We start from the raw sequence: 113,359 nt of genomic DNA on the forward strand, positions 1-113,359 counted from the left end.
TGTAATGGCGCCAGAAGGGTCGGAGCGCAACGGGCGGCAAAGCTGGAACTTCTTTCCGGGTTGGGAAGGACGCGATGAAACCGCCTTTTTGACCGAAGCGGTTCAGAATGCCGCGGATCGGTTTGGCGTTGATACGGACCGGGTCGTTCTGGGCGGATTTTCGGCAGGGGCCTTCATGGTCTACTACCTTGCTTGCGCGGCACCCGACACATTCTCGGCCTATGTACCGGTGTCTGGCGGGTTTTGGCGTCCGGATCCTGAGTCTTGTGATGGGCCTATTCGGATGTTCCACACCCATGGCTGGACGGACAATGTGGTGCCGCTGGAAGGGCGCTTGCTGGGCGGTGGCCGGTTTCATCAGGGCGACATCTTTGCCGGGCTCGAGATTTGGCGCATCGCAAATGGCTGCGTTGATACGAAGCCCAGCGGGTTCTCGACCACTGGTTCTTTCATGCGCCGATACTGGAGCGGGTGTGACGAGGGCAGCGCGCTGGAATTCGCGCTGTTCCCCGGTGGTCATTCGGTGCCCAAAGGCTGGGCTGACATGATGATTGACTGGTACGAAGGCCTGCCGGGTGGCTGATCACTCGGCAGGGGTCATCACGCCTTTACCCTCGATCACATTCTTCAGTTCATCCCTGTAACGACGGGCCGAGCGTGTGATTGCGGGCTCGTTAAAGTCCTCTTTCATGCCAACCATACGGCGCGCTGCACCGGCTGACACGCCGCTGAGTGCGGACAAGGGGATTGCGAAGGCAAGGCTGATCGCGATCGGAGCCAACCAGATTGATACAAGACCGGACAGGATGCCCACGCTAAGGGCCGCGCCGCTGATCGTTTCGACCGTGTGGCAAAGGATCAGCGTGCGCAGACCATAGCTGCCGCCATCCCGCGCCTGAGGGGACCAGCCCTTTTGGATACCAAAGGTGGTACGAATGACGGCGATCATCTGTTGCACCATCAGAATGGGGGCGTAGAGGATCGACAGAACAACCTCGGCCAGGAATGAGGTCAGGAATTTGCGACCGCCACCGAATTCGGCATAGCGCACACCGCTGAGCGGCAGGGCCAGAACACCCAGCACCTTTGGCGCAAGCAGCATCGCGTACATGACCAGAATGATCAGCACATGGCGGGTTTCCGTCATCTCGGGCCATTGCGGGAACAGTGGATTGTCTGGGCTGAAATAGTGCAGGACCGAGGCATCCTCACCCTGACCGATCAGCGCCCACATCACCAGCAGCGCAAACCAAAGCGGCGACATCAGATATCCGACTGCGCCGTGGAACATGTGGAACCGTGAAACCGACTGAAATCCGGCTGAGCCCAACAGCTTCAGGTGCTGCAAATTGCCCTGACACCAGCGCCGGTCGCGCAGGGCGTGATCAATCAGTGTCGGCGGTGTTTCTTCATAAGACCCGCGAATGCGGGGCAGGAACCGCACGCCCCAACCGGCCCGACGCAACAGACCGGCCTCGACGAAGTCATGGCTCATGATCAGTTTTTCCTGACCATTCAGCGCCCGCAGTTTCGGCAAACCCGCGCAATTGGCGAATGCTTGGGTGCGGATAATGGCGTTATGGCCCCAATAATTGCCTTCCTGACCGCACCAGCGCGCAAGCCCTTCGGCAAAAGCAATTCCATAGACGCCATTGGCGAACTGCTGCATTCGCGCAAAGACCGATTGTGCCCCGATCAGCTGAGGATAGCTCTGGATCAAACCGGCGCCCGGGTCCCGGGCCAATGCGTCGGTCAAACGGGCGATGGCGCGACCGGTCATCAGACTGTCGGCATCCAATACCAGCATGGCATCCCACTCGGCACCCCAGCGGCTGACCCAGTCGGCGATGTTGCCAACCTTGCGGTCGGTGTTTTGTTCGCGACGGCGGTAATACAGTTCCAGCCCAGGGGCGAGGGTGGTACGCAGCGCCTCGACACTGGCTTGCTCTTGTGCGGCGATCTCGGGGTCCCGCGTGTCCGAGAGGATGAACATGGCATAGTGATGCTGCCCACCGCGCGCCTGCAAATCTTCAAGCATAGTGCGGGCATTGCCCAGTACGTTCCAGGGCACCTCGTTGTACACTGGCGTCAACAGGGCGACACGCAACTGTTGGGCGCGACCCTGACGCACAGGGCGTTCCTGCCGGGACAGCGAGACCATGCCCAGCAACACAGTGCAGACCGTGAAGGAGATCCAGAAGAAGTTGAATGAAATCAGTGCCAGAAGGATGGCCTCGATCAGGTTGATGCCTTCGGCGTCGAACCAGTCCGTCATCACCCATAACAGTCCCAGCGTCGCCGCCATTGCGGGCGAAAACGCCAGCGCACGCCAGAACCCGGCCGAGGGACGTTTGGCATCAGGAACCTGTGCATCTCGAAACCCTGCGCTGAAATCCTGCGCAGGCATGGCCAGAGGCGTCTCAGGCGGCATGATATGAAGATCTCTGGTCATGTGGTCCAACGGTATAGCCAGACCTCAGAGGCTGGCTGTTTGTCTTTCAGCAACTGCGCGCGCAATTCGACATGGTCCCGGTCGCCGGGCTCGAACGAAAACGCCAGCCGCAAACCGCCTGTGTCGGGGTTGCGTTGCAGCACACCTTCGGATGTTTCGGCATGCGGCGAGTCCACGAAAATGGTCATCGCCTCTGGGTCGTCAAACAGCTCGCTTTCTTCAAAATCGATGACGGCCAAACGCCCTTCACCAAAGGTGTTGTCGCCCATCGCGGTGTTGATCACGCGCGCCATCGGTGTGCGCTGGGGCTCATCCCCCCAGATCAGGCGATAGGACAGATCGACCTGGCTGCCAGCCGTATAGGGTTCGGCAGGGCGCCAGTAGGCGACGATGTTATCGTAGATTTCCTGATCCGCCGGAATTTCAACCAGCGTGACGGCACCTTTGCCCCAATCCGCACCGGGTTCGACCCACAGGCTGGGGCGTTTGTGATAATTCGCCTCAAGATCCGCGTAATCCGAGAACTCACGCTTCCGCTGCATAAGGCCAAAGCCGCGCGGGTTCGTGTCGACAAACGACGAAATCTGCAAACGGGTCGGGTTCGCCAATGGCCGCCACAGGACCTCTCCGGCACCGTTGCGGATCAGTAAACCGTCGCTGTCGTGTACTGCAGGCCGGAAGTCGTCGAAACGACTGTGGTTGGTTTGGTCAAACAGGAACATAGACGTGCCGGGAGCGATGCCTACATGGCTCAGGTCCTCGCGTGGAAATAGCGTGGCTTCGATATCCATCACGCAGTTTTCGCCTGCGGTGACATTGAACCGATATGCACCGGTGACACTTGGGCTGTCCATCAGTGCGTGAACAACCATGTCGCGTTGGCCGGGTTTCGGGCGCTCCAGCCAGAAGCGGATGAATTCAGGGAATTCCTCTCCATCCGGGTCGCCGGTTTTGAGTGCCAGACCACGGGCAGAAAGGCCGTAAACCTCATGCAGGCCGATGGCGCGGAAATAGCTGGCGCCTTGCCAGACGCAGAACTCATCGGTTTTGCCGGGACGGTGCATTTCGGTGCGCAGACGCAGGCCGGAAAAGCCCAGCGTGTCGTCGATTGGCAGTTCCGGGACGTCCTCGGATTTGTCGAACATCTCCAGATCAAACGCGACCGGAGTGGCCATTCCATTTTCAACGGTTTCAACTTTAACAGTGCGCGGGAAGTACAGGCCTGGTGTGAAGAAATCGACGTTGAAGGGTGTTTCCGTTTCATACCAAAGCGCGCGGTCCAGCCGAAACCGGATCGAGCGGTATTGCTGATATGTCAGATCCTGCCATTCCTGCGGCACCATTTCGCGTTCCGCATAAGGTCGGCTGGCCAGATCGCGGGCCATCTCAATGACGACATTGCGGTCAAATGGGACCTCGCCGCCGGTGGCGAAGGTCGCGGGCGCAAATGCAAGCGCCGACGTTGAGACCAGAAATGCGCGACGTGTAAAATTCATTTCTTAGACTTCCAAGGTTGTGACTTAAACCAAGCGGCCATGTATGCCACGCCGATGATCATCGCAAAGCCAATCATGTTGGCGACGAAAACACTGGCAACATCCCGCCCACTCAGGTCCAGACCGACGCCGATAAGTCGTGCTGCAGCCATCGAAAATACGAACACTGCCAATGATTGCTGACCAACTTTGGTGATGACGGTCAGCAGGAACTGCCAGACCTTGGCCGCGGTACCCTGACCGGTTGCAATCAGGCGATGTCCATGTTCCCCGGCGACAACCCAGCCCAGATAGGCGAGTGACAGGAAATGTAGATAGCGGAACAGGCCAAAATCGGTTTTGTCGCGGAACTCTTTTGTGACCGGCCAGACCTTGCGGATTTCGTCAGCCAGATCTGGGGCCACTGCGTTGATCCATGTGAACACCTTCCACGAACCAAAAGGCATCGAGAAGATCAGGAACAGTGCTGCCGCCCAGATCAAGGTTTTCGATACCGGGGGGGCCGGTATCCAGCCGCGCATGAATGCAAAGCCGGTGAAAAACAGCAGCTGCCAACCAAAAGGATTGAAGAACCACTGCCGCTCAGACCACGGCTCGGCCGGTAGGTCCAGAACGTCGGTCTGCGCGACCAGCCAAATCGCGACAGATGCTGCGGCGACCGCCCAAAACCCGATCCGGTAGAGGCCCATAAACATGGGCATCATTGCCAGAACCACCAGATACATCGGCAGGATGTCGAAATAGTTCGGAACATAGGTCAGCGTGAACAAACCCACGATCTGAGGCGCCGGATCGTTGAAGAAGTGCTGCAGGTTCAAAGACGAAACGTAGGTCTTTTCAAACAGCCCCGATTGATCCAGCGCGGCCATTGACATGGCGACAAAGAAGAACAGACAGATATGTGCCCAGTAGACCTGCCAAATGCGGAACGAGACGCGGGCGGTGCCCATCCACCACCCCTTGCGCAGGAACGCTCCGCCAAAGGCAATCGCCGACGCCATGCCCGAGCAGAACACGAAAATCTCGGTCGCGTCCGAGAATCCAAACCGCGCGGGAATCCACTTTGCCCATGGATCGTTTGGGATATGGGCGATCAGGATGATGAACATCGCGATACCGCGATAGAAATCCAGGCGCGGGTCGCGCGTGCGGGCAGGCGCCGCCGCAGAGGCAGCCACTGGCGCAAAATCAGAAGCGGGCGAAACTGTCGCCATACGTATTCTGTCCTTCTTGGTCTTAGTTTTTGTTATTCAGCCGGGACGCTTTGTGCGTCTCCGTTGTCGCGTGCCGCATCGATCAATGTGCGGCGCGCAAGAGCGTAATTGTCTTCGCCCCCGGCTCTTTTGGCGCGACGGTCATCCAGAATGCGCTCGACAGCATCCAGGCGGCCGGCGCGCAGGCCGGAATCAATTGTGATGCGCTCGAATACATCACGTTGGGCGTGGCTTCCACCTGCCAGTTGCATACCTGCTCGAGCGTTTGATAAAAAGTCGAAGGCGTCGCCGTAAAGGCCTTCGCCAAAGGCCTCAAGTCCTTTTGCGGCCGCAATGCCCGGATCGGACATGCGGATCGGGGTGTCCCCCTGATTGCGCTGCGCATCTTTCTGAATACGCTGCAACATCTTGCTGGTCGCCTCTGGGCGATTGTCGCCGGTCAGGGCCAGAAGATAGTGAAGATCGGCAAAAATCAGGCAACCATCTTCGGTCCGTGCCGCACTGAGATCCGCCAGTTCTTCCCAGCGGTTGCCCACATTGACGCCCTCAAGCTCAAGTCGTGATAGCAGGGACGTGGCGTTCGAGATATCGCGGTAGTCGTCGGTTTTGTCCTGACGGATGTAGTTGTCATACAGCTCCATCACCTGATCGACCTGACCCAGATCCAGATGCATCAGCGCCTTGTGCCACCAGACGTGATAGCGAAAGTTGTTGCAGTGGGTCCAAGCCTCTTCGCGACCCGCGAGCCAATCAAGGCCCAGCTGTGCGTTGCCTGTCATCTCATGCACGTGTGCAACGGCGTGCAGACCCCAGGCATCGTCCGAGACCATCCACAGCGCCTGCCGTCCGGCGATTTCGGCCTTTTCGTAGGCACCGGTCTCTTCCAATGCAAAGGAATGACAACCCAGCAGGTAACCGCGGCCGGCATGATCGGGTTCATAAGCGGGAAGAACGCGCTCGATCGACCGGCGCATCCCTTCCGAGTCGCCAAGTACGAATCTTGTCGCGTGGCTGAGTTTCATGGCCAGCGAGTCTTGTGGGTGATCCCGCAGAATCTCTTCGAACTTTTGGATGGCTTGCGTGGGCAGGTCGGCCAGATACAGACCCAGCGCTTCGACATAGAGCCGTTCACGGGCCGAGACCGGCTGACGTTCCATGGCGCTGTTGGCGGCTGCCATTGCTTCGACGGCGACCGGCATCATCTCGCGGCGGCCCAGCAGGACCATGAACAAGCCTTTGATCGCGTGACCCAGGGCAAAATCGGGCTCAAGCTCAAGAACCTTGCCAAGATGCTGTGGCGTAACGGCGGCATGGGCCATGAACCCAAGCAGAACACCATCCCACGCCTCGGCACTTGCCGGGTGGCTGAGGGTGTTCATCTGTCCGAAAACGTCTTGCTTCATGTTCATGTTCCGATCCAATCGAGAATATCTACAGCACTTGATGTATCAGAGACTGTGGGCGGGTCGTATCAGTATCGGCCCTGCTCTCGAATTGGTGAAATGCCGTGTGGACAAAAATTGAAAAAAACCGCCGATTCAAGGGCATGTTTCAGCAACATGCCGCCGAAACGGGCACAGTGTTTCAATCGTCAAAGGGGTTTTTAGCGCGTAAAACGGCCTGCGTATCGGCCCCAAAGACGGGCGGGGCAGCCCGATATGTTACAGGTGTGCGCGACAGTTTCAGCGGATTCCCGATCAGTTGAACGTCGCCCGGTTCGGCCTGCATCGCGATCTGCATCTGGCGGGCTTCGACCTGATCGGTTGCAAAAACCTGATCCAAAGTCTGTGCCGGGCCAACCGGAACTTTGCGGGCCTCGAGCTGCGCAATCATGGTCTCAGACGCGTGGGTCTTCACCACAGGACGCAGCACGGCGTTTAATGCGTCACGATTTTCCAGCCGGGCGGGGTTGGTGGCGAAACGGGGGTCATCAGCCAGATCGGGGTGCTCGATGCATTCACAGAAGCGTCGGAACTGACTGTCATTGCCAACGGCCAGAATGACGTGGCCATCGGCGGTTTCATAGACGTCATAGGGCACGATATTTGGGTGTCCGTTGCCGCGCCTTTGGGGCACGTTTCCCGAGGTCAGGTAGTTCACCCCTTCGTTGATCAACCACGCAATCTGCGCATCCACCAGCGCCAGATCAATCTGCTGGCCTTCGCCGGTCTGATCGCGGTGGCGCAGGGCGGCCAGAATGCCGACACTTGCGTACATTCCGCACATAACATCGGCGATGCCCACGCCCACCTTCATCGGCGCGCCATCGGGTTCGCCTGTCAGCGACATGATCCCACCGTACCCCTGCGCCATCAGGTCATAGCCCGGCTTGGACGCATTTGGCCCGGTCTGGCCGTAACCCGATATCGAGCAATAGACTAGGCTGGGAAAGTCTTGCGACAACGTGGCGTAGTCCAGACCGTATTTCGCCAATCCGCCGGGTTTGAAGTTCTCGATCAGAATGTCCGCATGCGAGGCCAACCGTTTGATTTCAGATTGCCCCTCGGTCGTGGTGATGTCGATAGCCACGGATTTCTTGTTGCGGTTGGCCGACATGAAATAAGCGCTTAGATCGGACCGGTTGCCTTGCGCGTCTTCGACGTAAGGAGGGCCCCATTGGCGGGTGTCATCCCCGCCGGTCGCGGGGTTTTCGATCTTGATCACGCTGGCCCCCAGATCGCCCAGCAACTGCGTGCAGGTCGGTCCGGCCAAAATGCGACTGAGGTCCAGGACTTTGACGCCCTTCAGCGGTCCTTCAGATCCGGCCATCATAGCCTCCACGATCAATTTCGGCGGCAATCACGGTGAAAGAGTTGGCCTTCAACGCCTCATTCAGGGCAGTGCGCAGTTCCTCGCGGTTTCGAACGGTGTGACCGTTGCCGCCAAACGCCCGGCCCATGGCGGCAAAGTCATGGCGGTCGAAATCGACACCTCTGTTGCCCATCTGGCGCTGACGTTGTTTCAGCTCGATCAACGCGAGGCTTGCATCGACAAAGACCAGAAAGATCGGGTTTCCGCCCATTTCGGCGGCGGTCGACAGCTCTCCGGCGACCATCAGGAACCCGGCGTCGCCCGAAAAACTGATAACCGGGCGGTTTGGTTCGGCCAGTTTCAGACCAATCGCCATTGGCACGGCGCAGCCCATGGTACACAGCGCCGAGGACTGGATCAGTCCGCGTTCCTCGGAACAATCCCACATCTGACTCAGCAAGATACGATGCGCGCCACTGTCGGCTGTAGCCAGTGTTTCAGCAGGTAGGGTTGCACGGGTTTCGGCGATGACGGCGGCGGGACCCCAATCTTCGTCCGTTGGAAAGGCCTGCGCCAGCGCGGCTTTAACCTGCGCGGGTTCACCGCCCGGCCACGTATCGCGGGCAGGGTTGCCCTTTGCCATGGCCTCCAACGTAGCACCCGTATCGGCGACCATATTCAGGCTGGCCTGATGCATATAGTGGTCATTGATCACAGCCGAGATGTCGATAACGCGCTTTTCCTCGGGGTCCCAGACCTCGCGCCAGCCGGGGCGCATCTCGATAGGGTCGTAGCCAAGGCACAAGACTAGATCGGCCTGTTCAACCAGCGGCAAAAGGTGTTTGTCGGCCAGCGGTGACAATCCGGCCCCGCCAAGGCACAGGGGGTGATCTTCGGGCACAACTCCCTTGGCTTTGTAGGTGGTTACAAAGGGGATGCCGAAATGTTCCAGAAACGCCTGCACAACATTGCGCGATCCGTCATACAGCACGTCCAGCCCCACAATCGCAATGGGACGTTCCGCGTCAGCCACCCAACGGCGCGCTTTCTCCAGGCAATTGCCCTCGGGCGCGACGGCGGCAGCCTTGACCAGTCGCCGCTTCTTGACGCTGGATACGCACATATCCGCAACCGAGATCGGAATATCGATATGCACGGGTCCGGGGCGCGGCTGGTTGGCCAGCGATACGGCCTTGTCTGCCACGATATCCGCGCCCTGTGCCGTCAGTTTAAAGGTTCCTTTGGTGATCGAGCGATAGACCTGTGCGTGATCCATAACCTGATGGGTATAAGTCAGCGCTTCATCCGCATCGACGCAACCGGTCAGCACGATCATCGGCACCCTGTCCTGCAGGGCGTTTGCGACTACGTTGATCCCGTTCATCGCACCGGGGCCAAGGGTCGCAACCAGAATGGCAGGCGCACCGTCGCGGTGATGCACGGCTTCGGCCATGAATCCGGCGGCGTTTTCGTGTTTGGTCAGGTGAAAGGTGATCCCCGCCTGTTCCAGCGCATCCACCAACGTCAGAACCTCGCCACCGGGCATACCAAAGGCATGGCGGCATCCGGCCTCGTAAAGTCTTTGGGCCAAAAGGTCCGCGGCGCGGGGCGAAAGGTCCTGCATTAGTTATGCTCCGAAATAATACGTCATTGCAGATTGCGGAGGACGCGTCCGGACGCAAGCAGGTTCACGGCAGTGTGACTAATTGACTGCGGATTCCGCCACTGCCTGAAACTTTTCATCCAGTTCCGTCGCAATTTCTTGCAGTGGCTCACCGCCTTGCTGGGCATAGGGGGCAAAGACGTGGCTTGGGGTTTTGTAGGACAAAGTCGCCGTGCCGTCCGCATTCTCGGTCACGTAGAACCGGATGGGCGCTTCGATCATTGCGTCGACCGAGGTTTCCAGAACCCGCACCGCGTAGTCGTTGTTAAAGGCACCGATTACTAAGTTTCCGGGAATGATGATGCCACGGGCCGCCGCCGCCTTGGTGGGCCCGGCCTGCGTTACAACAATCAGACCGTTTTCTTTGACAGCGGTCTTCGTATCCGCGACCAACGCATCATAGCTTTTGTCGGTGGAATGAACGGCCCAGCCCGACAGCGGTTCTTGCGCCAGCGCGGGAAGGGCCAGTAAACACAGTACGGTCGAAATAGCCTTCATCGTGCTGTCCTCATGGGTATGGGTACGAAATTGATGCCAGAAACTCGTATTTCGCGCAGTCACAATCCCGTGGGTAGCAGCCGCAGTGGATGCTTTCGGATCAGTCCAGGCGCCTTTTCAGCAGATAAATGTCCATGATCCAGCCATGATCTGCCCGCGCTTTTGCCCGTGTTTCGATAATCTGCGACGCCAAATCAGCCAAAGGACCGTGGATCAGGATTTCTTCCTTCATCCCCACATAAGCGCCCCACCAGATTTCGTAGTCGGCCATCTCAAGGCTTTGAAACGAACACTCGCCGTCCAGCATAACGGCCACTTTTGAAGCGTTTAGAGGCCAGCCTTCATCCCGAATGCGCCGACCGGTGGTCACGACATACGGCGCGCCCAGATCGTTGATCGGTATCGCATGCGCCGCCGTCAATGCCTGCAGCGCAGTGATGCCGGGGATCACACGTGTTTCCGGTTGGGGCTTCAGTCGTGAGGCGATGCGCAGCGAACTGTCATAAAGCGACGGATCGCCCCAGATCAAAAGAGCTACCCGCTTTGCATCAGGGTGCGCCGCGATCGCCTCTTGCCACCGCAGAGCGATGGCGTCGTGCCATTCATCAACACCGCGCAGATAGCCATCATCGGCGCGTCGTTTGGGAATATCAAAATATGCGATCTGTGGCGCGGTGTCGGTCACCTGCGCGATAATCTCTTCCCGCAAACCGGCCAGATCGGCCTTGTTTTTGCCTTTTCGTGGGATCAGGATCAGGTCTGCGTCCCGAATGGCACTAGCGCCTTGAAACGTCAGGTGGTCCGGATTGCCGGTGCCAATACCGATCAGGGTCAGGTCAAACATCGTCAGTCTCTGCAAGCGGGCCGTAAAGGATCAAGGCGGGGGCCGTGCCGATCTCAGCACCCAGCTTGTCCGCCAACTCACCGACCGTGGATCGGTGCAACACCTGATCCGGGGTCGAGACGGCTTCGGCCATCAGCGCCGGTGTATCCAGCGGCAATCCGTGTTCGTTCAATGTCTTTACCAGCAAAGGGAATGTCCGCTTGCCCATGAACACAACCGTGGTGGCATCTGGATCGGCAAGCGCGGCAAGGTTCAGGTCTTCGGGCAGTTTGCCGCTGACGTCATGGCCGGTGACAAATTGTACGCGACGCGCTGTGAGGCGCCGCGTCAGCGGAATGCCAGCTGCTGCCGCAGCCGCGACCGCAGACGGGATACCCGGAATGATCTCATATTCGATCCCGGCCTCGCGCAGCGCCACCAGTTCTTCTTCCAGACGTCCAAACAGACCGCCATCGCCGGATTTCAGTCGCACCACGCGCGCGCCAGTTTTTGCGTAATCCACCAACAGGCGGCTGACGTGGTCTTGTTTCGGTGACGGGCGACCGGCGCGTTTGCCGACCCCAACAAGGTCTGCGTCCTGATGCGCATGGTTCAGGATTGGGCCACTGCTGAGGTCATCGAACAGCACCGCGTCTGCCTTTTGCATCCGGTCCACGGCCATAAGCGTCAGCAGTTCCGGATCCCCGGGGCCCGAGCCAATGAACGAAACGAAACCGCTCATGCCTGCGCCTCTGCGATCAGATGAAAAAACGTCCCGGTCACGTTGCCGCGAACTGATCCGGTTTGTGGTCCCTCAATCCCTTCGGCGTCGAATACCCGAGCCAAAGGAGCGTCTGGCTGTTCCACAATCGAAGAGTAGTGGAACTCATGGCCTCGCAATGTCGCATCGGCAGCAAAACCCGGCATAGGGGCCAACAATTGCGCCTTGCGATACCCAAGATTGAACTTGCGCTTCTCATAGGACGTCACAAGCCCAAGCAGACCCGCCATCTGATGCCGGACCCCTTCTTTGTCGACCAGCGCGTCTCCCAAGGCCATATACCCGCCGCACTCGCCATGAACGGGCTTTGTCTCGGCATGTTTGCGTAGACCGTTCAGGAATGTGTCGGCAGCGGCCAGAGTGCCCGCATGCAGTTCAGGATAACCGCCAGGCAGCCAGACCAGATCGGCATCCGAAGCGGGCGCTTCGTCGGCCAGCGGTGAAAACGGTAGGACTTCCGCCCCGGCTGCATGCCAACCTTCCAGCAAATGCGGATAGGTGAACGAAAATGCTGCATCCCGTGCCAGCGCGATCCGCTGCGCCGGGGGGCGCGGCAGCGCGGCTGACGATGGCCCATTCGGGCCTGAGGAAGCCGCAGCCTTGATCGCTTCGAGGTCCACGTGTTCGCGAAGGAACGCGGCATACCCGGCAATCGCGCTTTCCAGATCTGGGTGCTCGACCGCTTGGATCAGACCAAGATGCCGCTCGGGCAGGGTCAAGTCTCCGCGCCGGGGCAACACGCCCAGAACCGGCAATCCTGCTCGCTCCATCCCCAATCGGGTCAGGCGTTCATGGCGTGGGCTGGCGCAGCGGTTCAGGATCACACCGGCAAACGGCAGGTCGGGGTTGTACATCCGAAACCCCAATGCGGTTGCCGCTGCCGATTGCGCCTGACCGCCCACATCCAGCACCAAAACCACGGGCCAGCCCATTCGCTGCGCGGTTTCGGCGCTGGACCCATGTCCGATTTCGCCGGGCTTGGCGACGCCGTCGAACAGGCCCATCGAACCTTCGGCCACGACGATATCCGCGCCCTCGGCTTGGGCAGAAATCGCGTTCAGCAGCGGATCGGTCATCGCCCAGCTGTCCAGATTGAACGAGGCGCGCCCGGCAGCAGCGCGGTGAAAGGCGGGATCAATATAGTCCGGGCCACTCTTGAATGGCTGTACCGTCAGGCCATCCTCGGCCAGTGCGCGCAGAAGGCCCAGCATGACAGTGGTTTTTCCCGTCCCCGACGACGGCGCGGAAATAAGCAATCCCGGCGGGTTAGTCATCGCCATGACTCCAGCTTGACCACGGGCTGTCCGCGCTTTGCGGGCGATACCGGCGGTCGTAGTCTTTTGAATACAAGCAGCTTTCGTCAAACCCTTCGCCCGCAAGGGCAGGACCGACCATGATTAGAGCGGTCCGGGAAATACTTTCGTCCAGCGCGTCTTTCAGGGTCGCCAATGTGGCGCGAATGATCCGTTCATCTGGCCAGCTGGCGCGATACACCACTGCAACGGGGCAGTCTGCTCCATAGGCCGGGGTCAGATCCGCGATCACCTTGTCCAGATTTCCGATCGACAGATGAATGGCCAAAGTTGCACCAGTGCGGGCAAAGTTCTCAAGCGTTTCGCCTTCAGGCATCGAGGATGCACGGCCGGGTGTCCGGGTCAAAACGACAGACTGTGCAAGTCCGGGCAGGGTTAGTTCCGTTCCCAACGAGGCCGCGGCGGCCGCAAAGGACGGCACGCCCGGTGTGACACTGACGGGAATGCCCATTTCTTTCAGCCGCCGGATCTGTTCGCCCATAGCCGACCAGACGGACAGGTCTCCGGAATGCAGCCGAGCGACGTCCTGACCTGCCTTATGTGCGGTCTCGATTTCGACCATGATCTGGTCCAGATCCATCGGCGCGGTGTTGATGATCTTTGCGCCCTCGGGGCAGTGGGCCAGAATTTCCTCGGGCACCAGCGATCCTGCATACAGGCACACCGGGCACGACGCGATGATATCACGCCCCCGCAGGGTCAGAAGGTCGGCAGCGCCGGGCCCGGCACCGATGAAATGAACGGTCATGTTTGTCCTCCGATGGCGACGGCGCAGGTTGCAAGCCGGTCGTCCGAAATCTGTCTGGGTGAGGTCAGCCGCGCGCCTGTTCCGGCAGCGGCAAGGGCGGATGCTTCGGCTACGCTGCCGGTGCCATATGTGGCACGGCTGCGGTTCGAGCAGGTGAGAGTGCGCTGCCCCGCCAGATCGGCAGCAGCGATGAAATGCAGGGGCAGGGCGGTCTCTGCGGCAAACTCCGACAGCGCGGCGTGACCTTCCTTGTCGGCAACAGTGGCAAGCGCGTCAACCTCTCGTCCAACGCTGGCCCGCTTAAATACGGCGCGCAGGCTGTCCACGGTCGCCGTTGATGAAAACCCTAACCCTGCGATGATCATAGGATTACGCTCCACTGCACCACCGGATATGCGGATTTCCAGCCGCGCCGAGGTCCCAGTGCCGAAGCCTGCGCCAGTTCGATACGCAAAAGTTCTCCGCCCAGTTTTTCGTGCCATTGCGCCAGTAAGGCTTCGCTTTCCAGCGTCACAGCATTGGCGACCAGCCTGGTGCCGGCGGGCAGGGCGGTGTGTAACCAGGTCAGCAATTCGGTACTCAGGCCGCCGCCGATGAATACCACATCCGGAAACCCAAGGCCGTCCAACGCGGTTGGCGCGGTGCCATGCACAACTTGCAGCCGGTCTTGCCCCAGCGTGTCGGCATTTCGGCGAATGCGGTCCGCGCGATCCTCGCGGGGTTCGATCGTGGTTGCGGTCAGGGTCGGGTCGCACATCAGCCACTCGATGCTGATCGAGCCGGTGCCGCCGCCGATATCCCACAGATGCTCGCCGCGCTTGGGGGCCAACGCCGACAGAGTCAGCGCCCGCACGGGGCGTTTGGTGATCTGGCCATCATTTTCGAAGATATCATCCGGCTTACCCGAGGCCTTGGGCAGCGCCTGTCCTTCACCCGCAACTTCAAGCCCAACGCAGACTGGATGGTCGAACCCGCCCAGCAGGGCTTCGGTCAGCGACACGCTGCGCGACCGTTCGCGGGGGCCGCCAAGGGCCTCCATCACGTGCAACTGCGTATCGGCAAACCCTGTTTCGTTCAGATATGTCGCAAGCTCGGCCACCGCAGCGCCGTTGCGCAGCAACAGAATGGCGCGCAATCCAGGCGAAAGATGCGGGCGCAGACGGGTCAGCGGGGCGGCGTGCAGACCAAATGTCTGCGTACTTTCTAACGGCCAGCCCAGACGTGCCGCAGCGAGCGAGAACGTGGACTGACCCGGATGGGCTGTCCATTCTCCGGCGTCGAAGTTGCGCGCGATTACCGAGCCCGCGCCGAACCAGAACGGATCGCCCGAGGCCAGAACAACTGTTGGGCGTCCGCGAAACCCGGTCAGGATCGGCAGGCCGTCGGAAAAAGGCACGGGCCAATCTACGCGCTTGGCGCCTGTGTCGGGGATCAGTGACAAATGGCGCGGCGGGCCCATAATGATTTCGGCACGCTCCAGTACTTGACGACTTGCGGGTGACAGGCCATCCAGTCCATCTTCGCCCAAGCCCAAAACGCTTAGCCACGGAGCTTCATGCATGACCAACCTCCTGATCCTTGGTGGCACGACCGAGGCCAATGCACTGGCCAAAACCTTGGCCGATCAGGGCATCCCGGCAACCTATTCCTATGCCGGTCGGGTAGACAATCCAAGGCCGCAGCCCCTGCCAGTGCGTGTTGGAGGGTTCGGCGGCGTCGACGGCCTGGCCCGTTACCTGACGGACCACGCGATCACTCATGTAGTCGATGCCACCCATCCCTTTGCCGCGCAAATGAGTACCAACGCCATTTCCGCGTGTCGCGAGGCCGGGGTGCCCATGGCCGCTTTGACCCGTCCGGCATGGCGCGCGCAAGACGGAGATCGTTGGCAGCACGTTTCTGACATTGACGGGGCAGTTGCCGCTTTGAGAGGTCCTAAGCGGCGTGTTTTTCTGGCCGTTGGCCGCCTGCATCTTGAAGATTTCGCGGCTCAGTCCCAACATCACTTCTTGCTGAGGCTGGTGGATGAACCGGATGCACTTCCGCTGCCCGATTGCGAGGCGATCGTGTCGCGCGGACCTTTCACCGAAGCAGGGGACCGGGCGTTGATGCTGCAGCATGGCATTGAACTGGTTGTGTCCAAGAACTCTGGCGGTACCGGTGCACGCGCCAAGCTGGATGCCGCGCGCGCGATGGGCGTACCGGTGTTGATGATCGACAGGCCGCCCCTTCCGCAAAGGACCGAATTGTCGAACGTGACGCAGGTTCTGGACTGGTTGGCTCATTCCGGGGTGAACCTCGGGGTATAGACGATCGGCGCGCTGTCACGGTTGATGACGCGCGTCAGGGATGACCCGACAATGACGACGGTTTGCATGTCGGCCATGTCAGGTGTCGCCTCGGCCAGTGTCGAAATCCGGATCGCCTCATCAACGCGGGATACGGCGCGCGCGAACAGGATCAAGCGTTCGGGCTCACATTCTTCGCGTAGGATTTCCAGTGTTTTCACAAAGCCTTCCGGGCGGGATTTCGAGCGTGGGTTATAAAACGCCATCGCGAAATCCGCCTGCGCCGCAAGTCGAAGACGTTTTTCAACCAGCGACCAGGGTTTCAGATTGTCGCTGAGGTTGATGGCGCAAAAATCATGTCCCAGTGGTGCCCCGGCTCGCGCGGATGCCGCTAGCATCGCGGTGATCCCCGGCAGCACTTCGATGGGAATTTTGCGCCACTTAGCGGGGCCATTTTCCAGCGCCTCAAATACTGCGGCGGCCATCGCGAAGACCCCGGGATCACCCGAGGACACAACGACCACGCGCTTGCCCTCAGCCGCCATCTGCAACGCGTGTTGGGATCGGTCGATCTCGACCCGGTTGTCGCTAGCATGCAGCGTCAACCCGGGGCGTTCCGCCACGCGTGCGACATAGGGGATATAGCCGACCACGTCCGTGGCATCCATCAACGCAGCTGAAACCTCGGGGGTTATAAGATCTTCGTTACCAGGCCCCAGGCCCGCAATCTTGACCCAACCGCTCATGGCCGCCGTCCCTGACCATGCACGATGATGATCGAGAAATAGGGCGTCACCTTTTCGCATGCCTCGGACAGTTTCGTCACCACTTGGTTCGGCATCTGCGCAAACTCGACAATCCATGCGCGGTCATACAAACCGGCTGTTTTCAGCGCGCGCTTCACCTTGTCGATATTGCGTCCGATTTTCATGACAACCAGGGCGTCAGTCTGCGCCATGCGAATTGCCAGATCTTCTTCCGGCAGGGTGCCGACCAGTACTGTAAGCACATCATCGCCCCAGGTGATCGGGTTACCCGTTGCTGTCCATGCGCCGGACATGCCAGTGATGGCTGGCACAACCTCAACATCGGCCTGATCGCGCAAGCGGCTGTAAAGATGCATGAAAGACCCGTAGAAAAACGGATCTCCCTCGCACAGAACCACCACATCCTCACCCTGATCCGATAGGGTTTTCAAGTGCGCGGCGCAGTCCTTGTAAAAGGCAGAGAGCAATTCGTTATAGCGCGGATCATCCAGTGGAATTTCCGTCGTGACAGGGTATTCCATGGGAAACTCAACAGCGCTGTCCGGGATCATCCCATTGACGATCTTGCGCGCCTGACCGCTGCGACCGGGCTTGCGAAAGAACGCCACGTGGCGCGCATTGCGCAGCAGGCGGTCGGCCCTCACGCTCATCAGGTCCGGATCACCGGGGCCAAGGCCCACGCCGTATATCTTGCCGCCACTCATTCGGCGCGGCTCGCAATGGCGTTGATTGCGGCGACGGTGATGGCGCTTCCGCCCAGACGGCCCTTGATGATGCAAGAGGGCACGGGCTGTGCCTCCCACAATGCGTCCTTGGATTCGACGGCACCGACAAAGCCCACCGGGCACCCGATGATGGCGGCCGGGCGTGGGCAATCGGGGTCTTCCAGCATATTCAGTAGGTGGAACAGAGCGGTCGGCGCATTACCGATCGCGACCAGAGCGCCTTCCAGATGCGGACGCCACAGCTCCAGAGCGGCGGCAGAGCGGGTATTGCTCATCTCAGCCGCCAGCGGGCGCACGCGCTCGTCATGCAGGGTGCAGATCACCTCATTTTCGGAAGGCAGGCGGAACCGGGTCACGCCTTCGCTGACCATCCGGGCGTCGCACAGGATAGGCGCGCCATTCTCCAACGCGGTCCGTGCGGCTGGCACGAAACCAGGCGAAAAATGTACGAATTCTTCCAGACCGACCATTCCGGCGGCATGGATCATGCGAACCGCAACCTGCTCTTCATCAGCGTCAAAGCGCGCCAGATCGGCCTCAGACCGGATCGTGGCAAAGCTTTGCTTATAGATCGCTGCGCCATCGGTTTCGTATTCATAGGGCATCAGGAGAGGTCCATAGTCATAAGTGTTTCAGGTGTCAGCCCGCGTTGGGACGGCTCATCCCCCGCGCGACCGTTTTTGACAAGATCAAATCGTCCGTCATTGCCGTACAGTGTGACATTTGCCGTCCCCATTCGGGCGCAGCCTTTGGCGCAACCGGATACGTGTAGGCTGCCTGCAACCCGAGCGGCCAATTCGCGCGCAACCCTACGGGTTTCCACTTGTGCTTGCGGGCAGAACGGTGCGCCGGGGCAGGCGTCGGTTGTCATCAGCGGGTCTGTGCCATCTATGACAAAGTCCGGTGCTTGTATCGCCGCCCCGCCTTCCAGCAGAATCAGCCGCCATGGGGTGACCCGCAAGGCAGACGCCCCGCTGTCTGCAATGAGGTCAGAGAGCTGCCGCGCCGGCAATTGTCCGAACACCGCGCCATACAACACACCCAGATCGCATACGCCGGGCTGCGGAGGTGTGCCGATGTCACCGGGCACGCTGCCTTGCCACTCCGCTGGCAAATCCTGCGTCGCGGCCACCCGCGCCATGCGGCGGGTTTCTGACGTGAAACGTTCGGAAAACCATCCGGCCAAGGCGATAAGCCGGTCAATTGCGTTGGTTTCTGTGACCCGGCAGCCAGTCTTGGCCCCGTCGGCGCGCAGGATGAGGCCATCAGTGCCTGCCTCGACCCGGATATCGGCCGAATCCGCCGCCAACAGGCGCTTGGGGCCAGTGTCGATGGCAAAGCCGAATTTGGCGGGCAGAGTCGGCAATTCCTCCAACCGGTCGATCAGTTCCTGTGTCAGATGTGCGGTTCGATCACCTGATCGGTATAGGGGCGACACCAGGATATTGCGGCGCATTTCAATACCGGGCTCAGCATCCAAAAGGTTCAGCGCGGCCAGTTCGGCCAGCAATGCCTGATGATCGTCTTCTTTTACCCCGCGCAGCTGTAAATTGGCGCGGTTGGTCAGGTCGATTGTGCCATTGCCAAATTGCTCGGCCAACTCACAAAGACCACGTGTTTGTTCGGCGCTCAAACGGGCCAGACGCGGGCGCACCCGAACCACCAGACCATCGCCCGACATCATCGGTCGATGCGCGCCGGGGCACCAACCCTGAACGACCGGGGCGCTCATCCCAGCCCCTCCAGATCGGCCCGGATCGAGTTGCGGCGGGTGTTCCAAAGACCCGCGTCCAACAACGCGCGGAACCTGTCCTGCATCGCCTGATACGCGCGCGGGTTGGCCTCTTGCAAAAACGCGTCGACCTCGGCGTCGCCCAAAGTCGCGTCGTGATAGAGGTCGAACAGATGCGGCGCGACCGTGCCTGACAGATGGGCGAAAGAGGCCATGTGATCCAGTGTCGCCGCAATTTCGGCAGCGCCCCGAAAGCCATGCCTTTGCATGCCTGCAATCCAGTTCGGGTTGGCGGCACGGGCATGAACCACACGGCTGACTTCTTCAGGCAGCGTTCGGGCGCGCGGGTTATCCGGGTTGGTGTTGTCCAGATGGTATAGCTGCGCAGCACCACCGGTGACTGTCTTGGCGGCGGCGAAACCAGCCTCATGCGTGGCATAGTCGTTGGCCAACAGAAGGTCGGTTTCGGTCAGATCCTGCAAGTGCACGAAACTGTCGGCATTCGCGACCCGTTGGGTAATGCCATCCTTGTCTTGCGCAATATGCTCGCCTTCCAAAGCGAATGAACTGGCCTCAAGCCATGCTTCTCCGGCCTGGACGCGGGCCTCATCTGTATAGATTTCGGATAGCTGCGTCATGTTCACGCCATAGCTGCCCGGAGCCGGGCCAAAGACGCGCGCCGTCGGAGCCTGTCCGGCGTAGGGGTTCCAGTCCGGTGCTTCGTCCCGGTCGCACAACGCGCGAATTGCCTGACCATAAAGCGCCGAAAGCGTGGGGAACACGTCCCGGAACAGGCCCGACACGCGCAACGTCACGTCCAAACGCGGGCGGCTGAGATCGGTGATGGGCAGCACCTCGATGCCCGACACGCGCTCGGATCCTTTGTCCCAGACGGGTTTCACGCCCAGCAGGTGCAACGCCATGGCGAACTCTTCGCCCGCAGTTCGCATGGTGGCCGAGCCCCATAGGTCTACGATCAGCCCTTTGGGATAGTCGCCTTCCTCTTGCAGGTGTCGCCGCACCAATTCTTCGGCCAGCTTCACGCCTTGGGTATAGGCCGCACGGGTCGGCACTGAGCGCGGATCGGTGGTATAGAGATTGCGACCGGTGGGCAGCACGTCTGACCGCCCGCGATAGGGGGATCCGGACGGGCCTGCCTCGATCCGTTTGCCAGCTAGCGCGTTAATCAGAGCATTGCGTTCGGCATTGGCAGAAGGTGCCGTGTCAAAATTGGCGGCGGCTTCGGGCACACGTCCAAAGATATGCAACCCGTCGCCGAACTGGCTTTCTTTGATGTCACAGACAAAACGGTCGATGCGAGTGATCGCCTCGGCCGTGCAGGTGGCCTGATCGAGACCCAGGTCACTTTCAAGCCCGATGGCTTGCGCCTCATCCCGGATATCTTCTTGCAGGCGGTCGCGACGTTTGGGGTCCAGACCATCTGCGTTCGAGAATTCGTCCAGCAGCGATTCCAGCCGAACCATCCGATCGGGGGTGCCGCTTTCCTTCATCGGCGGCGGGATGTGACCCAAGGTGACGGCCCCGATCCGGCGCTTGGCCTGAGCGGCCTCGCCGGGATCGTTGACGATGAAGGGATAGATGACGGGAAGGTCGCCGATCAGCGCCTCTGGCCAGCATTCATTGGACAAGGCGACCGATTTGCCCGGCAGCCACTCCAGAGTGCCATGCGCGCCGATATGGATTAGCGCATCCGCGCCAAGACCTTTGCGCAGCCACAGATAGAAGGCGACATAGCCGTGGCGGGGGGTGCGGGACAGGTCGTGGTAATCGTCTTCCCGCATCTCGGGCGTGCCGCGTTCGGGTTGCAATGCGATCAGAACCTTGCCGCGGCGCAGGGCAGTGAAGTGAAACGCGCCATCTGCAAAGGCGGGGTCGTCTTCTGGCATGCCCCAGACGTTTTCGAGGTCTGCGCGCAGTTGTTCCGGCAGTTTCGCCAGCGCGTTAAGATACGCGTCAAGCGACCACGCAATCCGCGCATCTAGCAGCGTATCAGAAATCTGCTCGGCGGGTGCGGTGTCATACCCTTCGCCCAGCAGGTCAGACAGCATCGCCTCGGCCGAGGCCAAAGCATCAAGGCCTACCGCATGGGCCATCTGCCAATCCTTGCCGGGATAGGTGGACAGCACCAAGGCGGGCACCTGATCCCCTTTGGGCTTGTCGTTCAGGTTCAGCCAGCCGACGACACGGTCGATGATGGCCTCGATCCGTTCCGGTTCAGCCCGGTGGGCAAAACGTGAATACTCCAGATGCGGGTCACGCTTGCCCGGTTCCTTGAACGAAGCAATGCCTGCAGAAATTCGCCCGTCCACTTCAGGCAGGACAACGTGCATAGCCAAATCAGCAGGCGAAAGACCGCGTTCCGCCTCGGCCCAGGCTTTGCGGCGGGACGTAGCGAGAGCAACCTGAAACACCGGCACATTGGCGGCGTCCAGTGGAGAGGTGCCGGATGCGCCTTTGCCCGAAAACGCGGTGGCGTTGATGATGGCCGACGGTTCAAGGGAGGCGATGTTCTCGCGCAGCCAATCGGCGGCTGCAGGTGCTTTCAGCGAGGGGGCGAACATGCCTACAGCTTCGATGCCGCGTTCTCGCAATCGGCGGATCAGGGCTGCGACCGGGGCAGTGTCTGCCGATGTCAGATAGGCACGATAGAAAGTCACCAGAATACGCTTCGCGCCGCTCGAGAATGCTGTTTCGACCGAGATTACGCCACGGTCCGGGCACCACGCGCCGCACTCTGGCAAGGTCTTAGCGCCCATCACCGGCCCGGCATAAAGCCCCGCCGCAAGCGCCATTTGCGCCAAGGCCGCTTGCGCCGCGACTTCGCCGCCGGTGTCACACAGATGCGCAAGCCGCCGCAGGGTTGAGACGGGCAGGGTGGAGTAATCATCCAGCCGCGTATCCTCACGCCCATCGGCAGGTAGGACGGCCAGTGCGATCCCCTTGGATTGCGCCAGCGCCAGAACTTGCTGCAAGCCATAGGACCAGTAAGGCACGCCGCCGATCAAACGGATCAGAATGCCCTTGGCGCCCTCGAGCGTTTGCTCGACATAAGTGTCGACGGACAACGGGTGTTTCAGTGCTGTCAGGTTGGCCAGCCGCATTGTCGGCATTCGCCCTTCGGCCCCGCCACCGCGATGCCAGCCCGCCGCGAAAGCACCAAGGTCACTGTCCGAAAAGGACAGCACCACCAGATCCGCCGGACTTTGGCCCAGATCGGTCGGGGTCTCGGTTTCCTCGAGCCCGTGGCTTTCGCGGAAGACGACGTGCATGGCTTACTCGGCGGCCTCGGTCACGCCCACGAGGATATCGCGGATCGCGGCCTCTTTGATGTCGTCGTGTTCGGCGATGACCACCAGACGCGAACGGCGCTCTTCACCGGGTTCCCACGGGCGGTCATACTGGTGACGTACGCGGGCACCAACGGCCTGCACCAACAGACGCATCGGCTTGCCTTGAACAGCAGCATAGCCTTTGACGCGCAGGATGTTCAGCTCATTGGCCAGACGTTCGATATTGGCGACCAGTTGGGCCGCGTCGGTCTGTTCCGGCAACTCGACGATGATGCTTTCGAAATCGTCATGCTCGTGGTCGTGATGGCCGTCATGGTGGCTGGGACGCGCATCCATGTCGTCTTCGGCTGCGGCTTCCAGCCCCAGTACGACGCGCACGTCTACGGCACCTTCGGCGACTTCGACCACTGGCAGCGGACGCGGAGCTTCGGCAGCGATGACTTCTTTGGCTTTCGCCACACCTTCGGCGCCCGCCAGATCGGGTTTTGTCAGCAGGATGATGTCGGCGCACGAGATCTGATCCTCGAACACCTCAGACAGGGGCGTTTCGTGGTCGATCGAGTCGTCAGCCAGGCGCTGGGCGTCCACGGCTTCGACATTCGGAGCGAAGCGCCCGGCGGCGACGGCCTCGGCATCGGCCAGAGCGATCACGCCGTCAACGGTGATCTTAGAACGGATATCCGGCCAGTCGAACGCCTTCAGCAGCGGCTTCGGCAGCGCCAGACCAGAGGTTTCAATCAGAATGTGATCGGGGCGCGGCTCCAGCGCCATCAGTGCCTCGATGGTCGGAATGAAGTCATCGGCTACGGTGCAGCAGATGCAGCCATTGGCCAGTTCCATGATGTTTTCCGCCGGGCAATCCGGAATGGCGCAGGATTTCAGGATATCGCCATCGACGCCAACATCGCCGAACTCATTGACGACCACAGCCAGACGCTTGCCCTGCGGGTTCTGCATCAGGTGCTTGACCAGCGTAGTTTTGCCCGAGCCCAGAAAGCCGGTGATCACAGTGACGGGGAGTTTTTCGAGATTGCTCATTTCAGGGCTCCAATCGGGGGAATGCGGGCCGCACAGTTTTTGCGGAAATGTTCGGGGCGCTCACGCCATTTCACCAGACCGTCTTCAGCGGCCAGATATTTGGTGACGCCTTCGACGATGGTCTCGACGTGGTCGGTCTCGTCGAGGTTTTCATAAATGAAGGTCCATCGGGACGGGCCACCACGCAAAACGATCGAACATCCCTGATCACAGTTCGACAGGCATTCCACCGGCTTCAGGTCCACGCCGTCAGGCAAGCCCGCCTGTTCAAGCGCTGTGTGCAGCAAAGTGCCGGGTCGCTGAGCGTCATCTTCGATGGGCAACCCACGGCGGCATGTCGTGCAGACCAGCAATTCGACTGGTGCGGTCTCGGTCACGTCTCTCATCCCCCTAAATCCTTTATACGGGGGACGGGGTTTCATGCGGGCCACGTGTGCGACATGGACCCGACACCGGAACACCCCGCCCGGTTTCAACTTCGGGTGCTGGCAGGTCTCCCGGCTTGCGGATGTCAGAGCGTTTGCCCTGTCGGATGTCCCGCCTTCCCGGCCTATTGGGCCAGTGGCTTTGGGCACCCTCTCCGGTCACGGTCGCGGGGGCGGCTGTGCTTGGCGATGACATCGCTGGCACATTCCCTTTTCATCCATCCGAGGATGGACACCAACGCATGCGACATGCGGCACGGGCAGGGGGCTTGTCAAGCACGACTGAGGATTGAAAACCGGTTAAGTCAGAAAAGCGACCAGCCGAAGTCAGTCAGCGGCATTCGATGCGATCCGATCACGAAGCCAGGCGCAAAACAGCCCCGCAGCCGCGGATGATTGAGCGCTTCCGGGCTTGGCAATCAGGTAGTGCGGTTGTGCAAACGGAATCGCTGGACCGGCAATCGCAACAGGCGCGCCTTGGGCAATCGCGTTCTGTGCGAACCTTTGGGCAATATTAAGGAAGCGGGCAAAGGCGCGACAAAGACAAAGCACATCCCTCTACCACTGTCGCATTGTGCGTCGCGCCGTTTGTTCGCGGGAAAAGATTTGGCACGTGTGGCATTACTTTCAAACCGCTTCGACATTTAACCCCGGACATCAACGGCGACGGTTATGCTGTTCCAGAAGCCAGTAGGAACATGATACCCAAGTGTATACGCCCGAATTTGCGAAAGCAGCGCAGAAAGCTAAGTGTTTGAAAAGAAGTGGAGGCGAGTACCAATTTCGAACTTGCGTAAAGGAATTAAATTTCTTAATAAATAACAATTGTTTAGTGAAATTTTATCGGTACGTGGGCTTGCGAATGTTGCGGGATTGTTGGTTGAAATTGTTCATTGGCTTAACGCCATCAAGGATGATGCTCGATTTTTGGTTCAAGTGGATTTTGGTGCAATGATCACAGCAACGCTGATTGCTTTCAGGCGCGTCGCAGCCTGAATGCGCCGTCACTCGACCTTCCGCCCGTCAAGATATGAGCCGGTGTTCGGATACCTTGAACGCTGCTTCAATAGCTGCACGATTTCGTCGGCAACAACTGCCATTTTGTCATTTGAAAGATTCTGATGCCGGTTTGCCAGAGTAGTCAGTAGTATACGTAATTCTTCATCCGGAATGGAGCTGTCTAGAGCCACCGACATAATGCTGGGGCTTACAACGCGTGCTAAAACAGTTGAGCGCCGTTTGACAATTGCTCCCGGATCGAACGTCGCGTTCTGGAGGTGTCTAAACCTGGTTCGTTCGTGAAGGTAAGTGTCGTGAGCGAACTTTTCCTCCGGTAGTCGTTTCTCTGCGATCTTCCGATGGAACCTTACAAGTCTAGCAACGTCTTTGACTACAGTGGTGGTCGTTTTCAGTACATCCAGCTTTTTGTTCGAACGGATGTATTCTCGAGCGTCCGCTTTCCACTTGAAACCTGCGAAAAGCAAAGCGTTTGAATCGAGTAGCAGTCGCACCGTGCGACTTTCCCCCATCGAAATGGTAATGCCAGGCTCCACCAAATGATGATGTAGAATAAAGTTCCTTAGACCCATGGCAAAACTATGCGCGCCGGAGTTCTTCCCGATTACCCTTCCAATTCCCCGGGTGTAAGATTCACTGTTTTCCAGCTTGGAGTATTTTCGGATACGTCTGCAAACATCTACGTATGAAGCATAAAGCGCAGAGAATGTTAAAAGATTGGATGTTGCCTTAGATTGTTCTCGAGCATACGCAGAGTTATCTGAGCGCTTGAACTCAAGAACGGTGTCCATCCCTGCCGTAGCCGCATTCAAACCAAGGCTTGCTTCCAGCATTGCGGCATGCACCCTTTCTAAGTTCTCCAGTGCGGTATGAACTTTATGGTAAGGGGAAAAGCGCAATGCGTAATTCCACGATTCCTCTTGCAGCTTTGAAGTGTATGCGGCGAAACCCTCTGGATGATCCGTGCTGCTTTCTGCAATATATGTTGCGACCGTCAGCGCTCGGTTTAACTCGGCGAGCTGACCGTCTCCAAAGTCCCATCTCAGTAGGTCGACTTGAGAGAAACACTTCGCTAATTGAAACTCCTGTGTGGTAACACCCTTTGAGACGGATGCAAAAAGATCGTGTGGTTTAAAGCGATGCTTGGCAATGAAACTCGCAAAATCTTCTTTGGGCATTCGAAACCTAGCTAGTTTTGTTGATATCGCATCGAAGACTTTCCGACATGAACTATAAAATTGACTACTAGGGTGCCGCTCTCGGGCGTCTTCTGGTTCCAGCTTCAAACTATGCGGTTACTATCTAGGTATGATGAAGCTTGCAAATCTGTTCCGAAGACGACAACCCCAACCCAAAAACCCACTTTTGAGTTTTTTCGCACCGGCCAATAGAACACGGCGCGAATAAACCCACGTAACAATGCCATGGGAGGACCCGCGATTTTCTTCGGTGGACCAATGTATGAGTTCTTGGCTCGGTTTTGATGACTACGTGGGAGGGAAGGCGAACAAACACCGTCGGATTCTTCGCAATGAACGCAGCGGTGTTGTGCACTGTTTTCAAAGTGCGGGGAGCGGGGGAGGGGGATTCCTTAGAGCATTCTAGAAAAGTGTATTTCTGCGTTTTTTCACATTCTGCGCTATAGGGTATCCCAAAGTCTCCCCATAAATTTATAACTATATTTAAGATATTGATACTAATAATAAATGCCCTGTTGTCACCTCCTCAAAACGGTCCCCGAATGGCTCCCCATGCTTCCCCGGCGCTCCCCGAAATTTCCTTAGATTCGCCGTCAGGCCCCCTGCGGCCTGGCCGAATAACCAGTCTCGACTCCCCGGTAGGGAATGGCGGGGAACTGATATAGGGGCGCGGGGGAAACTGTGGCGGAGTTGAGGCATAGGTTAAATGCAGTTGGGCAATCGTACACCTGATCTGGCGTTGATACTCGATATAAGGATAACGCCAGCGCCCTCATCCGAGTCAGTGAAAGGCCGGCCGAACTCTGTCATTGGTTCGATGCTCCCCGAGGTGACGGCAGACCTAATCGTCCAGGAATGCTGTTACTGTTGTTTTCAACGCATCCCAATCAGTGAATTCTCTCAAGCCATCTCGTGGATCAATCTTCTGGCCTAGCATGACAACGTGTTGGACGATCTCTCTTTCAAAATACCCGTAATTATCAGGCCGTACGGCACCAGCGACCAAGGCGGTCGCGTCTGGTTCGAATTTCGTCCGCATCAGCATTTCGGTAAGATAGTCCCGCGCGTCCTCCTGACCTTTCTGAAAAGCAGCTTTTAGACTGACGGAAAGCAAAAGTGATTTTCGCGAGGATAATGCGTCATGGTGCCTTTCTAAAAACTCCTCGAACGGCTTGGGGTGCCGGCGTTCATGGACGGGAGCCGCAAGGATAACGTGGTCTACATCTTCCAAAGACACTGGACCTGCCAGTTGGTCGATATCGATCAGCCTAGTTTCGTATCCTGCCCCTAATGTGACTTTGTTGATGAAGCGCGAAATCTTGGCGGTCTGACCTTCAATAGTTCCGTAGGCAATAAGTACTGTCATAATGACGCTCCCGCAAACCGGTCTAAACAGCGAACTTACTATGCCGAAACTCTTCGCCACGGCCTTTGATTTCAATCAAAAATGCCGGTCTCCCTAAGCAATCTGGGTAAAGGCGCGACGTCGAAATGACTGGCTCATACTGTTCTGGAAAGCACAAAAGCTATGGCAAGCCAAAATCCAGTGCGTATGGTCATTGCACCGACGGTTCGCCATTCAAATGGCGTTCCACTAAGAGCCACTAATATTAGAACAGCAAACACCAATAGTGTAGATAAGCCAATCAACCAGGCAATGCGTTGTGCCCAGAATGTGGATTTGTAGATTGCGAATGCGCCAATCAAATAGACAAATCCAGCCAGAAAATTGAACCAAAGCACGAATGGAACTGCATCTCCGACTGCAGCTTTGGCAGCAGCACCCCCAAACAGTGCCGTTCCGCCGGAGAAAATGGTAAGAAGACCAAAGAGTGCTGCGGCTATTGCAACTGGGCGAACCCAAAGCGGAGAGGAAGGCATCGTTGTTCTCCTCAGGAATTAGATTGAGTTTCGTGTCGTGGGCAATCTGCCTACCTCGCCAAACGAACTGTAACGCACGTCCATAATTGCAATTCTTCTCGCCATTACCCTTGATCTTTATCATTGGGCTTAAATTGATACCCATTGGAAAAAGCAGCGTCTGCGGGAGGTTTTTCGCAATAAATATGTGCTGTTGCCTCTTTGGGATGACCCGTTTGCAATTCCAACGATTCTTAAAGTTGGTTCGGTTACCGTGAATCTTCTGGAAATGGACGGACGACTACGCTCGAATTTGCAGCGAAGAGTGTTGATTTGAGTCAATGCCAGTTGCCGCAAGTTCGCCCATAGTGACCCTTCACAAAGGAGGGAGTGCGACATGTTCAATAAAATCGTGGTTGGCTTGGATGGATCGGAGGCGTCAGAATCAGCACTACGCGTTGCCTGTGATATCTCAAGCAAATATGGCTCTCAAATTCACCTTGTCCATACACCTCAGCCGCAAACCGTGGCTTTCGCAATGGGCGCGGTTGCTGGCTATCACGCCGTCACGACAATGCCTTCAGACGAAGAGGTTCAGCAGGCTGCAGACAAGATCATTTCCGCGGGTAAAGAGATTGCCAAAGAATACAATCAGACAGTTTCGCAAACACATACCCAACGCGGTGATCCGGTCGACGAGATCATCGCATGCGCCGAGCAATGCAAAGCTGACCTAATTGTGACGGGCCGCCGCGGACTGGGAAGCATTGGTAGCCTGATTCAAGGGAGCACCTCTCAAGGCATCAGTCGGAATGCCACTTGTGCGGTTTTGACCGTTGCCTAAATTTCAAACTTGGTCCCAATCGGCACAAAAACGATGACGATCAATAAGCTCAACATTGAAGCCTCGTGACAAAACTAAGGTTCGATGGCTACTCCGTGACGCTGAACTCCCGACCGTGAAAACGGAGTCTGACATCCACTGCTTCATGACGGTGACACGAAAACGGATGCTGAAACAGAGGTCATGGGTGCCTGTGGTGATGACCGGCGACCAAACTGTGTTAGGCGAAACGACCCGAACTGTGGTGGAATAGATAAACTTCCCCTTTTATTTGTGCATTGGTTCGAGGTCAGAAGATAGGCTGTAAATTTCCTGCTACGTAGATCCGTGTAAACTTTGGAGCCCGACATGAACACCCCGTCCCAGTTCGACGCTCATAAACCCTCTGAAATTGCGACGTTAGTTGAGACTGCCGGGGTCACAAAGGCAAAGTTGCCAATGGCACCCATGTTCGTTCTTGCGATGCTGGCCGGGGCATTCATAGGGTTTGGCGCAGCGGCTTATACGATGGCGGTTACTGGGGCAGACAGCGCTGCGGGGCCGATCCGCGTTCTGGGTGGCGCGGTGTTTTCGCTGGGCCTTATCCTGGTGATCGCAGGTGGTGCAGAATTGTTCACCGGAAATGTTTTGATGGTGATCGCAGCGGTCGACCGCAAGATACCGCTGCGACTGCTGTTTCGAAGCTGGGGCATCGTCTATGCCGGAAACTTCGCGGGCGCCCTCGGGCTTGCATTGGCTTTCTCTCTGACCGGCCTGCTCGAGGGGCCGATGGGCAATACCGCCGTGGTGATAGCCGATGCCAAAGCGGGGTTGGAACCGATGGAGGCCATCGCCCGTGGCGCACTGTGCAACGGGTTGGTATGCCTTGCTGTTTGGCTGTCCTTTGCCGCCCGCAGCGTCGCCGGCAAGGTTCTGGCCGTTTTGTGGCCCGTCACTGCTTTTGTGTTACTGGGGCTCGAGCATTCGATTGCGAACATGTTTTTCTTTCCGCAGGGTTGGGCGGCGGGGGCAACTGTGCCGGTTTTCTCAGTGGCGACCAATCTATTGTGGGTTACTCTGGGCAACATTGTCGGCGGGGCGGGAGGAGTCGCCTTGGCCTACTGGTTTGCTTACCTTGGCGCTACTAAAGGGTAAGACCCACTTCTTCGATCACTGCGCCCGCCAGAACAAAACGATCGGTTTCAGTTGGTTTTCAAGGCGTTGTCTAATTGTGCAGCCCAGAACAAGCTTTTCCTGCACTCAATAGTCTAGATGCCAGGAGCATGGTTGTCTTCGTGGTCGATATCGGTTGTCGCATGATAATGCAACACAAGGGGAAGCGGCACAGGCTTGCCTAAGTCCGCTGATCGGATGCGAGTCGGTTGATCAGTCAGATATGAGAGTTGGATGCGGAGGTGACTCACCGACCACGAGGCAAGGAGATGGCGCATTGGCTGATGACGGTGCCGGGAATTGGGCCGTTCTTTACCACTGCACTAATTGCCCTCTCGTTCCCGAACTGGATTCTTCGCCAACATCTAAATTCATTGATCCTCGTCAAGATTGGAAAAGGCAAGATGTGATACAGTTGATGCCTAAAATGAGGGCTGTCATGGAAGAATTAGTCGATATTGGAAGAACATTTGTTCAGGCGATGCGTGATCGCAGGGGCCTTACAAATGTTGATGAAATGTATGCCGAGAACGCTCAATCCATAGAAGCGGTTGTGCCTCCGGTTCGACAGTTTCGCATCACCAAAGGCCGTGATGCTATCAAAGGGAAAAGAGAGGATTGGCTGGCAACTCATGAAATCATCGAATTCGACGTCGATGGCCCCTATGTTCATCCCCCAAACCGCTTCAGTGTGCGATATAAGGCTGACGTAAAGCAGAAGGAAACTGGACAACGTATCGCCTTGAGCGAGATTGCAGTTTATTCGGTAGCAGACAGAAAGATTGTACTGGAAGAGTTCTTCATGTTGCCGAAGTAGGAGCGGCAACCCGCAATACTGACGCAGTGTTGGTTTCATCCGCACGCTGGAAGCGTGACTTGTAAGTGCTTTGACTCCATGGATGGACAATTGGGCATTTGTCTCGACCGCGTGATGCTTGCCCATGCGCAACAATTCCGTCAGTTCGGCGCAACCGAAATCGAAAGTCACGCCGTGAAATCCGCATTGAGCCATTGATGCGGGTTAACAATCAGACTGTTGCGCCGGTTTTCTACCCAAGTTTAGCTTGAACAACCCTCTAAAGGGCTCTGTTTGATCCAAAACAAAGCATTTTGCGGGGTTTGCGATAGCGTCACCTAGTAGCTCTAACCGCGGTACGCCAGATCATGAAAAAGAATGTGCGCGCAATACTGATCATCGTAATGCTCCTCCTGGCAGGTACGGCGTTGTACATATTTGTTTCAGAAGACAGCAGTGAATTGCCAGTTGGATTTGTACAGGGCAATGGACGGATAGAGGCCGAACAAGTGGAAATTGCCCCCACCTTCGCAGGGCGGGTTGCAAAGGTTTTGGCGGCAGAAGGCAACTTGGTTGTTGTGGGTGAACTGTTGGTCGAGATGGACACCGATGAACTGTCTGCAGCGCTTGATCGCGCCAAAGCCGAAGTAGCATTGGCGCGTCAAGCCAAGGCCGAAGCCGAGGCTGTTGTTGTCCAACGAGAAAGCCAACGGCGTCGCGCGGCGCAGGAACTGGAACGGGCAAGGGCACTGTTGGCCGGTCAAAACATTTCGATGACAGTCTTTGAAGATCGCGAAACCGCATTTCAGGTTGCCGACGCCGTTCTGGGTGCCGCCAAGGCCCGGGTTGCAACCTCGGACAGCCAGATCGCGGCTGCCGAAGCCGAAGTGCGCCGGATCGCTGCTCAGATCGAGGATGCTTCGCTTGTCGCCCCCATGCCAGGGCGCGTTCTTTACAGACTGGCTGAGCCCGGTGAAGTTGTCGGCGCGGGGGAGCCGATCCTTACGCTTCTCAGCTTAGAAAACGTCTATATGGATGTGTACCTGCCCGCGCGCGAAGCGGGGTTGCTGCCCATCGGGGCTGAGGCGCGCATCGTACTTGATGCCTTGCCGGATTTTGCCATTCCTGCAACCGTCACTTTTGTATCCCCTGAAGCCCAGTTTACTCCGAAGCAGGTCGAGACACTAAGCGAGCGTGAACAGTTGGTCTTTCGCGTTCGGGTTCGCATCCCCCAAGATCTGATCACAGAACGGATCGAACATGTGAAAACCGGCCTTCGCGGTGTCGCTGTGATCAGGCTTTCTTCTGACAGCGTATGGCCGGAAAATCTGGAGAGGCGGATCCCACCCGAATTGTTCGAATGAATTCCCAGGCGGGCACATCTGGTTTCTGCATCAGCGGTGTCACGCATAAGTATCGCCAGCGCATTGCACTGGATAACCTGTCGCTTGATCTGCCGATTGGTCAGCTTATTGGACTGATCGGGCCTGACGGGGTTGGCAAATCAACGCTTTTGGGTTTGATCACCGGCGCGAAGAAGCTTCAATCCGGCACAATCAATGTTCTCGGAGGCCCAATCGACGACCGCGCCCATCGTCACCATATCTGCCCTGCGATCGCATTTATGCCGCAGGGATTGGGCCGTAATCTCTATGCAGAATTGTCGGTGCGCGAAAACCTTGAGTTCTTTTCGCGTCTCTTCGGACAAGGGCAGCAGGAGCGTGACATCCGGATCGCAGCATTGCTTTCGGCAACCGGGCTTGCGCCTTTCTCTGATCGGCTGATGGGAAAACTCTCGGGCGGCATGAAGCAAAAGCTCGGGCTGTGTTGTGCACTGATCCATGATCCTAAGCTTTTGGTTCTGGATGAGCCGACCACCGGCATCGACCCACTGTCGCGGCGTCAGTTCTGGGCGCTGATCGACGCGGTCCGAGAGGCTTCACCCGACCTCTCCATACTGGTTTCGACAGCTTATATGGAAGAAGCCGAACAATTCGACTTTATCGTCGCGATGGATGCCGGGCGCGTACTCTTCCATGGTTCTCCGGCAGAATTGAAGGGGGAAGCCAGCGATCTTGAAACGTCCTACCGGCGGTTGCAGGCGCACGGAGATCCCCTGATCGCACCAAGGAAAGCGCCCACACATCACCGTGAGGCAGACCCAGTGATCACGGCACGCGGATTGACGCGGCGCTTTGGCGATTTCACGGCAGTCAATAACGTCGAATTCTCGATCAACCGTGGTGAGATTTTCGGCTTCCTCGGGTCGAACGGCTGCGGCAAGTCGACCACCATGAAAATGCTGACAGGTCTTCTGCCCGCAAGTGACGGTGAGGCGCTACTGTTCGGAAGACCGGTTGATGCACGCGACCTGAGGATGCGTCGCGAGATTGGCTATATGAGTCAGGCATTCTCGCTTTATGGCGAGTTGACCGTTCGGCAGAACCTTCAGCTTCACGCCCGCATCTTTGCGATCACGGACCGCGATAGGCGTATCGACGAACTGGCGGAACGCTTCGGCCTGATTGCACATATGGACACGCTGGCCACGGCGCTGCCACTTGGCATCAAGCAACGTCTTTCCCTGGCGGTCGCTGTGATCCACCGACCTCGCGTACTGATCCTGGATGAACCAACTTCGGGGGTGGACCCTGAGGCGCGCGACTCGTTTTGGGCGTTGCTGATTGAGCTTTCGAGACATGAAGAAGTGACGATTTTCGTCTCGACCCATTTCATGGCTGAAGCAGAGCGCTGTGATCGGGTGTCGTTCATGCACGCGGGCCGTGTTCTGGCTGAGGGAACACCGGATGAGTTGATCGCCGGGGCACAGGTAGACAGTCTGGAAGAAGCATTTGTCACGGTATTGAAGGCAGCTGACCCTCCGGCACCGGTGAAAGCTCCTGAGGCATCGGTTCATGCCCTTGATGACAGCGCTGGCGGGGGTATCAGGCGCGCACTGGCATATACGAGGCGTGAAACCATCGAGATTTTGCGCGACCGCGTGCGTTTGGCGTTTGCGTTCCTGGGCTCGGTGATCCTGATGCTGGTCTTTTGCTATGGGATTACGCTGGACATCGAAGAACTGGATTTCGCGGTACTGGATTTGTCACAGGGCCCAGAAAGCCGCGCCTACATTGCAGAGATTTCAGGATCGCGCTACTTCAACCCAACGCAGCCACTGACGAGTATCGGTGAGGGCCATGAACGGCTGGCCCGAGGAGATGCCTCGCTGGTTGTCGAACTCCCACCTGATTTCGGGCGCAAGATCCGCTCTGGCGAAGCAACGGACGTGCTTGCAATTGTGGACGGCGCAATTCCATTCAAGGGCGAGACCGTGGAAGGTTATGTGGCGGGGCTCCACAATACCTTTTTGGCGGCAATGGCCCGCCAAAAAGGTGTGCATCCGGTCGAGATCGCCCGTATCGAACCACGCTTCAGGTACAATCAGAGTTTCGAGAGTATTGCCGCAATGGCCCCGGCCATGCCTGCGATCCTTTTGATAATGTTACCGGCAGTTCTGATGGCGGTCAGCGTCGCGCGTGAGAAAGAGTTGGGAACCATCACCAATTTCTATGCGACGCCAACGACGCGTCTTGAGTTTCTGATTGGCAAACAAATCCCCTATATCGCAATCGCGTTCGCCAATTTCCTGCTCTTGGCCGGAATGACGGTCCTTGTTTTTGATGTACCGCTCAAAGGCAACCCGGTTCCCCTGGCGATTGGCGCGTTGCTGTATGTCTGGGCGACCACATCTTATGGGCTGCTCATTGCGACCATGACCTCGAGCCAGGTGGCCGCTACCTTCGCTACCGCCATCGCCTCGGTCGTACCGACCATTCAGTTCTCGGGCCTGCTGCAGCCGGTTTCAACGCTTGAAGGCGGTGCGCAGACAATCGGATCGCTCTGGCCGTCATCCTATTTCCTGCACCTGAATGTCGGTGCCTTCACCAAAGGGCTGGGCTGGAGTGCGCTTGCCCCCGATCTTCTCGCCCTGGCCTGTTTCGGGCCGGTGCTGACGTTGATCGCGGCCCTTTTGCTTCGAGCGCAGGAGAAGTGAATGCAACGGTTGTCCTGCATCTTCTGGCTTGGCTTGAAAGAAATGATGAGCCTTCGACGTGACTGGGTGATGATGGCGCTGCTGGTCTGGTCATTCACCCTGGCACCCGTGATGGAGGCGACGGGGGTTTCGAACTCGGTCAACAATGCCTCCATTGCATTTGCCGATGAGGATGGCTCGCCCCTTTCACGGTCTCTTGCCACGGCGTTCTTCCCTCCGGAGTTTCAACCCGTTGTCCAGATTGCACCGGGTACCGGAGCCGAAAAGATGGATGCCGGGTATTTCCTGTTTGTGGTTGCGGTGCCACCAGGGTTCGAGAAAGATGTTCGCGCCGGGCGCACGCCGGAAATTCAGGTTCTGATTGATGCGACGGCGATGGAACAGGCCGGGATTGGCGCAAACTATATCATCAATATCCTCAGCGCCGAGATCCGTCGCTTTGCCATTGGTGCGGACCTGGCTGAGTCATTGCCCGTCGATATCATCATGCGCAGTGCGTTCAATCCCAACCGTGATACTGTTCGTTTTGCCGGCATCGTGGCTCTCATCGGCCAGATCATGTGGCTGACCACGATCCTTACCGGTGCCGCAATGATCCGCGAGCGTGAACATGGAACAATCGAACACCTGCTTGCGATGCCGCTTACACCGTTTGACATTGCGATGGCCAAGATTTGGGCAAACGCTGCTGTGGTTCTGGTTGCCGCAGCCTTGTCCTTGACCTTTGTAATGCAGGGTGCCCTGGGGATCAGCATCGCCGGTTCAAAAGGGTTGTTTCTTTTTGGCACCGCCCTGTTTCTTTTCACGGCGACCGCACTTGGGGTATTTCTTGCAACGATTGCACGCTCAATGGCGCAATTTGCACTTTTGGTAATGCTGACAGTCCTTCCGATGCTGATGCTGTCAGGGGGAGAGACACCGATCGAGGGTCAGCCCGACTGGCTTCAGATCGGAACATCGGTCCTCCCGTCCCGCCATTACATGTCCGCCAGCCAATCCATTATCTTCAAGGGTGTGGGGATTGAGACGGTCTGGCCAGAGCTCTTATGGATGGCGTTACTCGGCGCAATCCTTCTGGCGTCAAGCCTGATGCTTTTCAGACGCTCGGTGGCGCAATAGAGTTAGATCATTTTGCCCCTTGGCCTGGACGTATGACTGGTAATACGCCTTGTTTCATTTCAGAATGCCGATACGGTCGGGATGTCTCTTGACGCGATACCGAGGACACTTGGTTGCGCAAGATCAAGGCAACTAGATGCATCTTTTGCCATAATGCAGCCTCCCCCCAATCGCACCAAAGGAGGAGGATCAGAAAATGCTTGAAGACAAAAAACCACAACTGTTTGCTGGAACACATCCGCTCTCTGATAATTTTCGACGCGAAATGGAATCCATGATGTCGCGCTTTTTCGGGGGCGCAGCGCCATTCCTGCCGCTGGAAACAGCCGCGCAACGCACGGGCTTCCCGTCGTTGGACATGACGGGTGCGATTTCGCCGGCGATTGACATCCACGAAACGGATACAGCGATCGTTCTCACGGCTGAATTGCCGGGTCTCGAAGAAGACGACGTCGAAGTCGAAATCAAAGGCCGCAGATTGACCCTGCGAGGCCAGAAGAAGGTCACACATGATGACACGGGCGATCTGCGCGTTAGCGAGAGAAGCTTTGGCAGTTTCACCCGGACAATGACGCTGCCTGATGCAGTCGATATCGAGGAGATTTCCGCTGCGTTCGACAAAGGTGTCCTGCACGTCACGATGCCGAAAACCGAACCTCAGGATCCCAGCCGGAAGATTAAGGTCTCATCGAAATAGGCGCAATGGAGGCGCACGCGCAACCATCATGGTCCGGGCAGCATGCGCGGACCCTTGGTGTTCTTAAAACGAGCACATTATTGCCCACCATAGCGGTTTCACTGCTGGGCATGATAATGTGCCAATAGCGCTAGAGAACTGAGATGGACGATGCGGACGCCTGACAAAAGCGATGTGGAAAGTGAAACGGGCGATGTCCGTGCATTTCTGGAGAGCTTGACGGGGCCGTCCCGCGGAACCGTTACCTGGCTTGTCGGCAACGCTTTGGCTGCTTCGGTGGGTCCTGATCGTATCCTGAAGTTCAGGCGAAAAGAGGATTTGGCCCCGCATGACGAAGACGTGGCGACCATTCAGTGGTCGCAAGGCGGTTACGCGCTAAACGCGTTGCCTGGCCGGGATATTTGGGTCAATGGTCAAAAAACTGCTTCGGCAGTTCTTGGGCATGGCGACATGATTGAGTTCGGTGAAGAGGGGCCCATGTCGCGCTACAGGGTGTGTGACCACTCATTCCCTGCACATCACACGGTCGAAGACATAATAAGTGACGCTTATGTGTATGCGCACTCCAGCCGACGACCCTTGGCCAGAAAAATGTCCGGTGCGCTGCGCGAAGGCGGGCGTCGGCTGACATCACAAACCACGGTTTTGTTCAGGGTTACCGTTATCGGTGTGCTTCTTCTGATCTTTGCCTTTGGCTATTTGCTTTTTCAGAACGACCGGAAGCTGGCGGACAGCCTTAAACAGGAGTCTCTCAAGATCGAGGCGGTTGCTGTCATGCTTACGCAGACGCGAGAAGATGCACTGACGGCGGATGATCTGGTGGCGCTCAGAGAAGCGTTTGACAACCAGGTGATTTCCACCGAGCAGCGCCTTGGCACTTTGGAAGAACGCGCTGGTGCGTCAAGGCGAGTTATCACAGCCTCGACGCGATCTATTGCCTTTATCCAGGGTGCTTACGGATTGCGACAGACCGAAAGCGGCAAATTGCTGCGGCATGTGCTTGGCCCGGACGGGGAGAAACTAAAAACTCCATTCGGAAAACCATGGATTGAGCCAGATGCGGCAGGCGCGCCAGCAGAATTTCAGTTCACTGGAACCGGGTTTCTATTGCAGGACACCTCTCTTTTGGTGACCAACCGTCATGTCGCCTTGCCCTGGACGACCGGGGATTGGGCGCAGGCCCTGAAGGCAGCAGGGCTTGAAGCCGAGATACTTAGCCTGCTGGCTTATCTTCCAGAACAATCCAAGCCAATGGAAGCGGTATTGCTTAGGGCAAGCAAAACGGCCGATCTGGCGCTTCTGTCCGTTGATGCGAACCGTGTTCAAGGGCTTGGACTTTCACTGGCACCTCACCCGACGCGAGCAGGTGAAGAAGTTTTCTTGCTTGGATTTCCGACTGGCCTTAAGGCCTTGATTGTGCAGGCTGGGCCGGATTTTCTGAAAACGCTTGAGAGAGACGGCGCCGTCGATTTCTGGACTATTGCAAAACACCTTTCAGAGCAGAACAAGATCAGGCCTCTGGCCAGCCGGGGGATCGTCGCCCAGACCAGTGCCGGTGCAGTCGTCTATGATGCTGAAACCACAACCGGCGGAAGCGGCGGACCTGCCCTGAACCGAAATGGCGAGGTGGTTGCTATCAATGCCGCGATCTTACCCGAATTTGGCGGCTCGAATATTGGCGTTCCGGTGTCACACCTCAAGATACTTCTCGATGAAAGCGATTGATCCGCATATTCAATCGCGCGTCTGATAAGGCGAGTTTTGCACAAGAAAAACCACAGCCGGTGGGATGATGACAGAGATCAAGCCCACGGTAATCAGCAAGTTCCCTAAGTGGCTATAGTCAGCGACGGAGGCAACGGTACCCGTTCTGGGATCGGTAACCGCGCGGGTAACGGTAAAGATCTGATTCAGGTATTTTGCACCGAGACTGCTTGCTGACAATGCCATGTTGGTGAACGACGCCATGACCGCAAAAAAGGTAGCCTTCAGATGTGTTGGGGCGTTGCGCGCGATCCAAGCCAACATTGGGACCATCGCGATCTGACCCAGCGGTGACTCAACGGCTGTGTCAAGAATGGCGATAAACCTTGCATCCACGACCCCACCTGTGCGCGCGGCCGTCCATTCATGCACCCCATAGTACAACGCAAGGTTCGGAAGGGCCAGCACACCGGCGGCGATCGTGAGTAACACTACAACCTGCGCAATCGAACGACTTGCCATAAACGGCCTGAGGATAATCAGGCCAAGCAGAGCAAGTAGTGAGGTCAGAAGCGCTAGAATGGCCAGGAACTGTTCGTCAAACCCAAGCTCGTCGATCTCGAACCAGGTCAGGCCCGGTCCTGGCAAGGGAACTGCTCGAAAAACGAAAATGATAGTTGCTGTCCCGATCAGAACTTTGGCCTGTTTCGCCTCCAGCTCTCTCAGCAAACGCGACATGAGGTAGAGAATGACCGTGAGCGACACCGCAAAAACGGTCTCTTGCGCGAAGGCAAAATTTGCGGTTCCCAACACTATGCTGAGAACAACAAACGCAAGCCCGCCCAGCAGTATCGGCCACCTTACTTCGGTGGTTTGATCTGGTCTGTGCAGAAGGTGTCCTCGGCGAACGAGGCGACGCTGTATCAGAGCGTGAAGAACCACTCCACTGACAGACAACAGTGGGATAGCCAGGGCAATGAGATAGACCCGACCGTAGAGAACCAAACTATCGGCTTGCTCCAGATTTTCCGCCCCCGAAAAAATCCAGATGTTAACCGCGGCGACCCCTGCAAACCCGGATATGATCGCAATCCTGCCGAGGGTCTGCATGGTGGTGTGCCGGGCACGAACTTCGTCCTGAATAAACGCGCGTCCGTCTCGGTCCGATTGCGGCACTGCTTCGACTGTCATGGCGTCAGCAACGACATCCTGAATGGCATAACCTGAAGGAGCCAACATCAAGGCAACGACGTACCAATTCTCAAGTGGCATAATGCCGGCCATTTGGTCAGGCGCAGCCACAAGCCTGTACATGATGAGCAATGACGTCGTGATAAGGGATGCGCCAACGACAATCAGCAGGGATTTCCAGCGCCAGAACAGATCAACAAGATGACCCAGCGGCATTTTTAGAATCCACGGCAACCCGGCCCAGAATGCCAATCCCGCAACAGAAGCGGCGGATAGATTCAGATAGTCTTTAAGAAAAAACGCACCGACGACGGATGTTAGTCCCGAAACCCCGGCCGCAAAGTAAACCATCAATGGTGGCAAGTAAGACCATTGCAATTGTGCGACCAGATCAACGAAAGTCCGGTGCCACCAGCCTGAAATCCGCCTTCCAATTGTTGATCGGTCAGTGTTCATGCGTCAGTCGGACCCCGTTCTGATGACCCTGTGCTGTCGGTTTTCCTCTCAGAGAAATCCGGCGCCAAAAAGCAGAGCGCTGGTCAGCACCCCAAGGATTGGCACAACAAGAGGTACGCGGAAATGTTCCCGAGTTGACCCTGGCCGGGACTTCAGCAATATCAGCGAGATGTTGACCAAAACAAACACTCCCAAAACGATCTGGGATGTGCGTTCCGCTAGTATGCCGATTGGCAGAGTTTGCGTCAGCAGAAGGATTATCGCAACTACCAACAGGGTTGCGACGACCGGTGTTTGGGTAACCTGCGGGACAGTCGCCAGTATTTTCGGAAGATGATCCCGGTCGGCAAGACCATAGATCACCCGCGACGCCATAATCATCTGGATCAAGACGCCATTGACTGTTGCAACAACCGCGACTGCGGCGAACCCTTGTTTGATTACTTCGGGTGCGTCGAAGAAAACCAGCGTGAGTGGGGCGGCCGAGGTCGACAAGGTATCGATAGGAACAACGAGCAGGACCGTGATCGAGGTCGCTAGATACAAACCCGTCGCCAGAACGAGCGTCAAAAGGATAGCCTTTGGAATTGTGTGGGTTGGGTCTTTTACCTCTTCCGCGACGTTTGCCATGTCCTCAAAGCCGACAAAGGCAAAAAAAGCCAGCAGAGATGCCGCCATAATACCGCGCCAGGTACTGAGCTCGAGCCCCGGAATCATCTCACTAATTTCATGGCCTTGCGGTTCCTGCACAGACATGCCCCAGCCAATCACAAAAAGAAGCCCCGCGATCTCGATGACCGTGATCACGGCTGCCACAAATACCGATTGTGTAATGCCCCAGAGTGCAATCAGCCCCATGACCGACACAACGCAGATCGTAAGCAATGCGGTGCCAAGCCCCGTCAGGGTGTGAAGGTATGAGGCCGCCCCAATCGCAACAGCGGAGGCTGAAATAACCCCAGACGCAGCAACGGCAAGACCGATTAGAACCGCCATCCAGCCCCTTTGAAATCCCGCTTCAACGTATGCCGCTTCACCCGCGCTTACGGGATAGCGTGTCGCGAGTTCGGCGTACGACAAAGCCGTCAGCGAAACGACGAGCGCTGCAACAAGAAACGAAACTGCAGCATAAGGGCCCGCGGCCTCGGCGGTTGCGCCGACGAGCACATAAATTCCCGCACCGACGGTAACACCGAGCCCATATAATGTAAGCAACGGGGTGGTGAGAGAACGTCGGAGTTTAGGGGACGGTGGATCAACTGTATGCATTCACCTCACTCCTTGATGGGCAATTGCCGGGTTACCGAAGCTGTGCCGCAAACAAGCACCCCGATTATAAACCAAGGGCTCATCACCGCTCATGCCGAGCTCCTTCTGAAACATTCATACTTTGATATGTAATTCTTTATTTGGCATTGATCTATATCATCAGGCGCTAAGACTGATCAGAGAGGCGGATTCGAATGCTGCGACCGTCGTTTCGTGATGGTTTTTCCCAGCTGGTACTCAAAGGTTGAATATGAGCGAGATCAATGAAGCATTCATTCGATATCGCGTATTTTCAACTCGAAATGCTGATCTCGGAGGAGGAACAGATGCTAGTTTGTCGCGGACTTCTTTTGTCAATATTTGCTGCAAGTGCTGCACTGGCGCAGGATATTGACCTTCAAAATGGGCACGATCTCTACAGAACTTATTGTTGGCAATGCCATGGTTTCGAGGCCACAGGAGATGGTCCAATGGCGGAGATGCTGGCGATAAGGACACCCGATCTGACGAGGCTCGCGGCCCAAAACGACGGTGTTTTTCCGATTGAGGCGGTGGCGCGTCAAATTGATGGTCGCGCACCATTGCTCGCGCATGGCGGAGAAATGCCCATTTTTGGAACAGCTTTGGACTCGGACCAAAAAGTTGCGCTGACCATGCCTGATGGCCAGCCGATGTTCGCAGGTGTGCCGTTGGCAAATGTGATTTACTATCTGGAGTCTATTCAAATCGAGTAGTTTGGTACAAATGCCGCCATTAGATTGTAGAGCACCACTGCCCACGTTTGTTGACGCCGGTTGATCTACATTAAGGTTATTTTCTACGGGAATTGGTAACATTCAGCATTGGGAAGATGAGGAGGAATCTCCGATGCCTGAAGAGAAGCCAAAATCAAGTTACTCCAACCCACTTGTCGATATTTTCAAGCAGATGCAGCCGTCTACTTCAGCCAATCCGTTTTTAGACGCTCAGCTTGAGCAATTCTGGGACACGCAGGAGAAGTCACTGAAAGAGGCAGAGGCCTTTGCTCAACATTGGTTTGAGAGGCGTCACGAGGCTGTGCGAACCGCGCTGGAAGCTGCGCGCTCGGCGTCTGCTGTAGACCCGACTGATCCGGCGAAAGCGCTGCAATCCATAGCAGAGTGGCAGAAGCACTCAGCCGAACGCCTTGTGGCTGACGCTCAGGAATGGTTCGAAACAGTTGCCCGATGTGCAGTATATGCAGCGGAAACCGAAGCCGAAGCTGTAGAAAAGACAATAGATGATGTCGCAAGTACAGCAAAGAAAGCGGGTAAGTCTTCGAAATCAGAACCGGTTTAGTGTGCCGCATCACTGCGGAGGCCGGAAAGATCGTAGCTGGAGCAATGGAAGGTAGCTAATATGTATAAAAACATTCTGGTACCAGTCGCGCTGGACAAAGATCATGATACACAGGCCTCATTTGAAGCTGCTCGTTTGCTGGCGAATGCAAATGCGGAATTCACAGTGCTCCATGTGCAGGAACCGATCCCTGCATATGTGGCATCCCAGATACCCGAGGAAGTTCTGGCAAACACGCGAAAAGAGCTTCAGGAAGGCTTACATCGGAACGCTGCAGAGCTACCGGGCGCGAAACCGCGGCTTATCTCGGGGAGCGCTGGCCGAGCGATCGTTGATTTCGCAAATGAAAACAAAATCGATTGCATAGTGCTGGCCTCACACAAGCCGGGAATCGAGAACATATTTATTGGGTCGACTGCGAACCGGGTCGTTCACCACGCTAATTGTTCTGTCCATGTGGTCCGCTGAACCGGTTTCTGGTAAGCGCCGCACGTCGATTTAGCGTCGTGGATGAGTCGACTTTCCAGATCCCAGTTATTTTACGATCATCACACGCTGCATGAACATGTGGAAATGGAAGGCGTTGATAAGCTCAATGAGTGGGTCCGACTGAATGGATTGCGAAAGTTGAATTCAGGGGAATGGCAAAGCCATGAGCAAATACTTACTATTTCGGTATGTAGGTCCAAACGCCGATCTTTCCGCGTCTTCCTCTCAAATCTTGCACTCCGGCGGGAACCAATCTTTTGATTAAAGATTGCCCGATCTTGTCCGTCGGATCTATTGCCTCGATCAATAAATCGCTAACCACCAAAGAGGCTTTTAGTTTCCGGGACAGCTGCTCAAGCCTGCTTGCGACGTTCACGGTATCGCCGATGACACTGTATTCAAGACGGCGTTGGTTTCCGATGTCACCTGAGATAACGGGACCGAAGTGGATGCCAATCCCAATGCGTACCGGAGGAAGCCTTTCGGCACTCCTGTCACGGTTCCAGATGCTCAATGCCTCAAACATGTCAAAGGCGCATTGAAGTGCCTTTCTGGCGTCGTTCTCACTGGCCTCTGGTGTCCCGAAGGTCGCCATCAGCCCGTCGCCCAGATATTTGTCCAGTGTGCCTCCGTTCTCGAAAACTGCCTTGCCCAACCTGTCATGATACCCGCGTAAGAAATCAACGACATCGCTAGGGGCGTCGTTCTCGCACATGGAGGTAAACCCGATGATGTCAACAAACATGACAGCGACGTCTTGTTCACGCGCATCGCCAAAGCTGTCCTCGGCACTACTGAGACGGTCCACAACGTTTGGCGAAAAGTAGCGTGCAAGATTGGAGCGTGACCGCTCCGTACGAATTCGACTTTCTACAAGCCGCCGAGAGCGACGTACCAAGGCGGCGAGGCCAGCAGTAACAAGCAAGCAAACGATGATCTCTTGAGCCCAAAATCCCAGAAAGATGAAATTCGGATCAGAGCGCGCCATCAAAAAGTCCTCCACAGTGCGCTCACTAAGATCGAGGTTGGTATAGGCGCCAGGTTGGCTCACAAACCAAACCAGCATTCCTGTGCGCGCTGTAACGATGCAAAAACCGCACCAGAGAACCAGGCTTGGGCGAAAGCTGAATGCTGCCTGCATCAGGAAGAGATAGAAATAGGTGAACTGGCTTCCATTCATCAGGATCGCAGGTGGTAAATTGTATTCAGCGAAAGGGTTTGGAGTGCTGGAGATGAAAGCCAGCAAAGCACAGTCGATGGCAACGAAGACATAGTTCATTACACTGGCATTCGCGCTATGCTTGGCTGAAAAGTACTGCAAGATTCCAAGCACCGCGAATACTGCAACCTGAGAAATATCGTAGAGAAAGCTGGCACCGCGGCTTTGTGTGTCTATCGCAACCCAGATCAAAACAATACAAAGTGCTGTGGTTCGAACCTTCGCGGCCAGCAAAAGACCCTGCTGCTCTGCCTCGGCAAATCTGTCTTCGTTGCGACGCGTCAGCCGTCCTTGCGCGCGCTCTACAGCTGTACGATCAGCCGTTACGGGTTTCTGAAGATGCGTCACACCGCTTCCCTCCGATATCGAACAGCATAGCGGTCGTCGTCACGGACTAGAAGCGGAGTACATCTGGCTGCGGTTTGAGAACAGGACATTCGCCGCAGTGCGATATCTGGGTAGTTTGGGCTGAGGCTGTGTGAAAACTCCGGCCCACCAACTCTCTTGTCGAGCTCGTTTTCAGCGCCTGTGTAAATTGCTCTCTCAGAAGCGCGGAAGAACGCACATAAAGGGTATTTTCGACATATTTCGCCAACCGGTCAGAGTTTTCACACAGCCTCGGCTCATCGCAGACCTCGGAGCAAGTGCGGCAAGCACCCCGCCTCACATAATACTACCACCGAGGACGGCCCAAAGCCGCCATTTGCGCCAGCGGCATCGAAGGTCTAGTTCGAGCCCTGAGCGGACATTGATACATTGAAGCAACTAGCTGTCGCCGATAGAGTTTCATAGAGAGGTTTGCTGTTATGTACACCCTGATTGACACTGTGGTTGTGGGCGGAGGTCAAGCTGGTCTTTCCGTTAGCTGGCACTTAAAGCAGGCTGGCCTTGATCACGTTGTTTTGGACCGCGGGCAGATTGGCGATACATGGCGTAACCGTTGGGACTCGTTCTTCCTTGTCTCTCCTAACAAACTCTGCCGACTTCCAGGTTTCCATTACGATGGGGATGATCCCGATGGTTTCATGCTCCGCGATGAGATCGTCAAGTACATCGAAGACTATGCGAGCAGTTTTGGTCCGCCCTATCGAGGGGGCGTCGAGGTGGCTAGAATCGAGGCAAGTGCAGGACCGGGTCGGTTCAAACTAACCATATCAGATGGCGAAATCAGAGCGCAGAACTTGATCGTCACCGTCGGCACGCATCAACACCCGAATATACCAAGTTGGCATTACGATCTGCCCGAAAGGGTTACTGGCATACATACGTGTATCTATCGCAACTCAGCGAGCCTACCGGATGGTGCGGTATTCATTATTGGAAGTGGTCAGTCAGGGTGTCAGGTCGCTGAGGACCTGCACTTATCCGGGCGCGACGTACATCTCGCAGTGGGCAGTGCTGGCCGCATCCCACGTCGCTATAGGGGTCGCGACATTTTTGAATGGGACTTGGCGACTGGGTACATGAACATGGCGGTAAAGGACCATCCCAAAGGGACAGCTATCCGGTTCAAAGCCCATCCACATCTCTCAGGGCGAGAGGGTGGTCGTATTATTGATCTGCGCCAGATGGCGCTCGACGGGGTCAAACTACACAGCAAGGTTGAGGGTGTTCAAGACGGGTGTCTGATTTTGGCGGGCGGACTTGAAGAGACGCTCAAGGCAGTGGACGATGTGTGTCGCGCGGAAATGGAGAGCATCGACACGTTTGTTGCAGAGAATGGACTCGATGATCCCAAGGAAATTGTTGTCCCGATCAACTGGCAGCCCAAACCTGAACCACCGTTCTTCGACTTGGCTGCAGCAAATTTTTCAACCGTCATATACGCAACTGGGTTTCACCGCGATTTTGGATGGATCGACTTGCCAGTCTTCGATGAGACTGGCTATCCGCTATATGAGCGAGGTGCTACGGATATAGCAGGCCTGTACTTCTGCGGACTGCATTGGATGCATACACAAGGGTCTGGCCTGTTTTATGGCGTGGGCGAGGACGCGGAGTACGTAGTTGATCACTTGATTTCTACTTCGAACAAATAAGCTACGCGACAGCCTCGAGCCTAGCTTGGATCGAAGGTTTCCAACTGTAACAAGATCAGCTTTTGGACGTGTGTCTCGATACGGCTTGTGATTGCGCTTTAAGCCAATTGACGAACACCTTAGCCTCGGGACGCTGAAATTCTGCTTGAGTCTGGATGTAATAGACGCCGAAGAGTGGCTCAGAGAACAACTCAATCATTCGACCAGTTGACAGATCGTCCTCGAAAAAAGCTCTGGCAGAATACGTGATACCGTCACCCCGGCGAACCGCAGTCATGATCAGGTTCCCCGGCATGTGATTTATGGTCAATGGCTCGGGAGGTACGACCCCATGATAGGTGAACCAGTCGGCCGCCTCGTTGGTGCCCAGTTCCTGCAACCAGGGAAGCTTCGTTAAAGAGGCCGGGTCACGCAGATCTTGGCCTTCCACCAGTGAAGGTGCTCCGATCACGACCATGTCGGAAACAAGGACGGTATCCTCTTCTTTTCTTGGCATGCGTCTATCGTGATACCGAATGGCGACGTCGATACCACCTGGCTTTATCTGAACCAGCTCCGAGGTTGGGTTCAGCATCAAAGTGATCTCTGGATGTTGTCGTTGAAACTCTGCCATTCTTGGCAATAGCCACTCTACTGCGAATGCGGGTGACATGGTCACTTGAACGGGACGGTGCGCTGCATGTTCCGCCAGTCGTTCGACACCCCTTCCGATAATTTCGAAGCCGATACCCAGTTCACGTGCAAGAATGATGCCTGGCTCTGTCAATTCAATGCTGCGCCCACGTCTGGCAACGAGAGCTACACCCAAATGCCTTTCCAACGATTTCACCTGCTGGCTGACAGCCGCTTGGGTTACGTTCAAGTGTTCAGCCGCGACGGTGTAACTCCCTGCTTCCGCAACCGCTGAGAAGGCGCGCAAAGCGTTCATCGGGGGAAGGTGCAACCAATCCATACTGTAGATTTTCTAATGTTTTGTTAGACTATTTGACTCGCATGATATCGGTTTTCTTGACAGTATTCATATCGAAATCTGTTTATAAGCCCCAAGAAAAGTAGGTATAGGCTTCATCACGGATGTCAGCCTAGCCGCATGCCGGGAGATCTTGATACGATGGAAAAAATTCAAGGTGGATGCTACTGTGGTGCGGTTCGATACCAGATCGCGACACCACCTGTCTGGTCGGGACATTGCCATTGTCGTTCATGCCAAATGGCCCTTGGCGGTGCCTTTGTAACTTGGGCTAAGGTAGCCGCCGAAGACTTCGCCGTTATCAAAGGCGAAATCCAACACATTGAGAAAACTCCGGGTATTCGCCGCGGATTTTGTCGGGACTGTGGAACGACGTTGACCTATGCCGCCCTAAATGAAGTTGAGGGCCAAGACTGGAGTGCTGACGCGTGGTTTTCTGCTGTGACGTTGGACGACCCATCGATTACTCAGCCAAAAGCCCATGTCTTCGTTTCGCATCAGCAGCCATGGATAAAACTCGACGACGGGCTGCCGACGTTTCTTGAGTTCTAACCAACTTTCCGAGCGCACGGAGGAGAAAGCGATGAACACTGCATACTCATATGCCTGCAAGGATTGCGAGGGCATGGAAGCCTGCCCAGGTAAAATACTTGCTGCGACCAAGGACGAAGTCTGGAAGCTCATGGAACTGCACGCGGTGGTCGCCCATGGAGAGGACCCCAGCTCGTGGGACGCCGACACTCGGGCATACTTGGAAACATTGATTAAGCCAGCTTGATAAGATCAGTGGGGCTTCGACGCCCAACGAGATATCGGCCTTGAACTTCGATTTGGATCGCTTGGTGACGAATGGCGACTTTGTTAAGAAGGACCGACATGGGCTGCCAACCAGCTAATCATGCAAGCTGTAGGGATAGGCAGCTCTGAGCCCTGAGGAGACATGGTTAACCTTCTGGTTGATTGGTGAAAAGCAGCCTTTCTGCTAAAATGCAGCCGTGGAAAATGTGGGATGGGAGGAGAAATCATGTCTTGGAATGTTTCAGGAGAACTCGTCGAAACCTGCAGTTGCAACATGCTTTGCCCATGCTGGTTTGGACAGGCCGACCTTATGCTCATGGACCAGGGGTATTGCGCAACATCCCTGTTGATACGCGTTCGCGAGGGCTCTCATGAAGGCGTGGAGCTTTCCGGTCAGAACGCGATTGTCTCGTTTCATTTCCCCGGGCCGACTCTATTCGACGCGAACGGCACCGGACGAGTTTATATTGACGAAAACGCCAGCGATGCACAGGCAGCGGCATTGGAGACCATCTTGCAGGGTGCGTCCGGCGGCGGCATGGAAGTACCAGCAAGCCTGTTGTCGACCTGGCTTCCGACCAAACGCGCCGGGATCAGCGTGACAGAGGCTGAAAGCGAACTAACGGCAAGCGTGGCCGGTGTGGGCGAGATGAAATCCCGCCGTCTGGTCAATGACCTCGGCAACAAGATGAAACTGCAGAACGCCGCGTTCAGCCTCGCCTTCGGTCATGAGGGGCATGAAGGTGATCTGGCTCCTAGTGACGGCACCACCTGGAACGACGCGGATATGCCCGTGACCTGGACAGGCCGGTCGGGTGTGGTCGGACAAGTCGTCTGGGCCGGCTGAGGCCGGGCTGGACCGTCAGGCCATCATAATGAATGCTGTAGGAGTCGCACGACGGGATCGGGTGCTGGTGTTGGCAGCCTTAGTAGCGCTCTCTGCGCTGGCGTGGGCCTATACAATTTACCTCGGGCGAGGTTCGACCTCGATGACGTTGGTCGGTGACGTGGCCATGCCGATGATGATGCGGTGGTCAGCCGCGGACTTTGTCTTCATGCTTATGATGTGGGCGGTGATGATGTTTGCGATGATGCTGCCTTCAATCACACCCGCCGTAATGATCTACGAACGGGTGCGCGCGAAGCGGGAAGACGCAGGGCGCCCCTTTGTGCCAACGGGCAGCTTTGTGGCAGGGTATCTGTTGGTTTGGCTGGGGTTCTCGCTGGCGGCCACTGTATTGAATTGGTGGCTGCACGCGGGCGACGCGCTTTCCTCCATGATGGGGAGGGTTGCCCCGACCGTGGGCGGCGTGATGCTTATATTCGCCGGGTTGTTCCAATGGACGCCACTCAAGAACGCTTGCCTGGAGCATTGCCGCTCGCCCATGAGTTTTCTGACGGCTCATTGGCAAGAGGGAACCCTGGGTGCCGCGAAGATGGGGCTTCACCACGGGGTCTACTGTCTTGGCTGCTGCTGGATGCTGATGGTGCTATTGTTTGTGTTGGGCGTCATGAACCTGCCGTGGGTTGCCGTTCTTACAATCGTAGTCGTGGCGGAAAAGACGTTGCCATTCGGGCGGATTCTGAGTCGAGGATTGGGCGTGGTTTTGATTGTCTGGGGCGGGTGGCTCGTCACGCTCGCCTGAGTAAACGTTGGTGCATTCACAGGCTGGATAAATGCCACCGTAGAGCGATCTTCAACACGTCACCGGGCAAGCAATTTCTGCGGGAGTTTAAGTTCCGCTCCGAACCCAAAGCGGAAATAGGGGAACTGGTGTGCTAATCTGTTGCAAGACCATTCAGATTTGCTGGAGTTGGCCATGACACACATCGAACACCTAAAAACAATATGCGAACTTGAAGGGCTTCAGGTCGTCGATGTTGGTGCGGGTGACGGCGTCTATTCGCGAGACTTGTACGCTGCAGGAGCCAAAGTCATCGCAATAGAAATCGATCCGGGCAAAGTTGCTAAGGCCAAAGAAAATTTACCAAAAAACATCGACGTCAGGCTTGGGGCTGCTGAAGACCTACCTCTCGAATCGGGTTCACAGGACCTAGCGTGTTTGTTCTTCTCTCTTCATCACATTCCAGTGGAGGTTCAGCACAACGCTTTCACTGAAATTCACCGCGTTCTTGGAAACAGTGGGCGGTTGCACATCGTGGAGCCCTATCCTTATGGAACAATGTTTGAGGTCATTCGATTGGTAGAAGATGAAACCCTCGTTCGATCTCATTCACACGAAACACTTAGCCACTTGGACGGAGTAGACGGATTTTGGCTGGAAAACAAAAGAGATTACGTCCTTACTCGTGAGTACCCGACTTTCGACGCGTTCCTAAAAAAGATTGTTTGGCCGGATCCAGATCGTTCTAGAGCTTATGCAAAGGTTTCTTCCGACATGGAAGATACATTCAATCGGTCAGTCGAGATCCTTGATGGACAGATCGTGTTACACCAGCCGTGCGCGGCATACCACTTTATCGTTTCAAATTAGCGGCTGTCGTACCGTGAGATCCAGCTCCGTATAGCAATTTCGCCCACAAAGCGATCCTTGGAGATTTTTTCATGAAATCATGGACGCGGCCTTGGATTCGGCAAAGCAATTGGCCAGTAACCTCCGGCAAGCAGCTGCAACTAGCCCAATGCAGACTAGAGTTCGTCCTATCTTAGTTTTTCAAGAAGTTTCAGTCAGGTTCGCGCGAGTGTCGTTGATATACCGCGACAACAAACTTCCGAATGGCTCACTTGGTCAACCGATCTTCCGAGTATACATTCGGGTCGATAATCGCGACTATGTCGCTGCCGCTATCCTCCAAGCCAAGTCTTTCGCACAACCGTGCTGATGCAACGTTGCCCGGAGCAATGCCTGTCTTGAACCCAGTTGCGCCAAGCTTTTCATGAGAGTGTATCATAGCTTTGGCTCCCAAGACTTTTGCTACACCTTCGCCCATGCGTTCAGGCTTGGTCGAAAGTTGCCCCCATTGAGCGCGACGATGCAGCCTACTGCTGGGCGGATGGCACAGAACTGAGCCCGCGGTTGCAACGGGAGCACCTGAGCTGTCAAAGACGACCATCGCAAATCCGGGGCGAGACAATCCGCGCATAACCGGCCCTATTGGCGGTAGAACACCGTGGCTCATTGCGACTTCTGCGAAAGCTTCAAGCCATTCTGGCGGAGAGTCTCGATCAATCACACGTACGGTCAAATCCTCGGGCAACGCCCGTGTGGCAATTATTTTCCGAGCAATGTCAACACAGTTCAGCCCGCCAAGATAACAAGCTATTGTGTCGGTTTTTAATCCCTGACTTTCAATGACTTCTCGCGTCTTTGCCACCTCCTGACGCGGTATGCTTTCTATCGCCGTGATGCCGAGTATTCGAGCCATTGCAACGGCATCATCCAAAGCCCCGCTGTACTCGTTGGCAATTTGAATACCGCGCCCATGGCTACAAAATCGAGGGTCATCACCCAATAGCTGGATAAGATGCTCACCCATGGTCGACATGCGTCGCTGTGCATCACTTCCAAATACTTCCATAGGTTATCCTTTGGGCCGCCGCAAAATGGTTCGACGATGATCGTTTGATATGAGTTGCGTCGTCAAGCGCACGTCAGACGCGAGACCGCGACGAAAAGAGAGTTATTGGTCTAGGGCGAATGTCAACTATGTCCGCAGTGCGGTTACTCACGACAATTCGACGAACGACCGCACCGAGCCCAAAGCGGACACATATTGAATTTCTTGGCCGTATCTACAGAAACCACAACCCATAGGTTGCATGATTACCAGCGCGATCGTCGCTTGGATGCTCCACTTGGCTTGAAAACTAGCCAACTAGAAATGCGGCGCGACGCCAAGGCAAAATTCTCAACATCAATCTGGATCAGTTTATGCAGTTCTGAATTCCATCAAGCAGGCAAGATATTGTGGTTAACCCTGAACAAGTTGGTGGGGTCATAACTACGCTTTATCTTAGACAGTTTCTCGCCATTCTCGCCATACGCTCCGGTCATGTGGTCTGCTTCGTCTTCCGGCATGAAATTGACATAGGCACTACCGCTCGCATGCGGTTGCATCTGGTCGTATAGCTTGCGCGCCCATTCGATACATTGAGCATCCTTGCTGGGGTCCTCCCAACGCGTGTGAACATTCATGATGAAGTGAGCAGATCTTTGGGGATAAGCGGTTGAACCGGCCTCGACGCGCGCCATTGCTCCGCCCACATGGGCAATAAAAACTTCACACGCGGGGTCAGGAAGGCTGGAAATCGCTTCCAAGAGTCCTGAGATTGCATCCGAAGAAAGCGCATCGAAATCATGGCTCTTCCTGTAATTTCTGGCGCCTGGCGTCAACAAAGGATCAAAAGCGGCCTGCCAGTCTACGAATTTGTGAGGAGATATCACATCGGCGATTGGGTCACCTAGCGCGCGTAATGCTGCCATGGCTTTTTCACCTTCCTCCATCGGCCCGCTATAGCAGGCTGCAAAGACCAGCACCTCTCGTCCATGCCACTCAGCTGGCAGAAACGGTAGAGGAGGCGCTTTCCGCATCACGCTCCAGACGGTCAGCTCATCCGGGGAATTGTCTGCAATCGTAGCAAATTCAGCGAGGAGCTCTGGCGCATTTTCTATCGGATGAACTATGAGGCCGGACAGGACATCGGGTCCTAGCTCATGCAGTTGGAATTCAAATGAGGTTACGACACCGAAGTTTCCACCCCCACCGCGGATAGCCCAGAAAAGTTCAGGGTGACTTGTAGGGGATGCAGTTACAATAGCTCCGTCCGCAGTCACGACTTCCGCTGAGAGCAGGTTGTCGATCGTCATGCCAAATTTCCGAGTGGTCCATCCAAAGCCGCCGCCAAGAGTGAGGCCCGCGATGCCCGTGGTTGAGTTGATGCCAACGGGAACGGCAAGCCCATGGGCCTGTGTTTCGCGATCCACATCTCCAAGCAGTGCTCCCGGCGCAACCCGAGCGGTCTTGTTGACAGGGTCGACGTGAACAGATCGCATCTGGGACAGATCGAGCATCACAGTTTCATCTGCGACAGCGTGCCCAGCAATCTGATGCCCACCTGACCGAACTGACATAACGAGGTCGGTCTCTCGCACGAAATTCACTGCCTTCTGCACATCGCTTGCCCCCAGAGCGCGGATCACGAAACCTGGGTAACGTTCGAACATGCTGTTCCACGTTGTTCTTGCGTCTTCGTATTCCGGGGTGCCTTTCTGGTAGACCCCGCCGCGAAGTGATGCATCAAGAGCGTCCAAGGTGTCTTGATGCACAATAGCTGTACTTCCGTCGAGTGTTTTCAGGTCAAACATGCGTAAGCCTCCCAATAGTCAGGTCAGGCTTCTTGCAGGGCTGCCTCAGCTAATTGCTATTTCCGTCGCGTTGTCTCGCGAAGTCGTTTCATTGAGTTGGGAAAAAATGGCTGCCGGTCAGGCGAATATTGCCGGATCAATCCGATCCACGGGTGTTATGACATCGGCAGGAATATTCAGGCGCTCAGCCGCCTTCCTGAGGCTCTCCTCATCAGGGGCTTCGTACAAGCAGTATGTTTTGCGCTTATCTGCACTTAGAAATGAAAATATCCATTCAACGCCGACTTCGTCATTGATTTCTTTGATGTGAATTTTGTCATCATCGCTGACGTTTAGTTGCTCGGCAAAGTTTCGTTCAATTATGTACCTAGGCATAAAGTCCCCCAAATAATTCAAGTGCCTTAACTCGCTACTCCTTCGAGCTTTGACTTTAGGGAAACCATACCCAAATCTTGCGAAATTGCCAACGCTTCGCCTTCCAGTTGAAACGCCTGTTCCACATCCTTCGGGCGTCCCCTTCGCCTCAATGCTGATGCATAAGCTGTCTTGCTGTGAGCGATCCAGGGTGGGCATTTCATGCGAGTGTCAATTTCTATAGCCTTCTGGAACATCATCTCAGCAGCATCCCAGTCTTTCAAAACCGTGCCCAAACTGCCGAGGCGTCGCGCCGCCGCACCTGCGCACACCGTCGTTGCCCCTGCAGTAATCGTCAGTTCTTCGTACGGAGCCAGTAAATCATAGAGCGTCTTGGCATGTTCTTGATGTTCAATGGCGACACATATGTCAGTCAGATAAGATAAGGTCGTTGAATACATAGCGTCGAGTGGAAGATCGAAGCCATTGTCGGCCATTTCATTCAGTATACGTTCAGCGGGTTCCTTGTATCCGAGCTCGGCCGCGATAAGGCCAAATCCTGGTCTCCACGAAATGTCTTCGGGACTGTCCGTCATCAATTTCTTGATCACAGGCGCGACCTCGTGCAGCCGGTTTTGCTCGCGGCGGATAGTGAACATCTGAACCCCGTAGACGCCCTCAACATGCTCCCCATGGGTCTTTCGACCGATCTTCACGGCCTCGGTGGCGTGTTTTTCCGCTTGGCCAAAATCGCCGTCCATAATTGCAACCATGGCCTGTGCGTGTTTCTGAACCCAGTAGAGTTGCAAATGATTGTCCTTTTCCGAAATCTCGGTGAGCAAGCCCAGAGAATGGTCCATCAACTCACGGTCTGCCATCTCGGCACCTACAAACAAGCTGAGAGTCCGGTCTCGACCCTGATCGATACTGCCAAGATGCTCGGCCACACCATGCATAGCCTCCAGATTTTCTCGCCAATGGCGGGTTTCTCTTCCCTTGCGCGCAACAAAGGGTGCTCCAAAATGCATCATCATTACTGAGAACTGGGATTTATAGTCGCCCAATTTTGCGGCCAGTTCCATGGATTGCTGGCCGAAGCGGGCACCTTCGGAAAACTGACCTACAAACATATGGGCGCGCGCAAGTTGGCTCATCAATCTGCACCGACGGACTTCATCATCATCGGGCAAACCTTTCAGCGCATTATCACAGAGTTCGATCGCCTCGCTGTGCCTTTCGCTGGACATCATGCAAGAGTCAGCGAAGTGATTGGCCGCGTCAGCCGCTAGCTCCACGTTGCTCACCGCCCGGGCCGCGTTGGAAGCGTCCTTCAGAACTGCTATCCCTTCTGGCAATTGGCCCAGACTGTCATGGCTGCGGCCGACTAGAATCTTGCCTTTGATCAATTCTGTATTGGTGTCTGAGCCAAGTTTTTCGGCAGCTCTTAAAGTTTCCTTGGCGTTCGTCATCGCTTCTTGGCTCGCGGATCGCACCAACGCCATTTCTGTCGCAACCTGCCATTTTTCAAACGCGGCACTCCAGTCCTCAGCCTCAGATAGGTGGCGCGCGATAAGTTCAGGGCGGCGCTCAATCTCAGATGACCTTATCCGCATCAAAGCACGCGCCACGTCTGCGTGCTGTTGTCTCCGAGTTGAACTCAACATGGATTGATAGGCGGTATCGCGAATAAGTGCATGGCGGAAAACGAAGTGCCCGCGATTGTGCCCGCTTTCAAAGATCAGGCCTGTTCGCGAAAGCTCTTCGAGGCTTTTGTTGATATCAGATTCTTCAAAGCCTTTCGCGGCACATAGTATGCCCGGCTCAAACTCCCGGCCAATAACCGAACCAGTAAGGGCGACCTGTTTTGCCTCTGGCGAAACTGCGTCGAGCCGCGCCATCAACGCGCCTTTCAATGACGATGGTATGTGGCCTTGCCCCTGCTCGCCGGATTCGACAATGGCTCGGGTCACTTCTTCCACGAACAAAGGAACCCCATCGGTTTTTTCAACTATTGTAGAGATCAGAGCTTCGTCCGGTCTCTTGCCTGTAATGTTTTCGACAAGGTTTGAGACATGCGCAGAATCGAAACGGCGCAAAACCAGAGACTGAACGTGTGTGTCCCCATCATCACGGGCCAATTCCCACCCGGGTCTGTGGGTTATCAAGATCATCAGAGGAAGATCGGTGCATATCGACTTAAACCGCTCCAACAATGCTTGTGTGGAAGGATCGATCCAATGAGCATCTTCTACGCACAGCATAACCGGACGTACGCTTGACCGCACCTGCACCGTGTGGATCAATGTTTGGATTGTTATGTCGCGCTGCTCCTGCGGTGACATCTCGAGCACCTTTTGGGCGAGGGCACTACGAGGTGCGACCAACGCTGCAAAGACAGGCAGAACTTGTTCCCAGTCCAACCCTGGTCGTCCTTCGAGCATTTTTCTGACATGCTCAAGGATCAGATTGTCATCAAAGTCCGGTTCAACACCCGCATCCTGGGATATTCGTTGGGCTACCGGATGAAAGGGGCTGCTGCTGAGATAGGGGGAACAGTTCAGCCTTATGACATCGGCTTCGTCGTTTTCGGTGATTACAGCAAGGAATTCCTCTGTAAGCCGCGACTTTCCTATTCCGGCTTCACCGGAGAGCAGAACAACGTCTCCGTGGCCATTCTGAGCACGTTGCCATGATTGCAGTAAAATTCCCTTTTCGTAGTCCCGGCCAACCATGACGCTGTCGACATCGTCTCGATGTGAGGCCTGAAACCGGCTTTCCGCGCTGCGTTCTGACATCACTTTCTGAAGACTACGTGGTTCAGCAAACCCCTTAAGCTCTGCCTGCCCAAGAGATTTAAACTCAAATATCCGATGTAAAGCTGTCTCGGTTTCCTCAACTGACAAAACGACTGAGTTTGGCTCTGCATGTTCTTGAATCCGTGCCGCAAGATTGACGACCGGACCAGTCATGGCCCCCTCCTCATATGTATTTTCGCCAATGGTATCGCCGACCACAACATCACCACTCGCAACTCCCACTCTGACTGACAAAGGCTCTCCGTCAGGTGTTTTGAGTTCTTTGACTCGGTGAACAGACTCAAGACTAGCTTTTACCGCCCGAATTGCGTGATCTTCGAAAGCCCGCGGCCATCCGAAAAACACGAGCAGACCATCGCCCAAATACTTTGCAACGTAGCCACCATATCGGCTCACGGCTCCTGCAACGGCATCTTGATAGTTCTGTAGCAAGTCCCGCATGTCTTCGGGATCAAAGCGATTGGTGAGTTCAGTCGAACCGACAAGATCGGCAAACAAAACAGTTACGTGACGCCTCTCTGCAGTAGGCGGTTCGACATGCTTCTGTTTGCGCGGATCATCACTTTGTGAATTGACTGAGGTGGGCGCTTGTTCACGAGCTGCTTGTGACGGCGAGGTTGCGTGCTGTTGGCCGACTAGCTCGTGAATTGCAGCGAGGATGATTTTGCGGTGACCAAGGCTTACTCCGAGCTCTTTTAAGTCGTCGCCAGATAGTAGTGGCAGAACACGCGCATCAATATCGTTTTCCGCAAAAACATCTGCGTACTGACTCAGGTCGAGATCAATTAACCATTTGTCTATTTCAGCCGACATCTTTGGATCATGCTGAGATACGCGGCACTAATCAAGAAAAACGCTTTCAAAATGAACTGACTATTCAATGAATGGCGTCTGCTTTCATTTATCTTCGGGTCACTCTACAATTCCGGCTCTTGCCACCGCGTTCTAGATTTACACGACTGGCTGATTGGCTGCACGCGTTTGATGTTTTGCTTTTGAAGGTGACTTTGTCCGCATTGTGCGAAATTGGCTGGCCTGAGATTTTGCGCTTGCAGCGAACGGCAGGTTCGACGGGCCGCGCCGCGGCATGACAAACTGTGGGTCAACGGCGGGAATGGGCCGGGCGTGACGGGGACGGACGCCATGATTTGGCAGATACGGCGCCGAATCCGATGACTGCTACGAGCCCAGAGCGGACCCAACCATTGGGCAGTCTAAGTCAACTGGTTTTGTAAAACGGTAAAGTAATGGCATGGCGGTGAACTGCGGCGAGTTATGATATAGTTGGCGCAGCTACGACTGACGGAGGATTTCTTGATGCTACGTTTCAGTATCGCCAATTTGTTCCTTATCCCGGTTCTAACGGTGGCTCTGTTTTCGCAGGTTGCTCAGGCAGATGATATTTTGCAGGCGGCCAGTAATGGTGATGCCGAGGCGCTGGAGGCGTCGCTCGCTGCCGAAGGAAGCGTTGATCCAACCAGTTTGGAGCGGCCTTTGTTCTTCGCCGCTCAATCCGGCCATACCGACATTGTTGCAATCCTTCTCGAACATGGCGCAGATGCCAACGCAGCGCTCGACTTTGGTAGTCCGTTGCAAAAGGCAGCCCGTGGCAACCATGAAAAGATAGTTGAACTTTTACTGAAGGCGGGAGCAGACCCAAGCGCACAGGCCGGCGATAAAGACTATACTCCGCTTCATAATGCTGCCGAAAGAGGCTCACTGGACGCCGCCAAAGTTCTTGTCGCTTATGGTGCAAATGTAAATGCACGAGAGTTTTGGGGTGTGCCGCCGATCCATCTGGCCACAATAAAAGATAAGGCAGAGATGATTTCGTTTCTCTCAGAAAGCGGTGCACAACCAATCGAACCGCCGCCCATATCCGAAACTGAATTGGCGACCGCCGACCTTGAGCTCGGGCGGATTTCAGCGATTGGTTGTACGCAATGCCAAATTATCGAAGAAGGAACCGTGCCATCCGGAGCGCACAATCACGGTCCGTCGCTCATAGGTGTTGTCGGACGCACCAAAGCGGGTGTTGAAGGTTACAAATACTCAAACGCAATGGCTTCCCTATCCGGAGATTGGAACATCTCAGAACTCAATCAATTCATCGCCGATCCCGTAGGGCGTGTTCCCGGAACAGAGATGGCATTGATGCCGGATCTATCGGACGCCGAAAGGGTCGCTTTGATTGCGTTCCTTAGCACGCTTCGAGCGCAGTGAACCAATATCAATACGCTAGTACAGGCAATCGGGCTAAGGTCCGCTTTGTCCGAAACTCGGACATAAAACCTATTTTGCTGAATGCCCGGTCTCGGTGAAAGCAGACATCACACAATATCGACTCGGTTTTTCGACTTAAATGTCTGCTTCCTGCCGGAAACGGTCATTCCCGAAAACCATCGGAAGTTCCGCCTTGCGGACCAAGCCGCCCTCAGATGGTATCGCTTGCATGTCTGCGTTACATTGGAGCGGTCGTCGCCTAGAACAGCTTGCAATTCTATCGCGACGGAAACCCGAATAGTGGATGTCCATGTCCGACACAATCCTAGCTGCTGAACCAACTATCCGCCTTATTGCCTTCCTATCCGTCCTGGCGGCGATGGCACTTTGGGAAGTGGCCGCACCCCGGCGAAGTCGGGATATTCCGCGCGTTATCCGATGGACAAACAACCTTGCGCTCGTGGTGCTCGACACCGCCATCCTGCGGCTGACCTTTCCAATCCTCGCAGTTGGTCTCGCAGCCATGGCCGAGGATCGCGGATGGGGGCTCTTCAATAACATCGAGGCGCCGGTTTGGGTTGCCATCGTGGTCTCCATGCTGCTTCTAGATCTCGCAATTTATCTTCAGCATGTGATGTTCCACGCCGTACCGGGGCTTTGGCGTCTGCACCGGATGCATCACGCCGACCTTGATTTTGACGCGACTACTGGCTTGCGTTTCCATCCGGTAGAAATCCTCATCTCGATGGGGATCAAGCTAGCGGTCGTAGCAACCTTGGGGCCGCCCGCTGTCGCCGTGCTCCTTTTCGAGGTGACCCTGAACGCTACCGCGCTCTTCAATCACGCAAACATTGAATTGCCGCGTCCGGTGGATCGAATTCTCAGATGGATCGTCGTCACTCCAGACATGCACCGAGTCCACCATTCAGTCGATCCAAGCGAGACCAACTCGAACTTTGGCTTTAATCTACCGTGGTGGGACCGACTTCTAGGCACTTACGTTGCGCAACCCAAGAAGGGGCACAAAAGCATGGAAATCGGCATCAAGCAGTTTCGCACACGCCGAGACCTCTGGCTCGACCGAATGCTACTTCAGCCGCTGCGCGGCCCGGCGAGCGGAGGTGCCCTCGGTACCCCGAGCCAACAGAGGCGATCTTCATCTGTCTCGTCCGGGCAAACCAAGCTGGGCACTGACCAAATAGACCAATAGCGCTGAACCAAAGACTGCTTTGCCGCGCTTGAGTGTTATGCGCAAGGCATTAAGCAGCTTGCTCATTCGGCACATGTTTGCATCGCGGTTCGGGAAGCTGGCCCATAGTCTTGGAAACTCCCCGGTCGACCGTGAGTTGTTTCCGATTTTCTTTCCAACGGGGAAGGCGGCGCATTGGGAATGCCAGCAACTGACGGAGATTGGGCAACCCTTGGATTTGAATGGCCGCCTAAAGAGCGATTTTGTCTAAAGCATCGCGACGACCTACGAGGCCGCCGCCATCTCCATAAACAGGACGATGATACTTGTGTCCAAGGATGTCGGCGCGTATCCGGTCGTCTACGCCTGCGTGTAAAAGCGCATCTTCAACGTAGTGTCTTAAACTATAAGCAGTGTGGCGCGGCGTTTCCTTCAAGCCATTGTTCCCCATGTATTTGTTGACTAACGCTGACCAACCCGAAGCTTTGCGGACGTATTTCTGGATGCCGCCACGCGCTACTAATCGTCGCGCGGCCTCTAGGGACGCGCCCAGTAGCGGAATTTCGCGCCGTGTATGTGCAACTTTCAACTCGCGCCCATTGGGGGCAATTCTGATAAAAGGTATGTTTTCTTGAATACAGAAGTCCTCAAGGGGTGCGTCCGTGACCTCGGAGGGCCTTAGGCCAGTGTTGATCATGACCAGCAGGATATCGGCTGCCTCTGAATTTAAACCGTCAAACGCTCCTTTCGCCAATAGTCGGTCCTGAAGCCATTCTCGGCTGAAAGATGGGCGTTGTATCTCCTTTGCGCCGTCCAGAGCCAACTTGGAAAACGGGTTTTCAAGATGGGTCGCGGTTAGCTCACACCAGGTTCCCCAAATCTCTGCCAAGTGCCCAAAGTCCTTGTTAGCAGTTTGTGCTGCCAGGCCATCAGTCTCGATGCGTTTCGACCACCAATTCCGAAACTTCAACGCATCTGAGCGTGTGATTTGATCAATCGGCGGTGAATGGGATGGGAACACGACCGAGACGAAGTTCCTGACTGCCCGCTCTTTGGACAATTTCCAACGGCGCTTTTGCGCGTCTGATTTACTCAAGTGACGGGTTTTAGTTAGGTCGATGTACTCATTGAGGACACTCTCGAGATCAGGGCGAGTGACCGGCACAGTCCCAAGAACGGCTCGGACTACTTCGGGTGTTTCAAGCTTTTTAGGTGTGCCAAGGGAATTTAGTCGACCAACGATTTCTTCAATTGGCGAACTAAGTAGGGTGTTCAGTGCGCGATATTGAAAACCTCGCACTCCAGCAAGTTTCTTTGCCGACTCGTAGTGCGCGCGGGCCGTGCCGCTATCACCAGCGGCCAGAGCTTCCCATTCCGCCATTCGTGCGACCTCAATTTGGGCAGCTTTAGCCAATGCCTCAGCTTTGCTGTCTGTATGAAGGGCTTGTCGCACCTGGGTGATCGGTTGTCCATCTTGGCCGCGAACAAGTCCTTTGAAACGCTTGGGAACGCGCTTCACCCAATAGTAACGCCCTCGGTCATTGACGATCCCCATTGCAATCCTCTCGCGCGCTCCGTTAAACGGTTCGATTTAGTCTCTGTTGCGGGATTTCTGACGACAGTCAATTGAATTTTTGAGTAACTAACTGGAAAAAATAAGTAAATTTTTCGAGCGAGCTTTGTTTCGGTCCGATTTTGGAGGCGAGTACCGGAATCGAACCGGTGTACACGGATTTGCAATCCGCTGCGTCACCACTCCGCCAACTCGCCTTTTCAAGTAAAATCAAATACTTGCCGTGGTGTGACCGGCGTTTTAGCAGCTTTCGACAGGAGCGTCCAGAGGGGGGAGCGCAAATTTCAGGGTCGGGTGCAAACTTAGTCTTCCGTTGCGACGTTGTATCTTGTGAAGATTGGAAAGTTTCCGTGTCTGGGCCGTTGCTGGTTTTTCAAGGATGTGGCAGAACTCAATCACCCAAGGGAACAAGATGAGCGATCCAATGACAGATTTCGCAGCCCGCCGCCGAACGATGGTCGATACCCAGATACGTCCTTCTGATGTTACGAAGTTTCCCATCATAGACGCGATGCTTACCGTCAAGCGCGAGAATTTCGTGCCGGATGCACAGCGCGAGGCCGCCTATGTCGAGGGATTGATCGAGCTGGGTGACGGGCGCTGCATGCTGGAGCCGCGGACCCTGGCTAAGATGCTGGACATATTGAACATTTCCACCGACGAGTCGGTTTTGGATATTGCTCCGGCCTTGGGGTATTCGACCGCTGTGGCTGCGCGCATGGCACAGCTGGTTGTCGCCGTAGAGGAAGACGAGAGCCTTGCGGCCGAATCCCAGTCCATTCTGATGGAGGCGGAGGCAGACAATGCGATTGTCCATGTCGGTCCGCTTGAGCTGGGCGCCCCTGAACATGGACCCTATGACGTGATCATGATCCAAGGCGGCGTTGAACAGGTTCCCGATGCTTTGATCGCACAGCTTAAGGATCATGGGCGAATTGCCTGCCTTTTTGTCCAGGGTGCGCTGGGGGTCGTCCGTATCGGCCATAAATCAGGGGGTCGTGTGACCTGGCGGGATGCGTTTAACGCCAATGCACCGATTTTGCAGACATTTTCCAAAAATCGTGTATTTTCGCTATAGTTTGACAGCTGATTTTTCTGCCGCCTTGATTAGTTTAACGCAAACGCGCAAACTATAGGCAGAGCAGGGTAAATTCGATTTGAGAGGATTTCGTTATGGGTTCTATGGCGGGAGGGAAGCTGGTCAAAGCGCTGGCGCTGACTGCAGGGGTCGCACTTAGCTTTGTGCCGGGACGGGCCGTTTGGGCCGACAATATAACTGACGCATTCATTGGCGCTTACAATACCAGCGGTTTGTTGGAACAAAACCGCGCCTTGTTGCGTGCAGCAGACGAAGACGTGGCAATCGCGTTGTCGGCGCTTCGACCGATCATCAACTGGACGGTTGCAATTAGCCACGACTACACGCGTCGCGAAGTCAACAATGTGGTGACAAGACCCGACCCGAACAACTTCTTCACGGGGCTGACCCTCAGCCAACTGCTCTACGATGGTGGGGCCGCCGTTCTGGGCAAGCAATCGGCGCAAGAAACGGTGCTGTCGACCAGGCAGACCCTTGTTGATATCGAACAACGGGTTCTGTTCCGTGGTGCCAATGCGTATCTCGAAGTGCTGTTGCAGGAAGAAACCGTACAGATTCGCCTGAACAACGTCGACGTGTCGGCCGAAGAACTGCGCGCATCGCAGGACCGGTTCGATGTAGGCGAAGTCACGCGTACGGACGTTGCGCTGTCACAAGCCCAGCTTGCAAGCTCACAAGCTGATCTGGCTGTTGCGCGCGGTAACCTCGACACGGCGCAGGCGGAATACGTGAATGCCGTTGGCAAATCGCCCGGACGCACGGCCGGTCAACCGAGCCTGCCAAACCTACCAAGCTCGGAACCGCAGGCTGTCAGCCTTGCGCAGCGTAATCACCCGGCCATTCTTTCGGCTCAGCACCAGGTGCGTGCCTTCGACCTGATCGTGGCGCAGCGGCGCGCCAACCTGGGTCCGAATGTCAGCCTGAATGCCGATGCCGGTATCACTGAGAGCTACGACAACGACGACAACATCAGAGACGGCACTGTTTCGTTGAATTTCAACCAGCCGATTTATGCCGGTGGCCGTTTGGCCGCAAGCGTGCGCCGCGCCATGGCCACACGGGATGCATCGCGTGCCAACCTGTTGAATGTGCAAAAAGATATCACTCAGGGTGTGACCGAAGCCTATGCCCGTTTCCAGGCGGCATCTGCAAGTTTGCGGGCGTCGAGCGAACGGGTTCGCGCATCGAAAGTGGCGTTTGACGGTATTCGCGAAGAGGCCACTTTGGGTGCACGGACCACGCTGGACGTTTTGAACGCCCAGCAGGATTTGCTGGATGCGCAGCTGGCCGAGGTCGCATCGCGTATCGAGCGTTCGCGTGCGGCTTACCAGCTGTTGCAAGCACAGGGCCTGTTGACCGCCGAACGTCTGGGACTGGCGGTGCAGATCTATGATCCGACGCTGTATTATAACCTGGTCAAGAAAGCGCCGGCTCAGGTCAGCAGACAAAGCAAGGACCTGGATCGCGTTCTCAAAGCACTGCGCCGCGACTAAGAGCCAATACTATCTGTTGTGACGCCCGGCTTGTTTGGCTACACTCAATCCTGAGGATAGAGCGGTAGAGAACAATGACGGAAAAAGTCGTGAACGGCAGAGTAGAGGACGTGCTGTCCTCGATCAAACGGCTGGTCGGTGAAAGAGGTGAGCAAACCTCTGAACCCACGCCTTCAATCGCCCGCAAGCCCGGGCGATTGGTGCTTACCGATGCATTGCGAGTCGGCGGAACGTCCAGCATTCAAGACAGCCCGGAGATTGAAGCCGAAGCCAAAGCAGGCTACACGGCCGACGCGTCGGTCAAGCCGATGCTTTTGCGCGCGTGCGACATTGTAAATCGTGAAGATCCCGCCAACAAAGAACAAGCCGCGCCAGAGCCGCCCAAAAACCCGACCAACAGCCTGAGCGCAAAGATCGAAGCCCTAGAGGCGGCGATTGCACGCACTGAGGACCAGTGGGAGCCGGACGGCGACAGCGAAGACGAGTACTCCGGTACTCCGGCGAAAGCCCTTGAATTCAGCGCACGCAAAGAATTTTCGGATACCGGGGGAAAGAAAGCCGAACCCACTCAGGCAAAGGCTAAAGAAGCTGTGGCAACGACCAAGGCAACTTTCATTCGCGACCCCGAGGTGATCACCGCACCACCTGCTCACCCTGTCGAAGCAGCAGCGGAAGATTCTGCGATAGCTGGCATAAGCGAAGACGCATTGCGCAAAATGATCGCCGAAGTTGTTCGTGAAGAATTGCAGGGTGTTTTGGGCGAACGCATCACCCGCAACGTCCGCAAGATGGTTCGGCGCGAAATCTACAAGGCCCTGGCCGAGCAGGACCTCGAGTAGCGCTCAGGCCCTTTGGGGCGCTTCTGCAAGCGCCAGCAGGCGGTCCAGATCCATATTCCGTTCAAGGTGATCCGCCAGCGCGTCCAGCGTCTCTTCGACTCCGTCTTCATAGGCCAAGTCCGAGGTCACGCCCAACTGCGACAGGTAAGACGCGCGGAATGCGTCCGAGCTGAAGATACCGTGCAGGTAACTGCCGCGGATACGACCAGAGGCGTTTGCAGCACCTTCTGGCCGCCCCTCGACCTCTAGCCAAGCGCGGGCGCAATCAGGGCCTTCGGTACGGCCCATGTGGATCTCGTAGCCCGACACCGGTTCTCCTCCGTTAAGGGCGCGGGCTGAAGTGAGCGTTACCTGTTTCTTCCCTGCCATCACGGTCTCAACATCCAGCAGGCCCAACCCTTCCACAGTCCCCGGTTGTCCGTCGACGCCATCCGGATCAGCGATCGTCTTGCCCAGCATTTGATAGCCGCCGCACAGACCCAGAACATGGCCGCCCCGGCGGACGTGGGCATATAGGTCGATGTCCCAGCCCTGGGCCCGGAAGTAAGCCAGATCGCCGATGGTGGATTTGCTGCCGGGCAGCAGTACCAAATCGGCATCACCGGGAAGGGGGCGTCCTGCTGGCACGATTTCGACCGAGACACCGGGTTCGGCAGACAGCGGATCGAGGTCGTCAAAATTGGCCATGCGTTCCAACTGCGGAACTACCACCTTGCAGGCCCCGCCAGAGTGGGACCGGATATCCATCATATCCTCGGCCGGTAGTTTCCACGCATCATGGAACCAGGGAACGACGCCGAGACAGGGCCATCCGGTACGTGCAGCGATTTCATCGCGACCTTCGTCGAAAAGGGATACGTCGCCCTTGAACCGATTGACGGCAAAACCCCGGATCATCTCAAGATCGCCTGCATCCAATACCGCCTGGGTGCCCACGATCTGGGCAATGACCCCCCCGCGGTGAATATCACCTACCAGAATAACCGGTACGCCTGCAGCGCGCGCAAATCCCATATTGGCGATGTCACCCTTGCGCAGGTTGGTTTCGGCCGGGCTGCCCGCACCTTCGATCAGGACAAGATCCGCGTCACTGCACAAGCGGTCAAAGCTTTCAAGTGCCGCGCCCAGCAGTTTGGATTTATCCTTGCGGTAATCGCCCGCTTTCATCGTGCCCGCGCGTTGGCCTTGTACGATGATCTGAGCGCCAGTGTCGGTTTCCGGTTTCAGCAGAATCGGGTTCATGTCCGTATGCGTCGCACGCCGCGCCGCCAACGCTTGCAAAGCCTGTGCGCGCCCGATCTCTCCGCCATTTTCGGTGACGGCGGCATTGTTCGACATGTTCTGTGGTTTGAACGGTGCAACACGTAAACCGCGCCGGGTGAAGGCCCGCGCCAGACCGGCCACTAGAACCGATTTCCCGACATTGCTGCCGGTGCCCTGAATCATGATGGACCGAACCATGGCCTGTCTCCTATGTTGACGCGCAGATGACCTGATTTGCGGGCAAAGGAAAAGCCAAAGTTGAACACGCCAGCGCACCTTTTGATCGGAGCTGCCGCCTTTGCCCGCCCAGCCCACGGACGTATCCTGTGGGCCGCTCTGTTGGGTTCGCTATTGCCGGACCTGTCGCTCTACGTGCTGGCAGGTACATCCCTTTTCGTGCTTGGGATAGCCCCAAGCGTGGTATTCGATCAGTTATACTTTTCCGACGGCTGGCAGACCGTGTTTGCGATCGACAATTCCTTTGTCCTTTGGGGGGGTGCCTTGCTTGTCGGGGTATGGATGCGCTGGAAGGTCTGGACCGTTGGGGTGTCGGCCGGGTTGCTGCATCTTTCGGTGGATTTTCTGCTGCATGCCGGGGATGGGCGGCCGCAGTTCTGGCCATTCAGCAACTGGGTGTTTCACAGTCCTGTCAGCTATTGGGACAGCACGCATCACGCCTTATGGGTGGCGCCAATTTCGGCCGTGCTTTGTGTCGCGTGTTTCGCCATTTTGTGGCGTCGCGGCATGCCCACCGGGGCAAAAACGTTCTTTGCCGTGCTGCTGATGGCCGAACTATGGGTCGCGCGGCAGTGGCTGTTGTTCTTTTGATTGATTGCATAAGAAAAGCGCGCTCCCAGCTAGGGAGCGCGCTTTTTCATGCGAAAGTCACCTTGGATCAGGCGGCTTCTGCTTGTTGGGCCGCGTTGCGACGTTCGCTTTCTTCACGCGACAGTGCAACCGAGGTGCGTACACCACGTCCAACGAACTCCATCAGTCCGCCAACAACGCGCTCATTCGGGTCGATACCCGCGCACGACAGTACTTCGCGACCATCACGAGAACGCGCCCAACGGGCGATTTGTTCCGGGCCATTGCCATACTTCTTGTCGTCGGCAATAGCGTCATCCAGCGCAGCCAGTACGACGGCCGCGAAAAGTTTGCGTGCACGATTGCCTTGCTCGTTATTAAAGGCAGTGCCGTCAACGAAATCTCTCATCTCGTCTTCCTTGTTGTTCTTGCTCTTGCATTTTCGGCGTGACGGTTCTTATGACCGATTAAGTGCGATTCGGATACACTTAATATGCATAGTTGCGTTGCGTCATTTGCATAGCTTGCTGCAAGTGCAGCACTAGGTCTCGTCATCTTGTCAGGTGTGTTCCCGCCAGATATAGGAGCGGGAACTGACGCATCAACCGTTTGTGAAGGATTTAAGTCATGCCCAAGATAAATGGGAACGAAATTCGCCCCGGAAATGTGCTTGAGCATAACGGCGGGCTGTGGGCCGCAGTCAAAGTTGACCACGTAAAGCCCGGTAAAGGCGGCGCTTTTGCGCAGGTCGAACTGCGCAATCTGCGCAATGGCTCGAAGTTGAACGAGCGGTTCCGCTCGGCTGACAAAGTGGAACGCGTGCGTCTTGAACAGAAAGATCAGCAGTTCCTGTACGAATCTGACGGCATGTTGGTCTTCATGGATTCCGAGACGTATGAGCAGATTGAACTGCCCGCGGAACTGCTGGGCGAACGCCGCCCGTTTCTGCAGGACGGCATGACAATTGTCGTCGAATTTTATGAAAGCGAGGCTCTGAACGCCACGGTGCCTCAGAAAGTGACCTGCAAGATCGTAGAGACCGAGCCTGTGGTCAAAGGTCAGACCGCCGCGAATTCGTTCAAGCCAGCCATTCTGGACAACGGTGTCAAAGTCATGGTGCCGCCATTTGTTGGTCAGGATGAGATGATCGTGGTGAACACCGAAACCATGGAATACTCCGAACGCGCGTAACCACGCGTTTACCAGAGTAAAGAAAAACCGCGTGGACTGGTGCCACGCGGTTTTTCTTTATCAGCGGCCCCGTCTGATTTGGCGATACCGTTCGGGGTTGGGGCCAAACAGTTCAAGCATCAGTTCATACTTGATACGATTGGCGCTGACCTGCCGGTAAAAGGCGATCAGGAATGCCGTGGGCCCCTGAATGCGGCTGAGGCCGCTTGTGGCGGCGACAACAGTGCCGACATCCGTTTTCCCGTTCAGAACCAAATAGCCACCCAGCATCAGCACGCCAACGGTTCCCGCTCCGTTTATGACGCTCAACAGAAACTTGGCAGAAAGTTTCCAGATGAACATCCTGCGCCGCGTTTCGTAGATATCGTCGAACTGCGCCTCAACCTCGCGCGCGACTTCGTTGATCCGCTCGACATTCAGCTTATCGTTGGCTCCGCGTAATATCCGGACACGTTCGGCGACAAACACGTTCACCTTGCGTTGGGATACCAGCACGATGATGATCTGCGGCACGATCATCGAAAAGGCGATCATGCCCAGCCCCGGTTGCGTTGACGAGATATAGCCGATCACACTGATCAACGTGCCGATCTGAACGACCGGGTCCGAGAAAGCGCCGCCCGCGAATTTCCCCAGCTCTTCTGCCTCGGCTGAAATCGCCGTGGTCATCGTGCCCTTGCGCATCGTTTCGCCCGAGACATTGATATCTGAGGCGCGCAGTAGCAGCCTTTGGCGGATCATGCGGATCAGGTCTTCGCCCAACGTTCCTGCGCGATAGCTCAAAAGCCACTTTAGGGCGAGGCTGAGTAAGATGACCGACATCATTCCGGCACCCAGGTAGATCAGCTTGTCCGTAGTTACGTCGGCTGAGGTCAGGTGGTTGATGATGTCGCGCTGAAACTCCAGCGGAACTGCAGCCAGACCCGCGATCGCGATGGACAGAACGATGAGGATGATCTGCCGTCCGGCGCTGGCGCGCCAGATTGCCCTGTATAGCTGGAACATACGTGCATCCGGATTGCTGAATTCAAACCAGTGTGACAGCGCACTTGGCTATGTTCAAACCACGCCAATTCAGTCAGCTGGTCAGCCGTGCCGGTTCGGCAACACGTTAAGTGTCCAACTGTATGGTGGCGTCACCAGCCTGCATGTCGTCACCTACGCGGTCCAATCGCAAATAGGCGATCCCGCGGCCATTGGATTGGGTGAACAATGTACCGGCCGGTTTTCCGCCAGAAGTAATTGCAGTTCCAACTGGTGCTGAACCACTGACGCTGACGCCACGCAAGCCTTTGCGCAGCTCGGTCTTGTGTTTCATCCTCGCGGTGACTTCTTGCCCGACATAGCAGCCTTTCTTGAAGTCCACGCCGTTTAGCGTCTCGAACCCGGCCTCAAGGATATAGCTGTCGGGGGTCAGTTCGATGCCGGTTTCCGGAATGCAGTGTCGCACGCGAATTGCATCCCAATCTGTATCGTCGTCGTTTTCCGCACCCGCAGTATAGGCCCGCCACCCCATGTCTGGATGGCGCGGGTCGGGTAGGGCACCTTCGGGGGCAGGGCCAGTACCGCGCTGCAGGTTCAGGCCACTGTCTTCGATGCTGACATCTGCACGCAGTTTGTACATGCCCAACCGTTTGGCAAATCCATCGGCAAGGATTTCGGCAACATCCAGTAAAACCGCGTCGCCCTCGCGCTTCAGGAAGAAGTCCGCCAAGTATTTGCCTTGTGGGGTCAGCAGAGCGGCGTAGACCAGCCCATTGTCTAATCCTGCGATGTCGTTGGTGATCAACCCTTGAAGAAAGCTGTCGGTGTCCGAGCCGCTCAGGCGCAATATACGGCGGTTGGGCATCTGGGTTGTCCTCGTCTTTTCCTCGGACCTCGTGATATAGGGGTTTCCGCTGCCATGACCAGAGGGTTTCCGCCGTGCCTGCGCCGATTAGCATCGTTATCCCGACCCTGAATTCGGAAGGAACCCTTCCCGCGACCCTTGCGGCCTTGATGGAAGGCCTGCATGCGGGGCTGATCCGCGAATTGATCGTCTCGGACGGTGGGTCGACTGATCTGACTTTAAAGATTGCGGATGAGGCCGGTGCTGAGATCGTGACCGGGCCACCTTCGCGCGGGGGGCAATTGGCCAGAGGATGCGCAGCAACCAAAGGGGACTGGCTGCTTGTTTTGCATGCCGACACAGTTTTGCAAGCAGGGTGGGGTAAGGTTGTAGTCGACCATCTTTTCACCGGAACCCCGGCTGCTTTTCGCTTGGCGTTTCGGGCGTCAGGCTTTGCGCCGGCATGGGTGGCGGGTTGGGCCAATCTGCGCAGTCGCCTGTTTGGCCTGCCATATGGCGATCAGGGCCTGTTGGTCCCGAGTGAGATGTATCGAAAGGCGGGGGGCTTTCCCGATCAACCCTTGATGGAGGACGTCGCTTTGGTCCGCAGCTTGCGCGGCATCACCTTGCTGCCCAGCCGGGCAGTTACGAGCGCGGATCGCTATGAGCGTGCGGGCTGGTTGCGTCGGGGAGGGCGGAACCTGTGGACTCTGACGCGGTATTTTCTGGGGGCAGATCCTGCGAAGCTGGCGCAGGACTATCGGCGCTGAGCGACGCGCGCAGCTCGACCACGGACTTGCCCAGCCGGAACGGCGCTGCGAAACTGACCAGACATAACGCGATGATCTGCAGCACAAGTATGTGCGCATTGTCTTGCAGGTATTCCCATTCGTCCTTCAACTTGCCGACCTGTTCCACCAGATCATCATAGCTTTGCGCCAGGATCAGATAGTCACCGGCAATCGCGGGAACCTTGCGGCGCATGTTGTCGATCGCGGCCTGTGTTATGTCGTCCAGAGTGGTAAAGACTAGGAACTGATCGATGTTGAACGCATCAGCCTTGTCGGCCATTGCGCGCATTTCGTCCTGTTCGTCTTTTGCCTGACTGCCAAACAAAAAATGCAGCCCCTGCAGTGGCGCGACCTCATTTGTGACTGCGATGAACAATGGCAGGTCGGCATTGCTGGCGGTTGAGGCCGACAGGAATTCAACCTTTTCGCACAGAATAGCAGTATCCGGGTCAAAGGCCGGGTCGCAGAACCGCAGGCGGAACCGCGCGGCATCACGGTCAAAGGCCAGCCCGGCGGCGTAAGCCACGTCTATCTGGCGGTCCAGTCGCGAGCTATCCGAAGTGTAAAGCCCAGCCAAAACCGCGACCAGCGCGCCAACGCCACCCAGTACAACCCAGACGAGGTCCGCGAGTTTCCAGGCGCGATGCCCGGCGGGTTTACGGAAAAGAAAGGCGGTGCCAATCAATCCAATCAGAAAGAACAGGATCAAAAGCGGCAGTTGGTTTTGGGTCACGAAACTCATGCCTTCAAAGTGACGGCCTGCTATGCGGCTGGCAACACTCCTCACGCTCAGTTGTTCCGTTTGGGTGGTAAAAAGCCGTTATGAGCCCGAGCTTTGGCCGAATTTCCGGAACAGTTTGGTGCGGTCAAAGGCCTGTTCCAGCTCATCTGTGCGCTCTTTAACCGAATCCCACAGCCTTTCCTGTACTTCGGCGATGACGCATTCCATCAAAACCAGAATGGCTGCCATTGAATCCCACGCCGACGGCACGGCAATACGCGTCGCAAAGGTGTGTTTGGCCAGCCGATGAATGGGTGAGCGCCACTGATCGGTGAACAGAACAATTTCAGCCTCGCGTTCATGGCACAGCTGGCCAATCAGCAGGGATGCGTTTTCATATCGGCGAACATCCAGCGCCACCAGCACATCGTCTTTGCGCACGTCCAGCAAATCATGTGTCCACGATGCCGCAACGGGCAGCAGCCGCACGTCGGGGCGGATCATCTGCAGGTGCAGGTACAGGTATTGGGCCAGCGTGCCGGTAATGCGGCCACCGGTGATAAAGATGCGCCGGTTGGGGTCACATAACAAGTTGCAGAAACTGTCGAATTCGTCTGGATCAACCTCATCAATCGTGCGTTTCTGATTGGCGAGTGTCTGTTGGGAGTACCGGTTCAGGATATGCTCTTCAGGCAGGTCGTTTTGCCACAAGTCACGTTTGGCGACCGGCCCCGAGATCATTTCTTTCACTTCGCCCCGCAGGGCGGCCTGAAACTGCGGATAACCTTGAAACCCGGTCTTTTGCAGCATCCGCGCGACTGTCGTGGTGGACACCGAGGCCGCGCTGGCCAGTTCGGTGATGCTGCCGAGACCGGCCATAGGGTAGTCGTCCAGCAATACACTGACCAGTTGACGCTCGGATGGGGTCATCTTGTCTTTGTGGGCCAGCAGCCTGTCCGTCACCCGCACGCGGCGTTCCTCCTGCATCTTTTCGATCTTAGTGTGAATAATTTTTCAGCAAGATCAAGAGTGGTGAAATTTATACAGGAAAAATATTGACAGGTTAAGGTCTCTTGTGGAAATTTTTCCACACGCATCTTAATTGGAATCGCAAGGCGGTATTTTGGACTTCGGAACAGTCGTTCACACGGACACAGTGGATGGTCCCCTTTCGGTAATGCTGGTCTGCGAACACGCGTCCAGCCGCATTCCCGCGTTTTTGGGGGATATGGGATTGCCTGTGGGCGCGCTGCAAAGCCACATCGCGTGGGATCCCGGGGCATTGGCTGTGGCCAAGCTGATGGCGGCACGCCTGTCGGCACCGCTGGTGTATGGCGGGGTGTCCCGGCTGGTCTATGACTGCAATCGCCCGCCTGAAGCCGCAGGGGCCATGCCGACGTGCAGCGAGGACTATCAAATCCCAGCGAATGTCGATCTGTCCGAGGAAGAGCGTGAAGGCAGGATTGAGAGCATCTACCAGCCCTTCAGCAAGGCACTGTCTGACCTGATCTCCCAAAATTGGGATACGCTTGAACTTATGGTGACGGTCCACAGCTTTACACCAGTCTACCATGGTCAGACGCGTGAGGTGGAACTGGGCATATTACACGGGGTGGATGACCGGTTCGCCCGGGCAATGATGACGACAGCACCCGCCGACCAAACCTATGAGACTCGCCTGAATGAGCCGTATTCGGCGGCGGACGGGGTTGCCCATACACTTGACGCGCAGGCGCTGCCGAACGGGCTGTTGAACGTCATGATCGAGATCCGCAATGACCTGATACAAACGCCCGAGCAGCAGGAGGCTATGGCCGATTGCCTGGTTTCCTGGATCGCGCGGACCCTTGCAGATTTTCAGAAAGGGGGAGCGGCGTGATCAAAACGATGGCGTCATATGTGCGGGTCGTCGATGCGGTGAATTACCGGATCGGGCGGGTCATGATGTGGGGCCTGTTTGTGATGATGGGCATCCTGTTGTGGTCCTCGATTTCCAAAACCTTCTTTCTGCCATCGCTCTGGACGCTAGAAATGGCGCAGTTTGCAATGGTGACCTATTATATCATGGGTGGGCCGTACTCGATCCAGTTGGGATCGAACGTACGTATGGACCTGTTTTATCACAACTGGAGCCCACATCGGAAAGCGTGGTTCGATGCCTTCACCGTGCTGTTGCTGATCTTCTACCTGGGCGTCTTGTTTTACGGTGGGCTCGGGTCAACGGCCTACAGCCTTGGCTATTGGGGCGATGAACCGGTTTCCTACTTCATTGGTCTTCTGACGGGCAGCGAGGAAATCGGGCGGCTTGAACGCTCATCAACGGCGTGGCGGCCGTATATCTGGCCGGTCAAAGCTATCATGGTGTTCGGCTTTTTCCTGATGCTGCTGCAGGCGATATCGGAATTCTTCAAAGACATAGCCCGGATCAACGGGCAGGAAATCGGGGTCTCACGGGCATGAGCCAGGAATATATTGCCATCTTCATGTTCGCCTTGATGATGCTGATGCTGTTCACAGGTCAGCGTGTCTTTGGCGCGATTGGCGCGGTGGCAACAATTGCCGCTTTGGCGCTGTGGGGAACGGGTGGGCAGGACATCACCTTTTCGGCCGCAATGAAGTTGATGAAATGGTATCCGCTACTGACATTGCCGATGTTCATTTTCATGGGCTATGTCCTCAGTGAAAGTCGGCTGGCCGATGACCTGTACAAGATGTTCCACGTCTGGATGGGCCCCATCAATGGTGGTCTGGCCATCGGCACCATCGGGTTGATGGTGCTGGTCTCGGCCATGAACGGCCTGAGCGTTGCAGGTATGGCCATTGGCGCGACCATTGCACTGCCGGAACTGCTTCGGCGCGGTTACGACAAGACGATGGTGACCGGGGTCATTCAGGCCGGGTCCAGTCTTGGTATTCTGGTTCCTCCCTCGGTCGTTCTGGTCCTCTATGCGATGATCGCGCGCCAGCCTGTAGGGCAACTTTGGCTGGCCGGTATCATCCCTGGCCTGCTGATGGCTGCCATGTTCATTCTGTACATCTGGATCCGCTGCCGCATTCAACCCGAGCTAGGACCGGCGATGGAAGACGCGCATGAAGTGCCGCGGGCCGAGAAGATCCGGCTTCTGGGGGCAGGGGCGCTGCCGCTGATCATCTTTGCAGCCATGATGGTGCCGTTTGTGAATGGCTGGACGTCACTGGTCGAAAGCTCAGCCATCGGAGCGCTCACCGCTTTGGCTGTGTCCGTAATCAAACGGCGGATGACTTGGAAGATATTCGAGGACTGCACCAAGCAGACGCTGGCCATTTCCTGCATGTTCATGTGGATCATTCTGGCCGCGCTGGGCTTTGGGGCCGTGTTTGACGGGCTGGGTGCCGTGAAAGCCATCGACAACCTGTTCACCGATCAACTGGGCCTGTCGCCGTGGATGATCCTCATCCTGATGCAGCTGAGCTTTATTGTCATGGGCACATTTTTGGACGACACGGCCATGTTGGTCATCGTGGCGCCACTTTATGTGCCGCTGGTCGGTGAACTGGGCTTTGATCTGATCTGGTACGGGGTGCTTTATACGATCACGACACAGATCGCCTATATGACGCCGCCCTTCGGCTATAACCTGTTCCTGATGCGCGCGATGGCCCCGCCCGAGATCACCCTGCGGGACATCTATGGTTCGATCTTTCCTTTTGTCGCGGTGATGGTGCTGGCGCTGACAATCATCATGATTTTCCCGGAAATCGCGCTTTGGTTGCCCGGGTATGTCTATGGAAAATAATAAGAATGCTCGGTGAACGGGCACAGAAACTTTAACGGAGAGGAATTGACATGACGACAAGACGTAAGTTTCTGAAAACCGCTGGGGTTGGCGTTGCTGCCGCACCACTGGCGACGCCTGCCTTGGCGCAGAACACGATTACATGGCGGATGCAGACCTATGCCGGTCCTGCGCTGGCCGAGCATGTGATTGATCCCGCGATCAAGATGTTCAACCAGATCGCCGGTGACCGGATGCAGATCGAGTTGTTCTATGCCGATCAGCTGGTCCCAACGGGCGAGTTGTTCCGGGCAATGCAAAAAGGCACCATCGACGCGGTGCAGTCGGACGATGACTCGATGGCATCTCCGACCGAAGTCACCGTGTTCGGCGGCTACTTCCCGTTCGCCTCACGCTATTCTCTGGACGTGCCGGTGCTGTTCAATCAGTGGGGCCTGAACGAGATCTGGGACGAGGAATACTCGAAGGTCGGCGTTAAACACATCAGCGCCGGTGCATGGGATCCGTGCCACTTTGCGACCAAGGACCCGATCAACTCGCTGGCAGACATGAAGGGCAAGCGCATCTTTACCTTCCCGACAGCGGGTCGCTTCCTGAGCCAATTCGGCGTCGTGCCGGTGACTCTGCCATGGGAAGACATCGAAGTTGCGGTTCAGACCGGCGAGCTGGACGGCATCGCGTGGTCGGGCATCACCGAGGACTATACCGTTGGCTGGGCCGACGTGACCAACTATTTCCTGACGAACAACGTGTCAGGCGCATGGGCAGGTCACTTCTTTGCCAATATGGATCGGTGGAACGAGCTGCCCGAGGATCTGCAGACCCTGTTCAAGGTTTGCTGTGATCAGTCGCATTACTATCGCCAGTGGTGGTATTGGGGCGGCGAAGCCAACCTGCGCGTCAACGGCACCAAGATGCAGCTGACCTCTATCCCGGACGAGGAATGGGCAACCGTTGAGGAAGCCGCCGTCAAGTTCTGGGACGAAATCGCTGCCGAGTCCGAGACTAAGGCGAAGGTTGTCGACATCTTCAAACGTTACAACGCCGAGATGCTGAAAGCCGGCCGTCCTTATCGTTACGGCTAAGAAACCCGTCCTCCCGACGCGAGGGGCCTCCCTTGCGTCGGGATTGGACATCAATAAGCGACACCATTTATGCTCACCTCTGTTCCAAGAATAGAAAAACGAAACCGGAAGCACATTTGTGCGCACCGGTCGAAAGAGGTGTGAACATATGGCTATCGCGAGCTTTTTGATTGAGATTTTTGCCGCAACCATGTTGCTGCTATTTGCTGTGCGTCTGGTGCGCACGGGCATTGAACGGCGCTTTGGTGCGCTGTTCCAGTCGATCCTGACACGCCACTCTAACAGCTTTGTTGCAGGGGGGGCTGGCATGGTTCTGGCCACGATCCTGCAAAGCTCGGCCGCCGTTACGGTTTTGCTGACCGGTTTCGCTGCGGCGGGGATGGTGACGTTTGGGATGGCGCTGGCGGGTGTTTTGGGCGCGGATTTGGGCGCCGCTTTAGTCATTCAGGTTCTGTCCTATGATCTGGGCTGGCTTCAACCCGCATTGCTGGCGTTGGGCGGTTGGTTGTACCTGAAATCCGAACGGTCGAATGTACGGCTTATGGGCCGGATCGTTCTGGGCGTCGCCTTTATCCTGATCTCGCTTCAATTCCTGCGCGAAGCAGTTGAGCCGATCCGCGAAAGCGCGTTTTTGCCCGCAATCGCGGGGTATCTTGAGACCGATTATTTCAGCGCCTTCATTGTCGGCGCAGTGCTGGCCTTTGTCATGCACAGCTCGGTCGCGACGATCCTGATGTGCGTGGCCTTGGTTCAGATTGGTGCAATTCCCTTTGCCGCCGGGTTGTCGCTGGTGCTGGGAGCAAATCTGGGTTCTGCCTTCATTCCAATGTGGCTGACGCGCGATATGACGGTCACAGCCCGGCGTATCCCTCTGGCCAACCTCTTATTGCGGGGAAGCGCGGCGCTGGTAATGCTGATCGTCGTGAATGTTGGCGGGTTGCACGAGGCGCTATTGGTGACGAGCCCGGCGCAGTCTCTGATTTTTGCACATATCGGATTCAATTTGGCTGTATTCCTTCTGGCCACGGGTTTCGTGAACCAGTTGGAACAGCCGATGGCGGTTCTTCTGGCGGAACCCAAGATCGAGACCAATGCACTGGATCAGTTTTCGGATGCACTGACCCCGCTCGGGGATCCCAGCGGTGAAAGGGCCAGCGTTGCGATGTCTTCGGTGCGCCACGAGCTGTTGCAGATGATTACGCAGGTCGAACGCATGTTTCGCCCGGTGCTGGATATTTACGAAAAGGATGACAACGACGCGATTTCTGCGCTTTGGCAGCAGGATGAGCGGGTGAATACGCAACTGACCGAGATCCGCCGTTTCGTCGCCCGCATGCCGCGGCAGAATATGAGTAAAGGGCAGATCAAAGCCGCACGAGGGTTGGTCGAATATGCCATCCGTCTTGAGGCTGCAGGCGATGTTGTCTCGAACCGGATGACCCGGACGGCGCAGATTAAGCACACCGAACGTTCGGAGTTCTCAGCGCAGGGCTGGAAAGAGCTGAAAGATTTGCACGCGGCCATTCTAGAAAGTTTCTCACTGGCGCGTCACGTGCTGTTGGTGGACGACATGGATTGTGCCCGCCGGCTGGTGTTGGACAAGGCCGAGGTCAAGCGGATGTCCCGCAATAGCCGCAAGGCGCACCTGAAACGGTTGGAGCGTGGTCAGACTGAGAGTTTCCAGTCCTCCGACCTGCATTTGGAAACCCTGCGGTCCATGCGCGACTTGCACGGGCACATCGCCGCCGTCGCCTATCCGATCCTCTACAAAAGCGGTCAGGTTCTGGAAACGCGCCTGGTGATGGAAATGGAAAAAGAAGCCAACGATGACTGAAGGCAGGTAATCGAAACCGAGGTCTTTCTGAGTGACAAAGGAAACCAATGATGGGCAATGAAGCGATTTTGGCCGATCTGAAAGCCAAATTCGAAACGGGCGAGGTCGACACCGTACTGGTTTGCATGGTGGACATGCAGGGCCGGCTGATGGGCAAGCGGTTTCACGCAGGTCATTTCGTAGCAGGTGCGTGGGAAGAAACCCATTGTTGCAATTACCTGCTGGCCACGGATCTGGAGATGGGCACGCCGGACGGCTATGCCTCGACCAGTTGGGAGCGGGGTTATGGCGATTATGTCATGAAGCCGGACTTGAGCACGCTGCGCCCGGTGCCGTGGCTGGAAGGCACGGCGATGGTGATGTGCGATGTGCTGGATCACCACACGCATGAGGAAGTGCCGCATGCGCCGCGCTCGATCCTGAAGAAACAGGTCAATCGCCTCAAAGCCATGGGTTATGACGCGATGTGCGCCACCGAACTGGAGTTTTTCCTGTTCGAAAAAAGCTTTGACCAGATCCGCAAGGAAGGCTTCCGCGATCTGGAGCCGATCTCGGGCTATAACGAAGATTATCACATCCTGCAGACCACCAAGGAAGAGCATGTGATGCGCCCAATCCGCAACCATTTGTGGAACGCGGGGATACCGGTTGAGAACTCGAAGGGTGAGGCCGAGACCGGGCAGGAAGAGCTGAACATCAAATACGCCCCGGCGATGGACACGGCCGAATACCACTCGATCGCCAAGAACGCGGTGAAAGAGATCGCCTGGCAACACGGTCACGCGGCGACGTTCCTGCCGAAATGGCATCACGACAAAGTCGGCAGCTCGTCCCACGTGCATCAGTCGCTTTGGGCGGATGGCAAGCCAGCGTTTTATGATGCGGATGACGCGTTGGGTATGTCGGCGCTGATGAAAAGCTATATGGCGGGTCTGCTCAGATATGCCGCTGACTATACCTATTTCATGGCTCCCTACATCAACAGCTACAAGCGGTTCATGAAAGGCACCTTTGCGCCGACAAGGATTATCTGGTCGGTGGACAACCGAACGGCTGGCTTCCGTCTGTGCGGCGATGGGACTAAGGCCGTGCGGGTTGAGTGTCGTATTCCGGGCTCAGATATGAACCCGTATCTGGCGATGGCTGGCATGTTGGCCGCCGGGATTGCCGGTATCGAAGAAGGCCTGGAACTGCAATCGCCCACCACCGGTGATGTCTATCAGGGAGACACCGGTATGATCCCCGGCAATCTGCGTGCAGCACGCGATGCGTTGCACGGGTCATCGATGCTACGCGCGGCTATGGGTGATGATGTGGTCGAACACTATGCCCGTGCAGCGGAAGTCGAGATTGAGGAATTCGAGCGCGTCGTGACTGATTGGGAAGTTGCCCGCGGGTTTGAGCGGGCTTGAGATCGGGTCAAGCTGGGGGCGATGCCCCCACGCCCCCGGGATATTTTTAGCCAGATGAAGCAGGGATCCTGTTTCTTTCGGAAATGGAGTGGTTATGGGGCAGATGTTGAAATGTGTCTCGCCGATTGATGGATCGGTTTTTGCTGAACGTGAGGTGTTGTCACGGGATGCAGCGTTTGAAGCGGCAGCGCGATCGCGGGCGGCACAGGCAGAATGGGCAGCGCGGCCGTTGCAGGAACGTATCGATCTTGTCATGGCCGGTGTGGCTGCGGTTGGGGCGATGAACGATGAGATTGTGCCCGAGTTGGCGCATATGATGGGGCGTCCGGTACGTTATGGCGGTGAGTTCGGCGGCTTTAACGAACGTGCGAGCCATATGGCTCAGATTGCCGAGGCGTCTCTGGCTGATATCGCAGTGGGCGAGGACGAAGCCTTCAAACGCTATATCAAGCGCATTCCGCATGGCGTGGTCTTTGTGGTGGCGCCCTGGAACTATCCCTACATGACCGCAATCAACACCGTGGCCCCGGCCCTGATCGCGGGGAACACTGTGATCTTGAAACATGCCACGCAGACGCTGCTGGTGGGCGAGCGCATGGCGCAAGCGTTTCATTCCGCGGGTGTGCCCGAAGATGTATTTCAGAATGTCTTCCTGAGCCATGACGTGACCAATGACCTGATTGCAGGCAATGCGTTCGACTTTGTGAACTTCACCGGTTCAGTAGGTGGTGGCCAAGCGATGGAGCGCGCGGCTGCAGGGACATTCACCGGTGTTGGCACCGAGCTGGGTGGCAAAGATCCGGGCTATGTCATGGACGATGCCGATCTGGATGCTGCGGTGGATACGTTGATTGACGGCGCGATGTTCAACTCGGGCCAATGCTGCTGCGGGATCGAGCGGATTTACGTCCACGATAGCCTGTATGATGCCTTCGTCGCCAAGGCGGTTGAGGTTGTGAAAGGCTATAAGCTGGGCAATCCTCTGGACAGCGATACAACGATTGGTCCAATGGCCAATGTGCGCTTTGCCAAAGAGGTGCGCGCGCAGATCACCGAGGCTGTTGCGGCCGGGGCGGTGGCTCATATCGGCACGTTCCCCGAGGACGATGGTGGGGCCTATCTGACACCGCAGATCCTGACCAACGTCACCCATGACATGCGGGTGATGCAGGACGAGAGTTTCGGCCCCGTGGTCGGCATTATGAAAGTGTCCTCGGACGACGAAGCCATCGCCTTGATGAATGACAGTGAATTTGGTCTGACCGCCAGCCTGTGGACCCGCGATGTAGACCGGGCCGAACGCGTGGGCGATGCGATCGAAACCGGAACCGTGTTCATGAACCGCGCCGATTACCTGGATCCGGGCCTTTGTTGGACTGGCTGCAAGAATACCGGCCGCGGCGGCGGTTTGTCCGTCATTGGCTATCACAACCTGACACGTCCTAAATCCTACCACCTGAAAAAGGTCACGGGCTAAGGGCAACGGCCTGCCCGGTTCAGACCCCCTCGGCCGGGCAGGTCTCAAATCACAAAGGAAACCTGACATGTCACTTGTTGGAAACTGGTCCTATCCGACCGCTATCAAATTCGGCGCAGGCCGTATCAAGGAACTGCCCGAGGCATGTGCTGCCGCTGGTATGAAAAGGCCGTTGTTGGTCACCGACAAAGGGTTGGCCGATCTACCGATCACCGCGGCGACGCTGGATATCATGGAGGCCGCAGAGCTGGGGCGCGGGCTATTCAGCGACGTGGATCCTAACCCGAACGAAAAAAATCTTGAGGCAGGGGTCGCGGCCTACAATGCGGGCGGCCATGATGGTGTGATCGCTTTTGGCGGCGGTTCCGGGTTGGATCTGGGCAAGATGGTTGCCTTTATGGCAGGGCAGACGCGCCCGGTTTGGGATTTCGAGGATATCGGCGATTGGTGGACACGCGCGGATTCGGATGTCATTGCACCGATTATCGCTGTGCCGACCACAGCCGGGACCGGGTCCGAGGTCGGGCGCGCCAGTGTCATCACGAATTCCGAAACCCATGCGAAAAAGATCATATTCCATCCCAAGGTTCTGCCGACCGTGGTGATCTGCGACCCCGAGCTAACAGTTGGCATGCCCAAATTCATCACGGCGGGCACCGGTCTTGATGCATTTGCGCATTGTGTCGAGGCGTATTCCAGCCCGCATTATCATCCGATGAGCCACGGCATTGCGCTGGAAGGTATGCGGCTGGTCAAGGAGTACCTGCCACGCGCCTATGCAGATGGCACGGATATTGAGGCCCGCGCGCAGATGATGAGCGCGGCAGCGATGGGGGCGACCGCCTTCCAGAAAGGCCTAGGCGCGATCCACGCCATGAGCCACCCGATTGGCGCTGTTTTCAACACTCACCACGGCACCACCAACGCGGTTTGCATGCCCACAGTGCTGGAATTCAATGCCCCAGCTATCGCTGACCGGTTTCAGTCAGCGGCGGCCTATCTGGGAATTGATGGCGGCTTTGACGGCGTCCGCGGCTTTGTGCAGGAGTTCAACGACGCGCTGGGTATCCCAACCAGACTGTCCGAACTGGGTGTGACCGAAGCTGCAATCCCGAAACTGGTGCAAGGCGCGATCATCGATCCGTCTTGTGGTGGTAACCCAATCGAATTGACAGAGGACAATCTGACCGCTCTGTTTAAGGCTGCATTGTGATCGGTCTTGCTCTGTGCAAGTAACGAAACCGGCCCGTTTCTTGGGCCGGTTCTCTCTGCGCGAAAGGTTCGGACGTGACTCTGTTTGTCATCGCCATCATTTTGACGGCTGCGTTGCTGCATGCGGTGTGGAACGCCATCGTCAAAACAGCCGCCGACCGAACGACCACTTTGGGCCTTGTCGCATTTGGGCATGTTATCCCTGCAACGGCCATGGTCCTGTTGCTGCCTCTGCCCAGCGCTGAGAGCTTTCCCTATATCCTGATCTCGACCGTCGTACATTTTGGGTACTACTACATGCTGGGAAAAGCTTATCAGCATGGGGATCTGAGCATCGTCTATCCGATCGCCCGCGGTATCGTGCCTGCGCTGGTCTCGCTCTGGGCTATGATCCTGGTGGGCGAGGTGCTGCCGTTGCAGGCATGGGGCGGGATTGCACTGATCGCGCTTGGTATTCAGCTCAGCAGTTGGACGGCCTTGCGGTCCGGTGTCGGGCGTTGGGCGCTGGGGTTTGCTCTGGGTACCGGGTTTTGCATCTCGATTTATTCGGTCGTGGATGGCATCGGGGTGCGGTTGTCGGGCAATACGCTCAGCTACTGGGCCTGGGGCGCGTTTCTGCACCTGTTCATCGCCGGGTTCGTCGGCATCAAAAAGCGGGATACGTTGGCACAGCTTCCGACCAAGGTCTGGATGATCGGAATCCTGGGCGGGCTGGTGTCGATGACGGCCTATGGTCTGGTGCTTTACGCCAAGAATTTCGCACCACTGGGTGCGGTTTCAGCATTGCGTGAGACTTCGGTGATCTTCGCTGCGTTGATCGGGTTTATCTTCCTGCATGAGGGCAACTGGATGCGTCGCCTTGGTGCGGCCCTACTGATGGCTGTTGGCGTTGCCCTGATCGGTATGTCGGTCTGATCCCGGCGGCCTTGCCGCGCGCGCCTGTCGTCTCGCATAGTGGGGACAAGTGACAAGAGGGCGTTTTGATGACCAAAGAGATTGTTCTGATCCACGGGGCCTTTGCCGGACCTTGGTGTATGGCGGACTACGCGGGTTTCTTCCGCGCGCGCGGCTGGACGGTGCACACCCCTGCGCTGCGCTTTCATGGTGGGGACCCCAAGGCCGAACCTGACCCCGGACTTACGGATACCAGTGTCGCGGATTATGCCAATGATATTGCCGAGCTCGTGCAGGGCTTGGACAGCAAGCCGGTCATCCTCGGCCATGCCATCGCGGGCGTTGTGGCGCAGCAGGTGGCCGAGCGTGGGTTGGCCAGTGCCATTGTCCTGATCAACCCGAACGCGCCGTGGGGCACCTTGCCCGAAACCGACGATGAACGCGCCATCCCGCGCGCGCTGATGGAGGGCGGGGCGTTCTGGAAACAACCCATGCATGTCGAGTTCAACCTGATGGCCCCTTTTGCGCTGAACAAGATGCCCGAGGCGCAGCAGCGTGAAGTGTTCGACCAGCTGGGTGCAGAAAGCGGGCGGGTGATGTTCGAGATGTTCTTTTGGATGTTCGACGACCACCACGCAATGAAGGTCGATATCGACAAGGTCGATTGCCCGGTGCTGATCGTGTCGGGCACCGAGGATCGTGCCGTCAACCCCGATACCTGCCGTGCGCTGGCCAATCTGTACGGGGATCGCGCGACGTTTATGCCGGTGGAAAACCACGCGCATTTCCTGTTCATGGAGCCCGGCTGGGAACAACCCGCCGGCCAGATTGCAGACTGGCTGGAGGAGAAGGTGGGCTAGATGGCCCGACCATTTAATTCAGCGATTGACCTGAATACCGCTCTCTGGTTTCCACTTCATGGCACCGTCGCCGCCTTTGATACAACGCAGAAGGTGTTCTTCGCGCGCACTGGACGTTTCGGTCACGGTGTTGTTGCCAGAGATCACAACATAGGCGTCCACCGAATAAGCGAGGCCATTGTAATAGCAGAACCGTAACTCTGCCCCGACTGGAATAGGCGATGCGCCGATCAGCGACTGCTGCGCGCTTGCCTGACTGGCCAACAAGGCAAAGGCCAGCCCGAGGGTTAGTGCTTTCATGTCGTCCTCCCGTTCGAAATTTGTGTTCGTTCAAATTGGGTCTTGGACGCTCGGAACCTCAAATGTCGTTCTTCGATGACAATTGCGCGCAAGTGTGAACGGGATCAACGGGTTAGGCAAGGGGAGTATTGTGTGTTAGAAATTTCGCTTGATAGTTAAACATCTACGGAACTTTGAGGATGTTCTCCAAAAAAACTATAGCGTTTTCATTGTAGATCACAGGAGTCACGCTCGAAACCAAGCCGGTTGCATTGTATTTTTCTTCTTGTTGACGGTTTCTAAAATTATACTTTGAATAGCGTTCGTCACCCTTCAGGCCGTTTTCGTTGATAGCTTTCCAAACGTTAGCTTGCTTTACGCCCGGTATCAGTTTTTGAATTTTCTTCCAAACATCTAACGCGCTGTATGGATACTTCTCAAATATATCCCGCTCGACTTCTTTTTCGATCTCAATGGCATTTACCGGGACGACGTCACCAATAAGTTTGAGTGTTGCAGCACCTTCTTTTTCATCGAAGTTGCCTTCTCTAATGAACTGAAGTTTTTTCGCCAAGTCAGTGTCAATAACAAGTGGTTTCCCTGTACTTTTTGACATTACATCAGTTGTATTCACTACTAGCGCATTTTGGGGGCCAGTAGTGCCAATTTGCTGAACGTGCTCAATCCAAGCTTTATTGTTAGCGTTGATACGGTCGCCAATAATTGCTTGAAGTTCAGCAGAAAGAATTCTTTGCGTGCGGCCGCCATAACGATAGTAAATATCGCCATTTCTCAGTGTTTGGTCTTTTCCCTCATCTGCAAGAGATATGACTGGTTTGGTTTTGGCTTCATAGATCTTAAAGGCGCCGAATTTCTTGTCATCAATTGTTAAACTTACAGCGTCCCACCGAATTTCCGACGAAAACAATCTCCCAAGAAACCCTGTGATTTTTTCAGGATCAACATTGTCGAATGCTGCGGCAGACTTTTCAGAAAGGCCGGAAATTTCACGAGGTGCGTCTTTGACACCGAAGACCAAAAATCCGCCTCGATTGTTCGCAAAAGCGGCGAAGTCACGGAAATAATCCGCCAGTCCAGCGAGATTGAATTGCTCTTTGAACTCTAGGCTGCGTCCTTCTCGGTGAAAAAGCTTTCCGTTTTTTATTCGGAGTAGTTCAAGAAGTTCTTCGTCAATCAAATATCTTTCCTTCAATTCTAGCAGTCAAACATCCAACTCCTCCACAAACCGCGCGTTTTCCTGAATGTACTGGAACCGCAGTTCGGGTTTTTTGCCCATCAGGCGCTCAACCAGATCGCCGGTCTCGCCGGGTTCGTCCTCGTCGATGGTGACCCGGATCAATTTCCGGGACGCGGGGTCCATCGTGGTTTCTTTCAGGTCCTTGGCGTCCATCTCACCCAGACCCTTGAAGCGTGAGACGTCGATCTTGCCTTTGCCGCCCAGACCTTTTTCAAGCCACTCATCCCGCTCGGCCTCGTCCAGGCAATAAACCCGCTTGGCGCCTTGGGTCAGGCGATACAGGGGCGGGCAGGCCAGGTACAGGTGGCCCGTGTCGATCATCGGGCGCATCTGGGTAAAGAAGAACGTCATCAGCAGCGCCGCGATATGCGCGCCGTCCACATCCGCGTCAGTCATGATGATGATCTTGTCATAACGCAGATCATCGACGTTGAACTTGGTGCCAAGTCCCACACCCAGCGCTTGGGTCAGATCGTTGATCTCGGCGTTGGTGCCCAGTTTGGAACTGGCCGCGCCCAGCACGTTCAGGATCTTGCCGCGCAGGGGCAGCAGGGCCTGCGTTTTGCGGTTTCGGCCCATTTTTGCAGAACCGCCCGCAGAATCTCCTTCGACGATGAATAATTCTGTTCCGTCGCGTGTTGAACTAGAACAGTCCACCAACTTGCCGGGGAGACGAAGTTTTTTAGTGGCGGACTTACGTTGTGTTTCTTTCTCGGCGCGTCGGCGCAGACGTTCTTCGGACCTCAGAATGAGGAAATCGAGAATAGCACCGGCGGATTTCGTGTCCGCGGCCAGCCAGTTATCGAAATGGTCGCGGACCGAATTCTCTACCAGCCGCTGCGCCTCGACCGTCGCAAGGCGATCTTTGGTCTGGCCGACGAACTCCGGTTCGCTGATAAAGCAGGATACCAGCGCACAGCCACCGGTGATCAGGTCGTCGCGGGTGATCTGCGCGGCCTTCTTGTTGTTGATCAGTTCGCCATAGGCCTTGATCCCCTTGAGGACCGCAGCCCAGAAACCCGCCACATGGGTACCGCCTTCGGGGGTGGGGACGGTGTTACAATAGGACTGGATGAACCCGTCGCGCGAGGGCGTCCAGTTGATCGCCCATTCGACCTTGCCGGGGGTGCCGAACTTTTCCCGGAAGTCCACGGTGCCTGCAAAGGGTTGCTCGGCATAGGTGGACGAGCCGTTCATCGTTTCCTTCAGGTAGTCCGATAGACCGCCGGGAAAGTGGAAGCTGGCTTCGGTTGGCGTTTCGCCGTCGTCGATATGGGATTTCCAGCGAATTTCGACGCCCGAGAACAGGTAGGCCTTGGAGCGGATGGATTTGAACAGCCGCGCCGGTTTGAACTTGTGGTGGCCAAAGATCTCTTCATCTGCGTGGAATGTCACAGTGGTGCCGCGCCGGTTGGGTGCCGCGCCGACTTTTTCGACAGGGCCCAGAGGGATGCCGCGTGAAAAGCGCTGTTCGAACAGCTGTTTGTCACGCGCCACCTGAACGACCATCGAATCCGACAGCGCGTTCACAACCGACGCACCCACACCGTGCAGACCGCCCGAGGTCTGATAGGCCTTGCCCGAGAATTTGCCGCCCGCGTGTAGGGTGCAGAGGATCACCTCTAGCGCTGATTTGTCGGGAAATTTCGGATGCGGATCGATCGGAATGCCGCGCCCGTTGTCGCGCACGGTCAGGGCGTAATCTGCGTGCAGCTCAACCTCGATCCGGTTGGCGTGGCCCGCGACCGCTTCGTCCATCGAGTTGTCGAGGATTTCGGCCACCATATGGTGCAGCGCGCGTTCGTCCGTGCCGCCAATATACATGCCGGGGCGTTTGCGGACCGGTTCCAGACCTTCAAGCACCTCAATCGAGGAGGCGTCATAGGTATTGGTCGCTTCTGGCGTCAACAGATCGTCGGGCATGGGTGCTGCTCTTGTTTTTGGGTTTGGTCCCATTATGGCAGGGGATGTGGTCCGGGGGAAGGGGCGCGCGAAGTGTTGTGTGCGGTTTGTCGGCTGTGGTGCGCCGTGATTGGGAGCTGAGGTTGAAACGCTACATGTTTGACCCAGCTGGAACCATGGTCACAACGCCAGCCAGAGAGCCCCATTCCGATAGCCACCCTGCACAAGCTCTTTGGCCTGCAGCACATCCGGATAATCGTCAACCCAATCGCGAAAACGGTCATTTGTGACAATGGTAGCACTTAGGTCGCGAGCGACCTGTAGAACAGGCGGGTCGGCTGGCGTTCCCTTGGGGGCGACCATAACGCGGTCAACGGGCAACCCAAGCAATGAGGCAAGGGCTTTGTCGTTCATGTAGCGATCCGAGATTTTGTAGCCGACATTTGCATCGAACACGACGCCGGGAGTCAGGCCGGAGGTGGTCAAAGCGTCGACAACTTCGCGCACGGTGGCAATGTCCGGAATGCCCTCTCGCCAGTGCAAAATATTTGATCCATCAACTACGGCCCAGTTCTTCGGGGCTTTCGATCTGCGCAACCATTTTCCAAGCAGCAATATTGCGCTTGCGATGGTGCAAGGCCCCGCGACCATTGCCCAATCAGAGAGAGCAGGGTGGAACAGTGCCGCAAACAGGCCGCAGATTGACAAGACAAACAAGAACAGAGGAAGGCGCATCGCTGAAAAATCAAAATAGTGAAACGGGGGGTCGGCAGTTCTTTATCAGGTGGCGGTGGAGAATGCCCAGAGTGATCTCATTGCAGTCAGGTGAAATGTTCCAGGTAGACGTGGTCGCCAAGGCCTCGCACTTTTCCTGCATTCTGTATAGGTTTGGCTGCAAAAGCAAATGGATACCGGAGGCAAAGAGATGAGCTGGATCAGAACCATCCCTTTTGATGAAGCAACAGGAAAACTCAGGAAACTGTACGAACGTGTTACGGGCCCCGGCAACAACGTCGACAACATCATGATGGTGCATTCCTTGCGGCCACATTCGATGGAAGGTCACATGGCCATGTACAAGAACGTGCTTCACCATTCCGCCAACACGATCCCGAAGTGGTTTCTTGAGGTGTTGGGTGTGTGGGTCAGCGCGCTGAACAAATGCAGCTATTGTGTTGAGCACCATTACAGCGGTTTGCAGCGTTTGTTGGGCGATCCGGAGCGTAGCCAGGCAATTCGCGCGGCGATTGAGGCTGGCACGCCAGAGGAGGCCCCTTTGGATGCGGCCCAGATCGAGGCCATGCGCTACGCGCGCAAGCTGACCGAGGTCCCGCCGGAGTTGAAACAGCAAGACGTGGAAGCCCTGCGCACGGCCGGATGGGACGATGGCGAGATCCTCGAAATCAATCAGGTCTGCGCGTATTTCTCTTATGCGAACCGGACCGTTTTGGGGCTGGGGTGTTCCACAGATGGTGACATATTGGGCCTGTCACCCAACAACTCGGATGACCCGGCGGATTGGGGGCACCGGTAAACGAATTTAGCGCGCCATCCAGCCCATGATTGCCTGTGCCACAGCTTCGGGCTGTTGGTGATGCAGCCAGTGATCAGCGTTCGGAATGTCGATGCGCGTCAAGTCGGGCGCGTAGTCTTCCAGACCCTCAGTGGATTCTGGCAGCAACGCCTTGTCTTCACGCCCCCACAGCAACAGGTGGGGGCAGCGAACCATCAACCGCTCCTTCGGCAGCTCTGGCAGATCCGTGCGCGGTTCGCCGGGTTTCGCGACCACCAGCGGTGACGCCCGATACCAGTTCAACATGGCTTCCAGCCGCCCGGGCCGCGCCCATTCCGTACGACAGACCTGCATTTGCTGGTCCGTCAGCCAGTCTGTACCCATCCCGAAACGAAAGAACTGTTCGAGTTTGGCGAAATTGTCCGCCGACAAACGCTCAGCCGCGTCTGGTGCGCGCAGGGCATTGATGTATTGCGAAGCCTCGGATTGCGCGCCTCCTGCTGCCATGGCCCGTTGGAAGGGCGCTGGGTGAACGCCGTTGGCGATGATCAACCGGTCCACCAGATCAGGGCGGAACATGGCCAAACCATAGGCCACGGACGCTCCCCAATCGTGGCCAAGAACAAAAAACGGACGGGCGAACCCCACAATCAGCGTCACCATATCCGAGACCAGTCGCGACAGCGCATAATGGCCAACGCCTTCCGGCGCCCAGCTTTGCCCGTAACCGCGTTGATCGGGGGCGATGCAATGAAAGTCGGAGGACAAATGCGGGGCCAGGTCTTGCCACGCGCCGCTATATTCGGGAAACCCGTGAAGCATCAACAGGGGCGGAAGGTCGGGGTCCCCCCAGCTGCGCAGTAGGAACCTCTGGCCGTTAAGATCAATGAACTTGTTTTCCATAGCCGAAGCCCTTTGTTGTACCTGAAGCACACGCCCAGAAAGATGTAGAAATTTGACACCAATCAAAGCGTGTTTTTCACCCGACTGCTAGGCGTTTTTCCGGACAGTGAGACAAGGAGAACCTGAATGGAAGTAGTGACGCAGATCGAGGATGTGCAAGACCCTGCCAACCTGTCGGCGATAGCCAAAACCTCACCGATCGAGCCTAGCCCCGAGAGAATTCGTCAGGCCTTTGAAAGCGGCAAATATCCTTATGACCGCAAGATGGCGCGCAAAGCGTATGAGGCGGAAAAGGCGAAGCTGCAGGCAGAATTGCTGAAGGTGCAGCTGTGGGCGCAGGAAACCGGGCAGCGATTTGTCCTGCTGTTCGAGGGCAGGGACGCCGCAGGCAAAGGTGGAACGATCAAACGCTTTATGGAGCACCTGAACCCACGCCAAGCGCGTGTCGTTGCCCTGAACAAGCCCACCTGGGAAGAGAAGGGGCAGTGGTACTATCAGCGTTATGTTCAGGAATTGCCCACTGTGGGTGAAATGGTTTTCTACGACCGATCCTGGTACAACCGCGCCGGGGTTGAACGGGTGATGGGTTTCTGTTCGCCCAACGAATATCTCGAGTTCATGCGCCAAACGCCCGAGCTGGAGCGGATGCTGGTGCGCTCGGGTATCCAGCTCTACAAATACTGGTTTTCGGTCACGCAACCTGAACAGCAACGCCGGTTCAAAAGCCGCGAAACCGATCCTCTGAAACAGTGGAAACTGTCACCAATCGACAAGGCCAGCCTTGATAAATGGGACGATTATACCGAGGCCAAAGAGGCGATGTTCTTTTATACCGATACCGCCGACGCCCCATGGACCATCGTGAAATCGAACGACAAAAAGCGCGCGCGCCTGAATTGCATGCGCCACTTCCTGTCTACGCTGGACTATCCGGACAAGAACCATGAAATTGTCGACAGCCCCGATCCTTTGATCGTGGGGCAGGCACATCACGTGATCCAGCATTCGGAACATATTCTGGGCAATTCACTGCATCCTGAAACGATGTGACAAGAGTCCTCTCAGGTAACATTTGAACCTGCGGGTGTAGTCTCAAGGTGAAATTTCGTCGTTCGCCTCTTGTCCCGGCCTCGGGCCGGGCATAAGGCTGTTCGGATGAGTAAGGTGATGACATATGGTGGCCACTTCCGGGCCATTTCTGTGCTGGGCCTGCCGCTGATCGGCGGGCACCTGGCCCAATTTGCTATTGGGCTGACGGACACGGTCATGCTGGGTTGGTACGGTGTCGAGGCGCTGGCCGCCGTGACCTTGGCCAGCAGCTATTTCTTTGTGCTGTTCCTGTTTGGGGCCGGATTCGGTTTGGCTGTTATGCCAATGGTGGCGACGGCTGCGGCTGAAGAAGACGAAACAAGTATTCGCCGTACAACGCGCATGGGGTTGTGGTTGTCGCTTATCTACGCGGCCGTCATGATGCCAATGCTCTGGTGGTCGTACCCTATTTTCCTTGCGTTGAAGCAGGACCCGCAAGTCGCTGAAACCGCGTCCCAATATCTTAGGGTTGCTGGGTGGGGCCTAATTCCGGCGCTTTTGGTCATGGTGTTGAAATCCTATCTGGCCGCGTTGGAGCGGACCCAGATCGTGCTCTGGATCACCGTGGCCGCTGCAGTGGTCAACGCGATCACCAACTATGCCCTGATCTTCGGCAATTGGGGAGCCCCTGAGCTGGGTGTGATGGGCGCCGCCATCGCGTCGGTTGTCACTCAGGTCGTCTCGTTGGTTTGCGTGGTGATCTACGCCATGCGCGTTTTGCCCGAGCATAGCCTGTTCCAAAGGTTCTGGCGTCCGGACTGGGAGATGTTTCTGAGCGTTCTCCGCCTTGGCGTCCCGATTGGCCTGACGACCCTGTCCGAGGTCAGCCTGTTCGCAATGTCAGCGATCATGATGGGCTGGCTGGGTCAGGTTCCGCTGGCGGCACATGGCATTGCACTGAATTTGGCATCCGCGACGTTCATGGTGCATCTGGGGTTGTCAAACGCTGCGACGATCCGGGCAGGGAACGCGTTGGGCCGGAAAGATAGGCCACATCTGGAACGCGGCGCGATTGCGGTGACGGGGATGTCTTTGGTGATCTCGGTCCTGACTGTCATCCTGTTCCTAGTCTATGCCGAGCCTTTGATTTCCCTGTTCATGGAACCGGATGACCCGCAGCGTCCGGAAATCCTGATGATCGGTACAGGCCTGCTGGCCATGGCGGCTTTGTTCCAATTGGTGGACGGGGCACAGGTCATTGCGTTGGGGCTGCTGCGCGGCTTGCAGGATGCAAAGGTCCCGATGGTCATGGCCGCGCTCAGTTATTGGGGCGTGGGGATTACGTCCTCGTACTACTTTGGCTTCGTGTTGGGCATGGACGGAATCGGAGTCTGGCTGGGCCTTGTTCTGGGCCTGGCCTGCGCAGCGGTTATGCTGATGGCGCGGTTCTGGATGCGCTCGGTCCGCGAGGTCGGTGTGCCCGCCGAGTAAGATTCGGCGGGTCAGTCTTTGCCGAAGCGGTCTGCCTTTTTTCGCACCAGGACAGAGCGTAGATCATGCATGGCCAGCAGCAACCGGTCGGTTACGTCCTCAAGCTGCTCTGGTGTCGCCTTGGATTGCGCCCATTGCGTGGTGAGGTTCAGATAATCAACCGCGCGGTGAATTTCGTCGATGTCGCGCTGGGCCAGCAACGCTTTTCGCGCCTCCATCCAACGGGCAATCTCGGCCTTGTCGGCGTCGGACAACGTGCGTTGGCCTTGCGGTTTCACCTCGCCATTGCGGATGTTGATGACCGCGATCTGATCCATCTCGATCCGGCGCTGGCGGTTTTCAGTGTCGACCCTGAAAACCGCCGCACCATTCTCGCGAACGCGGAAATAATATTCGGGCAGTTCCGACGTCATTTGCGCTTACTCAAATCAATGATGCGCAAAAGCGCTGGATGCGGGTGCAGGCTTCGGTCAGCGCCTCGTCCGAGGTCGCATAGCTGACCCGAAAGTTTGGCGACAGGCCAAAGGCCGCACCGAACACGACGGCCACGTCCACCTCTTCCAGCAATGCGGTCGCAAAAGCCTCATCCGAGTCAATCACAGTGCCTGCGGGGGTGGTTTTGCCAATTAGCCCGGCAATGGATGGATAGACGTAAAACGCGCCCTCAGGGGTTGGGCAGCTGATGCCGTCGATTTCGTTCAGCATGCGAACAACCAGATCACGGCGGCGTTTGAACGTTTCGTTGTTGGGGGCCAGGAAGGACTGAGTGCCGTTCAGCGCTTCAACCGCCGCCCATTGGCTGACCGAGCAGGGGTTCGAAGTTGATTGCGATTGGATCTTGCGCATGGCGGCGATGACCTCGACCGGTCCTGCCGCGTAACCTATGCGCCACCCAGTCATGGCGTAGGCCTTGGAGACACCGTTGCAGGTCAGCGTCCGGTCATACAAGCGGGGTTCAACTTCCGCCGGTGTGCAGAATTCGAACCCGTCATACGCCAGATGTTCATACATGTCGTCGGACATGACCCAAACATGCGGATGGCGCATTAGGACGTCGGTTAGTTCTTTCAACTCTTCACGGCTGTAGCCTGCACCGGTGGGGTTCGACGGTGAGTTGAAGATAAGCCATTTGGTCTTTGGCGTGATCGCAGCCTCAAGCTGATCTGCAGTCAGTTTGAAGTTGGTCTGGATCGAAGTTTCCGCGATTACCGGAGTGCCTCCGGCCAAAAGCACCATGTCGGGATAGCTAACCCAATAGGGTGCAGGGATCACAACCTCATCGCCCTCGTTCATCGTGGCCATCAGGGCATTGTACAAGGTTTGCTTGCCGCCGGTGCCGACCGAAATCTGCGCGGGCGTGTAATCCAAGCCGTGGTCACGCTTCATCTTGGCGCAGGCCGCTTGTTTCAATTCTGGGATGCCGTCAGGCGCGGTATATTTGGTCTTACCGGCCGCGATGGCCGCAACGGCCGCGTCCTTGATGTTCTGCGGGGTGTCAAAGTCAGGCTCGCCCGCGCTTAGGCCGATGACATCGCGCCCGGCAGCTTTCAATTCGGCCGCTTTAGCGGTTATCGCAATGGTGGGCGATGGCTTCACGCGTGACAGTGTCGCAGAAAGGAAACTCATGGTCGGCCTCGATTTGTATGTTCAGCTTGACTGTCATAGGGTGCGCCGGAATGACGATCAAGCGATATGAATTATGGACTTGGAGAGCCCGATGAACGACGAGAATGACTGGTACGGACCGGACTCTGCGACATTCGGGGACAGGCTGGCAGGGGCACGCGAAGCGGCTGGTATGACCCAGGCCCAGATGGCCCGCAGGCTTGGCGTGAAAAAGACAACAATTGCAGCTTGGGAAAACGATCTGTCCGAACCGCGGGCGAACCGTCTTTCCATGATGGCAGGCATGGTCAACGTGTCGATCATGTGGTTGCTGACCGGTGAAGGCGAAGGCATGGATGCCCCCGTCGAAGCGGAAGAGGGCGCACCCGAGCTTGCGGATGTCGTGGCTGAGCTGCGTTCCATTCGCGGCGAGATGCGCGCCAGTGCCGAGCGGGCAGCGAAACTGGAAAAACGGCTGCGTCTGATGCTGGAGCAAGGTCGGTGAACGAACCTCGGGACGTTAGAATTAAGCGGCTGAAGATGCGATCCATGCGACGTGGGATCAAGGAAATGGATCTGATCCTGTCGGCCTATGCTGACCGAAACCTGACGGCCATGGAGCCGTCGGATCTGGATAACTATGATGCGTTGCTGCACGAAAACGACCAGGATCTTTATCAGTGGGTCACAGGGCAGGTGCAGCCGCCCGAAACCTATTCCGAATTGATATCGGACATCGCTCAGACCTTTCAAAAATAAAAGAAAACCCGGCTTAACCGATTTTTCGGGATTTCCATTCATCCTGCCTGAAACAGCGCGACTGAATCGGAGGATCGGATGAGTATGGAAATGCAGGTCTCCGCGCCGGGAACCAAAGGGTTCATGACCAGCTATCTTGAGGCACTTGCCTTGGTGGAACGGCTGCACCGGTTGCTATTGGACGTCATCAAGGACGAGTTTGAGCGTGTTGGCGTATTGGAGATCAACGCCGTGCAGGCCTTGCTTTTGTTCAATATCGGCGACCATGAAGTCACCGCGGGTGAACTGAAAAGTCGCGGGTATTATCAGGGCAGCAACGTCAGCTACAACCTGAAGAAACTGGTCGAAATGGGGTACATGCACCATCAAAGATGCGAGATCGACCGCCGATCCGTAAGGGTTCGATTGACCCCACGCGGTCGTGAGATACGCGATGTCGTATCTGAGCTGTTTTCGCGCCACGCTGAGGGGCTGCAAAATCGCGGCGTGTTGGGGCTGGAAGGCATCGATGATATCACCACATCCCTGCGGCGGGTCGAGCGGTATTGGACGGACCAAATCCGGTACATCTATTGATCAGGGGCGCAGGGTATCTGTGGCATCGGACAGGGTGAGCCCATCTAGCTCGCGTATCAGTTTTCGGGTCATTGCGTCCTCATAGGCCTCAAAGCCCAAAGCGACTTCGACGAATGCTCCGGGCCCCAGTATAACCCATGTGTTGTAATAGGCGGAAAGCTCACCGACCTGGACATAGCGTTTGTCGCCATGACTGGGATCGTCGGCTCCGATCACCAGCCCATTGATCGTGATGCCGGTGTTTTCCAGTTCGGCTTTCACGCTGCGTGGATGAGGGCCCAGATTGTGCTTGCCGTCCCCTGACAGATCCAATGTGCGTTTCCAGCAATTCGGTTGCTGCGACAGTAGATTGGCTCCGAACCGCATTGCTGACCCAACAGCCGTGCCCTGTGGTGCGTTACCCCGCGCGACGGTCTTCAATTGGTCGCTGATCAGTGCAAGATCTTGTGCCGTGCGGATCTCAGTCCAGTTTACCAACATGCGTTGATGGCGGGTCTCGCTCCATTCGTAGATAGCCAATCGCACAGGCGCGCCGATGTCGGACAGTATCAGTTGAACAACTTCAGGGCGTTGCAAGGCTGCCGCCAGACCTCCGGTTTGCATCCTATACTCGGTGCTGTCGACCGAACCGGACACGTCCAGCCCCAACGCCAGTGCTTGCCTGCATTCCGACGCGGCGGCGCTGGCGAACATGGCAAATATCGCGGCCAGGAGGCGGATCATTGATGTGCACCCTCCTTCAACGCACCGATCTGCAATCCTTTCAGCTCACGTTCCAGCTTGCGACGCATCGCGCGTTCAAAATCCTCGAATCCTTGTGCGATTTCAAGAAACGCGCCAGGACCATGCAGAACGTTGTTTTCGAAAAACGGGATGAGGAACAGCTCTCCTTCAAAATCAGCAGCGTTGATCACCAGTCCGTTGACCACGACGTTTTGAAAAGGAAAGTGCCGGTATGCCGAGTCCGGCCCATAGCCGTCATTGTTTGAGCCATCGCCGGACAAATCGATGGTGTTAAAAAGGCAGGGTGGCGCTTGCTGCATCAAAGTCGCGCCAAACGCCAAGGCATAACCCATTGCCGTGGCCGAGGCGCTGTCCGAGCGAACCGATTGCTGCACCGTTGAGGCGGCAACCAGCAGGTCGGCTTCGGTGTTGATCATGGTCCAGTTCAGAATAACGCGTTGGGTGGTGCGGCCGCTCCACTCATACACGGCCAGCGCGACCGGCGCGGGCGACGAAAAAAATGCCTCGACCACTTCTGGTGCGATCAATGCAGCCGCAAGACCCTTCCGTTGCAAAACGTCTTCGTTCTCGTCCACGGAAGTCGAGATATCCATAGCGAGCGCCAGTGCAAGCCGGCAGGTCTCGGCCCGAACGGGGCTGGCCAGAACGGCCAGACCCAGCGCTATCAGCCAGCGGATCACCAGCTGCCGGTGCTTTCCATGCTGGCCCAGGGCTCGGCTGGTTCCAGCGCTTTGCCGTTTTGGAGCAGTTCGACCGAGATATTATCCGGAGACCGCACAAAAGCCATGCGACCATCGCGCGGCGGGCGGTTGATAACGACGCCGTTGTCTTGCAGATGCTGACAAACTTCGTAGATGTTATCGACGCCGTAGGCTAAGTGCCCGAAATGGCGGCTGTCGCTGGGCAGGTTATCGTCGCCGTCCCAGTTATGCGTCAGTTCGATTGGCCGGTCCTCTTGCCCTGGCGGCGCCATGAAGATCAGCGAAAACCGGCCCTGTTCGCTGTCATACCGGCGGGTTTCCTTCAGGCCCAGCAGTTCGTAGAACGCCATCGACTTCTCCAGATCCTTCACGCGAACCATGGTGTGAAGATATGTCAGCCCCATTGTGGCTTCCTTTCTATTCAGGTGATGCGCTGCAGCTTAGCGCGCGGACCAAGCGTGTCGAGGGGCAGGGCGGACACAATTTGGAAATTGCGACGCTTGGTGCACATGTCGCGGTTCCGGTCTGGGAATTGCCGAGATATAGTGGTGGGCGACTCATTGCTGGAAAGGAACTTTCATGCCGCTGTCCTCTGACCAACTGGCCGAGATCGAAGCGCAACGGGCGCAATCGCATCCAACACGCCGCGTTGTGGCTGAGGGGATGGAAGACCACCTCTATACCGCGCATCAGGTGCTGGACCACGGCTTTGTACGCGTGATTGATTACATGGGGGATGACGCAGCGATTTGTCAGGCGGCACGTGTATCTTATGGCAAGGGCACCAAATCGGTGCAGAATGACGAGGGCCTGATCCGCTATCTGATGCGGCACTGGCACTCGACCCCGTTTGAGATGTGCGAGATCAAGTTGCATGTCAAACTGCCGGTCTTTGTCGCGCGACAGTGGATTCGCCACCGGACCGCAAATGTGAATGAGTATTCTGCGCGGTATTCGATTCTGGACCGAGAGTTCTATATCCCTGCGCCGGACCATGTGGCCGCGCAGTCTGAAGTGAACAATCAGGGCCGGGGCGACGCCCTTCAAGGGGAAGAGGCGGCCCGCGTTCTTGAGATGCTCAAGGCCGATAGCGCGCGGTGCTACGACAATTATGAAGCGATGATCAACCAGGATGGTCAGCAGGGGCTGGCGCGAGAACTGGCGCGCATGAACCTGCCTGCGAATATCTACACGCAGTGGTACTGGAAGGTGGACCTGCACAACCTGTTCCATTTCCTGCGTTTGAGGGCCGATCCACATGCTCAGTACGAAATCCGCGTTTACGCCGACATGATGTGCAAGATCGTCGCCGACTGGGTGCCCTTCGCGTATAGAGCGTTCGAAGATTACCGTTTGGGCGCGGTCAACCTTTCGGCGCAGATGGTTGATAGCCTGCGGCGCATGTTGGCCGGCGAAGCCGTGACGCAGGAAAACTCGGGCATGACAACACGGGAATGGCGCGAGTTCGAGGCAGTCATTCGCGAGGGTTAAAACCGACAAGACTCTTTCTTCTGATGTCATGATGCCATTTCGAGCGGTTCATGACATCAGTCATCAGTGTTATGTGTGAACGCTCGGAAATCGTGGTGTTCGGCGAAAACTAAAACACTCATGCCGATTCCAAACCGGCGCGAGGATAAGGTTTCAAACCCTTGAGAATGGACAACGGCCGGAAATTGGCCGTTGGCCTGCTTTTAGTACCCGCAGATGACGGGGTGTTTTATAACGGCTTCAAATCAGAGGCCATTTGTCGGCCGTCGCGTCCGTCTTCCAACTCATACGAGACTTTCTGATTGTCAGCGAGTCCGGTCAGACCGGACCGTTCTACGGCCGAGATATGAACAAAAACGTCCTTGCCACCTTCGTCAGGGGCAATAAACCCATAGCCTTTCGTGGTATTAAACCATTTCACGGTGCCAGTTGGCATTTCCCGTGTCTCCTTCTACTTACACGTTGTCCCACAAATTGGTGGGGGCAGTGGTTGACGTAACCACAACACATCACCGCTTCGCCCACACGACGCGGCCCGAATTGTGTGTTTCGTCTTTTTCAACATTGCACGGTGAAGTAAAAAATCAAGAATTACTGGAAGCAGCAGGCAAAAATGCCCAAAATTCATACTAGTACAGGAACGGTCCCAAAATGCGTCTATATGGCCTGAAAAATTGCGATACGTGCCGTAAGGCATTAAAAGAAATAAAAAATATAGAATTTGTAGACGTTCGGACGCAAGGTGTTCCCGATTCTGTCCTGACAGAGGCGTTTGATACGTTCGGCGAAGCTTTGCTCAATACCCGGTCAACAACTTGGCGTGGATTGGACGCGGAACAACGCACGCGACCACCTTTGGAGCTGCTGAAGGAACACCCGACTTTGATGAAGCGCCCCTTGATTGAAGATGACGGTACGTTGTTGTTGGGCTGGACCGCAAAAACCAAGGCAAGTCTTGGCGTTGCCTGATTGGGCGCTTATGTGTCTGACGTAATTATGAGGGTTTAAATGCGCAACGCATCAATGATTTTGGGCGTCATTGCCGGTTTGATCGGAATGATTGTTGGCTTTTTTGGCTATGGCTATATCGAATTCATAGACCATTACGGTGAGATCGAAGGCCTTGCTGAACAAGTGGACAACGCACAGTTCATCCAGACTGCTTCCATTATTGCACCTTTGCTGGCCATCGCGGGGGGCGCAATGGCCCATGCGCGGGCTCTGATTGGTGGAATATTGCTGCTGATCTCAGCCGTCGGGATGTATTTCGCGTTTGGTTTCAACGTCTTTACGATGTTCCCGGTGGCCTTTGCCGCCGTGGCGGGCATCCTTGGGCTGGCTGCGGGAAAGCCGGACGAGCCCAAGGCACATTTCTAGGTCACTTAATGCGCAGGATTCGGTCGGCCGAGAGCGGACCTGCGCCGTTAATGACGATGACGAGGAACAGGAAAGTCCACATCATGCGTTGGTCGATCAATGAGATCGCATTGTCGAACAGGCTGCCAAGTTTCACGCCGTGCCCGGTAACGTCAGTGGCGGTCTGAACCCAGATAAAACCGATCATGCCCAATGCTGCCAGGCGTGTAAGCAGGCCAACCAGCAGCAGCGCGGGCAGAACGAACTCTGCAACGGTACCCAGGAAAATCACGATACGCTGGATAATGGTCAGCTGAGAAATATCGTACAAGGCGGCTTCGGCCGCTTTTGGAAAGATCTGACCAAACGCGCCTGCAGACGGCGAGAATATCGAACCGTCGATTTTTGTCATTGCTGAATTCCAGAAATAGAACAGCAGAACCGCGATGAACACGACCCGCGCCAGGGTCGGTGTCAACCAGCCAGAGGTCAATTCCAACCTTCCCAGGGTATTGTTGTGCAATGAGATCAGGGCAGTCATGTTGCCAGCCTTTCGATAGTCACAGAGGTTATTGCGCCGCCCTGCAAAAGCAGCGCCAGAGTGGCCCCAAGGTCAAATTCGGGGAATTCGGCAGAGGTTTGTTCAAATGCCTCGCCAATGGTAAGTCCGGCCTGAACGTGCGCGATCCAGTCCGCTCCGCCCTTGGGCAGCAAATGCGGGGCCGGGTCGAATTCGGGCCGGGTGATCAGGATATCTTCGGATCCGGGGGCAGGTTTTGGTGCACCGTCTTCTGAATTGAAGCGCCAGATCGAAAACAGCGGCCAATCTGACCGAAGAACCTTCATGGATGGCGCAAATTCCAGCTTTGCCAGAACGATCTCTTCCGGTGGGATGGCCAGCGCATCAGGCGGTGCAGGTTGGCTGTCAGCAGAGTGGTAGGACCGGCGCAGCGCCAGTTCCAGACGCGCGACGTCGGCAAGGTAGCCAAGGTGCGACAACTGCTCCATCCCGGCAAGGAACTCCGGAAATTCCTCACCGTAGAACATCATCAGCGGTGAAGACGGGGGATGTTTGCGCAGGAAAAGCCCGGCAAGCCCATCCATGTTCTGAGATCCCAACAGCCGTGAGATCACCGGAAAGGCCTGATGCATCGCTTCGGTCAGCGAAACAGCCACGTTGTTGCGGTAAACGCTGAACCGTCGCCCGGCGGGGCGTTCTGCGGCATCCCACAAACCGTCCGGAACGGCCGCCGACGGGTCAAGCAGGGCTGCGCGGAACGTGGTTTGCGAAACGCTCATGCTGGGATGCGGTCCAGTGCCGCCTGCGCCCGATCTGCTTCAGCCCGAAGAACGGACCAGTCGGGTACGTCCGTATCCCATTCGATCAGTACGGGCTTCGGGCCGGAACGGTCCAACACGTAATCCAGCAACGTCCACACGGGATCAACGACTTCGCGACCGTGGCTGTCGATCAGCAAGGGACGACCATGGTCGTCTTCGTCTTCGTCATGACCGCCAAGGTGGATCTCGTGGACGTTGTCCAGCGGGTAGGCGTCGATGTAGCTCTGCGGCGAGAAGTCCAGATTGGTGGCCGACACAAAGACGTTGTTCACGTCCAGTAAAAGACCACATCCTGTCCGACGTGCGATTTCCCGCAGGAAGTCAGGCTCGGACCATGTACTTTCTTCAAAAGCCAAATAGCTGGATGGGTTTTCCAACAGCATTTGCCGCCCCACGGTTTCCTGAACCTGATCTATATGGGCACAGATACGCTCCAGCGTTTCGTCCGTGTAGGGCAGGGGCAGAAGATCGTTCAGGAAATGACTGTCATGGGTCGACCAGGCCAGATGCTCGGAAAAGCTGGCCGGATTCAGCCACCCCACCAAGTGTTTCAGGCGCGCCAAGTGATCGGGGTCCAAGGGGCCTTCTCCACCGATCGAGAGGCCGACGCCGTGGACGGAAATGGGGAATTTTTTAGAGAGGTGGCGCAATTGAGCCAGCGGCCTGCCGCCATCACCCATGTAGTTTTCGGCATGGATCTCAAGCCAGCTGACCGGATGCGCATGGTCCAGAATCTGGTCGTAATGCTGGGGTTTATACCCGACGCCCGGTGCCGCGGGCAGTCTGTTCGATCGAAGTGAACTATCCAGCATGTGCAAATCCTCCGGTCACGAAAAGAGGCGGGCGATAGGGCCCGCCCCTCCGATTCTCAGATGCTTGGGCTTATGCCGGCAGGTCGCGCTCCAGCGGTTCCAGCGAACCTTCGCGCGCTGCACCATCTGCCGACTTGGGCAGTTCGATATCGGCGCAGGTTCCAGCGTCGACCAAGGTCCAGGCATTGCCCTGATAGTCAACGGTCGAGGTGCCCGCGCAGGTGGTGCCGGGGCCAGCGGCACAGTCGTTCTGACCGGCCAGCGAAACGCCATAGCATTTTTCTTTGGCTTGTGCGGAGGCGGTTGTGGCGACGCCAGATACGGCTGCTGCAACTGCGCTTGCGATAACCAGGGTTTTTGCGGTGTTCGACATCTCGGTAATCCCTTTTGATGACTGCGTATGTCTTCTTGTGACAATGACAAAGGTAGTAGCTAAATCGGGGCAGGTGAATTCACGAGCCCGTGTCTCACAACCCCGTCAAAGAGCGTAATGCCCTCTTGAAGGTTAACAAACTGTTTTTGAAATGAAAAATTGAAAATGTTTCAATCCGGCCTCTAATTCGAGGCCGGATTTCGTGCAAATTATCGCCGAATGTTACAGAAGGTCGGGCGGGGTAGCCGCCAAAGACAACTCTTTTGTTACAGCCTCAAGCGATTGAACCTGTGTCTGTTTTTCGCCAAGGCGGCGCACACTTACCGTACGCTCGTCAACTTCGCGGTGACCGACGGCCAGAATGATCGGCACCTTGCCGACCGAGTGCTCCCGGACCTTGTAGTTGATCTTTTCGTTGCGAATATCCGCCTCGGCACGCACGCCCGCGGCCTTCAGCGTTTCGACAACTTCCAATACATAGTCATCCGCCTCTGACGTAATCGAGGCGACCACGACCTGTCGCGGGGCCAACCAGAACGGCAACTTGCCAGCGTGCTCTTCGATCAGGATTCCTATGAAGCGTTCGAACGAGCCCAGTGTCGCCCGGTGCAGCATGAACGGACGATGCTTTGCGCCATCGGCTCCGATAAAGTTTGCATCCAGACGTTCGGGCAAGTTGGGATCAACTTGCAGGGTGCCGCACTGCCATGTCCGGCCGATCGCGTCGGTCAGAGTGAATTCCAGCTTGGGGCCATAAAACGCGCCTTCGCCTTCCAGAACCTCATAGTCATAGCCCGCTGCCTTACAGGCATCCCCCAGCGCCTTTTCGACCAGATCCCAGCTTTCGTCCGATCCGATCCGTTTTTCCGGTCGAGTCGACAGTTTAATAGTCCAGTCATGGAACCCGAGGTCAGCATAGACCTTGGACAGGAACGCGATGAACTTGGCGGTCTCAGATTCGATCTGTTCCTCGGCGCAGAAGATATGGCCATCGTCCTGCGTGAAACCACGGACCCGCATGATCCCATGCAAAGCGCCCGAGGGTTCGTACCGGGCGCACGATCCAAACTCCGCCATACGCAGGGGCAGGTCGCGATAGGACTTCAGGCCTTGATTGAACACTTGCACGTGGCACGGGCAGTTCATCGGTTTCAGCGCATTGATCGCCTTTTCGCGGGCATGCTCTTCGTCCACTTCGACGATGAACATGTTCTCCTGATACTTGTCCCAGTGGCCAGACGCTTCCCACAGTTTGCGGTCTACGACCTGCGGCGTGTTCACCTCGACGTAACCGTCGCGTTCCTGCATCCGGCGCATATAGTCCTGCAGAGTGGTATAGATTTTCCAGCCATTCGGGTGCCAGAAAATCTGACCCGGTGCCTCTTCCTGCATGTGGAACAGGTTCATCTCGCGGCCCAGCTTGCGGTGGTCACGTTTGGCGGCCTCTTCCAGCATGTGCAGGTGCGCTTTCAGCTTTTCCTTGCCGGTGAAGGCCACGCCATAAATACGCTGCAGCATCGCACGCGAACTGTCGCCACGCCAATAGGCGCCAGCAATGCTCATCAGCTTGAAGGCGTCGCCCGGCAGTTGGCCGGTGTGCTGCAAGTGCGGGCCACGGCAGAGGTCCTGCCAGTGGCCGTGCCAGTACATGCGAAGCGGTTCGTCACCCGGAATGGCTTCGATCAGCTCGACTTTATAAGGCTCGTTATTGGCCTTGTAGAATTCGATTGCGCGCTGACGGTCCCAGATTTCGGTGGTGACGGGATCGCGCTTATTGATGATCTCCTTCATCTTTTTCTCGATGAGGCCGAGATCTTCGGGCGTGAACGGTTCTTCCCGGTCGAAATCATAGTACCAACCGTTGTCAATCACGGGGCCGATGGTGACCTTGGTTGCAGGCCAGATTTCCTGCACTGCACGCGCCATCACGTGCGCCAGATCGTGACGGATCAGCTCGTTGGCCTGTTCCTCATCTTTCATGGTGTGGATGGCGATCTGCGCGTCAGATTTGATGGGCCACTGCAGGTCCCAGTGCTGGCCGTTCACGGTGGCCGAGATGGCCTTTTTGGCCAATGAGTTCGAGATATCAGCAGCGACCTGAGCTGGCGTGACGCCTGCGTCATAGGATCGTGCATTGCCATCGGGAAAAGTAAGGGAGACTGACTGTGAGTCTAGGGCCATATCGGCTCTCCTCGTCGGTTTGGCGCCCACTGAACGCCCGGTTGCGGGTTATGTGTGTTCGATCCATTTGGCAGTTGCAGCATGACCTGTCAAGCACCCAACCGCGCTGTGGTTGACGCGGCGGGAGGTTCGAATTCGGGAATTGCAGCCACCGGGCAGCCGTGCATGATGAACCCCAAAAGGAAAGAGGGCGACATGGCAGCGACGGATTTTCTGGAAACGGCGCAAGGGCGGCGGCTGGCTTATCACAAAAGCGATGGGGCAGGGCCGACGGTTGTGTTTTTGGGCGGGCTGAAGTCTGACATGGAGGGCACCAAGGCGGTGCATCTTGAGGCTTGGGCCAAGGCGCGCGGTCAGGCATTCCTGCGGTTTGATTATTCTGGTCACGGTGAAAGTTCGGACAAGTTTGAGGACGGCTGTATCGGGGACTGGCACGATGACACTCTGGCCGCCGTGACTGAGCTGACAGTTGGGCCTTTGATTATTGTTGGGTCGTCAATGGGCGGCTGGCAGGCGCTTTTACTGGCCAAAGCGATACCGGACCGGATTGCCGGTATGGTCACAATTGCCGCGGCCCCGGATTTTACCGAGGACGGGTATTGGGCATCGTTTTCTGACACGCAAAAACAGGTGTTGGAGACCGAAGGGTATGTCGAACTGCCCTCGGACTATATGGAGCCCTACATCATCACGAAGCGTATGATCGAAGATGGAAGACAACGGCTGGTTTTGCGGGATGGAATGAACCTTCCTTTTCCGGTTCGTTTTCTGCAGGGGACTGCAGATACGGCGGTTTCCAGTGCAACCGCAATGCGTCTATTGGACCACGCCACGGGACCTGACATGCGTCTGCTGTTGGTCAAGGACGCTGACCACAGATTCTCGGACGGGCCATGCCTTGAGATCATCGAAAACGCCGTGCTTGAAGTGATGGGCGTGCAATGATCCGGGCATTCGGCAAAATTATAGGTCGTTTTCTTCTAGTGCTGGTTGCGGCTGGCGCTTTGATCTATTGGTTCGGCCCCCGCGAAGAGGTGAACCTGAATCCGACATTTGAACCCCGCAAGTTTGGCGAAGGGGTGCAGGTCTATTTCGAAAGCGTCGAGTCCACTTTCGATGACATTACTCCGGGTGTTGAGAAACGGGTTATCTGGCGAGACGGGTTCAAAGAACAGCGCACGCCGGTTTCCATCCTGTATGTGCACGGGTTTTCCGCCTCGTCCGAAGAAATTCGCCCGGTCCCCGATATGGTCGCAGAGGCTTTGGGGGCCAATCTGGTCTACACCCGCTTGCAGGGCCACGGGCGCGGTGGGGATGCAATGGCCGAAGGCACCGCCTCGGGCTGGATGCAGGATATGGCCGAAGGGTTGGCTGCCGCTCGGGCGGTGGGCGATCAGGTTGTCGTGATTTCGACCTCGACCGGCGGAACGCTGGCTGCGGCTACGGCATTGGACGACGCGCTTATAGAAAACGTAGCCGGTTTGGTCTTTGTCTCTCCGAATTTCGGAGTGAACACGCCCGGTGCCTGGATACCCGGCCTTCCATGGGCGCGCAGCTGGCTGCCATTGATCATGGGGGAAGAACGGGACGTCTCTGGCCCGGACCCGGAAAAGAACAAGTACTGGTCGTCGGTTTATCCGTGGGAGGCAGTTGTGCCTATGACCGCCTTGGTTGAGACTGTTTATGCATTGGACTTCTCGCAGGCGCGTGTCCCAGCGCTGTTCTGGTTCTCTGACGATGATCAGGTTGTGCGTCCGGACTTGACCCACAAGGTGGCCGATGCCTGGGGCGGGCCTGCAAGTGTTCAGACGGTAACGATGGGGCCGGGTGATGACCCGTCATCCCATGTGATCGCCGGACGCTTGATGTCTCCGGGGCAGACGGATGCCGCGGTCGCTGGTATTCTGGCATGGCTGAAAGAGCAGGGGATCGAATGATGGAACAGCGCGTCAGCTTAATAACGGTTGGGGTCGAGGACCCGGAAGCCGCGGCCGTGTTCTATGAAAAGATTGGCTGGAAACGTGTCGACAGCCCGGATGGTGTGATTGCCTTTGATCTGATCGGGCAGACGCTGGGGCTGTATCCTCTGCCGGCATTGGCCGATGAGATTGGTGTTGACGTGGGCACCTTGGGCCGTGGGGCGCTGACGCTTAGCTATAACTGCCGGTCAAAGGAAGATGTCGCGCAGGTTTTAAGCAAGGTTCAGGCCGCTGGCGCCGAGGTTCTTAAACCGGCCTCGGATGTGTTCTGGGGCGGGCATCACGGTTACTTCCGCGCGCCCGAGGGGACGATATGGGAGGTCGCTTTCAACCCGTTCTCACCTCTGGCCCCTGATGGGGCGTTTCGTTGGAACGGGTACGGGTAATGCGCAAGCCGGGCAGCATGTGGAGCCTTGAAACTCTTGGCCGCGTGCGCCTGTCCCGGCACTTTTTCATGCGGGATTTCCTGTATTCAGAGATTGGAAATTTCCATGAAAAACAGAACCTTCCCGACAACCCTGATCTTGCCATCGAAACTGGTCGGGCCTTTTGCCAGACGTTGCTCGACCCGTTAGAGGAAACGTTCGGACGTGTTGCCGTGCGCTCGGGCTACCGGTCGCCGTCTCTAAACCAATTTGGCAATGAAAACCGGCTGAACTGTGCCCGAAATGATAATCCGCTGGAGTGCCATATCTGGGATTGGGGCACCGGCGATTATCGGGTTGCTGGGGCGTCGATTGTCATTCCGTGGTTCGCGGATCGTTATGCGGAAGGCCGGGATTGGCGCGATCTTGCGTGGTGGATGCACGACCATCTGGAGTATTCCGAGATTTGGTTCTTTCCAAAACTTTGTGCCTTCAATCTGGTGTGGCGACCAATTCCCCTCAAGCGTATCGACAGCTACATCGCCCCGCGCGGCTGCCTGTTGCGTGCGGGCGAAAATCCGGGCGAAGACCTGAAGACTCGTCAAAGGCGCTACGCGGATTTTCCCACGTTTCGCGGTATTGCCTATCCGGGAAGTTTGACTTGCTCAGACTTATAAAACCTCTCATCTTGTTAAAAAACAAAGCCGCTCAAGAGGCTGAGACGAAGGAGGCCGCGATTGATCGAGCCGTTGGTTCTATTGCCCGGATTGATGTGCGATTCTAGGGTGTTCGCCCCTCAGATCGCCCACTTTTCTCGTCAACGCGCGGTCACGGTTGCACCAGTTTCGTTGGGCGAGCGGATTGAAGAGATCGCATCGGGCCTTTTGGATCAACTGCCCCATCGTTTCGCGCTGGCCGGGTTGAACATGGGCGGCGCCGTGGCCTTGGAACTTGTTCGCCGTGCACCCGACCGAATCTCGCGCCTGTGTCTGATGGCGACGGATGCGCAGGCCGACACGCCCCAGATCGCAGCAACGCGAGAAGAGCATATGGTCGGCGCGAAGGCCGGACGGCTTGAAGAGGTGATGCGAAAAATCATTGGGTCAGGCACACTGGCCCCAGGGCCAAGACGCGTTCCTATCCTAAATGACGTGATAACAATGGCTCTGGACCAGGGGCCGGATGTCTTTGACCGGCAGATGCGCGCTTTGCAGCGGCGCGCTGATCAGCAAGGGGCGCTGAGGACGATCAAGTGCCCCACGCTGGTGCTGTGTGGGGCGCGTGACCTGCTGTCACCTGTGCGCAAACACGCCTTTATGGCGGAATTGATCCCGGATGCCGAACTGAAAGTGGTTGAGGACGCGGGACATTTGCCAACCCTCGAGACCCCTCAGGTCGTCAATGAAGCGCTTGAGAACTGGTTAAGCACACCTGCGCGAACCACCTACGGATAAAGGGCTGCGCGTTCGGATTTGCTGAGGATCACAGGCTCGGCAACCGGGTCAAAAGTGCCTGGGTCGAAGAAGGGTGTGTTCTTCCAACTGCCTGACACCCGCGATTTCGCGACACGGGTCACTAGCCCATATACGGCTGACCCAATCTTTTCATGGGTCTGTTTGCCGTGTCCTGTGGGGATAAACCCGCGCGTGGTGATCGGCCCCAACCCACTTGGGTCGGGGATACGTTTGACGATAAAACCCGCGAATGGGAACTTCGGCGTTGTTGGTGTGGTCGCCAGTGGCGCATTGCAGCAACTGGCATACCAGCGCATCATCCCTTTGGGGCTTAGTTGCATCAGCGCGAGATGCTCTGCGCCACCGTCGAAATGGATCTCTTCCGGAAGCATCTGCAGGATTTCAACAGGACCGGGGGCAGGATCGGGTTGCCCAAAGTACAATTGCGCCGCGCGGCAATCGTGACAGTAGCACACGACATGTGTGCCGTGTTTCACGCCTGCGGCGCTGATCCGTCCATGTAGGGAACCGCAAGAGCAGGAAAACGGGGTATCTTTCACCGTCTTCCTGCTCATCGTTTTCAGGCCACTTTGTTTTTGTTTGCCGCGCGACGCTGTGGTTTGCGCGTGTTGGCGTTCATGAAGTCGATCACAAGCGGCCGGATATTGTCGCGCCAGCTGCGCCCCGCGAAGATGCCGTAATGGCCGGCGCCGGGTTCGACATGACTTGCCTTTTTGTTGGCCGGCAAGCCGGTGCACAACTCAAGAGCGGCGATACACTGACCTGGGGCCGAGATGTCATCGTTTGCGCCTTCGACCGATTTGACCGCAACATCAGTGATTTTGCCGATATCGACTTTGTGCCCCGCAACAATGAACTCGTTGCGCGCGATTTCGCGGTTTTTGAAAACGCGCTCGACTGTGGACAGGTAAAACTCGGCTGGCATATCCATAACGGCCAGATATTCATCGTAGAACCTGTTATGGGCATCGTGATCCGATGCTTCACCCCGCATCACGCGCTGGATCTGATCTGTAAATGCCTTGGAGTGGCGGTCTGCATTCATTGACATGAAAGAGGCAAGCTGCAGTAGTCCGGGATAGACCATGCGCCCAACGCCTTTATATTTGAAGCCCACGCGTTGGATCATGGTTTCTTCCAACTGTCCCATGGTGACGCGGCGGCCGAAATCTGTCACGTCGGTCGGAGTGGCGTCAGGGTCAACCGGCCCACCGATCAGGGTCAGTGTGCTTGGCTGGGCTTTGGGTTCAACCTCGGCCAGATATGCGGTCGCGGCCAGGGTCAGCGGAGCGGGTTGGCAAACGGCGACGACATGTGTGTCCGGGCCCAGTTCCTTCATAAAATCGACAAGGTAGAGCGTGTAATCCTCGACATCGAACTTGCCTTCGGAAACGGGAATATCACGCGCATTATGCCAATCAGTTACGTAAACCTCGCAATTGACCAGCAGGCTCTTGACTGTCGAGCGCAACAAAGTCGCGTAGTGCCCCGACATAGGTGCAACCAACAGTACCTTACGGGGTTGTTCTTCCCGTCCGTTGACGCGAATATGGATCAGGTCGCCAAATGGGCGCTCCATTACGGGAACAATATCAACAAGGTGGTCTTTGCCATCCTCACACGTGAACGTTCGAATACCCCAGTCCGGCTTTGCGATCATGCGCTGAAACGTGCGCTCGGTCACCTCGCCCCATGCAGCCATCATGCTGAACGCAGGATTGGGTATCATGGAAAACAGTGGGTAAGACGCCATAGCACTGGCAGTTGCCCCCATCCATTGGTTCGTGTTGCGCATGGTTTCCATAAGGTCGTAGGTCATCATGTAGCGCATTTAGGGGGCCTCCTGGCTGCCGGTGTGAGTGTCGGACCATTCGTCGCTTTGCTCCCCAAGCCCACGACGATTATTCTGCATAGCAGCGAGGTTAAGGGGGAATTGTTAAAATGACAACAAGTGAACACCGGACGCCGGAGCTATCCCCGGAACACCTTGAGAGGCTTAAAGAAAATATGGACAAGGTGGAGGAGCTTTCGAAGCGACTTGTTGATGCGATGTCGGGAAAGAAGGGACATAACCCTGCTTTGGACGGTCCGAATCAAGAGCTTTATGCAAAGGCAGCATCGGCGTATTGGGCTGAAGCGATGCAAAATCCCGCGCGGCTTATGGAGCAGCAGATCGAGTTCTGGGGTCAGTCTGTTATGAACTTTGCCGAGGCGCAGCAGGCGCTGGTGGGCAGCGAGGCAGAAGAGGCCGCATCCGGCCCCCGGGACAAGCGGTTTTCCAACCCCTTGTGGGAGACCAACCCGTATTTCAAATTCATCCGTCAGCAGTATCAGACAAATGCCGATGCCATCGCGCAAGCAGTGGCTTCGGTCGAGGATCTGGATGTGCAGGACAAGCAGCGGCTGGCGTTCTTCTCGCAGCAGATCATCGACATGATGTCTCCGACGAACTTTCTGGCGACCAACCCGGATGCGCTGGAAAAGGCGGTTGAGACGGAAGGCCAGTCACTGATCCAGGGGCTGGAAAACCTCGTGGCCGATCTCGAGGCTAATGACGGTGAGATGGTGGTGAAGCTGGCCGATGACAGCGCCTTTGAGGTTGGCGGCAATATCGCGACAACGCCCGGCGATGTGATCTATCGCAACCGGCTGATGGAGCTGATCCAGTACAAACCGGCGACCGAGACGGTGCACGAAACACCGCTGGTGCTGTTCCCGCCCTGGATCAACAAGTTCTACATTCTGGACCTCAAGGCGCAGAACAGCCTGATCAAATGGGTGACCGAGCAGGGCTATACCCTGTTTGTGGTCAGCTGGGTGAACGCCAATGAATCCCACGCCGATATTGGCATGGAGGATTATATCCAGGAGGGATTCCTGACCGCGATCGAAGAGGTCAAATCGATCTGCAAGGTCAAACAGGTCAACGCTGTCGGTTACTGCATCGCGGGCACCACGCTCAGCCTGACGCTGTCGCTGCTCAAGCAACGCGGCGACAAGTCGATTAAGTCGGCCACGTTCTTCACGGCCCTGACCGACTTTGGAGACCAGGGAGAGTTCACGCCCTTCCTGCAGAACGACTTTGTGGACGGGATCGAGGATCAGATCTCGGAGGACGGTGTACTAAAAGCGTGGATCATCGGGCGCACGATGTCATTTCTGCGCTCCAAGGACCTGATTTATGGGCCTGCGATCCGCAGCTATATGATGGGCGAAACGCCGCCCGCGTTTGATCTGCTGTTCTGGAACGGGGACGGGGCCAATCTGCCGGGCCGCATGGCGGTGCAGTACTTGCGCGGCCTGTGTCAGCGCAATGACTTCGTCACCGACGGGTTCGAGTTGCTGGGGCATAAGCTGCACGTGCACGACGTAGACGTGCCTCTGATGGCGATCACCTGCGAGACCGATCACATCGCGGCGTGGAAGGCGTGTTATCGCGGTGTGCAGCAGATGGGGTCGCGGTCGAAGACTTTCATCGTCTCGGAGTCGGGGCATATTGCGGGCATCGTGAACCCGCCCAGCAAAAAGAAATACGGTCACTATACCAACACCGACCTGAAGGCAGACCCCGAAACCTGGCTAAAAGAGGCCACGTATCACGAAGGGTCCTGGTGGCCCCAGTGGGAGGCTTGGTTGAAGAAGCGGTCAGGCAAACAGGTGCCAGCGCGCACGCCCGGCGATTCGGGCCACCCCAGCTTGGCGCCGGCGCCGGGGACCTATGTACGGGTCAAGGCAAGCGGTTGATTTTAAATTATTTCGTGGAAAAATTCTGCAATGCAGCAAGAAAAATCTTGCAATGCTGCATTGCGGCATCCATATTGTCCTCAAGCTGATGAAAACCGGGGTGGGCCCGGTTCGGCAAAAGGATTTAGGACAATGGCAAAGACGCAAGATTTCACCGCGACCCTGAAAGACGTTATGGGCGCGTTCCCCGTTGACACCACCGCTCTGGAAGGAGCTTTCAAATCGACCGCGACGCTGAACGAAAAGCTGTCGGGTGTTGCACTGGAAGCGGCTGAAAAGTCGGCTGAGATCTCGAACAAATGGACCAAGGACACCCTGGCCAAGCTGACCGAGATGTCGAAAGCCAAGGCAGAGCCTGCAGACTACGCCAAAGCGGCCACCGACTTCGCCAGCGCATCGGCTGAAGTTGCAGCTGAAAACATGGCAGCCTTCGCAGAGATCGCGAAAAAAGTTCAGTCCGAAACCGTTGAGCTGCTGATGGCAGCTGGCAAAGACGTAGCCGAAGACACAACCGCGGCTGTCAAAAAAGCCACCAACGACGTGACCGCAGCTGCCAAGAAAGCAACTGCTGCCAAGTAAGCAAACGCCGCGAGGCGCACCCACTCCTCCCAATCGGTGCTATCGCGCAGGGCAGGTCGAAAGACCTGCCCTTTCTTTTTGTGCTGCGCTCGCATAATCTCTGCTGCAATGCATCATCCTTGGGGAGGGTAAACGGTGTCGGAACAAGAAAAACCACTGTTGATCAAACGTTACGCCAGCCGTCGGCTGTATAACACCGAGACCAGTGACTACGTCACGCTTGAAGACATCGCGTCGTTTATTCGGGACGGGCGCGAAGTACAGATCATTGACCTTAAATCTGGTGATGATCTGACGCGGCAATATCTGCTGCAAATCATTGCTGAACACGAAAGCCGCGGCGAAAATGTGCTGCCGGTCAATGTGCTGAACGATCTTGTGCGCAGCTACATGCTGCCGGGTGGCGGTGTGATGCCGCAATTCCTGCAAAGCTCATTCGAGATGCTGCGGGAAAACCAGAGCAAGATGATGGAAAACATGAGTGCGATGAATCCGATGTCTCAGATGCCGGGGTTCGATGCAATGCAGGCGCAGCAGCAAGCATTCCTGAAAGCCATGACTGGTGGTCTGTCCGGCGGATGGTCCGGCCCGGACAAAGACGATGACGCCAAATCCGAGCCC

At 56.4% G+C, this 113,359-nt stretch carries 109 protein-coding genes, 1 tRNA gene, 1 pseudogene and 1 riboswitch (2 of these 112 only partly in view); of the genes and pseudogenes, 54 read left to right on the forward strand and 57 right to left on the reverse strand.

Annotated features, from left to right (window positions below; genetic code table 11):
- Window positions 1–583 carry the 3' portion of a CE1 family esterase gene (locus AC2FI8_RS04675; protein ID WP_496768320.1) on the forward strand. It extends 233 nt beyond the left edge of the window, so the window shows 583 of its 816 coding nt (coding positions 234–816); its start codon lies beyond the left edge, outside the window; its stop codon occupies window positions 581–583.
- Here AC2FI8_RS04675 and mdoH read toward each other — a convergent pair whose 3' ends face one another.
- The 13 genes from mdoH to cbiE form a co-directional block, all read right to left on the reverse strand.
- Window positions 584–2,452, reverse strand: a complete 1,869-nt coding sequence (gene mdoH / locus AC2FI8_RS04680; protein WP_496777466.1) for a glucans biosynthesis glucosyltransferase MdoH — start codon at window positions 2,450–2,452, stop codon at window positions 584–586.
- Window positions 2,449–3,948 carry an OpgD/OpgG family glucan biosynthesis protein gene (locus AC2FI8_RS04685; protein WP_496777468.1) on the reverse strand — a complete coding sequence of 500 codons (1,500 nt, stop codon included), beginning with the start codon at window positions 3,946–3,948 and terminating at the stop codon, window positions 2,449–2,451. The genes mdoH and AC2FI8_RS04685 overlap by 4 nt, the downstream gene beginning before the upstream one ends.
- Window positions 3,945–5,162 carry an OpgC family protein gene (locus AC2FI8_RS04690; RefSeq protein ID WP_496768327.1) on the reverse strand — a complete coding sequence of 406 codons (1,218 nt, stop codon included), beginning with the start codon at window positions 5,160–5,162 and terminating at the stop codon, window positions 3,945–3,947. Before AC2FI8_RS04690 ends, AC2FI8_RS04685 begins: the two co-directional genes overlap by 4 nt.
- Before the next feature lie 32 nt (window positions 5,163–5,194).
- Window positions 5,195–6,565, reverse strand: a complete 1,371-nt coding sequence (locus tag AC2FI8_RS04695; RefSeq protein ID WP_496726118.1) for a tetratricopeptide repeat protein — start codon at window positions 6,563–6,565, stop codon at window positions 5,195–5,197.
- A 181-nt stretch (window positions 6,566–6,746) separates the two neighbouring features.
- Entirely contained in the window at window positions 6,747–7,931 is a 1,185-nt protein-coding gene (locus AC2FI8_RS04700; protein ID WP_496777470.1) for a CaiB/BaiF CoA transferase family protein, read from the reverse strand.
- Window positions 7,918–9,537, reverse strand: a complete 1,620-nt coding sequence (locus AC2FI8_RS04705; protein WP_496777472.1) for a thiamine pyrophosphate-binding protein — start codon at window positions 9,535–9,537, stop codon at window positions 7,918–7,920. The genes AC2FI8_RS04700 and AC2FI8_RS04705 overlap by 14 nt, the downstream gene beginning before the upstream one ends.
- 78 nt (window positions 9,538–9,615) lie before the next feature.
- The gene (locus tag AC2FI8_RS04710; protein WP_496777474.1) at window positions 9,616–10,074 is read right to left on the reverse strand and encodes a DUF302 domain-containing protein; all 459 of its coding nucleotides are present in this window, start codon (window positions 10,072–10,074) and stop codon (window positions 9,616–9,618) included.
- A gap of 100 nt (window positions 10,075–10,174) precedes the next feature.
- The gene (gene cobF / locus AC2FI8_RS04715) at window positions 10,175–10,918 is read right to left on the reverse strand and encodes a precorrin-6A synthase (deacetylating) (protein ID WP_496777476.1); all 744 of its coding nucleotides are present in this window, start codon (window positions 10,916–10,918) and stop codon (window positions 10,175–10,177) included.
- A complete protein-coding gene (cobA, locus tag AC2FI8_RS04720) occupies window positions 10,911–11,639 on the reverse strand; it encodes a uroporphyrinogen-III C-methyltransferase (protein ID WP_496777477.1) in 729 nt (242 codons plus the stop codon). The genes cobF and cobA overlap by 8 nt, the downstream gene beginning before the upstream one ends.
- Window positions 11,636–12,958 (reverse strand): cobyrinic acid a,c-diamide synthase CobB, encoded by a 1,323-nt coding sequence (locus AC2FI8_RS04725; RefSeq protein ID WP_496777479.1) that lies wholly within the window; start codon window positions 12,956–12,958, stop codon window positions 11,636–11,638. Before AC2FI8_RS04725 ends, cobA begins: the two co-directional genes overlap by 4 nt.
- The gene (cobM, locus tag AC2FI8_RS04730; protein WP_496777481.1) at window positions 12,945–13,739 is read right to left on the reverse strand and encodes a precorrin-4 C(11)-methyltransferase; all 795 of its coding nucleotides are present in this window, start codon (window positions 13,737–13,739) and stop codon (window positions 12,945–12,947) included. The genes AC2FI8_RS04725 and cobM overlap by 14 nt, the downstream gene beginning before the upstream one ends.
- Window positions 13,736–14,104, reverse strand: coding sequence for a cobalamin biosynthesis protein (locus AC2FI8_RS04735; RefSeq protein WP_496777483.1), 369 nt, complete (start codon window positions 14,102–14,104; stop codon window positions 13,736–13,738). Before AC2FI8_RS04735 ends, cobM begins: the two co-directional genes overlap by 4 nt.
- Entirely contained in the window at window positions 14,101–15,300 is a 1,200-nt protein-coding gene (cbiE, locus tag AC2FI8_RS04740; protein ID WP_496777485.1) for a precorrin-6y C5,15-methyltransferase (decarboxylating) subunit CbiE, read from the reverse strand. The genes AC2FI8_RS04735 and cbiE overlap by 4 nt, the downstream gene beginning before the upstream one ends.
- On the opposite strand from cbiE, the gene AC2FI8_RS04745 reads away from it, so the two are divergent.
- Entirely contained in the window at window positions 15,299–16,048 is a 750-nt protein-coding gene (locus tag AC2FI8_RS04745) for a cobalt-precorrin-6A reductase (RefSeq protein ID WP_496777487.1), read from the forward strand. The two genes, cbiE and AC2FI8_RS04745, sit on opposite strands and share 2 nt — an antisense overlap.
- Here AC2FI8_RS04745 and cobJ read toward each other — a convergent pair.
- The 10 genes from cobJ to AC2FI8_RS04795 all read right to left on the reverse strand — a co-directional run bounded on the left by cobJ (window position 16,021) and on the right by AC2FI8_RS04795 (window position 28,122).
- Window positions 16,021–16,773, reverse strand: coding sequence for a precorrin-3B C(17)-methyltransferase (cobJ, locus tag AC2FI8_RS04750; protein ID WP_496739708.1), 753 nt, complete (start codon window positions 16,771–16,773; stop codon window positions 16,021–16,023). The two genes, AC2FI8_RS04745 and cobJ, sit on opposite strands and share 28 nt — an antisense overlap.
- A complete protein-coding gene (locus tag AC2FI8_RS04755; RefSeq protein WP_496726129.1) occupies window positions 16,770–17,498 on the reverse strand; it encodes a precorrin-2 C(20)-methyltransferase in 729 nt (242 codons plus the stop codon). The genes cobJ and AC2FI8_RS04755 overlap by 4 nt, the downstream gene beginning before the upstream one ends.
- Window positions 17,495–18,124, reverse strand: coding sequence for a precorrin-8X methylmutase (locus AC2FI8_RS04760; RefSeq protein WP_496777489.1), 630 nt, complete (start codon window positions 18,122–18,124; stop codon window positions 17,495–17,497). The genes AC2FI8_RS04755 and AC2FI8_RS04760 overlap by 4 nt, the downstream gene beginning before the upstream one ends.
- Window positions 18,124–19,251: a ferredoxin-like domain-containing protein gene (locus AC2FI8_RS04765; protein WP_496777491.1), complete on the reverse strand. Its 1,128-nt coding sequence runs from the start codon at window positions 19,249–19,251 to the stop codon at window positions 18,124–18,126. The genes AC2FI8_RS04760 and AC2FI8_RS04765 overlap by 1 nt, the downstream gene beginning before the upstream one ends.
- Entirely contained in the window at window positions 19,248–22,541 is a 3,294-nt protein-coding gene (cobN, locus tag AC2FI8_RS04770; protein WP_496777494.1) for a cobaltochelatase subunit CobN, read from the reverse strand. The genes AC2FI8_RS04765 and cobN overlap by 4 nt, the downstream gene beginning before the upstream one ends.
- Before the next feature lie 3 nt (window positions 22,542–22,544).
- Window positions 22,545–23,600, reverse strand: a complete 1,056-nt coding sequence (cobW, locus tag AC2FI8_RS04775; protein ID WP_496777497.1) for a cobalamin biosynthesis protein CobW — start codon at window positions 23,598–23,600, stop codon at window positions 22,545–22,547.
- Entirely contained in the window at window positions 23,597–23,986 is a 390-nt protein-coding gene (locus AC2FI8_RS04780; RefSeq protein ID WP_496777499.1) for a DUF1636 family protein, read from the reverse strand. The genes cobW and AC2FI8_RS04780 overlap by 4 nt, the downstream gene beginning before the upstream one ends.
- A gap of 84 nt (window positions 23,987–24,070) precedes the next feature.
- Window positions 24,071–24,280, reverse strand: a riboswitch (cobalamin riboswitch).
- 749 nt (window positions 24,281–25,029) lie between these two features.
- The gene (locus AC2FI8_RS04785) at window positions 25,030–26,220 is read right to left on the reverse strand and encodes a hypothetical protein (RefSeq protein ID WP_496777501.1); all 1,191 of its coding nucleotides are present in this window, start codon (window positions 26,218–26,220) and stop codon (window positions 25,030–25,032) included.
- Window positions 26,221–27,082: 862 nt separating this feature from the next.
- Complete coding sequence (locus AC2FI8_RS04790) at window positions 27,083–27,607, reverse strand: flavodoxin domain-containing protein (protein WP_496768363.1); 525 nt, start codon at window positions 27,605–27,607, stop codon at window positions 27,083–27,085.
- A gap of 134 nt (window positions 27,608–27,741) precedes the next feature.
- Window positions 27,742–28,122: a hypothetical protein gene (locus tag AC2FI8_RS04795; RefSeq protein WP_496777503.1), complete on the reverse strand. Its 381-nt coding sequence runs from the start codon at window positions 28,120–28,122 to the stop codon at window positions 27,742–27,744.
- 376 nt (window positions 28,123–28,498) lie between these two features.
- Here AC2FI8_RS04795 and AC2FI8_RS04800 point away from each other — a divergent pair, with 376 nt between their 5' ends.
- The 8 genes from AC2FI8_RS04800 to AC2FI8_RS04835 all read left to right on the forward strand — a co-directional run bounded on the left by AC2FI8_RS04800 (window position 28,499) and on the right by AC2FI8_RS04835 (window position 38,491).
- Window positions 28,499–28,945 (forward strand): universal stress protein, encoded by a 447-nt coding sequence (locus AC2FI8_RS04800; RefSeq protein ID WP_475163809.1) that lies wholly within the window; start codon window positions 28,499–28,501, stop codon window positions 28,943–28,945.
- 348 nt (window positions 28,946–29,293) lie between these two features.
- Window positions 29,294–30,079 carry a formate/nitrite transporter family protein gene (locus AC2FI8_RS04805; RefSeq protein WP_496777506.1) on the forward strand — a complete coding sequence of 262 codons (786 nt, stop codon included), beginning with the start codon at window positions 29,294–29,296 and terminating at the stop codon, window positions 30,077–30,079.
- 295 nt (window positions 30,080–30,374) lie between these two features.
- Window positions 30,375–30,914: a SnoaL-like domain-containing protein gene (locus tag AC2FI8_RS04810; RefSeq protein ID WP_496777509.1), complete on the forward strand. Its 540-nt coding sequence runs from the start codon at window positions 30,375–30,377 to the stop codon at window positions 30,912–30,914.
- A gap of 347 nt (window positions 30,915–31,261) precedes the next feature.
- Entirely contained in the window at window positions 31,262–32,257 is a 996-nt protein-coding gene (locus AC2FI8_RS04815) for an HlyD family secretion protein (RefSeq protein WP_496777511.1), read from the forward strand.
- A complete protein-coding gene (gene rbbA, locus AC2FI8_RS04820) occupies window positions 32,254–34,950 on the forward strand; it encodes a ribosome-associated ATPase/putative transporter RbbA (RefSeq protein ID WP_496777515.1) in 2,697 nt (898 codons plus the stop codon). The genes AC2FI8_RS04815 and rbbA overlap by 4 nt, the downstream gene beginning before the upstream one ends.
- A complete protein-coding gene (locus AC2FI8_RS04825) occupies window positions 34,951–36,069 on the forward strand; it encodes an ABC transporter permease (RefSeq protein ID WP_496768375.1) in 1,119 nt (372 codons plus the stop codon). It begins immediately after the preceding gene.
- 196 nt (window positions 36,070–36,265) lie between these two features.
- Complete coding sequence (locus tag AC2FI8_RS04830; protein ID WP_496768377.1) at window positions 36,266–36,766, forward strand: Hsp20/alpha crystallin family protein; 501 nt, start codon at window positions 36,266–36,268, stop codon at window positions 36,764–36,766.
- Window positions 36,767–36,916: 150 nt separating this feature from the next.
- The gene (locus AC2FI8_RS04835; protein WP_496777517.1) at window positions 36,917–38,491 is read left to right on the forward strand and encodes a trypsin-like peptidase domain-containing protein; all 1,575 of its coding nucleotides are present in this window, start codon (window positions 36,917–36,919) and stop codon (window positions 38,489–38,491) included.
- A 9-nt stretch (window positions 38,492–38,500) separates the two neighbouring features.
- On the opposite strand, the gene AC2FI8_RS04840 is transcribed toward AC2FI8_RS04835, so the two are convergent.
- Complete coding sequence (locus AC2FI8_RS04840; RefSeq protein ID WP_496777519.1) at window positions 38,501–40,117, reverse strand: MFS transporter; 1,617 nt, start codon at window positions 40,115–40,117, stop codon at window positions 38,501–38,503.
- Window positions 40,118–40,165: 48 nt separating this feature from the next.
- Window positions 40,166–41,386 carry an APC family permease gene (locus AC2FI8_RS04845; RefSeq protein WP_496777522.1) on the reverse strand — a complete coding sequence of 407 codons (1,221 nt, stop codon included), beginning with the start codon at window positions 41,384–41,386 and terminating at the stop codon, window positions 40,166–40,168.
- Window positions 41,387–41,649: 263 nt separating this feature from the next.
- Between AC2FI8_RS04845 and AC2FI8_RS04850 the strand changes: the two genes are divergently transcribed.
- The 3 genes from AC2FI8_RS04850 (at window position 41,650) to AC2FI8_RS04860 (ending at window position 43,171) form a co-directional block, all read left to right on the forward strand.
- A complete protein-coding gene (locus tag AC2FI8_RS04850; RefSeq protein WP_496768385.1) occupies window positions 41,650–42,120 on the forward strand; it encodes a c-type cytochrome in 471 nt (156 codons plus the stop codon).
- 133 nt (window positions 42,121–42,253) lie between these two features.
- Window positions 42,254–42,703, forward strand: a complete 450-nt coding sequence (locus tag AC2FI8_RS04855; protein WP_496768399.1) for a phasin family protein — start codon at window positions 42,254–42,256, stop codon at window positions 42,701–42,703.
- A gap of 60 nt (window positions 42,704–42,763) precedes the next feature.
- A complete protein-coding gene (locus tag AC2FI8_RS04860; RefSeq protein WP_496777524.1) occupies window positions 42,764–43,171 on the forward strand; it encodes a universal stress protein in 408 nt (135 codons plus the stop codon).
- A gap of 199 nt (window positions 43,172–43,370) precedes the next feature.
- On the opposite strand, the gene AC2FI8_RS04865 is transcribed toward AC2FI8_RS04860, so the two are convergent.
- A complete protein-coding gene (locus tag AC2FI8_RS04865; RefSeq protein WP_496768405.1) occupies window positions 43,371–44,645 on the reverse strand; it encodes an adenylate/guanylate cyclase domain-containing protein in 1,275 nt (424 codons plus the stop codon).
- A gap of 572 nt (window positions 44,646–45,217) precedes the next feature.
- Between AC2FI8_RS04865 and AC2FI8_RS04870 the strand changes: the two genes are divergently transcribed.
- On the forward strand, window positions 45,218–46,450 hold the full coding sequence (locus AC2FI8_RS04870) for a flavin-containing monooxygenase (protein WP_496777526.1): 1,233 nt from the start codon (window positions 45,218–45,220) through the stop codon (window positions 46,448–46,450).
- A 55-nt stretch (window positions 46,451–46,505) separates the two neighbouring features.
- Here AC2FI8_RS04870 and AC2FI8_RS04875 read toward each other — a convergent pair whose 3' ends face one another.
- Window positions 46,506–47,378, reverse strand: coding sequence for a LysR family transcriptional regulator (locus AC2FI8_RS04875; protein ID WP_496777528.1), 873 nt, complete (start codon window positions 47,376–47,378; stop codon window positions 46,506–46,508).
- A gap of 162 nt (window positions 47,379–47,540) precedes the next feature.
- Here AC2FI8_RS04875 and AC2FI8_RS04880 point away from each other — a divergent pair, with 162 nt between their 5' ends.
- The 5 genes from AC2FI8_RS04880 to AC2FI8_RS04900 all read left to right on the forward strand — a co-directional run bounded on the left by AC2FI8_RS04880 (window position 47,541) and on the right by AC2FI8_RS04900 (window position 50,713).
- Entirely contained in the window at window positions 47,541–47,972 is a 432-nt protein-coding gene (locus AC2FI8_RS04880) for a GFA family protein (RefSeq protein ID WP_496777531.1), read from the forward strand.
- A 31-nt stretch (window positions 47,973–48,003) separates the two neighbouring features.
- A complete protein-coding gene (locus tag AC2FI8_RS04885; protein ID WP_496777533.1) occupies window positions 48,004–48,198 on the forward strand; it encodes a DUF1059 domain-containing protein in 195 nt (64 codons plus the stop codon).
- Window positions 48,199–48,444: 246 nt separating this feature from the next.
- Window positions 48,445–49,065, forward strand: coding sequence for a DUF1326 domain-containing protein (locus AC2FI8_RS04890; protein WP_496740217.1), 621 nt, complete (start codon window positions 48,445–48,447; stop codon window positions 49,063–49,065).
- Between the two features lie 28 nt (window positions 49,066–49,093).
- Entirely contained in the window at window positions 49,094–49,864 is a 771-nt protein-coding gene (locus tag AC2FI8_RS04895) for a DUF2182 domain-containing protein (RefSeq protein WP_496777535.1), read from the forward strand.
- Window positions 49,865–50,038: 174 nt separating this feature from the next.
- Window positions 50,039–50,713: a class I SAM-dependent methyltransferase gene (locus AC2FI8_RS04900; RefSeq protein WP_496777538.1), complete on the forward strand. Its 675-nt coding sequence runs from the start codon at window positions 50,039–50,041 to the stop codon at window positions 50,711–50,713.
- Window positions 50,714–50,960: 247 nt separating this feature from the next.
- On the opposite strand, the gene AC2FI8_RS04905 is transcribed toward AC2FI8_RS04900, so the two are convergent.
- From AC2FI8_RS04905 to AC2FI8_RS04920, 4 genes are all read right to left on the reverse strand, one after another.
- Entirely contained in the window at window positions 50,961–51,758 is a 798-nt protein-coding gene (locus AC2FI8_RS04905) for a GNAT family N-acetyltransferase (RefSeq protein WP_496723839.1), read from the reverse strand.
- Window positions 51,759–52,129: 371 nt separating this feature from the next.
- The gene (locus AC2FI8_RS04910; RefSeq protein ID WP_496777540.1) at window positions 52,130–53,545 is read right to left on the reverse strand and encodes an FAD-binding oxidoreductase; all 1,416 of its coding nucleotides are present in this window, start codon (window positions 53,543–53,545) and stop codon (window positions 52,130–52,132) included.
- 117 nt (window positions 53,546–53,662) lie between these two features.
- Entirely contained in the window at window positions 53,663–53,920 is a 258-nt protein-coding gene (locus AC2FI8_RS04915) for a DUF4242 domain-containing protein (RefSeq protein ID WP_058283661.1), read from the reverse strand.
- A gap of 26 nt (window positions 53,921–53,946) precedes the next feature.
- On the reverse strand, window positions 53,947–57,528 hold the full coding sequence (locus AC2FI8_RS04920) for an adenylate/guanylate cyclase domain-containing protein (RefSeq protein WP_496777542.1): 3,582 nt from the start codon (window positions 57,526–57,528) through the stop codon (window positions 53,947–53,949).
- A gap of 504 nt (window positions 57,529–58,032) precedes the next feature.
- Between AC2FI8_RS04920 and AC2FI8_RS04925 the strand changes: the two genes are divergently transcribed.
- Window positions 58,033–58,938, forward strand: a complete 906-nt coding sequence (locus tag AC2FI8_RS04925) for an ankyrin repeat domain-containing protein (RefSeq protein ID WP_496777794.1) — start codon at window positions 58,033–58,035, stop codon at window positions 58,936–58,938.
- A 310-nt stretch (window positions 58,939–59,248) separates the two neighbouring features.
- Window positions 59,249–60,148 (forward strand): sterol desaturase family protein, encoded by a 900-nt coding sequence (locus AC2FI8_RS04930; protein ID WP_496777544.1) that lies wholly within the window; start codon window positions 59,249–59,251, stop codon window positions 60,146–60,148.
- A gap of 229 nt (window positions 60,149–60,377) precedes the next feature.
- Here AC2FI8_RS04930 and AC2FI8_RS04935 read toward each other — a convergent pair whose 3' ends face one another.
- Together AC2FI8_RS04935 and AC2FI8_RS04940 are read right to left on the reverse strand one after the other, a co-directional pair.
- Window positions 60,378–61,682, reverse strand: coding sequence for a tyrosine-type recombinase/integrase (locus AC2FI8_RS04935; RefSeq protein WP_496777547.1), 1,305 nt, complete (start codon window positions 61,680–61,682; stop codon window positions 60,378–60,380).
- A gap of 141 nt (window positions 61,683–61,823) precedes the next feature.
- Window positions 61,824–61,897 (reverse strand) — tRNA-Cys (locus tag AC2FI8_RS04940).
- Window positions 61,898–62,124: 227 nt separating this feature from the next.
- On the opposite strand from AC2FI8_RS04940, the gene AC2FI8_RS04945 reads away from it, so the two are divergent.
- From AC2FI8_RS04945 to AC2FI8_RS04955, 3 genes are all read left to right on the forward strand, one after another.
- On the forward strand, window positions 62,125–62,778 hold the full coding sequence (locus AC2FI8_RS04945; protein WP_496777549.1) for a protein-L-isoaspartate O-methyltransferase family protein: 654 nt from the start codon (window positions 62,125–62,127) through the stop codon (window positions 62,776–62,778).
- A gap of 95 nt (window positions 62,779–62,873) precedes the next feature.
- Entirely contained in the window at window positions 62,874–64,292 is a 1,419-nt protein-coding gene (locus AC2FI8_RS04950; protein WP_496777551.1) for a TolC family outer membrane protein, read from the forward strand.
- A gap of 89 nt (window positions 64,293–64,381) precedes the next feature.
- Window positions 64,382–65,131, forward strand: coding sequence for a hypothetical protein (locus AC2FI8_RS04955; RefSeq protein WP_496766864.1), 750 nt, complete (start codon window positions 64,382–64,384; stop codon window positions 65,129–65,131).
- Between the two features lie 3 nt (window positions 65,132–65,134).
- On the opposite strand, the gene AC2FI8_RS04960 is transcribed toward AC2FI8_RS04955, so the two are convergent.
- On the reverse strand, window positions 65,135–66,592 hold the full coding sequence (locus AC2FI8_RS04960) for a cobyric acid synthase (RefSeq protein WP_496777553.1): 1,458 nt from the start codon (window positions 66,590–66,592) through the stop codon (window positions 65,135–65,137).
- Between the two features lie 60 nt (window positions 66,593–66,652).
- Between AC2FI8_RS04960 and AC2FI8_RS04965 the strand changes: the two genes are divergently transcribed.
- Window positions 66,653–67,222, forward strand: coding sequence for a cobalamin biosynthesis protein CobQ (locus AC2FI8_RS04965; RefSeq protein ID WP_496777555.1), 570 nt, complete (start codon window positions 66,653–66,655; stop codon window positions 67,220–67,222).
- A gap of 67 nt (window positions 67,223–67,289) precedes the next feature.
- Here AC2FI8_RS04965 and AC2FI8_RS04970 read toward each other — a convergent pair whose 3' ends face one another.
- A complete protein-coding gene (locus AC2FI8_RS04970; RefSeq protein ID WP_008757056.1) occupies window positions 67,290–67,610 on the reverse strand; it encodes a DUF6280 family protein in 321 nt (106 codons plus the stop codon).
- Window positions 67,611–67,828: 218 nt separating this feature from the next.
- Between AC2FI8_RS04970 and efp the strand changes: the two genes are divergently transcribed.
- Complete coding sequence (gene efp, locus AC2FI8_RS04975) at window positions 67,829–68,392, forward strand: elongation factor P (protein WP_496723679.1); 564 nt, start codon at window positions 67,829–67,831, stop codon at window positions 68,390–68,392.
- A gap of 60 nt (window positions 68,393–68,452) precedes the next feature.
- Here the strand turns inward: efp and AC2FI8_RS04980 are convergent, their stop codons facing one another.
- Both AC2FI8_RS04980 and ygfZ read right to left on the reverse strand, forming a co-directional pair.
- On the reverse strand, window positions 68,453–69,397 hold the full coding sequence (locus AC2FI8_RS04980) for an ABC transporter transmembrane domain-containing protein (RefSeq protein ID WP_496739643.1): 945 nt from the start codon (window positions 69,395–69,397) through the stop codon (window positions 68,453–68,455).
- Between the two features lie 106 nt (window positions 69,398–69,503).
- Window positions 69,504–70,241, reverse strand: coding sequence for a CAF17-like 4Fe-4S cluster assembly/insertion protein YgfZ (ygfZ, locus tag AC2FI8_RS04985; protein ID WP_496766868.1), 738 nt, complete (start codon window positions 70,239–70,241; stop codon window positions 69,504–69,506).
- A gap of 74 nt (window positions 70,242–70,315) precedes the next feature.
- Here ygfZ and AC2FI8_RS04990 point away from each other — a divergent pair, with 74 nt between their 5' ends.
- Window positions 70,316–70,990, forward strand: coding sequence for a TIGR04283 family arsenosugar biosynthesis glycosyltransferase (locus AC2FI8_RS04990; RefSeq protein ID WP_496777557.1), 675 nt, complete (start codon window positions 70,316–70,318; stop codon window positions 70,988–70,990).
- A 7-nt stretch (window positions 70,991–70,997) separates the two neighbouring features.
- Here AC2FI8_RS04990 and AC2FI8_RS04995 read toward each other — a convergent pair.
- A pseudogene (locus AC2FI8_RS04995) lies at window positions 70,998–71,753 on the reverse strand (hypothetical protein); the annotation flags it as partial.
- Window positions 71,754–71,831: 78 nt separating this feature from the next.
- Window positions 71,832–72,719, reverse strand: coding sequence for a MurR/RpiR family transcriptional regulator (locus tag AC2FI8_RS05000; RefSeq protein ID WP_496777560.1), 888 nt, complete (start codon window positions 72,717–72,719; stop codon window positions 71,832–71,834).
- Between the two features lie 136 nt (window positions 72,720–72,855).
- On the opposite strand from AC2FI8_RS05000, the gene AC2FI8_RS05005 reads away from it, so the two are divergent.
- The 10 genes from AC2FI8_RS05005 (at window position 72,856) to AC2FI8_RS05050 (ending at window position 84,282) form a co-directional block, all read left to right on the forward strand.
- Complete coding sequence (locus AC2FI8_RS05005; RefSeq protein WP_496777562.1) at window positions 72,856–73,611, forward strand: N-formylglutamate amidohydrolase; 756 nt, start codon at window positions 72,856–72,858, stop codon at window positions 73,609–73,611.
- A gap of 8 nt (window positions 73,612–73,619) precedes the next feature.
- Window positions 73,620–74,192, forward strand: a complete 573-nt coding sequence (locus AC2FI8_RS05010) for a TRAP transporter small permease subunit (protein WP_496723875.1) — start codon at window positions 73,620–73,622, stop codon at window positions 74,190–74,192.
- The gene (locus tag AC2FI8_RS05015; RefSeq protein ID WP_496777564.1) at window positions 74,189–75,508 is read left to right on the forward strand and encodes a TRAP transporter large permease; all 1,320 of its coding nucleotides are present in this window, start codon (window positions 74,189–74,191) and stop codon (window positions 75,506–75,508) included. The genes AC2FI8_RS05010 and AC2FI8_RS05015 overlap by 4 nt, the downstream gene beginning before the upstream one ends.
- Before the next feature lie 50 nt (window positions 75,509–75,558).
- The gene (locus AC2FI8_RS05020) at window positions 75,559–76,593 is read left to right on the forward strand and encodes a TRAP transporter substrate-binding protein (RefSeq protein WP_170417601.1); all 1,035 of its coding nucleotides are present in this window, start codon (window positions 75,559–75,561) and stop codon (window positions 76,591–76,593) included.
- A gap of 148 nt (window positions 76,594–76,741) precedes the next feature.
- Window positions 76,742–78,427, forward strand: a complete 1,686-nt coding sequence (locus tag AC2FI8_RS05025) for a Na/Pi cotransporter family protein (protein WP_496777566.1) — start codon at window positions 76,742–76,744, stop codon at window positions 78,425–78,427.
- Window positions 78,428–78,477: 50 nt separating this feature from the next.
- The gene (locus AC2FI8_RS05030) at window positions 78,478–79,839 is read left to right on the forward strand and encodes a glutamine synthetase family protein (protein WP_496766873.1); all 1,362 of its coding nucleotides are present in this window, start codon (window positions 78,478–78,480) and stop codon (window positions 79,837–79,839) included.
- A gap of 94 nt (window positions 79,840–79,933) precedes the next feature.
- On the forward strand, window positions 79,934–81,316 hold the full coding sequence (locus AC2FI8_RS05035; RefSeq protein WP_496766874.1) for an aldehyde dehydrogenase family protein: 1,383 nt from the start codon (window positions 79,934–79,936) through the stop codon (window positions 81,314–81,316).
- Between the two features lie 67 nt (window positions 81,317–81,383).
- A complete protein-coding gene (locus AC2FI8_RS05040; RefSeq protein WP_496766875.1) occupies window positions 81,384–82,529 on the forward strand; it encodes an iron-containing alcohol dehydrogenase in 1,146 nt (381 codons plus the stop codon).
- 74 nt (window positions 82,530–82,603) lie between these two features.
- Window positions 82,604–83,443: an EamA family transporter gene (locus AC2FI8_RS05045; protein ID WP_496777568.1), complete on the forward strand. Its 840-nt coding sequence runs from the start codon at window positions 82,604–82,606 to the stop codon at window positions 83,441–83,443.
- A 68-nt stretch (window positions 83,444–83,511) separates the two neighbouring features.
- A complete protein-coding gene (locus tag AC2FI8_RS05050; RefSeq protein WP_496777571.1) occupies window positions 83,512–84,282 on the forward strand; it encodes an alpha/beta hydrolase in 771 nt (256 codons plus the stop codon).
- A gap of 18 nt (window positions 84,283–84,300) precedes the next feature.
- Here AC2FI8_RS05050 and AC2FI8_RS05055 read toward each other — a convergent pair whose 3' ends face one another.
- From AC2FI8_RS05055 to AC2FI8_RS05070, 4 genes are all read right to left on the reverse strand, one after another.
- Window positions 84,301–84,582 (reverse strand): hypothetical protein, encoded by a 282-nt coding sequence (locus AC2FI8_RS05055; RefSeq protein WP_496774945.1) that lies wholly within the window; start codon window positions 84,580–84,582, stop codon window positions 84,301–84,303.
- Window positions 84,583–84,745: 163 nt separating this feature from the next.
- A complete protein-coding gene (locus AC2FI8_RS05060; protein WP_496777573.1) occupies window positions 84,746–85,759 on the reverse strand; it encodes an ATP-binding protein in 1,014 nt (337 codons plus the stop codon).
- A 24-nt stretch (window positions 85,760–85,783) separates the two neighbouring features.
- The gene (parE, locus tag AC2FI8_RS05065) at window positions 85,784–87,742 is read right to left on the reverse strand and encodes a DNA topoisomerase IV subunit B (RefSeq protein WP_496723650.1); all 1,959 of its coding nucleotides are present in this window, start codon (window positions 87,740–87,742) and stop codon (window positions 85,784–85,786) included.
- Window positions 87,743–87,901: 159 nt separating this feature from the next.
- Window positions 87,902–88,456 carry an NYN domain-containing protein gene (locus AC2FI8_RS05070; protein WP_496777575.1) on the reverse strand — a complete coding sequence of 185 codons (555 nt, stop codon included), beginning with the start codon at window positions 88,454–88,456 and terminating at the stop codon, window positions 87,902–87,904.
- A 190-nt stretch (window positions 88,457–88,646) separates the two neighbouring features.
- On the opposite strand from AC2FI8_RS05070, the gene AC2FI8_RS05075 reads away from it, so the two are divergent.
- On the forward strand, window positions 88,647–89,255 hold the full coding sequence (locus tag AC2FI8_RS05075) for a carboxymuconolactone decarboxylase family protein (protein ID WP_282169237.1): 609 nt from the start codon (window positions 88,647–88,649) through the stop codon (window positions 89,253–89,255).
- 6 nt (window positions 89,256–89,261) lie between these two features.
- On the opposite strand, the gene AC2FI8_RS05080 is transcribed toward AC2FI8_RS05075, so the two are convergent.
- Window positions 89,262–90,137, reverse strand: a complete 876-nt coding sequence (locus tag AC2FI8_RS05080; RefSeq protein WP_496777578.1) for an alpha/beta fold hydrolase — start codon at window positions 90,135–90,137, stop codon at window positions 89,262–89,264.
- 126 nt (window positions 90,138–90,263) lie between these two features.
- Between AC2FI8_RS05080 and ppk2 the strand changes: the two genes are divergently transcribed.
- Window positions 90,264–91,187 (forward strand): polyphosphate kinase 2, encoded by a 924-nt coding sequence (ppk2, locus tag AC2FI8_RS05085; protein WP_496777581.1) that lies wholly within the window; start codon window positions 90,264–90,266, stop codon window positions 91,185–91,187.
- A gap of 105 nt (window positions 91,188–91,292) precedes the next feature.
- Entirely contained in the window at window positions 91,293–92,657 is a 1,365-nt protein-coding gene (locus tag AC2FI8_RS05090) for an MATE family efflux transporter (RefSeq protein ID WP_472724093.1), read from the forward strand.
- 11 nt (window positions 92,658–92,668) lie between these two features.
- Here the strand turns inward: AC2FI8_RS05090 and AC2FI8_RS05095 are convergent, their stop codons facing one another.
- Window positions 92,669–93,070 carry a hypothetical protein gene (locus AC2FI8_RS05095; protein ID WP_496777584.1) on the reverse strand — a complete coding sequence of 134 codons (402 nt, stop codon included), beginning with the start codon at window positions 93,068–93,070 and terminating at the stop codon, window positions 92,669–92,671.
- A gap of 10 nt (window positions 93,071–93,080) precedes the next feature.
- Window positions 93,081–94,283, reverse strand: coding sequence for a pyridoxal phosphate-dependent aminotransferase (locus tag AC2FI8_RS05100; protein ID WP_282169242.1), 1,203 nt, complete (start codon window positions 94,281–94,283; stop codon window positions 93,081–93,083).
- Between the two features lie 91 nt (window positions 94,284–94,374).
- Here AC2FI8_RS05100 and AC2FI8_RS05105 point away from each other — a divergent pair, with 91 nt between their 5' ends.
- From AC2FI8_RS05105 to AC2FI8_RS05115, 3 genes are all read left to right on the forward strand, one after another.
- Window positions 94,375–94,767 (forward strand): helix-turn-helix domain-containing protein, encoded by a 393-nt coding sequence (locus AC2FI8_RS05105; protein WP_496766884.1) that lies wholly within the window; start codon window positions 94,375–94,377, stop codon window positions 94,765–94,767.
- Between the two features lie 44 nt (window positions 94,768–94,811).
- Window positions 94,812–95,021, forward strand: a complete 210-nt coding sequence (locus tag AC2FI8_RS05110) for an FAD assembly factor SdhE (protein WP_496777586.1) — start codon at window positions 94,812–94,814, stop codon at window positions 95,019–95,021.
- Window positions 95,022–95,099: 78 nt separating this feature from the next.
- Window positions 95,100–95,597, forward strand: a complete 498-nt coding sequence (locus tag AC2FI8_RS05115; protein WP_282169244.1) for a MarR family winged helix-turn-helix transcriptional regulator — start codon at window positions 95,100–95,102, stop codon at window positions 95,595–95,597.
- On the opposite strand, the gene AC2FI8_RS05120 is transcribed toward AC2FI8_RS05115, so the two are convergent.
- From AC2FI8_RS05120 to AC2FI8_RS05130, 3 genes are read right to left on the reverse strand one after another with little or no spacing between them, the layout of a single operon-like run.
- On the reverse strand, window positions 95,598–96,320 hold the full coding sequence (locus tag AC2FI8_RS05120) for a DUF1194 domain-containing protein (protein WP_496766886.1): 723 nt from the start codon (window positions 96,318–96,320) through the stop codon (window positions 95,598–95,600). It abuts the gene before it with no gap.
- Window positions 96,317–97,021, reverse strand: coding sequence for a DUF1194 domain-containing protein (locus AC2FI8_RS05125; protein ID WP_496777588.1), 705 nt, complete (start codon window positions 97,019–97,021; stop codon window positions 96,317–96,319). The genes AC2FI8_RS05120 and AC2FI8_RS05125 overlap by 4 nt, the downstream gene beginning before the upstream one ends.
- The gene (locus tag AC2FI8_RS05130) at window positions 97,018–97,446 is read right to left on the reverse strand and encodes a VOC family protein (protein WP_496777590.1); all 429 of its coding nucleotides are present in this window, start codon (window positions 97,444–97,446) and stop codon (window positions 97,018–97,020) included. The genes AC2FI8_RS05125 and AC2FI8_RS05130 overlap by 4 nt, the downstream gene beginning before the upstream one ends.
- A 175-nt stretch (window positions 97,447–97,621) precedes the next feature.
- On the opposite strand from AC2FI8_RS05130, the gene thyX reads away from it, so the two are divergent.
- The gene (gene thyX / locus AC2FI8_RS05135; protein WP_496723627.1) at window positions 97,622–98,533 is read left to right on the forward strand and encodes an FAD-dependent thymidylate synthase; all 912 of its coding nucleotides are present in this window, start codon (window positions 97,622–97,624) and stop codon (window positions 98,531–98,533) included.
- A 229-nt stretch (window positions 98,534–98,762) separates the two neighbouring features.
- Here the strand turns inward: thyX and AC2FI8_RS05140 are convergent, their stop codons facing one another.
- Window positions 98,763–98,969 carry a cold-shock protein gene (locus AC2FI8_RS05140; protein WP_010439113.1) on the reverse strand — a complete coding sequence of 69 codons (207 nt, stop codon included), beginning with the start codon at window positions 98,967–98,969 and terminating at the stop codon, window positions 98,763–98,765.
- 215 nt (window positions 98,970–99,184) lie between these two features.
- On the opposite strand from AC2FI8_RS05140, the gene AC2FI8_RS05145 reads away from it, so the two are divergent.
- Together AC2FI8_RS05145 and AC2FI8_RS05150 are read left to right on the forward strand one after the other, a co-directional pair.
- Window positions 99,185–99,502, forward strand: a complete 318-nt coding sequence (locus AC2FI8_RS05145; RefSeq protein WP_496777592.1) for an ArsC/Spx/MgsR family protein — start codon at window positions 99,185–99,187, stop codon at window positions 99,500–99,502.
- 39 nt (window positions 99,503–99,541) lie between these two features.
- On the forward strand, window positions 99,542–99,910 hold the full coding sequence (locus AC2FI8_RS05150; protein WP_496723624.1) for a hypothetical protein: 369 nt from the start codon (window positions 99,542–99,544) through the stop codon (window positions 99,908–99,910).
- 1 nt (window position 99,911) lies between these two features.
- Here AC2FI8_RS05150 and AC2FI8_RS05155 read toward each other — a convergent pair whose 3' ends face one another.
- From AC2FI8_RS05155 to thrS, 5 genes are all read right to left on the reverse strand, one after another.
- Complete coding sequence (locus tag AC2FI8_RS05155; RefSeq protein ID WP_496777594.1) at window positions 99,912–100,430, reverse strand: hypothetical protein; 519 nt, start codon at window positions 100,428–100,430, stop codon at window positions 99,912–99,914.
- The gene (locus AC2FI8_RS05160; RefSeq protein WP_496777596.1) at window positions 100,427–101,188 is read right to left on the reverse strand and encodes an HvfC/BufC family peptide modification chaperone; all 762 of its coding nucleotides are present in this window, start codon (window positions 101,186–101,188) and stop codon (window positions 100,427–100,429) included. Before AC2FI8_RS05160 ends, AC2FI8_RS05155 begins: the two co-directional genes overlap by 4 nt.
- On the reverse strand, window positions 101,185–102,042 hold the full coding sequence (gene bufB / locus AC2FI8_RS05165; RefSeq protein ID WP_496766890.1) for an MNIO family bufferin maturase: 858 nt from the start codon (window positions 102,040–102,042) through the stop codon (window positions 101,185–101,187). The genes AC2FI8_RS05160 and bufB overlap by 4 nt, the downstream gene beginning before the upstream one ends.
- Before the next feature lie 70 nt (window positions 102,043–102,112).
- Window positions 102,113–102,415 carry a BufA1 family periplasmic bufferin-type metallophore gene (locus tag AC2FI8_RS05170; RefSeq protein WP_058275886.1) on the reverse strand — a complete coding sequence of 101 codons (303 nt, stop codon included), beginning with the start codon at window positions 102,413–102,415 and terminating at the stop codon, window positions 102,113–102,115.
- Between the two features lie 222 nt (window positions 102,416–102,637).
- Window positions 102,638–104,596 (reverse strand): threonine--tRNA ligase, encoded by a 1,959-nt coding sequence (thrS, locus tag AC2FI8_RS05175; RefSeq protein WP_496777598.1) that lies wholly within the window; start codon window positions 104,594–104,596, stop codon window positions 102,638–102,640.
- A gap of 195 nt (window positions 104,597–104,791) precedes the next feature.
- On the opposite strand from thrS, the gene AC2FI8_RS05180 reads away from it, so the two are divergent.
- The 5 genes from AC2FI8_RS05180 to AC2FI8_RS05200 are packed head-to-tail and all read left to right on the forward strand — an operon-like array spanning window position 104,792 to window position 108,394.
- Window positions 104,792–105,541 (forward strand): alpha/beta fold hydrolase, encoded by a 750-nt coding sequence (locus AC2FI8_RS05180; protein WP_496777797.1) that lies wholly within the window; start codon window positions 104,792–104,794, stop codon window positions 105,539–105,541.
- Window positions 105,538–106,533: an alpha/beta hydrolase gene (locus AC2FI8_RS05185; protein WP_496777600.1), complete on the forward strand. Its 996-nt coding sequence runs from the start codon at window positions 105,538–105,540 to the stop codon at window positions 106,531–106,533. The genes AC2FI8_RS05180 and AC2FI8_RS05185 overlap by 4 nt, the downstream gene beginning before the upstream one ends.
- Window positions 106,533–106,961 (forward strand): VOC family protein, encoded by a 429-nt coding sequence (locus tag AC2FI8_RS05190; RefSeq protein WP_496777798.1) that lies wholly within the window; start codon window positions 106,533–106,535, stop codon window positions 106,959–106,961. Before AC2FI8_RS05185 ends, AC2FI8_RS05190 begins: the two co-directional genes overlap by 1 nt.
- Window positions 106,962–106,978: 17 nt before the next feature.
- A complete protein-coding gene (locus tag AC2FI8_RS05195) occupies window positions 106,979–107,617 on the forward strand; it encodes a hypothetical protein (RefSeq protein ID WP_496777800.1) in 639 nt (212 codons plus the stop codon).
- A gap of 60 nt (window positions 107,618–107,677) precedes the next feature.
- Window positions 107,678–108,394: an alpha/beta fold hydrolase gene (locus AC2FI8_RS05200; RefSeq protein ID WP_496777602.1), complete on the forward strand. Its 717-nt coding sequence runs from the start codon at window positions 107,678–107,680 to the stop codon at window positions 108,392–108,394.
- Here AC2FI8_RS05200 and AC2FI8_RS05205 read toward each other — a convergent pair.
- Together AC2FI8_RS05205 and phaZ are read right to left on the reverse strand one after the other, a co-directional pair.
- Window positions 108,385–108,969, reverse strand: coding sequence for a DUF6151 family protein (locus tag AC2FI8_RS05205; RefSeq protein ID WP_496741113.1), 585 nt, complete (start codon window positions 108,967–108,969; stop codon window positions 108,385–108,387). The genes AC2FI8_RS05200 and AC2FI8_RS05205 overlap by 10 nt on opposite strands.
- A 5-nt stretch (window positions 108,970–108,974) precedes the next feature.
- A complete protein-coding gene (gene phaZ, locus AC2FI8_RS05210; RefSeq protein ID WP_496723867.1) occupies window positions 108,975–110,246 on the reverse strand; it encodes a polyhydroxyalkanoate depolymerase in 1,272 nt (423 codons plus the stop codon).
- Window positions 110,247–110,356: 110 nt separating this feature from the next.
- Here phaZ and AC2FI8_RS05215 point away from each other — a divergent pair, with 110 nt between their 5' ends.
- The 3 genes from AC2FI8_RS05215 to phaR all read left to right on the forward strand — a co-directional run.
- Window positions 110,357–112,159, forward strand: coding sequence for a PHA/PHB synthase family protein (locus AC2FI8_RS05215; protein ID WP_496777604.1), 1,803 nt, complete (start codon window positions 110,357–110,359; stop codon window positions 112,157–112,159).
- Between the two features lie 132 nt (window positions 112,160–112,291).
- Window positions 112,292–112,738 carry a phasin family protein gene (locus AC2FI8_RS05220; protein WP_058274073.1) on the forward strand — a complete coding sequence of 149 codons (447 nt, stop codon included), beginning with the start codon at window positions 112,292–112,294 and terminating at the stop codon, window positions 112,736–112,738.
- A gap of 135 nt (window positions 112,739–112,873) precedes the next feature.
- A protein-coding gene (gene phaR, locus AC2FI8_RS05225) for a polyhydroxyalkanoate synthesis repressor PhaR (protein WP_058274099.1) crosses the window boundary here: on the forward strand, window positions 112,874–113,359 show its 5' portion. 69 nt of this gene lie beyond the right edge of the window; only the first 486 of its 555 coding nucleotides appear in the window; it begins with the start codon at window positions 112,874–112,876; its stop codon lies off the right edge, out of view.

This window comes from Ruegeria sp. CDSB029 (assembly GCF_059611125.1).

Coding starts and splice junctions, on each gene's coding strand:
- AC2FI8_RS04695 (WP_496726118.1), bottom strand. CDS start 6,565: ATGAAGCAAGACGTTTTCGGACAGATGAACACCCTCAGCCACCCGGCA.
- AC2FI8_RS04915 (WP_058283661.1), bottom strand. CDS start 53,920: ATGCCTAGGTACATAATTGAACGAAACTTTGCCGAGCAACTAAACGTC.
- AC2FI8_RS04835 (WP_496777517.1), top strand. CDS start 36,917: ATGCGGACGCCTGACAAAAGCGATGTGGAAAGTGAAACGGGCGATGTC.
- AC2FI8_RS05030 (WP_496766873.1), top strand. CDS start 78,478: ATGGGCAATGAAGCGATTTTGGCCGATCTGAAAGCCAAATTCGAAACG.
- cbiE (WP_496777485.1), bottom strand. CDS start 15,300: ATGCATGAAGCTCCGTGGCTAAGCGTTTTGGGCTTGGGCGAAGATGGA.
- AC2FI8_RS05150 (WP_496723624.1), top strand. CDS start 99,542: ATGCGCAACGCATCAATGATTTTGGGCGTCATTGCCGGTTTGATCGGA.
- AC2FI8_RS05035 (WP_496766874.1), top strand. CDS start 79,934: ATGGGGCAGATGTTGAAATGTGTCTCGCCGATTGATGGATCGGTTTTT.
- AC2FI8_RS05215 (WP_496777604.1), top strand. CDS start 110,357: ATGACAACAAGTGAACACCGGACGCCGGAGCTATCCCCGGAACACCTT.
- AC2FI8_RS04755 (WP_496726129.1), bottom strand. CDS start 17,498: ATGAGTGGCGGCAAGATATACGGCGTGGGCCTTGGCCCCGGTGATCCG.
- AC2FI8_RS05070 (WP_496777575.1), bottom strand. CDS start 88,456: ATGCGCCTTCCTCTGTTCTTGTTTGTCTTGTCAATCTGCGGCCTGTTT.
- AC2FI8_RS04980 (WP_496739643.1), bottom strand. CDS start 69,397: ATGTTCCAGCTATACAGGGCAATCTGGCGCGCCAGCGCCGGACGGCAG.
- AC2FI8_RS05090 (WP_472724093.1), top strand. CDS start 91,293: ATGAGTAAGGTGATGACATATGGTGGCCACTTCCGGGCCATTTCTGTG.
- AC2FI8_RS04855 (WP_496768399.1), top strand. CDS start 42,254: ATGCCTGAAGAGAAGCCAAAATCAAGTTACTCCAACCCACTTGTCGAT.
- AC2FI8_RS05180 (WP_496777797.1), top strand. CDS start 104,792: ATGGCAGCGACGGATTTTCTGGAAACGGCGCAAGGGCGGCGGCTGGCT.
- AC2FI8_RS04905 (WP_496723839.1), bottom strand. CDS start 51,758: ATGGAAGTATTTGGAAGTGATGCACAGCGACGCATGTCGACCATGGGT.
- parE (WP_496723650.1), bottom strand. CDS start 87,742: ATGCCCGACGATCTGTTGACGCCAGAAGCGACCAATACCTATGACGCC.
- AC2FI8_RS04795 (WP_496777503.1), bottom strand. CDS start 28,122: ATGCCTTCCTCTCCGCTTTGGGTTCGCCCAGTTGCAATAGCCGCAGCA.
- AC2FI8_RS04705 (WP_496777472.1), bottom strand. CDS start 9,537: ATGCAGGACCTTTCGCCCCGCGCCGCGGACCTTTTGGCCCAAAGACTT.
- AC2FI8_RS04920 (WP_496777542.1), bottom strand. CDS start 57,528: ATGTCGGCTGAAATAGACAAATGGTTAATTGATCTCGACCTGAGTCAG.
- cobM (WP_496777481.1), bottom strand. CDS start 13,739: ATGACCGTTCATTTCATCGGTGCCGGGCCCGGCGCTGCCGACCTTCTG.
- AC2FI8_RS04830 (WP_496768377.1), top strand. CDS start 36,266: ATGCTTGAAGACAAAAAACCACAACTGTTTGCTGGAACACATCCGCTC.
- AC2FI8_RS04745 (WP_496777487.1), top strand. CDS start 15,299: ATGACCAACCTCCTGATCCTTGGTGGCACGACCGAGGCCAATGCACTG.
- AC2FI8_RS05080 (WP_496777578.1), bottom strand. CDS start 90,137: ATGGAAAACAAGTTCATTGATCTTAACGGCCAGAGGTTCCTACTGCGC.
- AC2FI8_RS04890 (WP_496740217.1), top strand. CDS start 48,445: ATGTCTTGGAATGTTTCAGGAGAACTCGTCGAAACCTGCAGTTGCAAC.
- AC2FI8_RS04685 (WP_496777468.1), bottom strand. CDS start 3,948: ATGAATTTTACACGTCGCGCATTTCTGGTCTCAACGTCGGCGCTTGCA.
- AC2FI8_RS05140 (WP_010439113.1), bottom strand. CDS start 98,969: ATGCCAACTGGCACCGTGAAATGGTTTAATACCACGAAAGGCTATGGG.
- AC2FI8_RS04765 (WP_496777491.1), bottom strand. CDS start 19,251: ATGAGCGCCCCGGTCGTTCAGGGTTGGTGCCCCGGCGCGCATCGACCG.
- cobF (WP_496777476.1), bottom strand. CDS start 10,918: ATGTTTGACCTGACCCTGATCGGTATTGGCACCGGCAATCCGGACCAC.
- AC2FI8_RS05040 (WP_496766875.1), top strand. CDS start 81,384: ATGTCACTTGTTGGAAACTGGTCCTATCCGACCGCTATCAAATTCGGC.
- AC2FI8_RS04825 (WP_496768375.1), top strand. CDS start 34,951: ATGCAACGGTTGTCCTGCATCTTCTGGCTTGGCTTGAAAGAAATGATG.
- AC2FI8_RS04845 (WP_496777522.1), bottom strand. CDS start 41,386: ATGCATACAGTTGATCCACCGTCCCCTAAACTCCGACGTTCTCTCACC.
- ygfZ (WP_496766868.1), bottom strand. CDS start 70,241: ATGCCCAACCGCCGTATATTGCGCCTGAGCGGCTCGGACACCGACAGC.
- AC2FI8_RS04900 (WP_496777538.1), top strand. CDS start 50,039: ATGACACACATCGAACACCTAAAAACAATATGCGAACTTGAAGGGCTT.
- AC2FI8_RS04910 (WP_496777540.1), bottom strand. CDS start 53,545: ATGTTTGACCTGAAAACACTCGACGGAAGTACAGCTATTGTGCATCAA.
- bufB (WP_496766890.1), bottom strand. CDS start 102,042: ATGCTGGATAGTTCACTTCGATCGAACAGACTGCCCGCGGCACCGGGC.
- ppk2 (WP_496777581.1), top strand. CDS start 90,264: ATGGAAGTAGTGACGCAGATCGAGGATGTGCAAGACCCTGCCAACCTG.
- AC2FI8_RS04785 (WP_496777501.1), bottom strand. CDS start 26,220: ATGCCCAAAGAAGATTTTGCGAGTTTCATTGCCAAGCATCGCTTTAAA.
- AC2FI8_RS05155 (WP_496777594.1), bottom strand. CDS start 100,430: ATGACTGCCCTGATCTCATTGCACAACAATACCCTGGGAAGGTTGGAA.
- AC2FI8_RS05170 (WP_058275886.1), bottom strand. CDS start 102,415: ATGTCGAACACCGCAAAAACCCTGGTTATCGCAAGCGCAGTTGCAGCA.
- cobA (WP_496777477.1), bottom strand. CDS start 11,639: ATGAGCGGTTTCGTTTCGTTCATTGGCTCGGGCCCCGGGGATCCGGAA.
- AC2FI8_RS05100 (WP_282169242.1), bottom strand. CDS start 94,283: ATGAGTTTCCTTTCTGCGACACTGTCACGCGTGAAGCCATCGCCCACC.
- AC2FI8_RS05145 (WP_496777592.1), top strand. CDS start 99,185: ATGCGTCTATATGGCCTGAAAAATTGCGATACGTGCCGTAAGGCATTA.
- AC2FI8_RS04760 (WP_496777489.1), bottom strand. CDS start 18,124: ATGCCCTATGAATACGAAACCGATGGCGCAGCGATCTATAAGCAAAGC.
- AC2FI8_RS05190 (WP_496777798.1), top strand. CDS start 106,533: ATGGAACAGCGCGTCAGCTTAATAACGGTTGGGGTCGAGGACCCGGAA.
- thyX (WP_496723627.1), top strand. CDS start 97,622: ATGCCGCTGTCCTCTGACCAACTGGCCGAGATCGAAGCGCAACGGGCG.
- AC2FI8_RS04885 (WP_496777533.1), top strand. CDS start 48,004: ATGAACACTGCATACTCATATGCCTGCAAGGATTGCGAGGGCATGGAA.
- AC2FI8_RS05160 (WP_496777596.1), bottom strand. CDS start 101,188: ATGAGCGTTTCGCAAACCACGTTCCGCGCAGCCCTGCTTGACCCGTCG.
- AC2FI8_RS04805 (WP_496777506.1), top strand. CDS start 29,294: ATGAACACCCCGTCCCAGTTCGACGCTCATAAACCCTCTGAAATTGCG.
- AC2FI8_RS04700 (WP_496777470.1), bottom strand. CDS start 7,931: ATGGCCGGATCTGAAGGACCGCTGAAGGGCGTCAAAGTCCTGGACCTC.
- mdoH (WP_496777466.1), bottom strand. CDS start 2,452: ATGACCAGAGATCTTCATATCATGCCGCCTGAGACGCCTCTGGCCATG.
- AC2FI8_RS04725 (WP_496777479.1), bottom strand. CDS start 12,958: ATGGCGATGACTAACCCGCCGGGATTGCTTATTTCCGCGCCGTCGTCG.
- AC2FI8_RS04710 (WP_496777474.1), bottom strand. CDS start 10,074: ATGAAGGCTATTTCGACCGTACTGTGTTTACTGGCCCTTCCCGCGCTG.
- AC2FI8_RS05025 (WP_496777566.1), top strand. CDS start 76,742: ATGGCTATCGCGAGCTTTTTGATTGAGATTTTTGCCGCAACCATGTTG.
- AC2FI8_RS05220 (WP_058274073.1), top strand. CDS start 112,292: ATGGCAAAGACGCAAGATTTCACCGCGACCCTGAAAGACGTTATGGGC.
- AC2FI8_RS05120 (WP_496766886.1), bottom strand. CDS start 96,320: ATGATCCGCCTCCTGGCCGCGATATTTGCCATGTTCGCCAGCGCCGCC.
- AC2FI8_RS05055 (WP_496774945.1), bottom strand. CDS start 84,582: ATGAAAGCACTAACCCTCGGGCTGGCCTTTGCCTTGTTGGCCAGTCAG.
- rbbA (WP_496777515.1), top strand. CDS start 32,254: ATGAATTCCCAGGCGGGCACATCTGGTTTCTGCATCAGCGGTGTCACG.
- AC2FI8_RS04860 (WP_496777524.1), top strand. CDS start 42,764: ATGTATAAAAACATTCTGGTACCAGTCGCGCTGGACAAAGATCATGAT.
- cobN (WP_496777494.1), bottom strand. CDS start 22,541: ATGCACGTCGTCTTCCGCGAAAGCCACGGGCTCGAGGAAACCGAGACC.
- AC2FI8_RS04895 (WP_496777535.1), top strand. CDS start 49,094: ATGAATGCTGTAGGAGTCGCACGACGGGATCGGGTGCTGGTGTTGGCA.
- phaZ (WP_496723867.1), bottom strand. CDS start 110,246: ATGCGCTACATGATGACCTACGACCTTATGGAAACCATGCGCAACACG.
- AC2FI8_RS04815 (WP_496777511.1), top strand. CDS start 31,262: ATGAAAAAGAATGTGCGCGCAATACTGATCATCGTAATGCTCCTCCTG.
- AC2FI8_RS04950 (WP_496777551.1), top strand. CDS start 62,874: ATGGGTTCTATGGCGGGAGGGAAGCTGGTCAAAGCGCTGGCGCTGACT.
- AC2FI8_RS05115 (WP_282169244.1), top strand. CDS start 95,100: ATGAGTATGGAAATGCAGGTCTCCGCGCCGGGAACCAAAGGGTTCATG.
- AC2FI8_RS05075 (WP_282169237.1), top strand. CDS start 88,647: ATGAGCTGGATCAGAACCATCCCTTTTGATGAAGCAACAGGAAAACTC.
- AC2FI8_RS05015 (WP_496777564.1), top strand. CDS start 74,189: ATGAGCCAGGAATATATTGCCATCTTCATGTTCGCCTTGATGATGCTG.
- AC2FI8_RS04880 (WP_496777531.1), top strand. CDS start 47,541: ATGCCGGGAGATCTTGATACGATGGAAAAAATTCAAGGTGGATGCTAC.
- AC2FI8_RS05185 (WP_496777600.1), top strand. CDS start 105,538: ATGATCCGGGCATTCGGCAAAATTATAGGTCGTTTTCTTCTAGTGCTG.
- AC2FI8_RS04690 (WP_496768327.1), bottom strand. CDS start 5,162: ATGGCGACAGTTTCGCCCGCTTCTGATTTTGCGCCAGTGGCTGCCTCT.
- AC2FI8_RS04850 (WP_496768385.1), top strand. CDS start 41,650: ATGAAGCATTCATTCGATATCGCGTATTTTCAACTCGAAATGCTGATC.
- AC2FI8_RS04800 (WP_475163809.1), top strand. CDS start 28,499: ATGTTCAATAAAATCGTGGTTGGCTTGGATGGATCGGAGGCGTCAGAA.
- AC2FI8_RS04735 (WP_496777483.1), bottom strand. CDS start 14,104: ATGATCATCGCAGGGTTAGGGTTTTCATCAACGGCGACCGTGGACAGC.
- AC2FI8_RS04840 (WP_496777519.1), bottom strand. CDS start 40,117: ATGAACACTGACCGATCAACAATTGGAAGGCGGATTTCAGGCTGGTGG.
- AC2FI8_RS05050 (WP_496777571.1), top strand. CDS start 83,512: ATGACCAAAGAGATTGTTCTGATCCACGGGGCCTTTGCCGGACCTTGG.
- AC2FI8_RS05095 (WP_496777584.1), bottom strand. CDS start 93,070: ATGACGTCGGAACTGCCCGAATATTATTTCCGCGTTCGCGAGAATGGT.
- AC2FI8_RS04870 (WP_496777526.1), top strand. CDS start 45,218: ATGTACACCCTGATTGACACTGTGGTTGTGGGCGGAGGTCAAGCTGGT.
- AC2FI8_RS04930 (WP_496777544.1), top strand. CDS start 59,249: ATGTCCGACACAATCCTAGCTGCTGAACCAACTATCCGCCTTATTGCC.
- cobJ (WP_496739708.1), bottom strand. CDS start 16,773: ATGAGCGGTTGGGTCAAGATTGCGGGCCTGGGGCCTGGTAACGAAGAT.
- AC2FI8_RS04875 (WP_496777528.1), bottom strand. CDS start 47,378: ATGAACGCTTTGCGCGCCTTCTCAGCGGTTGCGGAAGCAGGGAGTTAC.
- AC2FI8_RS04960 (WP_496777553.1), bottom strand. CDS start 66,592: ATGGTTCGGTCCATCATGATTCAGGGCACCGGCAGCAATGTCGGGAAA.
- AC2FI8_RS04790 (WP_496768363.1), bottom strand. CDS start 27,607: ATGACAGTACTTATTGCCTACGGAACTATTGAAGGTCAGACCGCCAAG.
- AC2FI8_RS05000 (WP_496777560.1), bottom strand. CDS start 72,719: ATGCAGGAGGAACGCCGCGTGCGGGTGACGGACAGGCTGCTGGCCCAC.
- AC2FI8_RS05110 (WP_496777586.1), top strand. CDS start 94,812: ATGCGACGTGGGATCAAGGAAATGGATCTGATCCTGTCGGCCTATGCT.
- AC2FI8_RS04935 (WP_496777547.1), bottom strand. CDS start 61,682: ATGGGGATCGTCAATGACCGAGGGCGTTACTATTGGGTGAAGCGCGTT.
- thrS (WP_496777598.1), bottom strand. CDS start 104,596: ATGGCCCTAGACTCACAGTCAGTCTCCCTTACTTTTCCCGATGGCAAT.
- AC2FI8_RS05010 (WP_496723875.1), top strand. CDS start 73,620: ATGGCGTCATATGTGCGGGTCGTCGATGCGGTGAATTACCGGATCGGG.
- efp (WP_496723679.1), top strand. CDS start 67,829: ATGCCCAAGATAAATGGGAACGAAATTCGCCCCGGAAATGTGCTTGAG.
- AC2FI8_RS04945 (WP_496777549.1), top strand. CDS start 62,125: ATGACAGATTTCGCAGCCCGCCGCCGAACGATGGTCGATACCCAGATA.
- AC2FI8_RS04780 (WP_496777499.1), bottom strand. CDS start 23,986: ATGAGAGACGTGACCGAGACCGCACCAGTCGAATTGCTGGTCTGCACG.
- AC2FI8_RS05195 (WP_496777800.1), top strand. CDS start 106,979: ATGTGGAGCCTTGAAACTCTTGGCCGCGTGCGCCTGTCCCGGCACTTT.
- AC2FI8_RS04925 (WP_496777794.1), top strand. CDS start 58,033: ATGCTACGTTTCAGTATCGCCAATTTGTTCCTTATCCCGGTTCTAACG.
- AC2FI8_RS05130 (WP_496777590.1), bottom strand. CDS start 97,446: ATGGGGCTGACATATCTTCACACCATGGTTCGCGTGAAGGATCTGGAG.
- AC2FI8_RS04970 (WP_008757056.1), bottom strand. CDS start 67,610: ATGAGAGATTTCGTTGACGGCACTGCCTTTAATAACGAGCAAGGCAAT.
- AC2FI8_RS05020 (WP_170417601.1), top strand. CDS start 75,559: ATGACGACAAGACGTAAGTTTCTGAAAACCGCTGGGGTTGGCGTTGCT.
- AC2FI8_RS05105 (WP_496766884.1), top strand. CDS start 94,375: ATGAACGACGAGAATGACTGGTACGGACCGGACTCTGCGACATTCGGG.
- cobW (WP_496777497.1), bottom strand. CDS start 23,600: ATGAGCAATCTCGAAAAACTCCCCGTCACTGTGATCACCGGCTTTCTG.
- AC2FI8_RS05205 (WP_496741113.1), bottom strand. CDS start 108,969: ATGAGCAGGAAGACGGTGAAAGATACCCCGTTTTCCTGCTCTTGCGGT.